The organism is Pseudomonas sp. RtIB026 (genome assembly GCF_016861355.2).
GTDB lineage: Bacteria > Pseudomonadota > Gammaproteobacteria > Pseudomonadales > Pseudomonadaceae > Aquipseudomonas > Aquipseudomonas peradeniyensis.
This window is the reverse complement of the sequence record NZ_AP023348.2, coordinates 3,224,936-3,339,137: the sequence shown is the minus strand read 5'-3', so window position 1 is coordinate 3,339,137 and position 114,202 is coordinate 3,224,936. Positions and strand designations below refer to the sequence as shown.

Genomic DNA, 114,202 nt, shown 5'->3' with positions numbered 1-114,202 from the left:
TGCAGCCCTTTCGCGGCACAAGGCCGCTCCTACAGAGGACGCCTGATTACTGGGCGATGACCACGCGCCCCTTATCCCGCTCACTGATCACATACCGCCGAAACTGCGGATCAGCCTTGATCTGCGCGTCGGTAAACGGGATCGGCGCCAGTTGCTTGGCCGCGAAGGCCCGCGTCTGGTCGGCGGCATGCGCCGACGCCTTTTCGCTCGACAGCGAGAACGCCAGCAATCCCTGGGCCTTTGGCCCCTGCTCGGTGAAGCTGACCACCTGCAGATAGCTCGAACCACTGACCACCAGGCGCTTGCCCGGCCCCACCGGCACACTGACCATCGCGTTGTAGACCCCCAGGGCCTGCGGACCACCGGGCACCGGCGTGCCATCGGCAGCCTGCTGGATTTCCCCCCAACGCTGATCGGCGGCGATGCCCGCCTTGCCCACCTGCTCCAGCGACGCCAGCGCCGCCTCGCGCAGCAGCTTGCCTACCGCGCCCTGCTCCACCGCCAGGCCACGCGGCGTGTGCTGCGGGTCGGCCGGATCGAACGGCACGCGCCAGCTTTGCGGGTGCTCGGCCAACGCACCAGCGATATTCATGAAATGGACCAGGCCGACGCCGCTGTCCAGGTCGGCCTTGCCATTCCAGGTCCGAAGGCTGACGCACACTGACTCAAGATCCGCCTCCACGCCCTTGCACCACTGCAGCAGGTCCGGCAGCAGCAGGCTGGCCTGGTACACCTCGTCGTCGAACACCATGCGCTGCAGCTCGGCGACACCCAGCTTGTCCCTGCCCTGCAGGCGCTGCAGGGCAAAACGGCTGCGCATGCCCAGGGGCTGGTCGGCACGGCTGACCAGCGGCGAGAAACCGGTCAGCGGCTGGGCCGGGTTGGCCATCCACGCCGAGTCGTTGGCGTGCTGCACATAGTCACGGCGCTCCAGGCTCGGCAGCAGGTTCGCCGGGAAGATCCCCGGCTGGGCCGCCTGCGCATCGACCTTCCACTGGCAGGCGCTGCGCGAGCCATCGAGCACCACCAGCGGGCCGGACGCCGCCGGATTGCTGCACTGCGCCAGCAGCGCCTGGTCGACATAGGGCACCACCGACTGGTTCAGGTACAGGGCCTGGCCGGCGGCATCCACCGCCAGGGTGTTGACCCAGGGGATACCCTGCAACTGCCCCACCGAGGCCTTGAGCGCCTCCAGGCTATCGGCGCGGTTGATCCGGTACCACTGCTGCAGCACCCGGGTATTGTCCAGGTTGGCGTCGCGCAGGCTGTAGGCCACCTGGTTGTCCCAGTCCAGCCGCCCTGGCCACTGCACCACCGGGCCGAACTTCGACAGGTGGATGGTGCGTTCCACCTCGCTCAGCGTGCCGTCCTCGCCCTTGACCGTGACCTTGAGCGGCTTGCGCTCGAGCGGCAGCGACTGGCCGTCATACAGGTAACGGGTCGCGTCCTTGGGATCCAGTTGCAGGCGGTAGAGGGTGAAATGCTTCGAGGTGTCGACGGTATGGGTCCAGGCCAGATGGCGGTTGAAACCGATATTGACCAACGGCAGGCCCGGCAGGGCCGCGCCCATCACATCCAGCTGCCCGGGGATGGTCAGCTGCATCTGGTAGAAGCGCATCCCGCCGATCCAGGGGAAATGCGGGTTGGCCAACAATAGCCCGCGACCATTGGCCGAACGCTCGCTGCCCACCGCCACGGCGTTGCTGCCACGCTCGGCGGCGAACTGCGCCTGGCGCGCGAGGGCCACACTGTAGTCAACCGCCGGGCGTTGCGCCGCCAGCTTCGGCGGGGTCGCGGCTACCACCGCTTCGACGAATTGACCGACACCGCCTTCGGCCAGCAGGCGCCGGGTCAGCTTGACCAGGTCGCGGCTGCTGATCGGCCGCACCCAGTCCCCTGCCCCGCACTCGGCCGGCAGGCCCTGGGCGCGCCGCTCGCCCAGGGCACGGTTATAGCCGCTGGCGTAGCCGTCGAGCAGGTCACGCACCGCCACCGGTTGCGCCTGCAGGAAGGCGTCCACTGCCGCCGATTCGTTCAGCCAGGTGAAGAACAGGTCGCTGGACAGGTTGTCGCGCTGCTCGACCGTCTTGGCGTCGCCACCGAAATAGCGCGAGCGCTCGCCATTGACCGTCAGCACCTCGTTGGCCAGCAGGCACAGGTTGTCCTGGGCGTAGGCATAGCCGATGCCGTAGCCCAGGCCGCGTTCGTCCTTGGCCAGGATATGCGGCACGCCAAAGCTGGTGCGGCGGATCTGCGCAGAGGCCTCGTCGGCGACCTCCCGTGCCTGGACGGCCAGGCTGGAGGCAACCAGGGCGGCGGCAAGGCCCAGGCGGAACAGGGGAAGAGGGATCACAGGCACTCCTCGTGCTATCGGGGTCATCCCGAACAGACGAATGGCCGGATGAAAATTTTACGTTCGACGTGAGGCTGCAACGTTCTCAACAGAACGTGTCAGATTTTTTTCACCGAGGGTTGCAGTTTTGTCGATCTCATACGTCTTTAGATGTGAGGCACCCATGATTTCGGGACAGTCCACGAAAAGGAGCATTCACATGTACAACCCGCAACAATCGCTATCGGCGCCGCCCGCCCCAGGCCAGGCCGCCGCCCCCCAGGAGGAACGCGTGGGCAACGAACAGATCCGCGAGCTGCTGCGCGCCTATGGCCTGCGCACCAGCCTGATCCGCCTGAAGGTCATCGACGCGCTGCACACCGCCGGGCGCAATGGCCGCAGCATTGGCGTGCGCGGCGTGCATGCACAACTCGAGCAACTGGATATTCCCTTGTCGTTCCTGAGTGTGCGCGAGGTGCTCAAACGCCTGTGCAGCGAAGGCGTGATCAGCCTGGGCAGCGACAAATGCTACAGCCTCAACCCCCAGGCCTGGGCCGTGCTCGAGCAACCCGTCTCGCGTTGAGCGCCTGGCCGGCAGGGATATGCCGGCCCGCCCGTCTCAGGGCTTGACCTTGCGCCGCAGGATCCCGTTGATCACCACCACGACCACCGCGATGGCGATGGCGATGTACTGGAACGTCTGCTCGCTGATAGTGCCCTGCTTCTGCAGGTAGCTTAGGCCGAGCATGATCCCCAGGACCACCAGGATGATCAGGATCGAGTATTTGAGGCGCTGCACGTGGGTCATCGGAAATTCCTTGCGACATCGGGGACATGAGGCTCCAGCGGAGCCGACGCCATGATACCTCGCCCGCTTTTCCCCCGCTGAAGTTCCTGCCCGCCCCCCTTCCCTGCACATACCTCCTCACCCCAGGACACCCGGGCGTGTCTGCGCGCGCACGCCTGGGTCACACACCCAAACCGCCATCATGGAACCCCTTCACTAGACGGTTTGGGGCCTGTAGCTAAAGGGTGAGGGCGTTTCCTACTTCGCGCTATCAGGTTACCCGCAAACAACAGGCAGTTGCGGCTACAAGCTCCGGTCCGCTTCGCGCCTAGCGACCCTTTCCACTGCTGTTCGAAAATCGGACCACGCCACTCGGACCGCCACCCGTGGCCGACCACGCCGCAGCCATTCGGGCCTCGGCGTCTGCCAAACCTACATGACGGAAGGAACCATTTCGTGGAAAAGCCAGACCTGAGCAGTATCGACATCACCCAACTGCCTCAATCGCTGCAGGCGCTGATCGAGTGCATCGGCCTGGACAGCGCCTATCGCCTGACCTGCGCTTTCGGCGGGCGCCCCAAGTACATTCCCAAGCACCGCGACCGCAGCAAGCTCGCCGATGTGCTGCCATCGGCGGCGCTCGACGCGCTGATCGAGCGCTATGCCGGCCTGGCCCTGGAAATTCCCAAGCCCGATCACTTCCAGCGCCAGCTGCGCAACCAGCAGATCCAGAAGGAAAGCGCCAGCGGGCTGTCGCGCAGCCTACTGGCCAACAAGTATGGTTTGAGCCTGCGGCAGATCGGCAATATTCGTCGCCAGGCATAATGTATAAACTTTTGCTACCTCGCTGAGATGGTCCGGAGCACGACATTAACGCTCTTCGCATTGACCTGTACGGAGGACAATAGTAGTCGGTGGCTGTTGAGATTGGTACGAGGACTCGTCTAGCGGTGATCAGGCAAGTAAAAAACAAGCGGAGAACAACCGAGGTACGCTCAACGCCATAAGTTTCAAATAAGCATGCTGATCGGGCTGGCGCGCCAGACTGCGCCCAACCCAGCACAGTCGTCGCACAAGCACTTCCGTACAAAGCCTTGTACTTCAGCGCTATGTTACTATCCGATCTACAGGCACAGACGCAATCCGCTCCATCTCGGCCAATAGAAACGAGTCCTTTGCTTGAAAGCCTGCGTGCGATGCATTCGTAAAAACTGCAACGATGGCTTTCCGGTCGACGTTAGATCGGTTTTCCTCACTACCGTGTACAAATAGCGGGTGCCATGCCAGAGCTTCCCCAGGCTCCATTTCATAGAGGGACGGTTTCTGCCCGACAAAATGAGCGTCAGGAATAGATGAATGCCACTCATAACCTTTCACAAACTGATGTTGGATAGGCACACCCAAATGAGACCCAACATACCCCATTAGACAGCCATTCAGTGAATGGCAAGGAGTAAGGGCAGTCCAGATCGTTAATGCATCTGGGTAGTTTGATTCCCAGAGCGCCTGATCTTGATGAAATGCGGTTCGACTACCTATTCGCCCTGGCTTCATGAAGGCGGCATGAAATATTAATGCAGCATGCGGCCCCACGACGTCTCGTACGATACGACCAATTTCAGAGTGCACAAGCACTTGCGACCAGAAGCCAGGGTCGCTCCAAAACAGCCGTCTTATTTTTCTCAGCCTTCGTTGCCCACAGGCTGACAGATCGAATTCAGGCTGCATGGATTGCAAGCATACCTCGTCTTCGAGATCCCTCGTTTCCAGCCAACGCAGAACGGTATCAACCTGAGAACGGGTCATGACCGGCCCCAGCCGAACCACACCATCTCTATCGAGCGCTTTTTTTACCTGCCCGTCGGAACGCATAATTGTGCCTCTAAATCGAGCGTCTGTTAAATTATTCCTTGCGTGGCAGGCGGGACGCCACCTCTGAGCACTCCCGATGCAGTGACCCCGTACAACGGTTGATAGCGCGATGGCAGTGCTCGTCCCAAAGGACTTGCAAGCCACAGCCGCAAGAGTAATCGATGCCGCTGACTCAACAGGTCGTCCAAGTACCGCGTCCTTGCATGCCACACCGTAAAGTTGTTCAACAGCTGCAGGTCACCCGGCTGAAGATCCATCTCATACGCCCTATTGTGTTCGGCCAGTATCTGATCAACTCTATTGAGGTCTGATACATTCTGCTCTGACAACTGACTTCCCCCGCCGAAGCGACCTGCACTTTCGTTAAAGCGCCGTATATATCGTGATACAAAGCGCCCTTCCACAAACGCAAAAATCTCAAGAGGGATCCAAGGTGCCTCGTGTGGATAGTGCTCACCTCTTCGGTCATGCGGCAGGGGCTGAAGCAACCGAATGGCGGTATCGGGGTAGCGATCAATCAGACAACGCAACACCGCAGGCGCACTGAGGATCTGAGATCGTCCCCCTGAGAAGGCATTATTGACGCATAACAATGCCACTATGTCGCAGCGATCACAATGAAACGGTAGGGCCGAACTTGTCTGATGGCCTCGCGACGTAGGATCTGCCGCGCTCTTCCCTAGATCCTCAACTTCGGCAACTGCATTCCTTGCATAGGTTTGCGAAACGGGCATTCCTAAACAACGGCCCAAAGCCGCATATGCACGCTTGATCGCAGCGAGGTTGTCTAAATCGAGCGGAAACCCACGCAACAGAAGCCAACCATGTCCATACTCAATCTCTTGCAGCCACGCCCTTAGCAACTTCTCAGAAAAGCTCGGCATCAACTCTAGAAGCCCCTGCCTGGTCAGATTCATCACCTGCTCGTTGGACAGCACAGTGGCAATCAAGCGCAAATCTGCACGCTGAGACTCAGTTAGTTCGACTACCTGCGCAGCAGCACCCCGCTTCAGGTCACCACCTAGCCACTCGACCTCTTTTGCCTGATCAAGCAGTTCTCTGACTTTATCGATATCTTCAATAAATACCGTTCTCACCCTTTAGTCTCCAACCACTCATAAAGCACAATACAAGAAAATGCCACTGATGCTGCGGCTTCATTTCCATCTATCGCCTGCGTAAACAACGCGCGCAACGGCTGAGACCTAAAGCCAAGGTCTGTAAAGCAGCGTTGTACTTTCGAAGCTTTATTAGAGATCCATACTCGAAGCGCTCCTGAGAACCAGGTCGTCAGCGACGCACGGAAGGGTGTTTTCACCAGCCCGTTGGTATACGGACTGAACGCACTACGAAGTGCATACTTAGTTACCTGCTCCTTGATGAGGTCTTGCTGATGAAGCTGGGCGGCATAGCTGGCCACGCTACCATGCAGAAACGGCATCCTGGCCTCTACTGACCGTGACATCATCATCACATCACTGCGAAGAAGGAGTGGCTCAAGGCTGAGTTCACGCTCGGCACTGCGCAAAGCATCGACAGACTGCTTGCCATCAAAGCGACTAGCCCACGACATAAATTGTTGCTCGATCTCTTGCCACGCCGACTCAGGCAAAAGCCCTCTGATCATCCGAGCATGCCGGGTGTCCATATAAAAACGTCTGAGTACTGCATTCGAGGATAAAGAGCGCGACCGGCCAAATAACTGCGCATAGCTATCGTAGCCCAGAAATAACTCATCAGCCCCCTCCCCCGTTAGTAATACACGACACTCCGCAGCACTTACAGCCGCACTCAGCGAATCGTACAACAACATACTGCTCATGCGAAAAGGCTGACCATAGCGACGTACAACCTCAGGGAGTTTGTCCCTAAGATCGTACGGCCCAAACTCAACCACCGTATGCCTCCAGGAGGGATGCACTGCAGCACCAAGCGCCAACTCACCAAGCGATCTTATTCCGTCCCTTGCCCCGCAAGTTATGACACTGAAGGTTTGAACATCCCTGATACCTTCATCGGCTACAATGTTAGCAATTATCGTCGAATCGATCCCACCACTGACTGCGATACCAATGGGATGATCGCTGATCAGACATTTAACAACGGCATCACGAATGCAGTCTGCCAGCCCCAACTGACTTGCAACATGGAAATCCAATTTATCTTCAGGAGATAACGCATTTAAACGGGATATCGTACTTCCCTGAACTTCAAGCTGATCACCAGGTCTTACCTCGTACACATCATTGTAAAGAGTTTGCCTATCAAGCATCCGACCAAAAAGAAGGTACTGTGCCAGTGACGTGATACTTGTATTGGCACGTGCGGATGTCTCAGCAACAAGCGCCGCCAGTTCAGATGCAAATGTGACCCCATTGGACTGCACATGATAGAAGAGTGGTTTGATTCCATAGCCATCCCTGCACAGGGTAATCTTCGGACTCCCCCGCGTTGCGAATGCAGCCGCAAACATACCGTCCACACCACCGGACGACCAGACTTTCAATGCCTGCGCTTCGGCAGGTCCGTTTACCGGAGGAGCGTCGTGAATACAACGGCTCCTGGCGGAATAAATTTCTCCATTGTACGCACAAAGCTCTTCCCCTCCTGAAAGCACAAAGGGGAGACTGTCCACAGCCCCCCCCCGAATTCGCAGGCGGCACATACCGATTGACCCAAATCTGCCGGAGAATAGCCCAACGCCATCGGGCCCCCGCGATTGCATCGCGTCCAGCAATCGTGTAACCCGCTCCTCACCCACAGACCCGGCGATTGAAGTGCCCGCTATTCCACACATCACAGACCTCAGCGCAGGATATACAGACGAGTCGAAGGGGCATCAGGCAGTTCAACCCATTCAATTAATCGCGAAGGAACGACTGCAGCTTCCGATATCCGAACTACATCATCAGCGCTGTAGCGCTTTTCTTTGCCACGCCCACGATACCACTGCAACAGACTGTCACGGGGAATATCACCATGAGCAACGATGCAACTTTCCAGCAGCTCCCCTGCCTTGGCATAATCAATAGTATTTGTAACCGAGTCGAAAAAATTTGATGCGATACCGGCGCGCCCTGCCATCACCAGCATCTTCTCATCCATTGGATACAAGCCGAGTTTAACAGAAGTTCTGATCTCCCCACCTGGCGCAAGTAATTCTGACATACCATGCAGAGCCAGAAGGCACTCATCTTCAGTAAGACGATTGATCAAGCGGTCCGACACAACCAGGTCAAATTGGCCTCTCTGCTCAGACGGAATCGACTTCGTGATATCAAGTCGAAAAACACTTACTGCGGACACGCCTTGCACTTCGAGTTCCGCCGCCAGATCAGAACACATACGCGAGGAGAAATCAAAGACAGAAACCTTACCTATTTTCGCCGCACCCAACACCAAATCTCTTGTGCTCGCGCCGATGACCGCAATACGTGCCTGGGGGCCAGCGGGCAATATCGGCGTCAAGAACATCTCAACTTCGCTTTGACTCGGCCTGGCAGACTTTCGACCAAGCTCCCAAAACATTGACCCTACTGCATCCCAAGCCCGAGCCTTGGCACTCCACTGTTGATCCTCCATCGCAACCCCTCCAACATAACTGGCCGTCAGCAACATTCAACATTAGCGTTAACAGCGACTAAGTGAATGCCCTAAAAGGCAGCGTCACTGCAGAATCAGCAACGCTGGATGGCACATCCGCTGTATAGAGCAAACTCGAATTGTAGTCCCCCGACAGCACATGGTTGATAAAAAAACCTGCCCCCCCAATGACGCGATAGCTGTGCATCACACCTGACGGGATAAAGACACTGGTCGGACTGTTGACTGTAAAAATTTCTTCCCCCAATGACACCTCGACTGAAAGGCCGCTGAGGTTTTCACCGCCCCCGATGAAAAGAAAAATGCTGTCAACACAATGGCGGTGTCGATCAACATGCCCAGGTCCATATTCCATCAGCTCCGGGATTTTCCGGACGATACAATATTGGCGCGCATCGCTAACGACACGCTCGTCGAGCAGAAGGTAACGCTCCCCCGGCCCATGTCGATGGTGTCTGAGTTCAGTTGACGAGACAACCTTCGGCGCGTTGAGTAGCTCATTCAGTGATACAGGAAGGATACTCGGCTCAATGGAGCTCTCACGCCCGAGCAACGCAGGGTTGATCCATGAATAGGCACGCTCATCGTGCTGGACAGCATCGCGGTGCAGCTTGGCAACATGCGTGAACGCATTACGACCAACAACGGGCCGCCATCTATCGACCATAAGACGCGAATGTGCCTGTACAAGCAGGCTCGTATGCTGCATTAGGGTGCCACTCGGCATTGCCCTCCACTCCAGCGCATGGAGGTTCGCCATCAGAGACAGGGTATCGGTGATGCCACAACGTTCTCCTATACCATTAATTGAACTTGATACCCAGCGAGCGCCCGCGCGAATGGCACTCAGCGCATTAGCGGTTGCCATACCACGATCATCGTGGAAGTGGACCTCTAATTCAGGGTAAGCCAATCGCCTGCACAGTTGGCCAACCACGTCCTCTACTTCCCACGGACAAAGCAGTCCCACAGTATCAGCAAAGCAAATCCGGTCAGCACCTGCCTCAAGTGCCAATTGGTATGCGTCGACCAGATCATCCACATTTGTTCGACTTGCATCCTCTACGGTGAAACGAACGCGCAAACCAAGCTGTTTAGCAAAGGCGATGCTCTCTTTGATCGTGCCAATCAAAGTATTAGTCGACTTGAATCGGCTAGCACGCGAAATTTCATTGATGCCAAAAAAAATTCCAACCCATTTCGCACCGGTCGCTTTAACGCACACGATGTCATCAAGCTTTGCTCGGGCGTGGGCAAGTACCGGCACGGTCCCACATGCTGCGACAACGGCGACGACTCTCCTTGCCTCCTCCTCGCCGACCCGTGGGTGTCCACACTCCACCATGTCCACCCCAAGTCTTACTAATGACCGGGCAATTTCTGCGCTTTCATCTGGACCGAAGCGAACTCCCGGCGCCTGCATACCTTCCCGCAATGTTGTATCAATGATGTGCGGGTAGCATTCCCTGCCATGCATTGTCATTGGCCTCAGTACGGTTTATGGCAAATTAACGTCCACACGCGGTGCAGCAGTTGCATAGGCTGCTCTGAAAAGCGCATTTTCAGCATCTTTGCGAGGGCATCGTCAAAGTCGCTTACCTCTTCGGCGGGCAGGCTCGCCGCAACGCCTGCACTCGCCCGAATTCGACCGCGCCATCGCTCGTGGGTGTATTCAACCTTGGTGTCAAAACTTTGGGTTCTAATTTCTTCAAAACCCGCCAAGGTAAGATCTTCACACCATTGAGGGTACATCCCTGTAGTCCCAGCCATCGCCCAACGCGGATTGTACTGGAGTATCAGTTTTTCGGTTTCCGCAACGACCGTATTCTTGATCGGAAGCCAGTCAAAGTGGGAGATGACAAGCATGCCGCCCTCGTGTAAAACGCGAAATGCCTCAGCTGCAGCACGCGCACGATCAAACCAGTGCCAGCACTGGCCTGCGGTGACGACATCAAACGACCCCGATTCATAAGGCAGTTGCTCGGCCGGCACTTGCATGTAATCAATGAACACTCCATTTTCGCGGTCAATATGCTTGGCTTGTTCTATCAATGGTAATGCGATGTCTATCGCGCAGACACTCGCACCTTGCAGAGCAAATCCTCGAGCCAGTGTGCCAGTACCTGTACCAAGGTCGAGAATCCTTTGCCCCCTGAGCCCTACGCCGCAGCGATTTAAACTCCAGAAAAACTCTGAAGGAAAACCTGAGCGGTGCTTGCGGTAGTCAAAGGCCGTCTTGCCAAAATCCACTGACATAAGGTCACTCCACTCATCACAAGAACTCAACAAAAACCACTTGTCAGATGGCGCATGCTCAGCCCCCTCGACAACAAATTCAAAGGCTGCCCATCATCAATATAGACTACACATCCACAGCCGTACCCGGCCTGTGCCAGGCTGCTTAAACTGATACGCTACTGAGTCACAAGACACTGATAGCGTTGAAATTTACCTTTTTTGGTATCGACGATGCAAAATCTGACCAAAATATTAAGAGGTGTTCCAACGCGCTGCTCTACCCACAACCGCATAGCCTGCGCATCAATTACTGCCCCGTCCGCCACTTCAACATCCAACTGCCAGCAGTCAATGCTTTTCTGGGTCAATTGAAATTCAAGAATAGGAAATGCCGTAAACAGCGCATGAAATCTTGCTGCAGAAATTGGCCTACCCTCTACACTACGAAAAGGCCTTAATTCACGACCTGCCAGCTCCAGGATATGAACAGCATCACCTGAATCGCACTGCGCATTATTGAGCCCAAGGCGCGCCAAATCACCCGTAGCATAACGAATCAGTGGTAGCGCCCTATTCCGCAACGACGTGATAACAAGTTGGCCAATCTCACCAGGCGCCACCGGAACACCGTCGGAATCAAGAACCTCAACTAGTACATCTTGATCCACCTTCAAACCGCACCCACAACTGCAACTAACCGCCATGAGCCCGACCTCTGTCAAACCATAGGCTTCAACGATAGGAACGCCAAGCAGAGCTCGGTAGTGCAGTCTCTGTGCAGACGTAAAATTTGCCCCACTCACCAAGACTGCCGCGCCAGGGAGACCACTGAAACCGAAACCGTCCAAAGCTGCCAAAGCACTTAACAGGCTTGGCTTAGTCGTTATAAGCTTTGGTCGAACTATGTCGATGATTCCCCACAATTTTTCAATATCGGCTTGAACAAGCTCATTTATGCAAATCTGGATAACAGCGCCTCCCCAGGGATTCGGCCACATTACGTCTTCGCAGTCTGGATTATCGGTCAGCGCTAATATCACGCACTCTGGCTCTGCACTCAAACCTATAGCCTCAAGTGCACGCAGCGGCCTTAAAAACAAATTATCAAACTGAAAATCAGCCGTCTGCACGACAGATGTGGGAGGCCCCGTTGTCCCAGAGGTCATCTTAACCCAAAGTGGCTCAGATATAACCGCTCTATTAATCCATTGTTCAAGACGCAGTCTTAGGTCGTCCTTGGTGGTAACCGGAGCCGTCTCAGCCCCATGCGGTGGCATGTTGTTAAAAAAAAATGCGTTGCGATCGGCTAGTAATTCGTCAATATAGCGCCATGACCAACACCTTTTACTCCGGTGCAGCTGCGCATAATGATGCTCTAGTAAACCTACAGCAAACAGCCAGGACTCAATCGCAACATCAACCTTAACCCTCGGAAACAATCTAAGGCACTGCTGTAATAACTGACCTGTACTCACAGCGCCCCCATTAGTTCTCAGCGTAAACAGAAAACACGCTCACCACTAAAAGTCACACTGACACTGAAGACCTACCGAGCCGCACCCCTAGCTTTAGATCCCCGGCGCTCAGCGCTCCAATTTTCTCAACGCCTGCAGCGTCTTCGACGTTGCTTAACACTGCCTCCAAGCCAAGCGCTTTAAATACTTTAGCGACATCCGCTTCACTGACGCCCGCCTTCTGAGAGAATTCACTTACCAGCTTATTGCTAATTTTATCGTTCATCTCACTCTCCTATAACAAAACATTTTAGTTGACGCCTAGACCTCCAAGGCGCCCCTATCGGTTTAGCTGTGCAGCTTTACCCTGTCAAGCAAAACTCACCAATCATTAAGAGCAACACCCAAAGATATAATCAACAAGAAGACACACAGCCTTTACAGCCGCAAACACATCCCTCTCTTTTTCTACACCGCACCCGGTAAACTTCTAGCTCGCCCCACCAACACAATAAAATATATATAAGCCTCACAGGCTCCATCTATTCAGGAACGCTCCGAACATGTCACTCAGCGCTCTGCAATAAATGGTGTCTTGACTCACCGGGGTCAGCGCCTCAGGTTCCAATGAAAGTCGAGAGAAGAACTCAACTCCGTCGCTCTCTCGCTGCGCGCCCCCTGCGCAGCTGTGTCCGAGTATGGTCGGCACCGCTTCTACAGATTCGACGGCGCGAACAGCATGGTCAGCTGCGCCGCGCTCCTGGCCAAGCCTTGGCCGTACTGGCGCTTGCACTCCCGCTCGGAAAAGCTCATCTGACTCATGGCCAAGGTTTGTTGGGGGGGGTAAACGTAGGGCCATTTCAGCACAGATCAGATGGCCTTTGCTGAAATGGCCGGCGGCACGCAGGAGGCGCCAGACTCAGAAATCGCGCTTGTAGAAGATATCCAGCGAGCTGGCCAGGCCGCTGGCGGCCTCGAGGTAGACTTTCTTACTGAGCTTGTAGCGCAAGGCGATGGTGTTGGCCGGCTCGAACACACCGACGCCATAGCGCAGGCTAAGCCGCTCGGTGAGATTGCCGCTGGCCACCACGCTGGTCTTGTTGCCCGTGCCCTGGGTGTCGAGCTGGAAGTCGTCGATGCCCAGGTTCGAGGCCAGGCCGCCGGTCAGGCCGGCGCTGCCCATCAGGCCCAGGCCCAGCGCCGCCTCGGCAAGCATGTTGTTGTCCTCGCCGGAGCTGTTCAGCGGCCGGCCCAGCACCAGGTAGGACAATGCCTGCTCCTGGCTCATCGCCGGCTCCGAGAACACCTTGGTGGTCGGCTGTTCGGCGCTGCCGCTCAGGCGGATGCCGGCAATCACGTCATCGACCTTGCGGATGGCCTCGATATCCAGGTACGGCTGGTCGATGGGCCCGGCGAACAACAGGCGCGCGCGGCGGATGGTCAGGTTCTGCCCATACTGCCGATAGCGCCCGTCGGCCAGGCTCAGTTCGCCGCGGGTATCGAGGTTGTCGCCGATATGCACATGCCCCAGCAGGTTGGCGGTAAGGCCGAAGCCCTTGAACGACAGTTTCTCGCTGCCGACCTCGACATCGATGTCCATGGCCACCGCCATCGGCGGCTTGCCCTGCTCGGTCTGGTGGCCGACGATCACCGTGTCGTCGGAGACCTTGACCGTCGACGGCGGCAACTCGCGCACGGTGATCTTGCCCTTGGGCACCAGCACCTTGCCGGTCACCGCCAGGCGGTCGTCCAGCAGGCGGATGGTCAGGTCGGGCGCCACTTCCAGCGCCGCGTACGGTTCGATGCTGACCGGCAGTTGCTGGCCCTGCAGGCGCAGGTCCATGCCCAGCGCCTGCCCCCAGGTCAGGTGACCGGCCAGTTGCCCACGGCCGGCGGCGCCGCTGCGCCAGTTGCCGTTCAACTGCACCTGCTCGCCGGCGATCAGTGCCTGCAGCGACAGGTCCTCGAGGCTGACCGGCAGTTCCGCGCCGCTGACTTCGCCGCCGCTCAAGGCCAGGTTGCCATTGACCTGGGGCGCCAGCAGGCTGCCCGACAGGCGCCCGCTGCCATTGAGCTGGCCGGCCAGGCGCTCGACCATCGGCAGGAACGGGCGGATGACCGACAGATCGAGCCCGGCCAGGCGGAAGTCGCCGGAAAGCGGCTTGTTGCGGCCCAGCGGGTCGATGCGGGCATTCAGGTTCAGCTCGCCCAGGCGCTCGCCACGGAAATCCACGCGGGTGTCGACCCGGCGTGGCGCCAGGGTGCTGTCCAGGCGCAACACCTGGTAGGGGAAGTCGATCCAGCGGTCCTTGTCGCGCACCCGCAGGGTACCGCCGCCGGCATCGATGCGAATGCTGCCCTTGGGGCCACTGGACGGGATGTCGAGGTTGATGTCGGCGTTGAGCAGGCCGTGCCAGGCGAAGTCCTTGGGCAGCCACTGCGCCAGGCTGTCCAGCGGGAACTGCTTGAGGTGGTAGCGCAGGCGCGGCTCCGGCGCCAGGCGCTGGTCCTCGCCGCACAGGCTGGCCTGGCCGGAGCGCCAGCAGTGGGCACCGAAGTCGAGCTGGCCGCTGGCCAGGCGTTGCAGGCGCGCCGGTGCCTGCAACTGCCAATCCTGGCCGCCGGCCTGGATGCGCCCGTTGGCCAGGCGGCCACGCCAGTCGCCCTTGCTCAAGGCGCCATCCAGCGCCAGGTCGAGCTTGAGTTGCGGGCCGTCGAGGGCCAGCGTCGCGGCCTGCTGGCGGATATCGCCCTTGCCTTGCACATCGAGGCTGCCCAGGGCGGTGTCCCCCAGGCGGATCCCGCCGGCCTTGAGCGTCAGCTGGCCGCGCTGGGCGCTGTCCAGTCGCGCGTCGAGGTCCAGGCGCTGCACGCGGTTGTCGGCCTGGCCCAGTTGCTGGCCCTGCAGGGCCAGGGTGCCCTGGGGCGCGGCCAGGGTACCGGCCAGGTCCAGGCGGCCCTTGGCCTGCCCTTGCAGTTGCGGCCAGAGCTGGCCCAGGCGCGGCAGGTCGAGGTCGATACGCCCGGCCAGGCGCTGCTGCAGGCTGGCGCTGCCGCTGATGCGGTTGTCACCCAGTTGCACCGCCAGGCTGCCCAGGGTCCAGCGCTCGCCAGCGCCCTCGGCGTCGACCTTGACCAGCGCCGACTGGCCGCGCAGGCGACCCTTGAGGTCCAGCTGCGCCTTGAGCGCCAACTGCTCGTGCTTGAGCTCGCCCTGGCTGCGCAGCGGCCCGGCCAGGGTGCCCGGCAGCTCCGCCAGCCAATAGGCCGGGTCCAGCGCCGACAATTGCAGGTCGACATCCCAGGCCAGGGTGTCGGCAAAACGCAAGGCGACACTGCCCGCGGCCTTGCCCTGCCCCGCGCTGAGCAGCAGCTGTGGCAGGCGTACCTGGCCCAGGTCGCCCTCGAACGGGCTGGCCAGGCTGAAAGCGCCCGCCGGGCCGTCCAGGTCGCCGTTGAACGCGCCCTTGTAGTTGCCGTCGCGGTACTGCACCTGGGCGTTGAAGCGCTTGAGGGTGACCTGGGGCGCCTGCTCCAGCGGATACAGGCGCAACCAGGGGAAGTCCAGCCAGTCGAGGCTGGCGTCGGCGCTCAGGCCCTGCTGCCAGTCGGCGCTGGCCTGCAGCTTGAGCCGCTGCGTGTCGCTGGCGTTGAGGTCCAGCGCATCGACCCGGGCGCCCTTGGCGTCCACCTTGCCGGCCAGCACCAGGCCCACCGGCCCTTGCTCGGCGGGCAAGGTGGCCGAACCTGAGAGTTGGTAACCGTTGAGCAGGTCGCCCTGGGCATCGAGCTTGAGCTGGTTCAACTGCAGGGTGTCGGGCAACTCGCCGGCGGGCTTGAAGGCCTCCGAGCGGATGCTCAGGCGGGCCGGCAGGTGCTCGGCCAGGGCCTGCAATTCACCGTTCAACCGGGCATCCAGGTAACCGCTGCTGGTGGCCTCGATGACGAGGGTCTGCTGCAGCTCGCCCTTGGCGTTCAATGCCAACTGCCACGGCTTGCCATCCACTGTCGGCAGTTGCAGCGTGCCCTGCAGCTGCAGCGGCCAGTCACCCTGGGGCGTCAGGTCGCCTTGGACATCCAGGTGCAGATCGTCTCGGCGCAGTCGCAGGCTGTCCACCCGCAGCCCGCTGGCGGTCCAGTGCGCGGCCAGGCTCAGGTCGCCCAGCAGTTCGCTGCCATCCAGGCGCAACTGGCCCACCTTGACCTCGCCCAGTTCGATGGCCAGCGGCAGGTTCAGTGCCGGCAATTGCAGCGGGCCGCTGTTGGGGTTGTCCTCTCCCGGCGCGAAGGCCATGTCGATGCGCTCGGCCTGCAGGCGCTCGACGCACAGGGTGGCACGCAGCAGACAGGCCGGCGACCAGGCCAATTGTGGCGTCAGCAGCTCGACCCGATCGTCGCCGGCGGACCAGCGCAGCAGGCTGGCCTGCCAGCTGCCGCCAAGGCGCCCGGTAAAATCGCTGACCTCGAGCCCCGGCACCCGCGCCAGCGCCCAGCGGCTGCCCGCCTGGGTGCCGAGCACCAGCCCCAGCGCCAGGACGATCAGCACCAGCAGGCCCGCCAGCACCAGCAGGATCGGTTTGAACACACGCATCACAGCTCGGGCCCCATGGAGAAGTGCAAGCGAAAACCACCGTCATCATCCAGCGCGCGGGCCAGGTCAAGGCGCAGCGGCCCGACCGGCGACACCCAGCGCACACCGATGCCGACACCGGTCTTGAGGCTGGGGAGCTCCAGCGAATTGAACGAGTTGCCCTGGTCGACGAAGGTCGCCAGGCGCCATTTTTCCGCGATCGAGTACTGGTACTCGGCGCTGCCGGCCACCAGGTAGCGGCCGCCGATGCGGTCGCCCTGGTTGTTCTTTGGCGACAGCGACTGGTAGTCGTAGCCGCGCACGCTCTGGTCGCCACCGGCGAAGAAGCGCAGCGACGGCGGGATGTTCTGCTGGTAGCCGTTGGTGGCGCTGCCGCCGAACTGCACGCGACCGAGGAAGCGATGGTTCTGGCCCAGGGTGGTCAGGCCCTTGAGCAGCACGTTGCCGTGGATCAGGTTGGTGTCCGAGCCCAGGCCTTCCTTGGCCGCCTGCAGGTCGAACTGCAGGCGGTAGCCGTTATGCGGGTCGATGCGGTTGTCGCTGCGCAGGTACGAAAAGCTGACGCCCGGCATCAGCAGGTTGCTCAGCCCCGAGTCGTCACCCAGCCGATATTCCTCGCGCTGGTACTTGAGCGAGATCACCCGTTGCCAGCCGCTGGGCAGCTTGCTGTGCCACTCGGGGCCAACGGTGAGCAGCTTGCTCAGGGTGTCGGTGCCGGAGATCTCCTCGTTCTGGTAGCCGCCAGCGAAGCGCAGCTTGTCGGTGAGCGGCGGGTCCAGCGGGATGTCGTACCACAGCCCGACGTTCTGCCGGGGCGCCGACAGCTCGGTTTCCCAACCATAGCTGTGCCCTTGCGGGTTGACCCAGTGGCGGGTCCAGTTGGCCTTGCCGCGCGGCCCGACGTCGGTGGAAAAGCCCAGGCCCAGGCCCAGGGTGCGCGGCTTGCGGGTATCGAGGCGCACATCCACCGGGATGTCCTCGCCCACCGCGGCGGTGGGTGCGGCGTCCACCCGCACGCTGTCGAAGTAGCCGCTCGATTGCAGGTCGTTGTTGAGTTCGGCGATCAGTTCAGAGTCGTAGGGGGTGCCGGGCTTGAACGACACCATGCGCTGCAGCAGGTCGTTGTCCAGCGGCGCGTCGCCGCCGAAGGTCACCGCGCCCAGGCGGTAGCGTGGTCCGCTCTGGTAGACCAGCTCGATGTCGGCCACGCCGGCCTGCGGGTCCACCGCCAGGCGCTGGCGCTCGAAACGGCCGGCGAAGAAGCCGTAGCGCGACGCCTGGTTCTGGATCAGCCGCTTGGCATCCTCGTAGGTGCCGTGGTTGAGTTGCTCGCCCGGGCGCAGCGCCTTGCTGTCGGGGATGCGGAAGGCCTTGAGCTCGCTGGCCGGCCCATCGATGCGCACGGTCACGTTGCGCAGGCGCACCGGCTCGCCGGGCTCGACCCGGATGATCAGCTGCGCGGGTTTGTCGTTGTCCCCCGGTGCCTTGACCTCGGTCTCGACCCGCGCCTGGTAGTAGCCCAGGGCCTGGGCCGCCTTGCGCGTCTGCTCCTCAGCGCCCCGGCTGAAGCGCAGCAGGGCTTCTTCGTCGCGATCGCCCAGGCTGCCGATATACCCTTCGATATTGGACTTGAGCGCCTTGTTGGCGGGTTTGACCCGCACCAGCAATTCGCTCTGCGCCCATGCCATGGAGCTGGCGGCCAGCAACAGCAGGCCCCAGCCAAGTCTTCCTGAATACGTCATGCGCGGCATGCTACCAGAGCAAAGGGGTCAAGAGGGCTGTCGGCAAACGCCTGTCACAGGTTCGCCACCCTGGATGAACGGGGATTGGGGTGGAAGAACACCCGCTCCCTGATCGGTCCCACCGCGATCTCGCCGATTTCTTCATAACCCTGGCGTTGGTAGAACGCCAGGTAGTGCGCATTGCCGGTATCCAGCACCACGCCCTCGGTGTTGGCGTCCTCCGCGCACCAGTCGTGCACGGCCTGCAGCAGTTGCTCCCCATAGTGCTGGCCCTGGAACTGCGGGTGCACGCCCAGCAGCGGCAGGACGTGGACATTGTCGCCCGGCAGGCAGCCGGCCAGCGCGGCCTGGTAGTCCAGGTAGCGCCGGGTACAGCGCAGGCCGGTGCCGAGGATCATGCGCAGGCGCCAGGCCCAGCTGTCGGCCACGCCCAGGCGCCGCTGCGGCGGCACGATCAGCGCCAGGCCGACCAGGCGGTCCTCCAGCAGCAGGCCGATCGCCGGCAACTGCAGATAGAAGTGCTGGCGCACCCATTCGCGCACCATCACCCGCAGGCGACGCTCGTAGCCGGGGCGCTGGCCCTCGAACAGCCAGGCGAAGGTCGGCTCGTGGCGATAGGCATGGTAAAGCAGCGAACGCGCCTCACGGGCGTAGCCGGCGTCGAGCAGACAGGTGCGGGCCGGGGCGGCGATGACGTCGGGCATTGCGGGCAGTCCTCCTGGAATGGGCTTACAGTGCCTTGGAGCCAGATTCCGGCGCTGGGTTCACCTCCTCCAGCACGTTAGCAGTGCCCGCCGCGCGGCGCCATGCTGGCCGTGGCCGGCGATGTCGGCTAGCATCCGTGGCTTTTACCAGGATCATCTTTCCATGAAGATCGTCTCGTTCAACATCAATGGCCTGCGCGCCCGTCCGCACCAGCTGGCGGCGCTGATCGACAAACACCAGCCGGACGTGATCGGCCTGCAGGAAACCAAGGTCAGCGACGATCAGTTCCCGTTGGCCGACGTCGAGGCGCTCGGCTACCACGTGCACTACCACGGCCAGAAGGGCCACTACGGGGTCGCCCTGCTCTCGCGCCAGGCGCCGCTGTCGTTGTTCAAAGGCTTTGCCAGCGATGAAGAGGACGCCCAGCGTCGTTTCATCTGGGGCACCTTCGCAGATGCCGACGGCACGCCGATCACCGTGATGAACGGTTACTTCCCCCAGGGGGAGAGCCGCGACCACCCCACCAAGTTCCCGGCCAAGCAGCGCTTCTACAGCGACCTGCAGGCCCTGCTCGAAGGGCAGTTCAAGAATGACCAGCCCGTCGTGGTGATGGGTGACCTGAACATCTCGCCCCAGGACTGCGACATCGGCATCGGCGCGGACAACGCCAAGCGCTGGCTGAAGACCGGCAAGTGCAGCTTCCTGCCCGAGGAGCGCGAGTGGATGGAGCGGCTCAAGGGCTGGGGCCTGGTCGACAGCTTCCGTCACCTGCACCCGGAGGTGGCCGACCGCTTCAGCTGGTTCGACTACCGCAGCCGCGGCTTCGAGGACGAGCCCAAGCGCGGCCTGCGCATCGACCTGATCATGGCCTCCCAGGGCTTGCTGCCACGGGTCAAGGCCGCCGGGGTCGACTATGAGCTGCGGGGGATGGAGAAGCCTTCGGACCATGCGCCGATCTGGCTTGAGTTGGGTTGAGTTGAGGCGCTAGCGCTTGACTGTAGCCTTGCAGCGCTCTCGAGATCGAGCGCCGCCCGCGCGGCGCATCGCGGCGCAAGGCCGCTCCTACATCTGTTTCGGGCCAGTCAATCCTGTGCCATTACCTGGTCCGCCTTGTTGGTCCGACGCGGTTCCAGCGTGGGCACCGCTGCCGCTTCACCTGCCTCAAGGCATGCACCAAGGCGGGCGCCGCCTCACTCTCAGGCATAACTGGCCCGAAACAGATGTAGGAGCGGCCTTGCGCCGCGATGCGCCGCGCGGGCGGCGCTCGATCTGATAGGCGCCACACCTCTCCCGCCAAACACTTGTTACAACCCACCCTTAAACATCGCCTCGTTCATTTCGTTCATCAGCACGAACTCCCGCTGTCTGCCCAGCAACCCTGAACAAGGCTTCCCCATGACCGCACCCCTGAACCGCCTCACCCTGGCCGCCCTGCTGGTCGCCTGCAGCCTGCCGGCCCTGGCCGCGGCGCCCGCGCACAAACCCGGCACGGTGTTCCGCGACTGCGCCAAGACCTGCCCGGAAATGGTGGTGCTGCCCGCTGGCAGCTTCATGATGGGTACCCCGAATGACGAGAAAGGCCGCCAGGACGACGAAGGCCCGCTGCACCAGGTGACCTTCAAGAAGGCCTTTGCCGTCAGCCAATACCAGATCACCAACGGCGAATGGAAAGCCTACCTCAAGGCCAGCGGTTACAAGGTCCCCAACGGCGACACCCGCCCGGGCCGCGAATGCATCGCGGGCGTGCCGCGCTACCAGCAGGGTGACCGCCAACCCGCCGTGTGCCTGAACTTCCACGAGGCCGAGGCCTACGCCTCGTGGCTGTCGAAGAAGACCGGCAAGGTCTACAAGGTGCTCAGCGAATCCCAGCGCGAATACGCCGTGCGCGGCGGCAGCACCGGGCCGTTCCCCTTCCCGCTCGATGACAACGACGAGCAGAAGTACCAGATCTCCAAGCACGCCAACACCTACGGCCCCACGGACGGCTTCTCCTTCACCTCGCCCGTCGGCAGCTTCCCGCCCAACGCCTTCGGTGTCTACGACGGCCACGGCAATGTCTACGAGTGGACCCGCGACTGCTACGTCGACAGCTACGCCACCGCCCCCACCGATGGCAGCCCGCAGACCAACAGCAGCGAATGCGAGGACCGCCGGGTGATCCGCGGCAACGACTACACCGAGGCGCCGATCTTCTCCCGCTCGGGCAATCGCAACGAACGCAGCTCCACCCTGCGCGGCGACTGGATCGGCTTCCGCGTCGCCCGCGAACTCTAAGCCCTCCCCACTTCCGGCGCCCCTGGCGCCGGATCCGCCTCGCCACTAAATCCGCGCAAAACCCTCTCGTCTACCAAGATCAGGGCCTGGTCCGCCGCCCTGCGCCAACGAATACTCACGAGATGACTCCATGACGTCCAAGACCCCCAGCCTCGCCCAGGAAACCCTGCGGATACTCAAGCCGTTCTGGATGCTGGTCGCGCTTTCGGCGGCCCTCGGCGTGGTCAGCGGCCTGAGCGTCACCGCCCTGCTGGCCACCATCAACAGCGCGATGAACGCCGTGGGCGGGCCGGACACCCGCACCGCCCTGCTGTTCGGTGGCCTGTGCCTGCTGACCCTGGCCTGCTCCACCGGCTCGAACCTGCTGACCAACTACGTCGGGCAGAAGGTGGTGGCGCGCCTGCGCCGCGAACTGGCCGCCAAGGTGCTGGTGGCGCCGATCGCACAACTGGAGCGCTACCGCGCCCACCGCCTGATCCCGGTGCTGCTCAATGACGTCAGCACCATCAGCGCCTTCGCCCTGTCAGTGGCGCCGATGGTCATCGCCTTCACCGTCACCCTCGGCTGCCTGTCCTACCTGGCGCTGCTGTCCTGGCAGATCCTGCTGGTCACCGTGCTGACCGTGGTGGTCGGCACCGGCGCGCAGTTCCTCGCCCATCGCCACGGCATGAAGAACATCCTTACCGCGCGCAACAACGAGGACGAGCTGCAGAAGCACTACCAGGCCCTTTCCGGCGGCGCCAAGGAGCTGCGCATCCAGCGCCAGCGCCGCCAGCATATGCACGACCAGTTGATCCACGGCGCCACCGAACGCATCTGCAAGGCCAACATCCGCGCGGCGAACATCTTCGTCAGCGCCGAGACCTTCGGCTCGATGCTGTTCTTCGCGGTGATCGGCATCGCCATCGCCTTCCAGGCCCTGTGGCCGAGCACCGACAAGACCGTGCTGGGTGGTTTCGTGCTGGTGATGCTGTACATGAAGGGGCCGCTGGAACAGCTGATCACCAACCTGCCGAGCATCAGCCGGGCACAGATCGCCCTGCGCCGGATCGCCGAACTGTCCCAGCGTTTCTCCTCGCCCGAACCGCACCTGCTGGTCAGCGACCGCGCGCCACAGGTGACAGAGGTCGCCTCCATCGAACTGCGCCAGCTGCGCTATGACTACCCTCAGGTCGAAGGCAGCCAGCCGTTCCACCTGGGCCCGGTGGACCTGACCATCCGCCAGGGCGACATCGTCTTCATCGTCGGCGAGAACGGCTGCGGCAAGACCACCCTGATCAAGCTGCTGCTGGGCCTGTACACCCCGCAACAGGGCGAGGTCCGCCTCAACGGCGAGACAGTTACCCCGCAGCGCCTGGACGACTACCGCCAGCTGTTCACCACCATCTTCGCCGACTATTACCTGTTCGACGAACCGCTGCCGGGCCTCGCCGAGCTGCCGCCGGAGGCCGCCAAGTACCTCGAACGCCTGGACATCGCCCACAAGGTCGGGATCCGCGACGGCAGCTTCACCACCACCGACCTGTCCACCGGCCAGCGCAAGCGCCTGGCGCTGATCAACGCCTGGCTCGACCAGCGTCCGGTGCTGGTGTTCGACGAGTGGGCCGCCGACCAGGACCCGGCCTTCCGCCGGGTGTTCTACACCGAGCTGCTGCCGGAGCTGAAGCAGCAGGGCAAGACCATCATCGTCATCTCCCACGACGACCGCTACTTCCCGGTGGCCGACCAGCTGGTGCGCATGCACAGCGGCAAGATCCTGGTCGAACGCAACCAGGAACCGGCCCTGCCCGCCTGACCCCTCCCCCACGGGCGGTGGCCCTGTCACCGCCCGCGCCGCTTAAATTCCCCGCCGCACCGCTCGTTCCCCTATTGCCGCACGCTGAATCAACCCTGCCTACAGGGAAGTCGCAGGTCACGCCTCTACCAACCGCAATAATTATTTTTCCGGTTTTGGCATTCGCATGCGTCCTACTCGCAACGGAATAATTTTCATTTACTTTGCGTACCTTGAGCCAGAGCATAAAAATGCCAATACCAGCCAACACCCTGACCCCTTTGAGCAAAGCGCTGATGCTGCGCCGGATGCTGCGCTCCTCGCCGGCCATGGCAACCCTCGGCCTCGCCCTGTCCCTGCCGCTGGCCGCCCAGGTGCAGGCCCAGGAGCAGGACTTCGACATCCCGGCCCAGTCGCTGGCCAGCGCCCTGCAAGAGCTGGGTCGCCAGGGCAACCTGCAGGTGCTGTTCAGCCCGGAAACCGTCCAGGGCCTGCGCAGCAGCCCGGTCAAGGGCCGCTTCTCGCCAACCCAGGCAGCTGGGGAGCTGCTCAGGAACAGCGGGATTCGCTACAGCGTGCAGGACAACACCCTGATCATCAGCGGTGCGGCAGAGTCCGGTTCGGCCATGACCCTGGACGCCACCACCATCAACGGCCAGGTGCTCGGCGCCACCACCGAGGGCAGCAACTCCTACACCACCGGTGCGGTGACCATCGGCAAGACCGCGCAATCGCTGCGTGAAACCCCGCAGTCGGTGACCGTGGTCACCCGCAAGCTGATGGACGACAAGAACCTGGTCTCGCTGGACCAGGTGATGGCCCAGACCACCGGTATCACCCGCGCCAACCGCGGCTACGGCAACCACCACTTCAGCTCCCGTGGCTTCGACCTCACCGACGAAAGCTACATGGTCGACGGCGTGCCCGGGCAGGCCTACGCCTACACCGGCTGGATGACCCCGGACATGGCGATCTTCGACCGCGTCGAAGTGCTGCGCGGTGCTTCCGGCCTGCTGGTCGGCGCCGGTAACCCGGGCGGCGCGGTGAACCTGGTGCGCAAGCGCCCGACCGCCGACCCGCGCTTCACCGTGATCACCCGCGCCGGTTCCTGGGACAACTATCGCCTGGACCTGGATGCCAGTGGCCGCCTCAACCCCCAGGGCACCCTGCGCGGGCGCATGGTCGCCTCCTATGAGGACCGCGGCTACTTCACCGACGTCACCAAGTCCAAGCGGCCACTGCTGTACGGGATCGTCGAGGCCGACCTGAACGACGCCACCACCGTCGCCCTGGGCCTGCGCCGCCAGACCTCGCGCATCGACGGCTACAGCGTGCTGGGCATCCCCAACAACCCCGATGGCAGCAACCCGCACCTGAAGCGCTCGACCTACCTGGGCCAGGACTGGACCAAGCTGCAGACCGACATGGACGAGGTGTTTGCCGACCTCACCCACCGTTTCAACGACAACTGGACCGCCAAGCTGGCGCTGTCCCATTCCGAGGGTGGCTACAACCGCAGCGCCATCGAGTGGGGCGCGCGGGAAACCCTGGAGTACAACGCTCCCGGCGGTCCGACGGTCAACACCGTCAGCTATCACAAGTTCGATGTGACCTCCAATGCCGTCGACGGCCACCTGGACGGCACCTTCGAGGCCTTCGGCCTGACCCACCAGTTGACCCTCGGCGCCAACTGGTCCAAGCGCAAGATGAACGACAAGGACAACACCATCGCGCTACCGAGCCCTATCCCGCTCAATGTGTTTGATCCCGACCACAGCAATATCCCCGAGCTGCAGCGTAACGGCTGGAAGTCCATGGACGACACCATCGACACCCGCTACGGCACTTACCTGAGCGCCCGCCTGCACGCGACCGAAGACCTGAGTTTCGTCCTCGGTGGCCGCCTGAGCTGGTACAAGAACGAAGCCTGGAACGGCCCAAAGGTAACTACCAGTCGCCAGGATGAAGAGTTCACGCCCTTCGTCGGTGCGATCTACGACCTGAACGACCAGTGGTCGTGGTACGCCAGCTACGCCGACATCTTCCTGCCGCAGTCCAACTACCGCACCGTCAGCGGCAGCGTGCTGGATCCATCCGTCGGCTCGAACTACGAGACCGGTATCAAGGGTGAGCTGTTCGACAAACGCCTGAACGTGTCCTTCGCCGTGTTCTACATCGAGCAGGAAGACGTAGCCCTGCAGGATACGGCCAACCGCGGCAAGTGCCCAACCGACCCGGCCGGCCGCTGCTGGACCAACGGCGATGGCATCAACCGCAGCAAGGGCTTCGAAGCCGAGGCCACCGGCGAACTGCTGCCGGGCCTGCAGGTCGCGGCCGGCTATACCTACAACACCACCAGTTCGTCCGAGGGCGGCCCGATCTCGGCACAGACCCCGAAACACATGGTGCGCGTGAACACCAACTACACCTTCCCGGGTGAATGGAACCGCCTGAGCGTCGGCGGTGGCGTCTCGGCGCAGAACTCCTACGTCGATGCCTACAACGAGGCGTACAACAGCGGCCGTGCGATCTTCGACGCCCGCGCCGCCTACAAGCTCGACGAGCACTGGACCGTCGGCGTCGACGTCGAGAACCTGTTCGACCGCAAGTACTTCGACTCCATGGGCTACTGGACCCGCGGCACCACCTACGGCACCCCGCGCAGCTACATGTTCACCCTGCGCGGCGACTTCTAAGCCCAGTTGCATGACCGGCGCCCCCTCTCGAGGGGGCGCTGTGCTTTCAGCGCCAGCGAGCGCCGCTGTTGTCTTTCCCCGCGTCCCGCCGCACACTCGTGCGCGCCAGCCAGGAAGCGGAGTCCGCAGTGCCCACGCCACGCCAGTTCAGCAAGAAGACCAGCACCAGCAACATGCTGCGACTCAAGTCCGGCGATGCCGGCAACCAGCGCCCCTACCGCGTCGACTTCGTCCTGCTCGAGCATTTCTCCATGGCCAGTTTCACCGTGGCGATGGACGTGCTGGTCACCGCCAACCTGCTGCGCACCGACAGCTTCACCTCCACCCCGCTGTCCCTGGCGGGCGATCGCGTGCTCAGCGACCTGGGCCTGGAACTGGTGGCCAGTCCGCTGGCGCCGCGCAGCCTGCAGGACCTCGACCTGCTGGTGATCTGCGGCGGCCTGCGCACACCCTTGAAATACCCCGACCTCGACCGCCTGCTGGGCGATTGCGCCAGCCACGGCATGACCCTCGGCGGGCTGTGGAACGGCGCCTGGTTCCTCGGCCGCGCCGGGGTGCTCGACGACTATGGTTGCAGCGTGCACCCCGAGCAGCGCGCCAGCCTGGCCGAGATCAGCCCGCAGACACGCATCACCCCGGCCAGCTTCACCCTCGACCGCGACCGCCTGAGCGCCGCCAGCCCCAACGGCGCCATGGAGCTGATGCTCGGGCTGGTGCGGCGGCTGTACGGCGATGCCCTGGCCGAAGGCGTCGAGGAGATCCTGTCGTTCTCGGGGGCGCGGTATCGCCAGGTCGGACCGGGGGCGAAGAAGTCCATGAGCCTGCACCTGCGCACCATCGTCGAGCTGATGGAGAACAACCTCGAGGAGACCCTGAGCCTCGACCAGCTGGCCACCTACTCCGGGCGTTCCCGGCGGCAGATCGACCGCCTGTTCCAGGCCCAGCTGGGCACCTCGCCCCGGCGCTACTACATGGAACTGCGCATCACCAAGAGCCGGCGCCTGCTGCAGTATTCGGATCTGTCGGTGATGGAGGTGGCGGTGGCCTGCGGGTTCGTCTCGGTCTCGCACTTCAGCAAGTGCTATGCGGCGTATTTCGGCTATCCGCCGTCACGCGAGCAGCGGCTAGGGGAATGACCCTGCTGCGCCCTATCGCAACTGTAGGAGCGGCCTTGCGCCGCGAAAGGGTCGCAACGCGACCCCGGCGACTCACCCGCAATCACAGATCCTGGAGCTGCTGCGTAACCCTTTAACAACACAAGGTCGCTCTACCCCCGCTCATTCAGCAATTCGCGAATCACCCGCTCCTGCCCCGCATAATCCCCCTCGCCAAAGTGCACATGGCGCACCTGCCCCTTGCGATCGACAAAGTAATGCGCCGGCCAGAACTGGTTGCCCCAGGCGTTCCAGATCCGGTAGCCATTGTCCACCGCCACCGGGTAGGCGATGCCCAGTTGCTGCACATGGGCCCGGACATTGTCCAGGTCGTGCTCGTAGTCGTACTCCGGCGTATGCACCCCGACCACCACCAGCCCCTGCTCGCCGTAGCGCCGCGCCCAATCATTGACATGGGGCAGGCTGCGCCGACAGTTGATGCAGTCGTAGGTCCAGAAGTCCACCAGCACCACCTTGCCCTTGAGCGCGGTGCCATCCAGCGGCGGCGAGTTGAGCCACTGCTCGGCCCCCGCCAGCGACGGCATGGGGCCGTAGCTGTCCCTGGCCAGCAGGTGGCCGGCCAGGCCCAGCCCGAGCAGGGCCAGGGCCACGCCGCCGGCCTTGAGCAGGCAGCGCTTGCCGCGCGCCTCAGTTGTCATGGCAGCCACTGGTGGCGTATGAGCGGTACTCGACACTCTGCGGCTTGCCCTGGGAGTCGAGGTAGTCCATGCGAGTCTTCACCGGCCCGCAGGTGGTGCCTGGCTCATCCTTCACCGACAGCACTTTCTTCACATCCAGCCGGTCGCCGTAGCGGTATTGCATCACGCTGGCGTCGTTCAGCGAGCTGCTGCTGGCCTGGGCCGTCAGGGCGCCGAGGCCGAGGACGGCAAACAGGGCGGCGCTGGCGAGGGTCTTGAGGTTCATGGCGTGTCTCCTTATGCGGATTCTGGTTTGGGAAGGCTTTACTCCCCGGTCGAGAGCCATTTCACGCCTGCCAGGTATCGCGCATGTGTCCGGCCAGGGGCCGCCGTGCTTCTTCCTGTATCTGTGTCGCCAGCAGATACACTGCAATACAAACCCGGGCAGGCAAGCCCGGATCCACTCGGTACACTGCGCCCATTCCCCACGTACAAGGACACCCCGATGGAACACGCCGATCACATCCTGATCGTCGACGACGACCGCGAGATCCGCGAACTGGTCGGCAACTACCTGAAGAAGAACGGCCTGCGCACCAGCATCGTCGCCGATGGCCGGCAGATGCGCGCCTTCCTGGAAAACAACGCCGTCGACCTGATCGTCCTCGACATCATGATGCCCGGCGACGACGGTCTGCTGCTGTGCCGCGAACTGCGCGCCGGCAAGCACCGCAACACGCCGGTGCTGATGCTCACCGCGCGCAACGACGAGACCGACCGCATCATCGGCCTGGAGATGGGCGCCGACGACTACCTGACCAAGCCGTTCTCCGCCCGCGAGCTGCTGGCGCGGATCAACGCCGTGCTGCGCCGCACGCGCATGCTGCCGCCGAACCTGACCATCAGCGAGAGCAGCCGGCTGATCGCCTTCGGCCCATGGCGGCTGGACACCACCGCCCGCCACCTGCTCGACAACGAAGGTACCCTGGTGGCGCTGTCGGGGGCCGAGTACCGCCTGCTGCGGGTGTTCCTCGACCATCCGCAGCGGGTGCTCAGCCGCGAGCAACTGCTTAACCTCACCCAGGGCCGCGAGGCGGACATCTTCGACCGCTCCATCGACCTGCTGGTCAGCCGCCTGCGCCAGCGCCTGGGCGACGACGCCCGCGAGCCGACCTGCATCAAGACCGTGCGCAGCGAAGGCTACGTGTTCTCGCTACCGGTGCAGTTGCTGGAGTCGCCGGCATGAAATGGCCGCGCACCCTGGCCTCGCGCCTGGCCCTGATCTTCTTCACCGGGCTGGTGCTGGCCTATGGCCTGTCGTTCAGCCTGCAGGCCTACGAACGGTACGTCAGCAGCCGCTCGATGATGCTCAGCAACCTGGAGCTGGATGTCTCGACCTCGGTGGCCATCCTCGACCGCCTGCCCGCCGCCGAGCGCCCGGCCTGGCTGTCGCGCCTGGAACGGCGCACCTACCGCTACCGGCTGGACGGCGGCCTGCCCGGCGAGGCCATGCCCAGCGCCGACCCGCCCATGGCCGCCGAGTCCATCGTCAAGGCCATCGGTGACCGCTACGCCCTGACCTTCCGGGAAATTCCCGGCCCCAACGCGCACTTCCAGGCTCACCTGCGCCTGGCCGACGGCGCGCCGCTGACCATCGACGTCACCCCTGCCCCGGTGCCGGTGGCCACCTGGCTGCCGGTGGTGCTGCTGATCCAGCTGGCGGTGCTGCTGGCCTGCACCTGGCTGGCCGTGCGCCTGGCCATCGGCCCGCTGACCCGCCTGGTCCAGGCGGTGGACAACCTCGACCCGAACAGCCCTGGCCCGCAGCTCGACGAGAGCGGCCCGCGCGAGGTGCGCTACGCCGCCGTGGCCTTCAATGCGCTGCAGGCGCGCATCGGCGCCTACCTCAAGGAGCGCATGCAGCTGCTGGCCGCCATCTCCCACGACCTGCAGACGCCGATCACGCGCATGAAGCTGCGGGTCGAGCAGATGGACGACGGCCAGGAGAAGGACAAGCTGGCGCACGACCTGGACGCCATGGAGCACCTGGTGCGCGAAGGCGTGGCCTATGCCCGCAGCATGGACAGCGGCACCGAGGCGCCATGCCGGGTCAACCTCGACGCCTTCCTCGACTCCCTGGTATTCGACTACCAGGACAGCGGCGCCCGGGTGGACCGCCACGGCAGCGCCCAGGCGACCCTGCAAACCCGTCCCCATGCCTTGCGCCGGGTGCTGGTGAACCTGGTGGACAATGCCCTCAAGTTCTCCGGCGCCGCGCAGCTGGAGGTGGGCTGCGAGAACGGCGTGACCCTGATCCGCGTGCTCGACGATGGCCCGGGCATCCCCGAGGCGGAACTCGACGACGTGCTCAAGCCGTTCTACCGGGTCGAGGGTTCGCGCAACCGCAGCACCGGCGGTACCGGGCTGGGGCTGGCGATCGCCCAGCAACTGACCCAGGCCATGGGCGGCAGCCTGACCCTGCGCAACCGTGCCGAAGGGGGACTGTGCGCGCAGGTCGAGCTACGCTGAGGTCCAGCATTACCTGTTAGTGAAAATCTCGACTGCGTACATCCAGCCCCTGCAACAAGGGGCTGATGTCCTCCAGTCGTCGGGCGATCAGGTGGCGCACCCCGCTCTCCTGCTCCAGGCGCCCGCTCACCTTGAGCAATTTCGAGCCCACCAGCGCCCGCCGCTGGCGCTCGGCCAGGTCGCGCCAGACCACCACGTTGACCATGCCGTGCTCATCCTCGAGAGTGACGAAGGTCACGCCACTGGCGGTCTGCGGACGCTGCCGGCCGACCACGATGCCGGCCACGGCAATCGTGTCGCCATGCTCGACCCCCGCCAGTTCCGTCGAGCTGCGACAACCCAGCGCCCGCAAGCGAGAACGCAGCAGGGTCAACGGATGCGGACCGAGGGTGGTGCCCAGGCTGTCGTAGTCGGCGGCCAGGTCCTCGGCGACACTCGGCAGCGGCAACGACACCGCCTGCTCGAACACAGGTTCGACCTCGGCAAACAGCGGCAACTGCGCCTGCACCGCCGCCACCTGCCAGCGCGCCTGGTGGCGGTCACCGGCCAGCCCGCGCAACGCTCCGGCATCCGCCAGGCGCGCACGGGCCCGAGCATCGAGCCCGGCGCGCAGGCACAGGTCCTCGACATCGCGCCACGGACGCTGTGCCCGCGCCTGCGCCAGGCGACGGGCATCGTCTTCGCAAAAGCCACGAATCTGGCGCAGCCCCAGGCGGATGGCCAGCGCGCCCTCGCCCACGGCTTCCAGGGTGCAGTCCCAGTCGCTATGGAACACATCCACCGGGCGTACTTCGATCCCTTGGCGACGGGCCTCCTGCAGCAGCTGGTCGGGGCTGTAGAAGCCCATCGGCCAACTGTTGACCAGCGCGCAGGTGAAGATCGCCGGCTCATGGCACTTGAGCCAGCTGCTGGCGTAGCACAACAGGGCGAAACTGGCGGCGTGGGACTCGGGGAAACCGTAGCTGCCGAAGCCCTTGATCTGCTCGAAGATGCGCTCGGCGAAGGCCAGGTCGTAGCCATTGCGCAGCATGCCCGCGACCAACCGCTCGCGGTGCGGCTCCAGCCCGCCATGGCGCTTCCAGGCGGCCATGCTGCGGCGCAGCTGGTCGGCCTCGCCCGGGCTGTAGTCGGCGGCGACCATGGCCAGCTCCATTACCTGCTCCTGGAACAGCGGCACGCCGAGGGTGCGCTCGAAGACGGCCTTGAGCTTTTCCGATGGATAGGTGACCGGCTCCTGCTCGAGCCTGCGGCGCAGGTACGGGTGGACCATGTCGCCCTGGATCGGCCCGGGACGGACGATGGCCACCTCGATCACCAGGTCGTAGAACTTCACCGGCTTGAGCCGGGGCAGCATGGCCATCTGTGCCCGCGACTCGATCTGGAACACGCCCATGGTCTCGGCGCGGCCAATCATGGCGTAGGTGGCCGGGTCCTCCTTGGGCAGGGTCGCCAGCGTGTACTCGCGCCCCCGGTGCCGAGCGATCAGGTCGAAGCAGCGGCGCAGCGCGCTGAGCATGCCCAGCGCCAGCACATCGACCTTGAGCAGGCCGACCATGTCCAGGTCGTCCTTGTCCCACTGGATCACCGTGCGTTCGGCCATCGCCGCGTTCTCCACCGGCACCAGTCGGTCCAGCGGCTGCTCGCAGATGACGAAGCCACCGGGATGCTGCGACAGGTGCCGGGGAAAGCCGATCAGTTCCCCCGCCAGCACCAGAATGCGCCGCAGCGAGGGGCTGTGGGCGTCGAAACCGGCCTCGGCCAGGCGCCCGGCATCGGGGATGCGATCATTCCAGCGCCCGCAGCACTTGGCCAGGGCGTCCACCTGGTCGGTCGGCAGGCCGAGCACCCGGGCCACGTCGCGTACCGCGCCGGCGGCGTGGTAGCTGCTGACCACGGCGGTGAGTGCCGCGCGGTGCCGGCCATAGCGGCGGAACACGTACTGGATCACTTCTTCACGGCGGTCATGCTCGAAGTCCACGTCGATGTCCGGCGGCTCGTTGCGCTCGCGGGAAAGGAAGCGTTCGAACAGCAGGCGATGTTCCATGGGGTCGAGCTCGGTGATGCCGAGGACGAAACACACCACCGAGTTGGCCGCCGAACCGCGCCCCTGGCAGAGGATGCGCTGGCGGCGGGCGAAGGCGACGATGTCGTGGACGGTCAGGAAGTAGCTCTCGTAGCCCAGCTCCTCGATCAACGCCAGCTCCCGCTCCAGCACCGTGCGCACCTTGTCGCTCGGGCCCTGGGGCCAGCGCTCGGGCAGGCCGCGCCGGCACAGTTCACGCAACCAGCTGGCCGGGGTATGCCCCTCGGGCACCAGCTCCCGCGGGTACTGGTACTTCAACTGCGACAGCTCGAAAGTGCAGCGCCCGGCAACCCGGGTGGTCTGCGCGAGCAGATCGGCGGGGTACAGCTCGCGCAGCTGGTCGAGCGAGCGCAGGTGGCGCTCGCCGTTGGCGAACAGGAAGCGCCCCGCCTCGGCGACCGCGCAATGTTCGCGGATGGCGGTCATGCAGTCCTGCAAAGCCCGCCGCCCGCGCACATGCATGTGCACATCACCGCAGGCCACCAGCGGGATATCCAGCCGCGCCCCAAGGGCGCGCAGCTGCGCCAGGCGCTGGCAGTCATCGGCCCCGCGATGCAGGTGCACCGCCAGCCACAGGCGCTCGCCGAACAGCTGCCGCAACCAGGCCCCGGCGCCATCGTCGGGCTCGGCCACCCACAGCGCCAGCAGGCCCTGGTGATGGGCCTCGAGGTCCTCGGCGAGCAACTGGTAGCGGCCCTTCTGCGAACGCCGCCGGGCGCGGGTGATCAGCGCGCAGAGGTTCTGGTAGCCGGCAAGGTCCTCCACCAGCAGGACCAGCTTCGGCCCCTGGTGCACCCGCACCTCGCTGCCGACGATCAGCTTCAGCTGATGCTGCTTCGCTGCCTGCCAGGCCCGGACAATCCCCGCCAGCGTGCATTCGTCGGTGATCGCCAGGGCCTGGTAGCCCTGCTCGCGGGCGCGGCGGAACAGTTCGTCGGCACTGGAGGCGCCGCGCTGGAAACTGAAGTTCGACAGGCAGTGCAGCTCTGCATACTCCGGGCTGTTCATGCGAACCAGCCCTGCAACCACAGCGGCCCGGGGCTCGCCAGGTCACGGAAGGCCCAACCGCGCAGGCCGTCACGGGTCTCGATGCGGTAGTAGTCACGACGCACGTCGCCGCCGTCCCACCAGCCGGACTCGATGCGCTCGGCCTGCCCCAGCAGTTGCAGGCCGGTCTCGCTCAAGAGCTGGGGTGTGGGCAGCAGCCAACCGGGACGACGACCAGGGGCCATCACCCGTTGGCCCTGGGCGCCCTGCTCCACGCCTTGCCAGGCATACTCGGGGCGATGGTCGGCTTCGGCGCGCAGGCCCCTGACCGCCTCGTCACCGAGCCGTGCCCGCAGCCGTTCACGCAGCTGCTCCCAGGGCTGGGCCTGCTGTGCACGCGGGTCGAACAGCGCCTGGCGTTGGGGCACGAATGGCGGCAGGTCGGCGGCCAACAGGCGCAGGTTGCGTACCGGCGCCGGGATACGCAGCGGCTCCAGGCGACCACGGGCCAGCTCGAACAGCAGCGAGGCGTCACGCTCGGCGGCCAGCAGGCCGACCTTGAGCACGGTGTCCGCGCCTTCGGCGTGCTCCAGGTGCAGCTCGAAACGCTGCACGCCGCAGTCGCGCCCGGCGAGGAAGGCCGCCAGGTCGCCGATGAGGCGGCGCAAGGGGAACAGCAGCGCCTGGTGCGACTCGACATCGAAATTCAGCTCCAGCCGCGCCTCGAAACGATCGGGCGGCTGGTAGAAGTCCAGCCCCAGGTTGCGCAGGCCGAGCAGCTGGTCCAGGTGCAACTGCACCTGGACACTGAAACGCCTGGCCAAGGCATCGCGCGGCAATGCCAGCACCTGCCCGAGCCGCTGCAGGCCCATGCGGGCGAAGGCCTCGGCCGCTTCGGCGGGCAGGCCGACACGCTCGACGGGCATCTCGAGCAAGGCGGCGCGAGTGGCCTGCGGGCAGGTCAGCGCCAGGCCGTCATGGCCATTGGCGAGCATCCTCGCCGCCACCGGATTGCTGGCCACGACAATGCGCTGGCGCAGCCCCAATGCCGCCAGTTCCTCGCGCAGGCGGGCCTCGAACAGCGGCCAGGGACCGAACAGCTGCAGGCTGGAGCCCACCTCCAGCAGCAACGCACGGGGATAGTGAAGACTGACCTGGGCGCTGAAGCGGTAGGCCCAGGCTGCCAGCAACTGCTGCAACTGCTCGATGCGCGCCGGCTCGACCTCGACGCAGGTGAAACCGTCGGCCAGGGCACGAGCGGCGGTCAGCGTCTGCCCGGCACGCAGGCCCAGCTCAGCGGCCGCCGGGTTGACCGCCCGCAGCACGCGGCGCTGGAGCGGCCCGCCGAGCAGCACCAGCGGCGCCTCGGGGTCGTCGCGTTCGCGCAGGACGGTGTCCAGCGCCAGCTGTGGCAACAAAATGCAGGCCCAGAGCATGGCGCATCACTCCCGTCCCGGGCAGGCGATGGGCGTGGCCGGCGCCAGGCCGCCCCGGCACTTGAGCACGCGCCACTGCGCCGGACGCAGGTCGAGGGCGATGCGCAGGGCGGCGGGTGATGGGTTCAGCGCGGCCTGGTGCGGGCGACAGGCAAACGCCAGCGCGTCGCCGGTCTCCGCGGCCACCTGCAGACGCCGCAGGGCACGGTCGTCGGCGTACCCTGGCCAGCACAGCACGGCGGCGCAACTGCCCGAGCGCAGGCACTGCTCGGCCGCCCACAAGGCATCGGCCGCCTCGGCGTCAACCTGCACCAGCCAGCGCAGGTCAACGCCAGCGGCCTGCCAGGCCGGCGCGTAGGGAATGAACGGCGGCGCCACCAGCACCACCCGCTGCCCCTCCCCGGTCAACCGGGCGAGTGTCGGCCAGAGCAGTTGCAGCTCACCGCAGCCGGGGCTGGCCAGCAGCAGCTCGCTCAGTGCCGCCGCCGGCCAGCCACCTTCCGGCAGACGATGGTCGAGGCTGGCATGCCCGGTGGGTTGCAGGCCCTGCGCACGCGCCTGGGCCTGCCGTCCACGCCATACCTGGCGCTGGTCGAGCAGTCGGTCGAGTTCGACCACGGCGCCCATCAGTCACGCCTCAGCAGGCCGCAGAACACGCCTTCGATGAAGAACTCGCGCCCGGGGCTCACGTCGATGGGGGCATAGGCCGGGTTGCGCGGCAGCAGGCGATAGCCGTCGCGGGTGCGCTGCAGGCGCTTGATGGTCACCTCGCCGTCGAGCCGGGCGACCACGATCTGCCCGTCACGGGCCTCGCCCTGCTGGCGGATGCCGACCAGGTCGCCGTCGAAGATGCCGTCATCGATCATCGAATCGCCGCGCACCTTGAGCAAATAGTCGGGGGTGCGCCGGAACAGGCTGGGGTCGAGCAGCAACTGCTCGTGGATATCGAGGTCGGGGCCGATCGGCGCACCGGCGGCGACCTGGCCAAGTACCGGGATCTCGAGGATCTCGGGCCGGCGCAGGGGCTCGGCCAGGCGGATGCCACGCGCCTGGTTGGGCGTGACGTCGATGAACCCGGCCTGGCTCAGGGCGGTGATGTGCTTGCGCGCCACGCTGCGCGAGGCGAAACCGAAGCGCTCGGCGATGTCGGCCAGCGACGGTGGCTGGCCTTGATCGGTGATGCGCTCGCGGATGAACCCGAGGATGGCGCGGCGTTTGGGGGATAAAGTGTCCATGGAGCACATTTGTACTCTTTTTTCAAAACACTGAACAGTCCCCTTCGTCGCCGGCCCTCCCCGCCCTGCCTCAGTAGCGAATGGACAAGGCGATCGCCTCGTTCGGGGTCTGGTGTTTGTCCAGCAGGCCCAGCACCTCTTTCTTCAACTGCTCCTGCCGGTCGATCAGCGCCAGGTCGCGGAACTTGTAGTCCAGGTCGGCATAGCTTTCCGACACGCCGGCATTGAGGTGGTTCTTGCCGAAGGTGTGCACGATGTGCTTGGACTTCCAGATGTCGTACTGGCTGAACACCTGGTCCTGCGGCAGGTGCCTGGCGACCGAGAACGGCACCCGGGTCAGCAGGCAGTAGTTCATCTTGTACTTGTGGAACTGGTAGTGCTCCAGGGAGTGGACGAACGACACGTACCAGATATAGGTGGCGATCACCTCGATGTTGAAGGCCTTGTCGCCGGGCTGGCACGGCAGGTTGACGTAGCGGCACAGCTCGGCGACCCAGTTGTTGATGTAAGGCTCGGAGCCGTCGCGCAGCAGGTCGTCGTAGCTGGCCGAGACGAACTTCAGCACCGCCGCGTAGTAGTCGCGGTACTGGGCGTTGAGCGCGTGCTGGCCATTGAGGTACTGGTCGAACGGGATGGCGAACTTGATCTCGAACTTCTGGGTCAGCGCCTGGTCCTCGGTCTCGCGCTTGTTGTACATGTTCAGGGCGTTTTCATAACCGACCTTGTAGAAGGTCTGTGCCGAGTAGTAGCCGATGCAGCTGTAGAGGAACTTGTCGGCGATGCCGGTGGTTTCGCGCAGCGACAGCGGCGACTCCTTGAACTGGTGGTTGAGCATCAGGATGTAGGCGGTATGCGGGTCCATCAGCTTGTGGAAGTTCGACTCCCTGGGCACCAGGTTGAACAGGAACGCCGCGCCCATTTCGGCGAAGAACAGGTGGTGGTGCAGGTGCGCGCCGAGGATGAAGAACACCATGGTGTTGGACATGAAGTACACCTTGGCCAGGTCCCAGTGCGGCTCGCCCGGGCCGACACTGAAGCCGTCGCGCAGAGTGATGCGCATGCTGTCGGCGGCAAAATCCTCGGCAATGGCGATGCTGGCCACGTCGAACACCGAGCTGGACAGGCGGATCTCGCGGGTGAAGTCACGCATGTCGAAGGTCGACACGCCATCGACCGTCTGCAGGTAGTGGGTGATCTGCGACGACATCAGGAACACCCGCAGGTCCTCGTCCGAGATGGCCGTCGGTTGCGGGAACTGGCCCAGCGGCACCTTGTAGTAGTCGCGGTTGGCCTTGATGATCGACTGGATGTAGTTGTGGTAGACCTTGTCCTTTCTCCAGCGGTAGACCAGCTCGGCGGGCAGCTTTTTCGGGATGTAGCCCATGTGGTAGTCGGTGCCCGGGATCGGCGTGCTTTCCATCGAGATGGAATCGCGGTTGTAGTGGCGGTAGCCGAAGTAGCGAGGCAGCAGCCATTTCAACTGGACCCACTTCCAGGCCAGGAAGCTGGTGCCGAGATTGACCGCATACAGCGCCAGCAGCAGCGGCACGAATTTCACGTAGTAAAGGCCCACGTACACATGCTTCAACGGCTCGGCGCGGGTCTTGCTCATCAGGATGATCACGGGGCTGACGGTGATGAAAAACGCCAGCAGGATGACTTCCAACATGCTTCAAACTCCTTGTTCGATCGCTTTGTTCTTGTTGCGGCTTGCGCCGTAGCTGTACAGGCAGGCGCCTGTGAAAATCACGTTGGCCACGCTCCAGGCGAGGGCCGCGTCGGGGCTGTACCAGTTCGTCAGGTCGAAGGCCGGCAGGTTCATCAACGGTGTGTCGCCGGCGAGCGTGCGCACGAACAGGTAAAAACCAAAGGTGTAGGCACGGGCCTGGAAGTACAGATCCGAGCGGCGCAGGAGCAAGGCGTAGGCCACCGGTGCCAGCAACAGCGGCAGGGCGTAGCCGAAGGTGGTGATCCGTGCCGAGTACAGGAAGCACAGGTTCCAGGTGGTGTAGAGGTAGGGCCAGTAGGCCGGGACATGCACCACGAAATCACTGTGACGGCCAGAGATCTCCCAATGCTTGCGCGAGTACGGCAGGCAGACGATCAGGCCCACGGCGGCGACGATGTTGAGGATGTTTCCGGTCTGCCAGTCGATCACCGAGGCTTCGATGATGTTCAGCACGATCACCACGTAGATGAGCTTGTAGATGAAGCCTTCGATCCTTGGCTTGTAGCGGGCATAGGCCAGGAAGCACATGGGCAGCAACACACTGATGGTCTTGATGCGCATGAACAGGTTGGCGTTGGGCACCAGCAGCGCCGGCAGCGACAGGACAAAGAAGGTCAGGCCCACCAGGCGGTAGCGCCTGAACAGCTCGGCGACCAGCAGGAAGGCGGCGAAAAAGGCCAGCATCAACAGCAAGGTGTTCGACATGAGGTGTTTCCCTACTCATTCATGGATCGACGTGCGGCGCGAACGCCGGGCACGGCAAAACCTGCCGCGCACGTCCGGGCCAGAGGCCGGGGACGGTGGAGCAATGGACAGGCGTTGCAGGTATCAGGTGGCTGGCTAGAGGGCCGCGGCGCGGCCTGGCTCAGGCCTTGCCGAGGACGTGCGCTTCAGCCTCCAGCCACTTCTTCACGGCTTCGGGCATCGGCGCGGTGGTGGGCTGGACCTTGAGCTTCTCGGCGATCACCGCATTGGCGACCAGGCCCTTGCGACCGACCCAGGCGCCTTTGGAGTAGCCGGTCACGACCACTTCGCCAGCCATGTTCAAGAAGCTGTACTGGAAGTAGGTCCAGTTTTCGTCGAGGCAGCAGATGCTGAATTCGGCGGTATACTTCTCGAACATAGAAAGTTGCTTCTTGTAGACAACCAAGTTGCCACCGAGCATCGGCTTCCAGCCCAACTTGAAGGCCGGAATGAGGATTTTCGCGCGCAGGCAAAGTTCCAGCATGAACAAGTCGGCGATGGTCATGTAACGACCATTGTTCATGTGTTTGTTGATGTCGATATCGTTCGGCCAGACCCGCAGCGTGCGGTGCAGCGTGTCGGTCAGGGCCATGGGCGGCTTGAAGAAACCGCGCAGGACAGCCAGCAACAGGCGGATGTACAGATTCATCCGGTTATCCCTCCCTAGGATTTTTATTATCGTTCCCTGTCAAGCCAGCCGTTGATGCGTCGGCTGGCGGCAAGCGGCGCATTGCAGGCCTGCTTGTTTGCTTCGTAGCGGTGGCGAAACTAACAGCTTTCCCCAAGAGCAACCAGTGGCCAACACCTTAATTGGTCGAAAAACGCCAACTGAATAACCGGTCACGTTCGGACTTTATATCCGGTTGATGCTGAAACGTTTGTTCTTTTATTGGAAAACTATTCGTCGCGGTGTCCCGCTAGTCCATGTGCTCGCACAACGCCTGGCGCAATGCCTCGGGCACTGCAACCGGCTGCATGCTCTCGGGGCAGACGCACACCTGGGTCATGCTGGCGCGAAAGCAAACCTGGCCGTCGGCGCCGCGCGCCTCCACGGCGAAGCTGAATGATGTGGTACCAGGCTCACCACTGCTGACCTGCACGCTGATCAGGTCGCCCCAGGTCATGGGCGCCAGGAATTCGATGGACAGGGCCCGCGCCGGCGGCATCACGCCCATGGCGAACAAGGTGCGCAGACCTTCGCCGCCAAGGCGGTGGGAGAGAAACTCATGAATCGCCTCGATGACGAAATAGGAGATGCGCGGCGTATAGACGATCCCCGCGGGATCGCAGTCGCCAAACAGAACTTTCCTGGTAGTGACAAAAGGCATGGCGTTATGTGCTCCGTGCTGGGAATGCCTGGCCGCTCATACTAACGTACAAACGGCTGGCATCTTTGCTGCCCACCACTCCCAAGCCATGCACCAAGGCAGGCAACAAAAACCTGACAGGTTCGGCACGTTGCAACAAATAATGAAATGGCTACCCCCGCCCCACCCTGTGTCAGCCCTCTAAGCTTTCACAGGGTGCCTATCGGAGTGCAACGCCATGAACACTGTCGCCATCATCGCCATCGACCTGGGAAAGTTGAGCTTCCATGTACACGCTCAGGATGATCGGGGTCATGAGCTCTATCACCGCAGGTTCAACCGTGAGTCACTCATCCGCCACCTTGCCAATCTTGCGCCCTGTACGGTGGCGATGGAGGCCTGTGGTGGCTCTCATTTCATGGCGCGAGAGGTGACGAGACAGGGTCATACGCCCAAACTTATTCCCGCACAGTTCGTTCGCCCCTACGTGAAAAGCAACAAGAATGACTTTGCCGATGCTGCCGCTATCGGTGAGGCGGCAACCCGCGATCAGATGCGCTTCGTGCCTCCCAAAACCGAGGCCCAGCAGGCGCTGGCGATGCTCAATTCACTGCGCGACAGCTTCATCAGAGACCGTACTGCCACCATGAACCGCATCCACGCTTATTTGCTCGAGGTGGGGGTCAGTTTGGCACCCACCTTCAAGGCGGTCCGGGAGCTCCCCATTCTGCTGGACGACAGTACCTTCTCACCGTTGATCAAGAAGCTGTTGCTGGACCTACATGCCCACTTCCGCTATCTCGATGATCGGATCAAGGCTCTAGACAAGGAAGTGCATAGCCAGGCCGTTAGCGATGATCTTGCTTCCCGTTTGATGTCGATACCTTGTATTGGCCCGATCACCGCTACCGCCCTGGCTGCGGAATTGGGTGATGGTAAGCAGTTCCGCTGTGGGCGAAATTATTCAGCCTCCATAGGCCTGGTTCCCAGGCAGCACACGACAGGCGGCAAACCTTGCCTGGGGCGAATCAGCAAGCGGGGCGACGGCAATCAGCGACGACTGCTGATCCAGTGCGCGAGGGTCTATCTGATTGGGCTGGAGCGCAAAACCGGCAAGCTGGCGGACTGGGTACGTGGCTTGCTACGTGTTCACCACCCCAACCTGGTGGTGTGCGCTATCGCCAACAAACTGGCCCGAATCGCCTGGGCCATCACGGCACACCACAGCGAATTTGATGCAGGGTCAAGCGCCATGAACGCTTGACCCTGCAGACACACGAGTAACAACCCACCTGGTTTTGCGATGCTGCACACAGATGACGTGAACGGTATACCGGCCTGGCGATCAACCTGAGCTCCTACTCGGCTTCAGAAGCCGAACAAATATCTAGGCTCGTCGGGCGCGATTTTCATCGAGGCGCGGGACCAACCTCCCACACGACGCCGTATAGATTGACGCAAACCAAACTCACGCACATCTCAGTACAGTATTGCAGAAATGGGGGTAACCATAGATGTAGGAGCGGATTCATCCGCGATGCGCCGCGCGGGCGGCGCTCGATCCGACAGGCGCTACAACTCTCCCGCCGAACACCTCGAACACCTCGACCGCCCCCAGCCAAGTGCATTTCCCACCCCTGATCCCTTATGATGCTGAATGGTTTCTCCACCCTCAGGATGCCCGATGCTGACCGCCCTGCTGTTCGACCTCGATGGGACCCTCACCGACACCGACACCTTGCACCTGCAAGCCTTTCGCCAGCTGCTGTTCGACCATGACGGCCGCGAGCTGACCCAGGAGCAGTTCAACACTCAGGTCAGCGGTCGCTCCAACGGCCTGCTGTTCGCCGAACTGTTCCCCCAGGCCGACGCCGCCAGCCGCCAGGCCCTGGCCGAACGCAAGGAAGCGCTGTTCCGCGAACTGTCACCGACCCTGGCGCCGATGCCCGGCCTGTTGCGCCTGCTGGATCACGCCACGCGGCATGGCATCGGCATGTGCGTGGTGACCAACGCGCCCCGCCTGAACGCCGAGCACATGCTCGGCGCCATGGACCTGGCCACGCGTTTCGAGCATGTGCTGGTAGCAGACGAGCTGGCGCGCCCCAAACCCGACCCCCTGCCCTACCTCACCGGCCTGCAGCGCCTGGACGCCAAGGCCGGACAGGCACTGGCATTCGAGGACTCGCTGCCAGGCGTCAAGGCCGCCGTCGATGCCGGCATCTTCACCGTCGGGCTGGCGACCACACAGCCCGCCGAGCGGTTGCTGGAAGCCGGGGCAAGGCTGGTGGTCGACGACTATGACGACCCGCGGTTGTGGGACCTGGTCGAGCGAATGCAGTCGGCTGGCTGATTGTCCGGGGAGCACAACGTGCACCTTGCCCGTGTGCTCGGAACAGTCGCCGCCACGGCTTGCGTCGATCCATGCGTCAGAACCGCTCCGCCACCATCTTGAACGGATACGGCTGCGCCTTGTGCTTGCCGATCCTGCCTCGCTTGGGCAGCGACACCTTGTGCGCGTGGCTGAGGTCCTTGTAGGGGATCTGTTGCAATAGGTGGCTGATGATGTTCAGCCGCGCCTTGCGCTTGTCCTCCGAGCGCGCCATGTACCAGGGTGCCCAGGAAGAATCGGAGGCGGCGAACATGTCGTCGCGGGCGCGGGTGTAGTCGTCCCAGCGGTTGTAGGACTTGACGTCCATCGGCGACAGCTTCCACAGCTTGCGCCCATCGCTGATACGGTCCTGCAGGCGGCGGGTCTGCTCCTCGGCGCTGACCTCGAGCCAGTACTTGATGAGGATGATCCCCGACTCGACCATAATGCGCTCGAACATCGGCACCACGGTGAGGAACTTGTGGGCCTGCTCGTCAGTGCAGAAGCCCATCACCCGCTCGACGCCGGCGCGGTTGTACCAACTGCGATCGAAGATCACCACCTCGCCCGCCGCCGGCAGGTGGACCAGGTAGCGCTGGGCATACATCTGGGTCTTCTCGCGCTCGGTGGGAGCCGGCAGCGCCACCACGCGAAACACCCGCGGGCTCACCCGCTCGGTGATGGCCTTGATGGTGCCGCCCTTGCCGGCGCCGTCGCGGCCCTCGAAGACGATGCACACCTTCAGGCCCTTCTCCACCACCCACTGCTGCAGCTTGACCAGCTCGACGTGCAACCGCCGCAGTTCTGCCTCGTAGCTCTTGCGCCCGAGTTTGTCCGTGGCATCGCCCTTGCGTTTCTTGCCCTCGCCCTTGGCCATCGGTGGCTCCTCTGTGTTCGTTGCAGGTCTGTCCGTTGCCGGTTGCCCCGACGGCGCCAGGGCGGATCAGAGGAGTATGGATGAGCAGCGGCATTTTGCCGGACATGGCGCTGCGCGGGTGCTGCGAAACAGCGCACAGCTTGGAGGATATGTCGTCTTGCCACGATTGCGGGGGCTCTGGCCCGCGGGTTCTAATCCCGCACCAGCCGGCCCGGCCGGCGCGCATCCCTGCAATTGGCAACTCAAGGAAGCCCTACGATGGACAGGAAGATCATACCGCTGGCCCTGCTGGCGACCCTGGTCGGCTGCTCGGACGGCCAACAGCCCCGCGAAGCCGACCTGCGCCAGGCTGCCCAGGCCTACCTCGACACCCAGTACCCGCACTGTTTCGTGATCAGCGCTTTCCCCACGCGCACCCGTGACTTCGATGTGGAAGGCACCAACAAGGCCCTGCACGCCCTGGCCCGGGTCGGCGTGGTCAGCGAACGGGAAGTCGCCCGCACCGAGGTGCCGGAGCGCCTGTGGCAGCCGGCGCGGACCGATATCTACTACGCCTACGACCTCACCGACGAGGGCCGGCGCCACTACAAGGCCGATGCCCGGCGCGAGGCGAACGGCGCCAGTACCGGCGGCCTGTGCTTCGGCAAGGCACAGGTCACCACCATCAAGGGCTTCAGCCCCCCTGTCGAACACGATGGCCGCCAGCAGTCCCGGGTGACCTACAGCTACCAGATCACCGAACTGCCGGGGTGGGCCGACGACGCGGCGGTCCAGGCCGATATCGCCGGGCTTGGCCAGGCGGTCGCCAGCGCCGCCAAGCCGCTGGAGGAAACCCGATCCATGGTCCTTACGGCCCAGGGCTGGGTGCACGAGCAACTGCTGGCCAACTGAACGGCTTGTTAATCCTGGGAAAATCCGCGCACGCCATCCTTGCCTCAACCCGGCCGCCAGGCGGCCGACCTTCAGGTCAATCGATGGAGACTCCAGTGATGAAATCCGTAGCGTGCGCACTCGCCCTGCTGGCAACGATCTCGGCCACCTCGGCCTTTGCCGAAGGCGGCGCCGACCGCCTCAGGGAACGCAGCGACCAACTTGCGCTGCAACGCCAGCAGGCGGCCGAGCAGGTTGCCAAGGGTGACGCCCCGTCACCCGCCCGGCAGCATCTCGGCCAGCAAGGACAGGACGCTAGCGACAAGCCCTCCAGCTGATGCCCCCTGAACAGCGTCTTTCAGCGCAGACGCCTTGCGCGTGGATGGCTTGGCCCCTACCTGACAACACCGCGCAAAAAACTCAGGCCCGCCGGGCAACGCCCGGACAGGCCTGAGGAAGGGAAAACGGTCGAATGCTACGCGCTACAGACTCTCGTCGAGGAACTTCACCACCGTGCCCATGCACGCCACCCGCTCCTCGACATGGGGCATATGGCTGGAGTTCTCGAACAGCGCCCAGCGGATCCCGGGGATCAGGTCCAGGTACGGCTTGACCACCAGCGGCGTGGCCTCGTCATAACGCCCGGAAATCAGCAGGCTCGGCACATTGATCTGCGGCAGGCGGTCGACGATGGTCCAGTCCTTGGTGCTGCCGATGATATGGAACTCGTTCGGCCCGGTCATGGCGTGGTACACGGTCGGGTCGGCATCCACCTGGGCGAAGGTGCGCGCCACTTCTTCCGGCCAGGGCTTGAGCCGGCACACGTGGCGGTCGTAGAACACCCGGGTGGCGGCGATATAGTCGGCTGCGGTGTAGTCGCCCACGGCCTCGTGGCGCAGCAGGGTGTCCTGGACCTCCTTGGGCAGCTCTTCACGCAGGCGGTTGGCCTCGCGTACCCAGGTGCGCATGTCGGCCGGCGAGTTGGCGATTACCAGGCAGCGCAGGCCCCGTGGCTGGCGCACCGCGTGCTCGCTGGCGAGCATGCCGCCCCAGGATTGGCCCAGCAGCGCGTAGCGCTCGCTGATGCCCAGGTGTTCCAGCAGGTTGTCGAGCTCCTCGAGGAACAGCTTGACCGTCCAGAACGATGCCGGCATCTGCGGCAGGTGGGTCGAGCGGCCGTTGCCCAGCTGGTCGTAGTGGATGACCGGGTAGCCACCGGCGGCGACATCCTTGTAGGCGTCGACATAATCGTAGGTGCAACCCGGGCCGCCATGCAGGATGACCAGTGGGGTGCGGCCACAGTCCAGGTCACCGGTAACGCGGTACCAGGTCTTGTAGTTGCCGAAGGGGGCAAAACCTTCACGCGATTGGGTGAGTTCCATGTCATCCGGCTCCGTGCGAATCATGGAGCACACAATAACCTCACGCGCGGCGCGGCATAACTAGAGAGTTCTCTAGGTTTTCGACCTTTTTTGTTGCTTCATTGGTCCAGCAGGCGGTAGTGCACCGCCCGGGCGACCGCCTGGACGCGGTTTTTCGCCCCCAGTTTGTGCATGGCCGAGGTCAGGTGCAGGGAAATCGTCGCCAGCGAGCGGTTGAGCTTCTCGGCAATCTCCCCTGCCGTCAGGCCTTCGGCGGCCCAGCGCAGGCATTCGACCTCGCGGCGGGTCAGGCGGATGACGCGGGTGGCGGAGGCCTTGGCCAGCAAGGGATAGGCCGCCTCCTGCAAGGCATGGGCGATCAGGCTGAAATCGCCCAGGTGCTCCCGGGCGTCGTCCAGGTCGCGTTGGCTGGCCTGGGGGCGCAGGCCGGTCAGGGTCGCCAGCCCGCCCCGTGGCAGGTGGATGGGCACGGTCACGCCGCAGGTCAGCTGCGCGTCGTGCAGGTAACCGACCACCGGGGCGTGGCGCTGGTCGATGTGGCGCTGCAGGACGGTCTCGCCCTTGGGCAGGTACGACCAGACGAAGGGCGCGATGGAGGACACCGCCACCTGCTGCACCGGGTCGATCTGGTAGAAGCCCTCGGAGCACCACAGGTCCTGCCAGTCCTTCGGGGTCTGGCGCAGCCGGACCACACTCGGGGTGATCAGCTCGCCGACATGATCCAGCGGCACCGGGCTGTAGTCGTACACCAGGGCATCGAAGCCCAGTTCCGCCGCCAGTTCGGCGACGCTGTCCATCTGCTCGTCGAGGCTATCGTCCGACGCCAGACGCGCATTGAGTTCAGCCATCTTGGCCTGCATACCTGACACTCCCTGTGATTCCTTTTGGATTTCCATCTCGAAGTCCGGCACGTAGAATGCCACGGCTTGGCGCGGGACTGCCATACGAAACCTATAGGAAACACTAGCTTGTAGGCGACGAAAACTCCTGCGCTAGTTATAGCTGCAAGCCATGGCCAACAGGAGAGTAGCGATGTGGCGTGAGATGCAACCTGACCAGCAGTTCAACGTATCGGTCGATGGCCACAATCTCGTGGTGTACAGCTTTGGTGAAGGGGACGAGGTGCTGCTGTGCCTCAATGGCGGGCCGGGGCTGCCCTGCGACTACCTGCGCGACGCCCATGCCTGGCTCAAGGACAAGGGTATCCGCGTGGTCGCCTTCGACCAGCTGGGCACCGGCGCCTCCGACCGCCCGGATGACGACAGCCTGTGGAACATCACCCGCTACGTGGCCGAGGTCGAGCAGGTGCGCCAGGCCCTGGACCTGGGCCGTGTGCACATGCTCGGGCACTCCTGGGGCGGCTGGCTGGCGATCGAGTACGCCATTCATCACCCGCAGTCGCTGAAAAGTCTGATTCTCGAGAACACCGTCGGCGACATTCCGCACCTGATCACCGAGCTGGAGCGCCTGCGCGGCGCCCTGGGCAGCGAAACAGTGGCGATGATGCAGCGCCACGAGGCCATGGGCACCCTCGACCACCCGCAGTACCAGGCCGCCATCACCCTGCTCAACTACCGCCATGTCTGCCGGCTCGATGAATGGCCGGCGCCGATCCAGCGCTCGCTGGGCGACTGGAACATGGGCCCCTACGCCACCATGCAGGGCCCCAACGAGTTCCTTTATATCGGCAACCTCAAGGACTGGAACCGCCTCGAGCAAATGGGCTCGTTCCGCATGCCGGTGCTGATCACCACCGGCCAGCACGACGAACTGACCCCGGCCTGCGCCATGCGCATGAAGCTGGCGCTGCATGAGCGCGCCGAGCTGCACGTGTTCCCCAACAGCAGCCATATGCCGTTCTACGAAGAGCCCCAGGCCTATTTCCCGGTGTTGCTGGATTTCCTGCAACGTAACCGGGGCTGATCGATGAGCCTGGCCCGCTACCGGTTCGTCCTCATCCGTCCGTTGCAACTGCTGCCGGTGCTGCTGGGCATCAGCATCATCACCTTCGTGCTGGTGCGCTCGATCCCGGGCGATCCGGCGCGGGTACTGCTGGGCGCGCGCAGCACACCGGACGCGATCCAGAAAATCCGCGCCCAGTTCGGCCTCGACGAGCCGATCTGGGTGCAATACCTGTACTTCCTGAAGAACCTGCTCAATGGTGACCTGGGCAAGTCGCTGCTGTACAAGGTCGACGCCCTGCCGCTGATCGCCAGCCGCATCGAGCCGACCCTGATGCTGGTGTTGGGCAGCGTCGCCCTGGCGCTGCTGATCGCCGTGCCGCTGGCCATCCTCGCCGCCCGCCACAAGGGCGGCTGGGCCGACAACCTGATCCGCCTGTTCACCACCGCCGGCCTCGGCTTGCCGGCCTTCTGGCTGGGGCTGATGCTGATCCTGCTGTTCAGCGTGCACTGGGGGCTGTTCCCGGTGTCCGGCTATGGCCGTACCTGGACCGACAAGCTGCACCACCTGGTGCTGCCCTGCCTGACCATCGCCCTGGCGCTGTCGGCGGTGCTGGTGCGCAACCTGCGCGCCAGCATCCTGCTGGAGATGCAGGCCGACCATGTCACCGCCGCCCGTGCCCGGGGCCTGGGCGAAGGGGCGATCCTGCGCCGGCATGTCCTGCCCAACTCCATGGTGCCGACCATCAACCTGCTGGCGGTCAACATCGGCTGGCTGATCAGCGGCACGGTGGTGATCGAGAGCCTGTTCTCCCTGCCGGGCGTCGGCCAATTGCTGGTGCGCGGCATCTTCACCCGTGACTACATGGTGGTCCAGGGCGTTGCCATGGTGCTGGCCTGCGCCACGGTGGCGGTGAACTTCCTCGCCGACGTGGCGACCACCGTCCTCGATCCGCGGGTGAAGATCCAATGAGCGCCACCCTCGCCCTGCGCGCACGCCTGGCCTGGAACCTCGGCGATGGTCGCCTGACCCTGTACTGCGGCCTGGCCATCGTCCTCGGCTGGTGCCTGCTGGCGCTGTGCGCGCCGTGGGTTGCGCCATTCGACCCGCTGCTGCAGAACGGCGACCTGCGCCTGGCCGCGCCGAGCCTGGCGCATCCCTTCGGCACCGACAACTTCGGCCGCGACGTGCTCTCGCGGGTGATCTGGGGCGCCCGCGTCGACCTGCAGATGGCCTTGATCGGGGTGATCTTCCCGTTCCTGCTCGGCACCTGCATCGGCGCGGTATCCGGCTACGTCGGCGGCTGGCTGGACAACGCCTGCATGCGCCTGATCGACATTGTCCTGGCCTTTCCGTTCCTGGTGCTGATGCTGGCGATCATGGCCATTCTCGGCCCGGGCCTGGGCAGCTTCTACATCGCCATGGCGCTGGTTGGCTGGGTGTCCTATGCGCGGCTGATCCGCTCGCAGATCCTCGTGCTCAAGCAGAGCGACTTCGCCCTGGCCGCCAGGAGCCTGGGCTTCAGCCACCGACGCACGCTGTTCGGCCACCTGCTGCCCAACGCGCTGTTCGGCTCGGTGGTGTTCTGCATGTCGGACGCCGTGCTGGTGCTGCTCAACGGCGCCGCCGTCAGCTACCTGGGCCTCGGTGTGCAACCGCCGACCCCGGAATGGGGCACCATGGTCGCCGAGGGGCAGAGCTTCATCACCAGCGCCTGGTGGATCTGCACCTTCCCGGGCCTGGCGGTGGTGACCCTGGCCATGGGCTTCAGCCTGCTGGCCGACGGCGTCGCCGAACGCCTGGGAGACCGCTCATGACCACGCCCCTGCTCCAGGTCCGCGGACTGAGCGTCATCGCCCGTGCCGGCCAACGGGATATCACCCTGGTCGACCGGCTGTCCTTCGACCTTGGCGAAGGCGAGATCCTCGGCCTGGTGGGCGAAAGCGGCTCGGGCAAGACCCTGGCCTGCCGGGGCCTGATGCGCCTGCTGCCGGCGCCGAACCTGCGGGTCGAGGGCCAGGCCGTGCGCCTGGCGGGCCACGACCTGCTGCAGCTGGACGAAGCCGGCATGCGCCGCCTGCGTGGGCGCGAGCTGGGGATGATCTTCCAGAACCCCAGCAGCCACCTGGACCCGCTGATGCGCATCGGCGAGCAGATCGCCGAGGGCATCCGCCTGCACCAGGGCGTTTCGCGTCGGGAGGCCCGGGCCGAAGCCATCGAGGTGCTGCGCCAGGTCGGTATCCCCGACCCGAAGTCCCGGGTCGACAACTATCCCCATGAGTTTTCCGGCGGCATGCGCCAACGGGCGATGATCGCCGTGGCCCTGGGCTGCAACCCCAAGGTGCTGATCGCCGACGAGCCGACCACGGCCCTGGATGTCACCGTGCAGGCGCAGATCCTGCGCCTGCTGCTGGAGCTGCGCGACCGCCGCGGGCTGTCGATGATCCTGATCAGCCACGACCTGGGCGTGGTGGCGCAGACCTGCGACAGCATCGCCGTGATGTACGCCGGGCGCCTCTGCGAACACGGCGCCAAGCACGAAATGCTGGCCCGGCCTCGACATCCGTACAGCGCCGGGCTGCTGGCCTGCCATCCGGCGGCGCAACCCGAGGCACGGCGCATGACCACCATCGCCGGGCAGCCACCGCTGCTCGATGACCTGCCGGCGGGCTGCCGCTTCGAATCACGTTGCCCCCAGGCCATGCCGCTCTGCCGGCAACAATTGCCCGAACTGCTGGAGGCAAGCCCCGGCCACCGCCTGGCCTGCCATGTCCCGCTGCTGGCCGGAGGCCTGTCATGACCAGTTTGTTGCAGGTCAAGGACCTGCAGGTTCAATTTCCCGCCGCCGGCAGCGGCCTGTTCAACCTGCGTCCGCGCAAGGTCAGCGCGGTCAACGGCGCCTCGCTGAATCTCGCCGCCGGCGAAACCCTCGGCCTGGTGGGCGAATCGGGCTGCGGCAAGAGCACCCTGGCCCGGGCCATCCTCCAGCTCACCCCGAGCTGCGGCGGCCAGGTGCTGTTCGACGGCACCGACATGAACCAGGGCAGCCCGGCGGATATCGCCCGCCTGCGCCGCGAGACCGCGATGATCTTCCAGGACCCGTACAGCGCGCTCAACCCGCGCCAGCGCATCGGCCAGATCCTCGCCGAAGTGCTGCAAGTGCAGCGCAAGGTGCCCGCCACGCAGATTCCGGCCCGGGTCGGTGAACTGCTCGAGCTGGTCGGCCTGCGCGCCGAGCTGGCCGAGCGCAGGCCCGGTTCGCTGAGCGGTGGCCAGTGCCAGCGGGTCGGCATCGCCCGGGCCCTGGCCGTCGAGCCCAGGCTGATCGTCGCCGATGAATGTGTCGCCGCGCTGGACGTGTCGATCCAGGGGCAGATCATCAACCTGCTGCTGGAGCTGCGCGAGCGCATGGGCCTGGCGCTGCTGTTCATCACCCATGACCTGGGCGTGGTGCGCCGCCTGTGCGACCGGGTGGCGGTGATGTACCTGGGGCAGATCGTCGAGGAAGGCCCGGTGCATGAGGTCTTTACCGCCCCGCGCCACCCCTACACCGCCGCGCTGATCCAGTCCATCGCCGACATCGACCCGGCCCGACGCCTGCCCCAGGACCCGCTGGCCGGCGAGCCGCCGAGCCCACTGAACCTGCCATCCGGCTGCGCCTTCCATCCGCGCTGCCGGCATGCGCTGCCCGGCTGCGGCGAAACCGCGCCACCCGAGCATATCCAGGGCGCCCGGCGCCACGCCTGCGTTCACTCGCAACTGCCCTGCTGACATCACCACCATGACCATCAAACGGAGCTTGAGCATGAAACCCGCCGCATTGAAACTTCTCACCGCCGCCATACTGGCTGCCAGCACCCTGGCCAGCGGCATGGCCCAGGCCGCCGGCGTGCTGACCATCGGCTGCCGTGAGGAAAGCACCACCTTCGACCCGATCAAGAGCGCGCAGAACCGCGACAGCTGGGTGTTCGCCAACGTCTATGACGTGCTGATCCGCGTCGACAACAGCGGCACCCGGCTGGTGCCGGGCCTGGCCGAAAGCTGGAAGGTTTCCGACGACGGCCTGACCTACACCTTCAAGATGCGCGAGGCCAAGTTCTCCGACGGCTCGCCGATCACCGCCGAGGACGCCGCCTTCTCCCTGCTGCGCATCCGCGACAACCCGGGTTCGCTCTGGGCCGACTCGTACAAGATCATCGACACCGCCAAGGCCGCCGACCCGCATACCCTGGTGGTGACCCTGCACAGCAAGTCGGTGCCGTTCCTGGCCCAGCTCGCCACCGCCAACATCTCGATCCTGTCGAAAAAGGCCATGGACAAGCTCGGCGAGGAGGAATACGCACAGAACCCGGTGGTGTCCGGGGCCTTCAAACTCAAGGAATGGCTACGGGGCGACCGGGTGATCCTGGAGAAGAACCCGGAGTTCTGGCAGGCCGACAAGGTCAGCCTGGATGGCGTGGAGTGGATCTCCATCCCGGATGACCGCACGCGCATGATGAAGGTCCAGGCCGGCGAACTGGACTCGGCGATCTTTGTGCCGTTCACCCAGGTGGACGAGTTGCAGAAGGACAAGAAGATCACCATCCATATCGACCCCTCGACCCGTGAAGACCACCTGCTGATCAACCACTCCAAGGGCCTGCTGGGCAAACAGGAAGTGCGCGAGGCCATCGACCTGGCGATCGACAAGAAGGCGCTGGTGGACACGGTGACCTTCGGTCACGGCGAAATGGCCTACTCGTACATTCCCAAGGGTGCGCTCTACCACAACGCCGACAACCCGCAGCGCCCGTTCGACCCGGCCAAGGCCCGCGAGCTGCTGAAAAAAGCCGGTGCCGAGGGGCTGAAGGTCAACTACGTGGTCAACGCCGGCAACGAGGCCGACGAGCAGATCGCCGTGCTGGTGCAAAAGCAGCTGGCCGATGTCGGCATCACCGCCAACCTGCAGAAGGTCGACCCGACCCAGAGCTGGCAGATGCTGGTCGACGGTGACTATGACCTGTCGGTGATGTACTGGACCAATGACGTGCTCGACCCGGACCAGAAGACCACCTTCGTGCTGGGCCACGACACCAACATGAACTACATGACCCGCTACCACAACGACAAGGTCAAGGACCTGGTGGCCGCGGCCCGGGTGGAAACCGACCCGGTCAAGCGCAAGCAGATGTACCAGGACCTGCAGAAGCTGGCCAAGCAGGACGTGCACTGGATCGACCTGTACTACAGCCCGTACATCAACATCTCGCGCAGCAATATCCAGAACTTCCTGCAGAACCCGCTGGGGCGTTTCACCCTGGAGGAGACGGTGAAGCTGGAGGCCGGTCAGAAGACCGCGCAGAACTGAAACCCGTGGGGCGGCTCATGGCTGCCTTTTGACCGCGTTGTGGCGGACAGGTGCCTGGCGGTAGTCTTGTCGCGCCCTTGAGACCGAGCGCCGCGCGGGCGGCGCTCGATCTGATAGGCGCTGCAACTCTCTCGTCCTACACCTCGAGAATCCAGCGCCGCCCCCTCATATCAACCCCTAGCCTTGCGCCGCCGCATCCACGCCCAGGCAACCCCCGCCAGCACCACCAACCCCACCGGCAGCACCTGCGCCTTGTACGGCCGCAACGCCGTGCGCACGCTATCGAGCTTCTCGGTCAGGAAGCGCTTGTTGGCCTGGTCGAACCGGGGCTCCTCGCACTGCTTACCGAAATCTTCCGCCCACTGCACGAACGGACCCTGCTGGACATAGCGTCTGTACAACGTGCTTTCCTGTTCGCTGCCGGGCACCCATCCGGCCGCCGTGCACAGCACCGCGGCAAAGGCCTGGCTGCTGCGTGGCAGCTGGTCAGCGGCCTGGTTGGCCAGGTCGGCGGCGACATAGCGGTAGTGGTAGCGCTGATCGGGCTTGGCCTCGGTCGCCAGTTGGCGCTGCACTTCGCCCGCGGCCAGGAACGGCCCTGGCTGCACTTCGGCGCTGCCCAGGCTGTAGCTGCCGCCCAGCCAGGCGTAGTCGGGCGCCATTTCATAACCGAGGATCTCCATGCCCGCGCTGCGCGCCAAAGTCGCTGCGGCGTACAGTGCTTCAGCGCGGCCGGTAGGCGTCCAGCGCGAGATGGCGTCCTGGCGGTGCTGGCCGTAGGCCTTGGCGTCGGCCTGCAACTGCGGCGTGGCGAAGTAGCCGGGTGCTTCGTCGTAGCGTCCTTCGCGCAGCAAGCGTCGCCCCAGCAGCTCGCGCAGTTGCGTCGCCACTGGTCGCGGCACGTAACCGCCCTCCTCTGCCTTGGGCGCTGGCGGCGCCGGCACATGGGCATCGACGTAGCCTTTGAGCTCATCCAGGGTCAGCACGCGGTCGGCCACGCTGGCCGTGTCCTGCCAGTAGATCTCCTGGCTGCGGTACAGCAGGTCGAAGGCCTGCAGGTAGTCGCCGCGCTCCAACGCCAGGATCGCGCCTTCGCCTTCGACGCGGCAGCCGGGCTTCACGCTTTCGTAGTCCCAATCGGGTGTCTGTCGCGAACCCCATGACTCTTCGCGGGGGAACGCGGCGGCGGCCTTGGCATAGGCCGCCGCTGCCTGTTTTTTGTCGCCGTCGCGCAAGGCCAGCTTGGCGCGCAGCCACCAGGCAAGGCCCGTGTCGCCTGCCTGCTGCAGATAGCTTCTGGTCGCGGCATAGTTGCCTTGCTGGTAGGTCAACGCAGCCAGGCGGTCGGCGTCTTCCAGCTTGTCGCCGACACTGGCCTGCAGCAATGCGGGCAGGCGCCGGGCCTGGGTCGGCGGCTGGCCGTCGTAATCCCAGCCGACATGGCTGAGCAGGTAGGCGGTGAGCAGTTTGCGTGGCATCGGTTGTGCCAGCAGTGTCTTCAGCTGTTCATCCGGCAGGTTCACCAGTTCGTCGGCAAGCTGCCTGAGCGAGCTGTAGCCGCTGCCCGAGCCCAGCCGGCTCTGGCTGGCATACAACTGGATGGCGCTGTTCCAGTCGCCAGCGAGCTTGGCCAGGCGGGCCTCTTCGCCAAGGCTGGCCACCCCCAGCTCCAACGGATCGCTGAAACCTTCGGCGCTGAGTGTGCGGGCCTGGTGGAAGGCCTCGCGTGCCTGGGTTTGCAGGGCCTGCGGCGTCTGTTGCGGATCATCGCTGGCCTCGAAGCTGCGGGCCATCAGCGCCCGCCCCAGCGAGTAGGCCGCCCAGGTGCTGCGCAACTTGCGTTGATCGGCCGGCAGGGCCAGCACCTTGGCGAAATAGTCCGCCGCCAGGGCGTGGTCGTCGGTGTCGAAGGCCACTGCGCCGGCAATGTACAGGCGCAGTTCATCCGGCAGTTCGGCGCCCTGCTCCAGCACCTGTTGCGGATCCTGCAGGGCACGCAGTTGCGCGACCTTTTCGCGCAGCGATTCCGGCAACTCGCTGGCTTCGATCCGGCGGCGCTGCTCACGGTAAGACCGGTCGTTGTCGTCACCGTCCCAGTAAGGGGTCAGGGTCATCTCGGTGGTGGGCTTGAGGCCTGCCAACTGCTCGCCGAGGCGATTCACCTCGAAGCCGAAATTGCCTTCCGGCAGCTCGGCCAGGGTCTGTGCCCGGTCATCCAGCAGGCGCATCGGGAAGTCCGGGCCACAGGCCAGCGCCGTGCCGACCGGCACGCTCAGGGACAGGCACAGCAAGCGTCGGGTCCAGTCAGGGGTAGACATTCCATGCTCCTTGATCGATTCCATGGCAGCGCGCCCAACCGAGGACGCGCCGGCCGCCAGCGGCCACACGCACGCTGGACTGGCGGTTGAAGACGAGGTGTTGGGGGGATTGCTGCAGGCGGTAGCCGTTGAGCCCATCCGCGGCGTCGCAGGATTCGACGTTCAGTTCCACGCGCGCGGGCACCGCCAAGTCGAGATTGCCGACATTGACCAGGCTGATGTCGAAGAGCCCGCCTTGCCCGGACAGTTCGACCCGCCACTGACTGGCGAGCGTGTCGCCGCGCGCCACCGCCTTCAGGGTAGCCAGGCTCCAGGCCCGGCGGTCGCCGGGCAACGGCAGGCGGAACCAGATCAGCCCGGCCAGGTGCGCGGGCGGCTTGTCCCGCAGTTGCCTGCCCAGGTCCGCCAGTTGCTGCGGATCGGCCAGCAGCTCGCGGCGCTCGCCGGGCCGGTTCAATGGGGTTTCACTTTCCACCACCGGCGCACCGCCGGTATCCGGCAGCAGCGCGACGCCATAGGCGGGCAAGGCCAGGTAGAACGGCCTGTCACCGACACGACTCCAGCGTTCGGCCCAGGTCTTCGCCTGGAGCGGATCGAACAGGCCTCGACGGGGATCGCTCACCGCGTGTACCTGCAACACGCTGCTGTCCACCGCCTGCAACAGCGCCGGCAGGTGCGGGCTGTCGAGCCAGGCGGGCAGCGCGGTGATGCTCAGTTTCAGGCCCGGCGGCAGTTGCTCGCGCAGTTTCAGGAGAAATTCGGTATAGCCCGGCAGGCGGGCGCTGCCGCTGTCATGGTCGATCTCGAGCCCGCTTGGGGCCAAGCCGGCGGCCTGCCAGTCGGCCAGCAATTGGGCGATCTGGGTGCCGGCCAGCTGCAGGTCGAGCGCGGGCAACTGACCGTCCAGCCGCACCACGGCGATCACTGGGCGGCCATCGGCCTTGAGCTGAGGCAGGTTGACCAGCGCCCTGCTCCAGCCTGCCTTGGGCTGGGCTTGCAAGGCCAGCACACGCAGGGTCGAGAAGTCGGCGCGGCTATCGGCCAGGGCCTGTTCGTGGGCCGGCCGCCACTGGCGTTGCCAGATGTAGAGTTGCTGGTCGAGGGGCGGTGCAGGGGCGGGCTGGCAGCCGGCGAGCACTGCGAGGACGAAACCTGCGAAAAGACGACGCAGTAGCGGGATGGCGGGCATACAGTCCTTTGTCTGACGGGTGTTGGCGCCGGGGTGAAGTGCAGATTTTACCCCAGCGCACCAAAGGATGGACACGGAGCTGATCGTTTAATCACGGAGTCCGGTCAGGTGCCTGACGGCCTAGCTGGCGGGTCGGCTGAGCAATAGATAGATGACATTCCGGTAGGGATCGAAGTACAGGCAGGTGTGCGTTGACGCGCCTTGGGGTATGAACCCTCTCATCTGCTCGCGTGATCGAAGCACCAGGTTCCAGTCCATGAACGCTTCCATGTAGCCCCGCCCCCAGTTGTCCGCAGTGAAGTTCGCAATCAGCATTCGCCCCCCCGGATTGAGTCTGGCCATCAGCCAGGTGGTGAGCTTCGCTGCCTGGGCGTGGCTGAGATAGTCGTAGATACCAATGCTGTAGATGAAGTCGAAGCCGTTGTGCTCACCGTTTTCAGGCAAGCTCTTGACATTGCACTGCCAAGTCGTGATCTCGGGAGAGACTTGCCTAGCCTGAGCCAGCGTCTCGGCATCATTGTCAAAGGCAACGAAACGGGTGATGCGCGCGCGGGTCGATGGCGTAAGCAGCTCCAGCTCCCGGCAATGTCCGCAAGCCACACTCATCAGCGCCAACGTTTCCCGTTGGCCTGCCATTTGCTCGATCAACCAGGCGATATGCTCGCGCCGCCAACGCACACTGAGCGCATTCGGGCTAGAGGTCACGACGTTGAAGATCCGCTTGCCCAGCTCGCTGGCATCCGATGGCGGCTGTTGGTAGTAGGCGTAGTCCAGCATCACCGCATCCCCCGGATAACCTCTGGGTTTGTCGAAGGCGCGTGATGTATAGGGATCTTGCTTGAGCAACTGGAATATCGGGTGCTGACGACACTGATCGACCACACTTTCCCGCCAGAGCGTGTCGGACAGCCCCTGGCGGTACTCGGTCAGCAGTTCGTTCATGCAGTTGATGGCGTGCAGGTAATCGCCACCGACGATGTCATTCTGAAAATCATCCAGTGCGCGGCTCAAGCCTCTCATGGTCAACCTCCGGTGGGACGCAAGGTTATTTGAATAGCCCTTTGAGATTAGTAGAGCCGCAAGCCCGTGGCGCATCGGACCGTGACGCTTGTTCAGCACATCGCGCAAACAGCGGACAAAGGCTTGAACCTCAAGGCAACCCGGCGTACAAATCCTCCAGCCCTCCCAATCCCGCAAGGAGCACCGGATGCTGGAGCTGCACACCGATCGGTTGTACCTGCGCCCCCTGGCCGAAGCCGACTGGCCGCTGTTCCTCAGGCTCCACCGCGAGCCCGAGACCATGCGCCATGTGTTCGACGAGCTGCCGGAAAGCGAAGTGCGCCGGGGGTTCGAGCATCGCCTGCCGGACTGGTCACCCGGCGCCGAACACTGGCTGTGCCTGGTGATGACCGACAAGGCCAGCGGCCGGGACGTCGGAGTCACCGGCCTGCGCGTGCTGCGCCCAGGGCATGCCGAATGCGGCTATCTGCTGCTGCCCGAGTGGCACGGCCAGGGCCTGGGCAGTGAATCGCTGCGGGTGATCGTGGATTTCGCCAGCGCCACCGGTCTCACCTCGCTGGAGGCCACCGTCACCGACGGCAACACGGCCTCCTGCCGGGTCCTGGAGAAGTGCGGCTTCACCCTCGCCCGCCGTGTGCCCGAGGCCTACCGGCTCGGTGGCCGCTGGCACGACGAACTCATCTACAGCCTCGAGCTGCACGGATAACCCATGACCCCCTACCAATGAGTGCCGCCCCGCGCCTTCTGGCGCACGGCGATGACCGGGCAGGCGCGCAAGGCGCAACAGTACGGCGTGTTTTCGTTCCGCGCCGGCAACCTCTATCCGACGATGCTGCGCCAGTGGCTGGTTTGGGCACTGGGGTGTTCGCCGAGAGAAATTCAGCGCCTATGATATCGAGCGCGACGCAAGGCCCACACAGGGATCGCGCCAGATTCTAAAAATTGAGCAAGACAGTTGCTCCCACAGGCGTGGCGCGTGGCTTGAGGGCTGCGCGGTCGCTGTGGGAGCGGCTTCAGCCGCGAACACCGGCATAGCCGGTGCCAGGTACCGCGTCGCCTGCTTCGCGGGTAAACCCGCTCCCACATGGATCGCGCCAGATTCTAAAAATTGAGCAAGACAGTTGCTCCCACAGGCGTAGCGCGTGGCTTGAGGGCCGCGCGGTCGCTGTGGGAGCGGCTTCAGCCGCGAACACCGGCATAGCCGGTGCCAGGTACCGCGTCGCCTGCTTCGCGGGTAAACCCGCTCCCACAGGGATCGCGCCAGATTCTAAAAATTGAGCAAGACAGTTGCTCCCACATCTGTTTCGGGCCAGTCAATCCTGTGCCATTACCTGGTCCGCCTTGTGGGTCCGACGCGGTCTCAGCGTGGACAGCGCTGTCGCCCCACCTGTCTCAAGACATGCACCAAGGCGGGCAACCATAGCCTGACAGGTTCGGCACGTTGCAACAAATGTGGGAGCAACTGTCTTGTGCTGTCTGCGCTCGATCTGATGGGCGCTGCAAGTTTATCGCCCGACACCTGCCCCGAATATTACGTACTACGTAGTACACCACGAATCATGTTTCCCCTTGGCCCGGTAACTGCCCGGACTCTGCCCGGTCCATTTCTTGAACGCTCGGTGAAACGCGCTGGGCTCCTGGAACCCGGTGTGCTCGGCAATCTCGGCAATGCTCAGGTGCCCTTCGCGCAGCAACTCGAAAGCCATTGCTCGGCGCACCTCATCCTTGATCTGCTGGTACGAGCGCCCTTCCCGCTCCAGCCGGCGGCGGAAGCTGCTGGCGCTAAGCCCCTGCCGCTCGGCCATGGCGTTGAGGGTCGGCCACTGCCCGTAGTGGCGGGCACGCAGGTGGCGGTAGACCTCGGCCACCAGGCCGTTCTGGTTGCGAAAGCGAATCACCAGCCCCTGCGGCGCACTGCGCAGGAAGCCCTTCAGCGCCGCCAGGTCCTGCACCACCGGCAGGCGCAGCCAGGCGCTGTCGAACTCCACCTCGGTACGCCCGCTGCCCAGGCGCAGGTCCGGCCCCCACAGCAACGCATCATCCTCCTGCGTCGGCCGCGCCAGGGCCAGCTCGGTGCGGTCGATGGCGATGCGCCTTCCCGCCAGCCAGCACAACAAGCCGATCACCAGCACCAGGTAGGTTTCCTCGGCATAGACCCGGGTCAGCGGATCGGTGATGTTCGACTGCACACTGATCACCGCGCGCGCGCCGCGCACCGTGACACTGCCGTTCAGGTCGCGCAGGAACAGGGCGAAACTGCCCAGGCACTGGCGCAACGCCTTGCCCAGGGTGGGTTCCTGGATCAGCCCGCGGCAGATCAGGGCGAAGCTGCCCAGGGGCATGCCATGGCTGTCAAGGTGGAAGAACTCGTCGTGCAGCTCGTCGATCAGCGCCAACCACAGTTGGGCGAAAGCCTTTGCCGGCACCCGCGCCAGAGGCTCGGCCAGCACCTGCGGATCAATGCCCACCGCCCGCAGATGGGCGTCGCGTGCCTGTGGCCGCTCACGCAGGGCGTGGAGCATGGCATTGAGGAAATACACCGCGACCGTATCGCTATCGCGCATGGCAGAAGTCCGCTGTCTATGCTGAGTGGCAAAAAATGCCAGGTTGATTGAACAGATCCGGCATAGGCCACCTGAAGACCTTTGCCTAGACTCGATCCACCCCGGGAGGGTGCGGCCGCCATTCTCGCAGAGCCACCTCCACCCCGCCACGCCTTCGCAAACGGAGCCCCCATGAGCAGCACAGAAATCTTTGTCGTCAGCGCGGTACGTTCAGCCATCGGCAGCTTCGGCGGTTCGCTCAAGGACCTGCCGCTGGCCGACCTCGCCACCCAGGTGACCCGCGCCGCCATCGAGCGTTCGGGCATCGCCGCCGAGCAGATCGGCCATGTGGTGATGGGCAACGTGATCCCCACCGAGCCACGCGACGCCTATCTGGGGCGGGTCGCGGCCATGAACGCAGGCATCCCCAAGGAAACCCCGGCCTTCAGCGTCAACCGCCTGTGCGGCTCGGGTCTGCAGGCCATCGTTTCAGCCACCCAGGGCCTGCTGCTGGGCGACAGCGACATCGCCCTGGCCGCCGGCGCCGAATCCATGAGCCGCGGCCCCTACCTGCTGCCACAGGCCCGCTGGGGCGCGCGCATGGGCGACCTGCAGGGCATCGACTACATGGTCGGCATCCTTCAGGACCCGTTCGAGCACTTCCACATGGGCATCACCGCCGAGAACGTCGCGGCGGCCCACGGCATCAGCCGCGAGATGCAGGACGAGGTCGCCCTGACCAGCCAGCGCCGTGCCGCCCGCGCCATTGCCGAGGGCCGCTTCGACGGCCAGATCGTGCCGATCGAGATCAAGACCCGCAAAGGCCCCGTGCAATTCGCCGTGGACGAGAACGTGCGCGGCGACGCCAGCGCCGAACAGCTGGCGGCCATGAAGGCGGTATTCAAGAAGGACGGCACCGTCACCGCCGGCAACGCCAGCAGCATCAACGACGGCGCCGCCGGCCTGGTCCTGGCCACCGGTGACGCCGTGCGCCGCCAGGGCCTCAAGCCACTGGCGCGGATCGTCGCCTACGCCCACGCCGGCGTGGAGCCGGCACTGATGGGCCTGGGCCCGATCCCGGCCACGCAGAAGGTGCTGGAGAAGGCCGGCCTGAAGGTCGCCGACCTGGACGTGATCGAATCCAACGAAGCCTTCGCCTCCCAGGCCTGCGCCGTTGCCCGCGCCCTGGGCTTCGACCCGGAGAAGGTCAACCCCAACGGTTCGGGCATTTCCCTCGGCCACCCGGTCGGCGCCACCGGCGCGATCATCGCCACCAAGGCCATCCATGAACTGCACCGCGTCCAGGGCCGCTACGCCCTGGCCACCATGTGCATCGGCGGCGGCCAAGGCATCGCCGTCGTCTTCGAACGCGTCTGAAAGGAGTCAGCAACATGAACATCGAACGCATCGCCGTGATCGGCGCCGGCACCATGGGCAACGGCATCGCCCAGGTGTGCGCACTGGCCGGCTACCAGGTCCTGCTGGTGGACGTCTCCGACGCCGCGCTGGAGCGCGGCGTGGCGACCCTGGGCAAGAACCTGGAGCGCCAGGTCGGCAAGGGCACCATCGACGCCGACAAGGCCAGCGCAGCCAAGGCGCGCATCCGCACCAGCACCGACTACGCCCAGTTGGCGGACGCGCAGCTGGTGATCGAGGCGGCCACCGAGAACCTCGCCCTCAAGCAGCGCATCCTGCAGCAGGTGGCCGCCAATGTCGGTGCCGAGTGCCTGATCGCCACCAACACCTCGTCGCTGTCGGTCACCCAACTGGCGGCCAGCATCGAGCAGCCGCAGCGTTTCATCGGCGTGCACTTCTTCAACCCGGTGCCGATGATGGCGCTGGTCGAGATCATCCGGGGCCTGCAGACCAGCGATGCGACCTACGCCCAGGCGCTGCTGGTCACCGAGAAGCTCGGCAAGACCCCGATCACTGCCGGCAACCGCCCGGGCTTCGTGGTCAACCGGATCCTGGTGCCGATGATCAACGAGGCGATCTTCGTGTTCCAGGAAGGCCTGGCCAGCGCCGAGGACATCGACACCGGCATGCGCCTGGGCTGCAACCAGCCGATCGGCCCGCTGGCCCTGGCCGACCTGGTGGGCCTGGACACCTTGCTGGCGATCATGGAGGCCTTCCACGAAGGCTTCAACGACAGCAAGTACCGCCCCGCCCCACTGCTCAAGGAGATGGTTGCCGCCGGTTACCTCGGGCGCAAGAGCGGCCGCGGCTTCTTCACCTACTAGAGGAGCCGCGTGATGCCCCCGGTCAACGCGGCGCTGCGCTGCGCCAACTTCGAGGAGCGGCGTGACCGGGCCATGGCCCTGTTCGCCGAAAAAGGCTTCGGCCAGGTCAGCATGCGTGAGCTGGCGGCGCACGTGGGCTTGACCGCGGGCTCGCTGTACCACCATTTCCCCAGCAAGCAGGACCTGTTGTATGACTTGATCGAGGAGTTGTACGAGGAGTTGCAGGCCACCCTGGACCTGGGCCGTCGGGCGCGGGCCCAGGGCCGGCCAGTGCTGGCTTGCCTGATTGCCGCGCACTGGCAGTTGCATGCGGAGCGGCCTTTGCAGTTTCGTCTGGCCGAGCGGGATGTCTGCTGCCTGACCGGGGAGCAGCAGGCGCGGCTGGCGGGCTTGCGGGAGCGCTATGAAACCGGGCTTTTGCGGTTGATTGCGCCGCAGGCGCGGCTGGGGGCCGAGGTCCTCGCGGCTACCGGGCATGTGCTGGCGACGCTGTTGAACCAGTTGCCTGGGATGTTGCGGGGGAAGGGGCTGGGTGAGGCGGAGGGGGTTGGGTTGATGGAGCGTTTGGTGGGGGGGGCTGTGGAGAGGGCTTTGGGGTAGGGTTCTGGTTCTCTGGTTCTCTGGTTCTCTGGTTCTCTGGTGATTGTTTTGGTTTTTTTATACGCATTCGTAGGTGATGTCGACATTTAGTCACCTTTTCGCCTTTACGGCGACCTACTTTTCTCTAGGGAAAAGTAGGCAAAACCGTTCCGCTCCGTTCATCCGGCCCCTGCGCTTCGCTCCGGGGTCCCCTCGCTCCGTTCTTGCTCCCGGGAGGACCGCGCTGAACGCCCCATCCTGGGGCGCAGCGCTTGACGGCCATCCATGGCCGTCACCTCCCTCCGCAAGAACTCCGCTCGGCCTCCTGAAGTCGCAATTGGTGTTGCCTGAACTATCGCGCGCTTAGAAGCAAGAGCAAGAGTAAGAAATGCGAAGTTAGTTGTTTTACAGTTAGTTATGTATTGGCTGTTCCGGCCCTTTCGCGGGGCAAGCCCGCTCCTACAGGGATTTATATAACGGCGACTATCGTGTAGGAGCGGGCTTGCCCCGCGATGTGATCGAGAGATTAATTAGGCTCCCACTAGCGACAGCTGCGCCAGTCCAGGCGCCGCCCGTAACTTCGCGACTTCAGGAGGCCGAACGCAGGACTTGCGGAGGGAGGTGACGGGCATGGATGCCCGTCAAGCGCTGGGGCCCAGGATGGGCCCTGCAGCGCGGTCCTCCCGGGAGCAAGGCCGGAGTGAGGGAACCCGGAGCGAAGCGTAGGGCCGGATGAATGGAGCGAGGATTTTTTGGTGACTTTTTGATCCCTCAAAAAGTTACCCGCCGTAAGGGCGGAAAGGTGAATAAGCGTCGACATCGCAAATGAATGCGCATACAACTTACAAAACAACCAAAAAACCAAAAACCCAACTCTACTCCACTACCAAATCCCGCCCAACATCCCACCCTCCCCCAAGCGCCGCAATCAACTGCACACTCGCCACCAACCGCCCCTGCAACAACGTCAACACACTCCGCTCGTTGCTGAGCGCCGTCGTCTGCACATTGACCACATCCAGATACCCGATCAACCCCGCCTTGTACTGGTTCTCGGTCAACCGCAACGACTCCCGCGCCGCGTCCAGCGCCTCCTGCCGCACCACCGCCTCGTCCCCGTACACCTTGAGCTGCACCAGATAGTTCTCGACCTCCTTGAACCCGTCGAGCACCGTCTGCCGATACTGCGCCACGGTCTGGTCGTACACCGCCACCGTCCGGTCGACCTCGGCACTGCGCTTGCCGGCGTCAAACAGCGTCAGCGCCAGTTGCGGCCCGACCGACCAGTAACGGTTGGGCAACTCGATCCAGTTGTTGAAGCTGCTGCTGGAGTACCCCCCGTTCATGCTCAGCGACAGATCCGGGAAATACGCCGCCCGCGACACGCCGATGTTCGAGTTGGCCGCCATCACCTTGCGCTCGGCCGAGGCAATGTCGGGACGCCGCTCGAGCAGCTGCGACGGCAGCGACAGCGGCACCTGCGGCAACGCCGGAATATCGTTGCTCGCCGCCAGGGCAAAATCAGCCGGCGCCTTGCCCATCAACACGGCGATGGCGTTCTCGTACTGCGCCCGCTGCCAGGCCAGGTCGATCAGGTCGGCCTGGGTGCTCTTGAGCTGGGTACGCGCCTGGGCCACGGCATCCGGCCCGGCAACCCCGGCGCGGTACTGGTTCTCGTTCATCTTCAACGACCGCTCATAAGTTGCGACCGTGGCTTCAAGCAGGCGCTTCTGCGCGTCGATCACCCGCAATTGCAGGTAGTTCTGCACCAGTTCCGATTGCTGGCTCAGGCGAATGGCCGCCATGTCGGCCAGGCTGGCCTCGGCGCTGGATTCGTTGGCGTTCATGGTTTCACGCAACTTGCCCCACAGGTCGATCTCCCAGCTCACCCCGAGCTGCGCGTTGTAGGTGTCGCGGATGCCACTGCTGTTGTTCGACAGGCTGGAGCTGGAACTGCCGGTGCCCTGGGCTGAACGGTTCTTGCTGGTGGTCAGGTTCAGCGAAGGGAACAGCGAGGCACGGCTGCTGCGCACCAGCGCCTGGGCCTGGCGGTACTGCGCCTCGTACTGCGCCACCGTCTGGTTGCTGCGGTTGAGCTCCTCCACCAGGGCGTCAAGCTGCTTGTCGCCATAGATCTCCCACCACGCCCCGCGGGCGATGGCGTCGGACGGGTTGGCCTGGGTCCAGCCTTCGGCCTGCTTGAACTGCGCCGGGGTGCTGATTTCCGGGCGCTGGTAGTCCGGGCTCAGGGTACAGGCGCTGAGCATGGCCACGCACAACCCGGCGCTGACCAGGCGCGAACCGCGCCCGTGGGTCAGCCGCTTGAGGGCACGATGGATTCGGGTGTGGGCAAAGTTCATAGCGGGGTATCCAGGGCAGCGTCGGTGCGCACGCCGCGCCAGCGGTTGAACCGGTGGCGCAGGCGATCGAGGTACAGGTAGACCACGGGCGTGGTGTAGAGGGTGAGGATCTGGCTGAACACCAGGCCGCCGATGATGGTCAGGCCCAGCGGCTGGCGCATCTCGGCGCCCTCGGCGCGGCTGAGCAGCAACGGCAGCGCGCCGAGGATCGCCGCCAGGGTGGTCATCAGGATCGGCCGCAGGCGCAGCAGGCAGGCGCGGCGGATCGACTCCTCCGGCGACAGGCCGTCGTGGCGCTCCAACTGCAGCGCCAGGTCGATCATCAAGATGGCGTTCTTCTTCACCACGCCGATCAGCAGGAACAGCCCGAGCAACGAGATCAGGCTGAACTCGCCACCGGTCAGGTACAGCGCCAGCAAGGCGCCGACACCGGCCGAGGGCAGCGTGGAGAGGATCGTCAGCGGGTGGATGTAGCTCTCGTAGAGGATGCCCAGCACCAGGTACACCAGCACCAGGGCGCCGAGGATCATCAGCGGCTGGCCTTCGGTGGTCTTGGTGAAGGCGTCGGCGTCGCCGCCGAGCTTGGCGATCACCGACTCGGGCAGGCCGAGCTTGGCCACCGCGCGTTCCAGCGCGGCCATGGCCTGGTCGGGGCTGTAGCCTTCGGCGACGTCGAACGAGATGTCCTCGGAGGCGAACTGCCCTTCGTGGCTGACGCGGTCGTTGGCCAGGCTGTTCTCGTAGCGGGCGAAGGTGGACAGCGGCACCCGGGCGCCGTCGGCAGTGATCACCTGCACCTGCTCCAGGGTGCTCGGGTCCCAGGCGTATTTCGGGTTGATCTCCAGCACCACCTGGTACTGGTTGAGGCTGTCGTAGATGGTCGAGATCTGCCGCTGGCTGTAGGCGTTGTTCAGCACCGCGGTGACCATGTCCATGTCGATGCCCAGGCGCTTGGCCTGGTCACGGTCGACCACCAGGGTCACCTGCTGGGTGCCGGCGCCGTCGCGGGCGTCGATGGCGGTCAGCTCGGGCAGCTTGCGCAGCTCGGCGGCCACCTTCGGGAACCACTCGCGCAGGGCTGCCAGGTCGCCGCTCTGCAGGGTGTAAAGGTACTGTGAGGTGCTCTGGTCGCGACCGCCACCGCCCAGTTGCAGGTCCTGGTCGGCCATCAGGTACAGACGCCCGCCGGGGATCTTCGGCAGGTCCTTGCGCAGGCGGTCGATCACCTTCTGCGCGTTCTCCTTGCGCTCGGCGATCGGTTTGAGGCGCACCAGCACGAAGGCGTTGTTGGTGCCGCTGTTGCCGCCGATGAAACCAGCGACGCTTTCCACCGCCGGGTCCTTGAGCAGGGCGCGGCGGTAGATTTCCATCTTCGGCTGCATCACGGTGAACGACAGGCCGTCGTCGCCACGGATGAAACCTTGCAGCTGGCCGGTGTCCTGCTGCGGCATCAGGGTCTTGGGCACCACCACGTACAGGGCGATGTTCAGCCCGATGGTGGCCAGCAGGCTGAACAGGGTCAGGCGCTTGTGGCGCAGCGCCCAGCCCAGGCTCTTGTCGTAGCCGGCGACCATGCGCTGGTGGATGCGGTCGCTCCAGCGTTGCAGGCGGGTCTGCTGCTGCGGGCCGTGGACCTTGAGCCAGCGCGAGCAGAGCATCGGCGTCAGCGTCAGCGACACCACCAGCGAGACGATGATCGCCGCGGCCAGGGTGATCGAGAACTCCTTGAACAGCCCGCGCACGATACCGCCCATGAACAGGATCGAGACGAACACCGCCACCAGCGAGACGTTCATCGACAGCAGGGTGAAGCCCACCTCCTGCGCGCCCTTGTAGGCGGCGCGCATGGGGTTTTCGCCGTTCTCGATATGCCGCGAGATGTTCTCCAGCACCACGATGGCGTCGTCCACCACCAGGCCGGTGGCGAGAATCAGCGCCATCAGCGACAGGTTGTTCAGCGAGAACCCGCACAGGTACATGACCGCGAAGGTGCCCACCAGCGACACCGGCACCGCCAGGCTCGGGATCAGCGAGGCGCGCAGGTTGCCGAGAAACAGATAGACCACCAGGATCACCAGCACCACGGCGATCAGCAGGGTGTGCTCGGCCTCCTTCAAGGTGGCCTTGATCACCGGCGAGCGGTCCATGGCCACGTTGAGCTTGACGCTGGCCGGCAGCAGCGACTGCAAGGCCGGCAGCTCGGCCTTGATCTGCTCGACGGTCTGGATGATGTTGGCGTTGGTCTGGCGGTTGACCACCAGCAGCACCGCGCTCTCGTCGTTGAAGAAACCGCTGTTGTAGCGGTTCTCCACGCCATCGCTGACCTTGGCCACGTCGGACAGGCGCAGGATCGCGCCGTTCTGCTGGCGGATCACCAGCGGCTTGTAGTCCTCGGCGGTCTCCAACTGGTCGTTGGCGCGCACCTGCCAGTTGCGCTCATGGTCTTCGACGAAGCCCATGGGCCGGCGCTGGTTGGCGTTGGCCACCGCATTGCGCACGTCGTCCAGGGACAGGCCGTACTGGTTGAGCAACTGCGGTTCCAGCTCGATGCGCACCGCCGGCAGCGAGCTGCCGCCGATCTGCACCTCCCCTACCCCGCTGACCTGCGCCAGGCTCTGGGACAGGATGGTGTCGGCCAGGTCGTAGAGCTTGCCCTTGGACAGCACGTCCGAGGTCAGCGACAGCACCATGATCGGCGCCTGGGACGGGTTGATCTTCTTGTAGGTGGGCATGCTGCGCATGCCGCTGGGCAGCAGGTTGCGGGTGGCGTTGATCGCCGCCTGCACCTCGCGCGCCGCGCCGTCGATATCGCGGCCCAGCTCGAAGCCGATGATCACCCGGGTCGAGCCCTGGTTGGAACTGCTGGTCAGGGTGGTGACGCCGGCGATGGCACCGAGCTTGCGCTCCAGCGGCGTGGCCACGGTGGAGGCCATGACCTCCGGGCTTGCGCCGGGCAGGCTGGCCTGCACCACGATCACCGGGAAGTCCATCTGCGGCAGCGGCGACACCGGCAGCAGGCCGAAGCTCACCCCGCCCAGCAGCATGATCGCCAGGCTCAGCAGCATGGTGGCTACCGGCCGGCGGATAAAGGGTCCGGACAGGTTCATGCTTCGGCCTGCCGCGCATCGTCAGCCGGGCGCCAGCGGCGCGCCAGGCGGTCGAAGTACAGGTAGATGACCGGCGTGGTGAACAGCGTCAGCACCTGGCTGACCAACAAGCCGCCGACCATCACCAGGCCCAGCGGCTGGCGCAGCTCGGCGCCGGAGCCGGTGGCGAGCATCAGCGGCATGGCGCCGAACAGCGCGGCCAGGGTGGTCATCAGGATCGGCCGGAAGCGCAGCAGCGCCGCCTGGTAGATCGCGTCACGTGGGCTCATGCCCTGATGGCGCTCGGCCTCCAGGGCGAAGTCGATCATCATGATCGCGTTCTTCTTGACGATGCCGATCAGCAGGATGATGCCGATGATGGCAATCATGCCCAGGTCGTTGCCGCTCAGCAGCAACGCCAGCAAGGCCCCCACCGCCGCAGACGGCAATGTGGAGAGGATGGTCACCGGGTGGATGTAGCTCTCGTAGAGCACGCCCAGCACGATGTACATGGTCACCACCGCGGCCAGGATCAGCAGCAAGGTGCTCGACAGCGAGGCCTGGAACGCCTCGGCGGCGCCCTGGAAGCGGGTCTGTACACCGATCGGCATGCCGATGTCCTGCTGCACCTGCTCGATCACCTTGACCGCCTCGCCCAGGGACGCGCCATGAGCCAGGTTGAACGACATCATCACCGCCGGGAACTGGCCGATGTGCGAGATCGCCAGCTGGGCCTGGCGTTGCTCGATGCGCGCCAGGGCCGACAGGCGCACCTGACCGCCGTCGGTGGCCTTGACGTGGATCGATTCCAGGGCCTGCGGGCCGAGGCTGGCCGCGGTCTGCGACTGCAGCACCACGCGGTACTGGCTGGCCTGGGTGTAGATGGTCGAGATCTGCCGCTGGCCGAAGGCGTCATACAGCGCGTTGGTGATCTGCGCCACGGTAATCCCCAGGCGACTGGCCATATCGCGGTCGATCACCAGGAATACCTGCAGGCCCTGATCCTGCAGGTCGCTGGCCACGTCCTGCAGTTCGGGACGGTCCTTGAGCGCCTGCACCAGCTTGCCGCTCCATTCGGCGAGCATGTCGGCATCCGGCGAGCTCAGGCTGAACTGGTACTGGGTGCGGCTGACCCGGTCCTCGATGCTCAGGTCCTGCACCGGCTGCATGAACAGGCGGATGCCGACCAGCCTGTCGAGCTGCGGCTGCAGGCGGTTGATCACCTCGGCGGCGGTGACGTCGCGCTCGCCGTGAGGCTTGAGGTTGATCAGCAGGCGGCCGCTGTTGAGGGTGGCGTTATCGCCGTCCACGCCTATATACGAGGACAGGCTCTGTACCGCCGGGTCCTGCAGGATCACCTTGGCCAGGGATTGCTGGCGCTCGCTCATGGCGGCGAACGAGGTCGATTGCGGCGCCTCGGAGATGCCCTGGATGACCCCGGTATCCTGGGCCGGGAAGAAGCCCTTGGGCACCATCAGGTACAGCACCACGGTCAATGCCAGGGTGGCCACGGCCACCAGCAGGGTCAGCGGCTGGCGCTCGAGCACCCAGGTCAGGGTGGTGCCGTAGTGCTTGATCAGCCAGTCGATCCAGGCACCGCTGGCGCGGTAGAAGCGGCCTTGTTCCTCTTCCTTGGGTTCGCGCTTGAGCAGGCGCGCGCACATCATCGGCGTCAAGGTCAGCGACACCACCAGGGAAATCAGGATGGCCACCGCCAGGGTGATGGCGAACTCGCGGAACAGCCGCCCGACCACATCGGCCATGAACAGCAGCGGAATCAGCACGGCGATCAGCGAGAAAGTCAGCGAGATCAAGGTGAAACCAATCTGCTTGGCGCCCTTGAGCGCGGCCTGCATGGGTGTTTCGCCCTCCTCGATGTGCCGGGAGATGTTCTCCAGCATGACGATGGCATCGTCCACCACGAAACCGGTGGCGATGGTCAGGGCCATCAAGGTGAGGTTGTTGACCGAAAAACCCGCCAGGTACATCACCCCGAAGGTGCCGATCAGTGACAGCGGCACGGCGATGGAGGGGATGATGGTGGCGCTGAAGCGGCGCAGGAAGACGAAGGTGACCATCACCACCAGGGCGATGGCGAACAGCAACTCGTGCTGCACATCGCGCACGGCGGCGCGGATGGTCTGGGTGCGGTCGGTAAGCACGCTGACATCCAGGCCCGCCGGCAGGTTGTCGGTGATCGACGGCAGCAGTTCCTTGATCCGGTCGACCACCTCGATGACGTTGGCGCCGGGCTGGCGCTGGATGTTCAGCAGCACCGCCTCGTTCTGGTTGGCCCAGGCGGCCAGCCGTTCGTTCTCGGCGCCGTCGACGATCTCGGCGACGTCCTTCAGGCGCAGCGGCGCGCCATTGCTGTACTTGAGGATGAGGTTGGCGTATTCCTCGGGCGAGCGCAGCTGGTCGTTGGCGTCGAGCATCGACACCCGGGTCGGGCCGTCGAAGTTGCCCTTGGGCTGGTTGACGTTGGAGGCGCCGATCAAGGTACGCACGTCGTCCAGGTTCAGGCCGTTGGCGGCCAGGGCGTCGACGTTGACCTTGATCCGCACGGCCTGGCGCTGGCCGCCGGCGATGCTGACCATGCCGACGCCGCTGATCTGGGCGATCTTCTGCGCCACGCGGGTGTCGACCAGGTCGTTGAGCTTGGGCAGCGGCATGGTCTTCGAGGAAATGGCCAGGGTCAGCACCGGGGTGTCGGCCGGGTTGACCTTGTTGTACACCGGCGGCGCCGGCAGGTCGCTGGGCAGCAGGTTGCTGGCGGCGTTGATCGCGGCCTGCACCTGCTGCTCGGCGACATCCATGTTCATGTCGAGGTTGAAGCGCAGGGTCAGTACCGAGGCGCCGCCGGAGCTGGTCGAGGCCATCTGCTCCAGGCCCGGCATCTGCCCGAACTGGCGTTCCAGCGGCGCGGTGACGGCACTGGTCATCACCTGCGGGCTGGCGCCGGGGTACAGGGTCATGACGCGGATGGTCGGGTAGTCGACCTGGGGCAAGGCCGCCACCGGCAGCAGCCTGTAGGCGATCAGGCCGGCCAGGACGATGGCCAGCATGCTCAGCGTGGTGGCGACCGGCCGCAGGATGAACAGGCGCGAAAGGTTCATGCGCCCGCCTTGGTGCCTGGTTCAGCGGCCTGGGCCGAGCCCTTGGCGCCCTGCCCCTGCAGGTGCTGGCCAGGGGTGGTCGGCACTTGCGAGCTATCCTCGACCACATCGACCTTGGTGCCTTCGCGCAGGCGGTCGGTGCCTTCCAGCACCAGGCGCTCGCCAGCGGCCAGGCCCTCGACGATCACCGTGTTCTCGCCATCGCTGGCGCCGACCTTGAGCTTGCGCACGTTGATGGTGTTCTCGGCGTTGACCACATAGGCGAAGGTGCCGTCGTTGCCGAACTGGATCGCCGCGGCCGGAGCCAGCACCACCTGTTTGAAAGTATCGGCCAGCAGGCGCACATTGACGAACTGGTTGGGGAACAGCGCGTGGTCGGTGTTCTGGAAGGTGCCCTTGAACTTCAGGGTGCCGGTGGCGACGTCGATCTGGTTATCGAGGCTGCCCAGCACGCCGGTGGACTGCAGCTTCTGATCGCCCCGGTCCCAGGCCTCGACCGGTAGGCTGGCACCGCTGCGGTAGCGGGCCAGGACGGTGTCGAGCTGGGTTTCCGGCAGGGTGAAGGCAACACTGATCGGCTGGGTCTGGGTGATGACCACCAGCGCCGTGGTGTCGTTGGCCGCCACCAGGTTGCCCAGGTCCAGCTGGCGCAGGCCCACGCGGCCGTTGATCGGTGCGCGGATCTGGGTGAATTCGAGGTTAAGGCGAGCGTCGTTGACCTGGGCCTGGTTGGTCTTGACCAGTCCCTGGAACTGACCGACCTGGGCTTCGGCGGTGTCGAGGGTCTGCTTGGCGATGCTGTCCTCGGCGTACAGGCCTTTATAGCGAGCCAGGTCGACCTGGGCGTTCTTCAGCTGCGCCTGGTTCTGCGCCAGGGTGCCTTCGGCCTGCTGCAGGGCGATGCGATAGGAACGTGGGTCGATCTCGGCGAGCAGGTCGCCTGCCTTGACCTGCTGACCTTCCTTGAAGTGGACCTTGACCAGCTCGCCGGCGACCCGGCTGCGCACGTTGACCGTGTTGGTGGCGGTGACGGTGCCGAGGGCCTTGTAGTACAGCGGGAAGTCCCCGACACGCACGGGTTCGACCCGTACCGGCACCGCCTCGGTGGAGGCACCGAAGCCCGGTCGCCCGCCCTTGCCCGGTCGGTGCCCGGCGTCCTCCTTGTGGACGGTCGCCGCGGGCCACAGCCACCAGGCCAGCAGGGCCACCAGCAGCAGGATCAGCAGGCCGAACAGCCAGCGACGAGGGGAACGGGAATTGGAGGCTTGCATGGGTCGAACGAACCTTGTTCAGAGAAAGACGGCGTGGAGAGCGTGAACGATAAGCACTGGCATCGCTTTAGCAAAGGGGCTTTACCAGTGCTTTACCTTCGGCTGACGTTGGCAAAGGGGTGAACTTTAAATGAAAACGGCCTGGAACAGGGTCCAGGCCGTTACAGGGTGTAACCCCTGGGGGTGCTTCGCCCCTTTCGCGGCACAAGGCCGCTCCTACAGGATTCAGCGTTTTCTGTAGGAGCGGCCTTGTGCCGCGAAAGGGCCGCAAGGCGGCCCCAGCGTCACTTACTTCAGGACAGCCAGCGCCGCCTCGTAGTTCGGCTCGTCGGCGATTTCGCCCACCAGCTCGCTGTGCAGCACCTTGTCGTTTTCGTCCAGCACCACCACGGCGCGGGCGGCCAGCCCGGCCAGCGGGCCGTCGGCAATGGCCACACCGTAGTTTTCCAGGAACTCGCGGCCACGCAGGGTCGACAGGTTCTTCACGTTCTCCAGGCCTTCGGCGCCGCAGAAGCGCGCCTGGGCGAACGGCAGGTCGGCGGAGATGCACAGCACCACGGTGTTGGCCAGATCACCTGCCTTCTTGTTGAAGGTACGCACCGAGGTAGCGCAGGTCGGGGTGTCGACGCTCGGGAAGATGTTCAGCACCTTGCGCTTGCCGGCGAAGTCGGCCAGCGACTTGTTCGACAGGTCGCCAGCGACCAGGGAGAAGGCAGGTGCCGCGGCGCCTTGCTTCGGCAGTTCACCGCTGACCTGAACCGGGTTGCCTTTGAGAGTCACTTGAGCCATGGCGGAAATCCTTATGCGGGGTTGGAAAAGGACTCAGAGTTAACCATGAAGGAACGCAAGTGCCTATGGGCAAAGATGAAATTGTCCTACGTTCGGGCAATTCCTGTAGACAAACGCCCGGGTGACTGGCGTCGACCCGGGCGCTTTTCCTACGTGACGGGACTCAGGCCAGCAGGCCGTACACCACCGAGGTCAGGGCCACCAGGCCGACGACCACCACGAACAGGTTGGACAGCGCGCCGCTGTACTTGCGCATCGATGGCACGCGACGGATGGCGTACATCGGCATCAGGAACAGCAGCACGGCGATGATCGGGCCGCCGAGGGATTCAATCATGCCGAGGATGCTCGGGTTGAGGGTGGCGACGATCCAGCACACCACCAGCATCAGCGCGGCGACGATGCGGTCCAGGGCCTTGGCGCCCGGGCGCATGCCGGACTTGACGATCATGCCCTTGAGGCCCTCGCTGGCACCGATGTAGTGGCCCAGGAACGACTTGGCAATGGCGATGAAGGCGATCAGGGGCGCTGCGAAGGCGATGGCCGGCTGCTCGAAGTGGTTGGCCAGGTACGACAGGATCGACAGGTTCTGCGCCTTGGCCTCGGCCAGCTGGGCGCTGCTCAGGGTCAGCACGCAGCTGAACACGAAGAACAGCACCATCAGCACCATCAGCAGGTGCGCACGACGCAGGATCTGGCCGCTGCGCTCATCGGCGTGCTCGCCGTAGCGGCGTTTCTGGTCGACGGCGAAGGCCGAGATGATCGGCGAATGGTTGAACGAGAACACCATCACCGGAATCGCCAGCCACACGGTGTGCAGGAAGGCCGAGCCCGACGGCACCTGGGTGGCGGTGTCGAGGATGCCGCCGGTCCAGTGCGGCACCAGGTACAGGGCCAGCAGCGCCAGGGCGACGATGAACGGGTAGACCAGCAGGCTCATGACCTTGACCGTGGCCTGCTCGCCGCAACGGACGATGGCCAGCAAGCCGAGAATCAGCACGAACGACAGGATCGCCCGCGGTGGCGGCGCGATGTGCAGCTGGTGCTCCATGAAGCTGCTGACGGTGTTGGTCAGCGCCACGCTGTAGATCAGCAGGATCGGGAAGATGGCGAAGAAGTACAGGACGGTGATCAGCGCGCCGGCGGTGATGCCGAAATGCTCCTCGACCACCTCGGTGATGTCGCCGCCCTTGCTGCCGGAGAGCACGAAGCGGGTCAGCCCGCGGTGGGCGAAGTAGGTCATGGGGAAGGCCAGCAAGGCCAGGACCAGCAGCGGCCAGAAACCGCCAAGGCCGGCGTTGATGGGCAGGAACAGGGTTCCGGCGCCGATGGCCGTGCCGAACAGGCCCAGCATCCAGGTGGTGTCTTGACGCGACCAGCTGCCGAGGGTGGCGGGGGTCGATTCTACAAAGCGTTGTTCAACGCTTGGGGCCTGCTCATTCATTCCGGGTGACGCTCCACTCGCAAGACTGCAACAGGCTGAGAATGGCGAAATAGACGATTCGCCCAACTCAACCGGGGAAGAGGGGCGCGATTGTGCATGCAAAGGTTGCACTTGGGGAAGCCCCGCCCGAGGGACGGTTGCACTTGTCTTTACAAGCGGGTTGTGCTGGAGGGGCCGCTCTGCGGCCCCAGGCCGGTTACCGCTGAACGGCGGCAAACGCCTCGGCCACCTGGCGCAGGTTGGCCGGACGCAGCCCGGACATGCACACCCGGCCACTGTCGATCAGGTACACGCCGAACTCGTCACGCAGGCGACGCACCTGCTCCACGCTGAAACCGGTGTAGCTGAACATGCCGCGCTGGCGCAGGAAGAACTGGAAGTCCTGGCCCGGCAGCAGCTCGCCGAGCAGGTCGACCAGGCCCTGGCGCATATCGAGGATACGCTTGCGCATCACCTCCACTTCCGCCGCCCACTGGGCATTGAGCGCAGCGTCGCCGAGCACGCCGGCCACCAGCTGGGCGCCGAACGCGGGCGGGCTGGAGTAGTTGCGGCGCACGGTGGCCTTGAGCTGGCCGAGCACGCTGGAGGCGGTGGCGGCATCGTCGCAGACCACCGACAGGCCCCCTACCCGCTCGCCGTACAGCGAGAAGATCTTCGAGAACGAGTTGCTGACCAGGCACGGCACGCCGGCACGGGCCATCTCGCGGATGGCGTAGGCGTCTTCCACCAGGCCTTCACCGAAGCCCTGGTAGGCGATGTCGAGGAACGGAATCAGCTGGCGCGCCTTGACCACCTCGACCACCTGCTGCCACTGCTGCTGGTTCAGGTCGACGCCGGTGGGGTTGTGGCAGCACGGGTGCAGCAGGACGATGCTGTTGGCCGGCAGGGTCTGCAGGGTCGCCAGCATGCCGGCGAAATCGACGCCACGGCTGGCGGTGTCGAAGTACGGGTAGCTGTGCACCTTGAAGCCCGCGCCTTCGAAGATCGCCCGGTGGTTGTCCCAGGTCGGGTTGCTCACCCATACCTCGGAGCCCGGGAAGTAGCGCTTGAGGAAGTCGGCGCCGACTTTCAGCGCGCCGGAACCGCCGACGGTCTGCACGGTGGCCACGCGGCCATCGGCCACAGCCGGGTGATCTGCGCCGAACAGCAGCGCCTGGATCGCCTGGCGGTAGGCGGCCAGGCCTTCCATCGGCAGGTACAGCGAGGCTTCGTGGGGCTGGCCGGCCAGGCGCTTCTCCACCTCGCCCACCGCCGCCAGCTGCGGCACCACGCCGGCTTCGTCGTAGTACAGGCCGATACTCAGGTTGACCTTGTCGGCGCGCGGGTCGGCCTTGAAGGTTTCCATCAACGAGAGGATAGGGTCGCCGGCATAGGCATCGACATGTTTGAACACAGCGTGCAGCTCCTTGGAAATCAGGACAGTTCAGGGATGGCTCCAGCGAGGATACCCGCAGTGGGGCGTGAGGAACATCACCGATGTGCAAGGAGTCGATGCAGGGGTGCAAGGCCGGGGGTGGGCTTCAAGATACTCGACGAAGAATATGTAGCGCCTGTGAGATCGAGCGCCGCCCGCGCGGCGCATCGCGACGCAAGGCCGCTCCTACATCTATGGTTACCCCCATTTCTGCAATACTGTACTGAGATGTGCGTGAGTTTGGTTTGCGTCAATCTATACGGCGTCGTGTGGGAGGTTGGTCCCGCGCCTCGATGAAAATCGCGCCCGACGAGCCTAGATATTTGTTCGGCTTCTGAAGCCGAGTAGGAGCTCAGGTTGATCGCCAGGCCGGTATACCGTTCACGTCATCTGTGTGCAGCATCGCAAAACCAGGTGGGTTGTTACTCGTGTGTCTGCAGGGTCAAGCGTTCATGGCGCTTGACCCTGCATCAAATTCGCTGTGGTGTACCGTGATGGCCCAGGCGATTCGGGCCAGTTTGTTGGCGATAGCGCACACCACCAGGTTGGGGTGGTGAACACGTAGCAAGCCACGTACCCAGTCCGCCAGCTTGCCGGTTTTGCGCTCCAGCCCAATCAGATAGACCCTCGCGCACTGGATCAGCAGTCGTCGCTGATTGCCGTCGCCCCGCTTGCTGATTCGCCCCAGGCAAGGTTTGCCGCCTGTCGTGTGCTGCCTGGGAACCAGGCCTATGGAGGCTGAATAATTTCGCCCACAGCGGAACTGCTTACCATCACCCAATTCCGCAGCCAGGGCGGTAGCGGTGATCGGGCCAATACAAGGTATCGACATCAAACGGGAAGCAAGATCATCGCTAACGGCCTGGCTATGCACTTCCTTGTCCAGAGCCTTGATCCGATCATCGAGATAGCGGAAGTGGGCATGTAGGTCCAGCAACAGCTTCTTGATCAACGGTGAGAAGGTACTGTCGTCCAGCAGAATGGGGAGCTCCCGGACCGCCTTGAAGGTGGGTGCCAAACTGACCCCCACCTCGAGCAAATAAGCGTGGATGCGGTTCATGGTGGCAGTACGGTCTCTGATGAAGCTGTCGCGCAGTGAATTGAGCATCGCCAGCGCCTGCTGGGCCTCGGTTTTGGGAGGCACGAAGCGCATCTGATCGCGGGTTGCCGCCTCACCGATAGCGGCAGCATCGGCAAAGTCATTCTTGTTGCTTTTCACGTAGGGGCGAACGAACTGTGCGGGAATAAGTTTGGGCGTATGACCCTGTCTCGTCACCTCTCGCGCCATGAAATGAGAGCCACCACAGGCCTCCATCGCCACCGTGCAGGGCGCAAGATTGGCAAGGTGGCGGATGAGTGACTCACGGTTGAACCTGCGGTGATAGAGCTCATGACCCCGATCATCCTGAGCGTGTACATGGAAGCTCAACTTTCCCAGGTCGATGGCGATGATGGCGACAGTGTTCATGGCGTTGCACTCCGATAGGCACCCTGTGAAAGCTTAGAGGGCTGACACAGGGTGGGGCGGGGGTAGCCATTTCATTATTTGTTGCAACGTGCCGAACCTGTCAGGCCATGGTTGCCCGCCTTGGTGCATGCCTTGAGACAGGTGAGGCGCCAGTGGTGCCCACCCCGAAACCGCGTCATACCAACAAGGCGGACTCGGTAATGGCACAGGATTGACTGGTCCGAAACAGATGTAGGAGCGGCCTTGCGTCGCGCGGGCGGCGCTCGATCTCACAGGCGCTGGATCTTTCCTGTCGAACACTTGGCGCCTCCCCCTTAGCCAGCAAAGGGCCAGTTCACCCCGCCAACCCCTGCAACTCCCCCCACTCCCGCTCACTCAACGCCACCCCTTCCCGCCCGGCCACTTCACGCTCGCGATAACGCCGCTCGCCCGGCATCCGCGTCAACCCGGCTGCCTGCATCTGCTCCACCAGTTCGCGGCTGCGCAGCGCGAAGCGCTCGCCCTCGGCCTTGCTCGGGTCGATCACGATGATCAACTGCCCGGTCCAGGGGGTCTTGGCTCCTGGGTGGCCCGACCAGTCGAACTCCCAGGAGAAATTGCCTCCCGTCAGCGCCGCCGCCAGCAGCTCGACCATCATCGACAGCGCCGAGCCCTTGTGCCCGCCGAACGGCAGCAAGGCGCCGCCCTCGAGAATCGCCTTGGGGTCGCTGGTCGGCTGGCCATCGGCATCCACGCCCATGCCCGGCGGCAACTGCTCGCCCGCCCGCGCGGCGATCTGCACATCGCCATGGGCCATGGCGCTGGTGGCCATGTCGAAGACGATCGGATCATGCCCGGCGCAAGGCGCGGCAAAAGCAATGGGGTTGGTGCCGAACAGCGGCTTGCGTGCACCGTGTGGCACCACGCAGGTCATGCTGTTGACCACGCTCAAGGCCACCAGGCCTTCGTCGGCGAACGGCTCGACATCCGGCCACAGCGCGGCGAAATGGTGCGAGTTGTGGATCGCCAGCACCGCGATGCCGGCCGCCCGGGCCTTCTCCACCAGCAGCGGCCGGGCCGCCGCCAGCGCCGGCTGGGCGAAACCACCCTTGGCATCGACCCGTACATAGCCGGATGCCAGGTCGGTCACCAACGGCTCGGCGCGGCCATCAACCCAGCCGCTGGCCAGGGTCGAGACATAACCGGGAATACGGAACACCCCATGGCTGTGGGCACCGTCGCGCTGGGCACTGGCGCAATTGTGGGCGAGCACGGCGGCCACCGCCGCGCTGCAGCCATGACGCTCGAAAATCGACTGCAGCAACGCCTGCAGCTCGGTAAAAGGCACGCGCACGACAGGGCCGGTGGAAGGTGAAGACATCTGGAGCTCCTTTCTTGGAATTGGATTCGCTACAGCGCAACTGCACAGACTTTCCCGCCAATGACAGCTATCTGTCAAATATTGACTTGATGACAGAAAACAGCCATTTTGGCCTCCACGCCAGAAATCAACCGGAACCGACCATGAGCCAATCGATCAAGCAACGCCTGGAAAGCAGCCTGCACACCGCTGCCGCCTCGGGCCGCCAGATCGCCAGCTACATGCTCGCCAACCTCCACGAACTGCCGTTCCAGACCTCGGCCAGCATCGCCACCAAGCTGGGTGTGAGCGAGTCGAGCGTCGGCCGCTTCTGCCGCTCGCTGGGCTACGCGCACCTCAAGGCGCTCAAGCAGGACCTGCAGAACGACCTCGGCGACGGCCCCTGGCTGGTGGGCGACCGCCTGCAGGAGTTCCGCCAGCAACCCGAGGACGACCAGCGCTCGGGCAGCCTGGAGCTGGAAATGGCCGCGCTGGTGCGCGTGCACGAATACAGCCGCGGCGAAGCCTGGCAGCAGGTCGCCCGGCGCCTGGCGGAAAAACCGCGGGTGTTCGTCGCAGGCTTTCAGACCGAACGCGGCGTGGCCATGTGCATGAGCCACCTGCTGCAATACCTGCGCGACGGCGTGCAACTGGTCGACGGCAGCGCCGGACATTTCGCCGAGGTGCTGCTGGGGCGCCCGCAGGACTGTGCACTGGTGGTATTCGAGGCGCGCCGCTATTCCCGCCACGCCCTGCAGCTGTGCCACAAGGCCCGCGAGCTGGGCATCCCGGTGACCCTGGTCACCGACACCTTCTGTGACTGGGCCGATGCCAACGCCGACGAGGTGTTCCGCATCCCCACCGAATTCAACCTGTTCTGGGAATCCACCGCGACCATGCTGTCGTGGGTGCACCTGATGGTCAACGAGGTCTGCAAGAAGCTCGGACCGGATGTTGAAAGACGCTTGGAAGCAACTGCCGCTCTACATAACGAGTTCGTCGGCTACACCTCGTGGCCGGCGGGCAAACAACAATAGCAAGAGTGCAACTACCGAGGTGCGAGATGAAAGGAACCATGGCTGTGGTGGGTGCGTGCGCCCTGCTGCTGGCGGCCGGCGCCAGTGCCGAGACCCTGCGTTTTGCCACTGAAGGCGCTTACCCGCCGTTCAACTACGTCGATGCCGACAACAAATTGCACGGCTTCGACATCGACATCACCCATGCCCTGTGCGAGCAGATGAAAGTCGAGTGCACCCTGGTGGCCCAGGACTGGGAAGGCATCATCCCCGCGCTGATGGCGCGCAAGTACGACGCCGTGGTGGCCTCGATGATCGACACCGAGGAGCGCCGCCGCAAGATCGCCTTCACCGACCGTTACTACCGCACCCCGCTGACCGTGGCGGTCGCCAAGGACAGCAAGATCAGCGACGCGCAGACCGACTTCAAGGGCTATACGGTTGGTGCCCAGTCCGCCTCGACCCAGGCGATCTACGCCGAGGACGTGTACGGCAAGGCCGGCGCGGACGTGAAGCTGTACCCGACCCTGGACGAGGCCAATGCCGACCTCGCCGCCGGGCGCCTGGACGGGGTGATCGCCGACAAGTTCCCGCTGCACGAATGGCTGAACAAGAATGGCAAGGACTGCTGCAAGATCCTCGGCGACGTCGACGGCACCAAGGCCGACGCGGCGATTGCCGTGCGCAAGGATGACCAGGCCCTGCGCGTGCGGCTGAACGAGGCCCTGGCGGCGATCGTGGCCAATGGCACGTACCAGAAGATCGCGAGCAAGTATTTCGCCTTCGATATCTACCAGTAATCTCGTGGGAGCGGGCTTGCCCCGCGATGGCGTCCTGCGTCAACCAGGTGCTATCGCGGGGCAAGCCCGCTCCCACGGGGTCGCCTGTATCCCGGGGGTTACCTATGCTCGATCAACTCTCCCTGCTCTCTTTCGCCAGCGGCGGCTGGGGCCAGGCGCTCTTGGCCGGCGCGCTGGTGACCGTATCGCTGGCCCTGGCCTGCCTGCCCATCGGCCTGCCGCTGGGCCTGCTGGTGGCGCTGGCCGCGCGCTCGCGCAAACGCCTGCCGCGGGCCTGGGCCACCACGTTCTCCACGGTGTTCCGCGGCCTGCCCGAACTGCTCACCCTGCTGATCATCTACTACGGCTGCCAGATCGCCGCGCAGAAGATCCTCGCCGCGATGGGCTACCAGGGCGAAGTGCTGATCAACACCTTCCTCGCCGCGATGGCCGCCTTCAGCCTGGTGTTCGCCGCGTTCTCCAGCGAGATCTGGCTGATGGCCTTCAAGACCCTGCCCAAGGGCCAGCTGGAAGCCTGCGCGGCCCTGGGCCTTAGCAAGCGCACCGGATTCTTCAAGGTGGTGTTGCCGCAACTGACGCGCATCGCCCTGCCGGGCCTGTCGAACAACTGGCTGAGCCTGCTCAAGGACACCTCGCTGGTCTCGACCATCTCGCTGATCGACCTGATGCGCCAGACCAACCTGGCGGTCAGCGTGACCAAGGAGCCGATGCTGTTCTACGGCGTCGCCTGCCTGGTCTACCTGCTGTTCTCGGCGCTGTCGGGCAGGGTCTTCACCCTGCTGGAGCGGCGCAGCAACCGCCATTTGCAAGGAGCCCGCCCATGAGCCCGGAGCAACTGCTGGCCTACGTGCTCGATCCCGACCTGCTGGAGCGCTACGGCGCGCGCTTCGTCGATGGCCTGCTGGTCACCGCCAAGCTGGTGGCGATCTCCTTCACCCTCGGCGCGCTGCTGGGCATGCTCCTGGCCCTGGCGCGGATGTCGCAGCACCTCGTTCTGCGACGCCTGGCTGCGGGCTACGTGTATTTCTTTCGCGGCTCGCCGCTGCTGGCCCAGCTGTTTTTGCTGTACTACGGGCTCGGTTCGCTCAAGGGCTTCTGGCAGGACCTGGGGCTGTGGTGGTTCTTCCGCGAGGCCTGGTACTGCGCCCTGCTCGCCTTCACCCTCAACACCGCCGCGTACCAGGCCGAGATCTTCCGCGCCAGCCTGATGGCCGTCGCGCCGGGCCAGTACGAGGCGGCCAAGGCCCTCAACCTCAAGCGCTCGACCACCTTCTTCAAGGTGGTGCTGCCGCAGTCGCTGCTGGTGGCCATCGGCCCGTTGGGCAACGAGCTGATCATGATGATCAAGGCCAGCGCCATCGCCTCGCTGGTGACCATCTACGACCTGATGGGGGTGACCAAGCTGGCCTTCTCGCGCAGCTTCGACTTCCAGATCTACCTGTGGGCGGCGGTGCTCTACCTGCTGATCGTCGAGGTGGTCCGGCGCACCCTGAAACACCTGGAGGCCCGCCTGGGCCGCCACCTGAACTGATTGAAGGAACCTTTTCATGCATTGCCAGACCATCGTCCTGGGCGCCGGCATCGTCGGCGTCAGCACCGCTCTGCACCTGCAGGCCCGCGGACGCCAGGTGATCCTCGTCGACCGCGACGAACCGGGCAGCGGCACCAGCCATGGCAACGCCGGGCTGATCGAGCGCTCCAGCGTGATCCCCTACGCCTTCCCGCGCCAGTGGAGCGCCTTGCTGCGCTACGGCCTGAACCGCCAGCCCGACGTGCGCTACAGCCTGACCCACCTGCCCAAGGTCGCGCCCTGGCTGCTCAGCTACTGGCGCCAGTCCGCCCCCGGCCGCCTGGCCAAGGCTGCCGCCGACATGCTGCCGCTGGTGCAGCGCAGCGTCGAGGAACACGATGCGCTGATCGAGGCCGCCGGCCTGCAAGGGCTGGTGCAGGCCAAGGGCTGGATCGAGGTGTACCGTGATGCCGCGCTGTTCGAACAGGCCAAGCGCGACCTGAAGGGGCTGGCCCGCTACGGCCTGCAATACGAGATCCTCGAACGCGAACAACTGCAGGCCCGCGAACAGCAACTGGACGGTGGCGTGATCGGCGGCATCCACTGGCTCGACCCGAAGACGGTGAGCAACCCCGGCGGCCTGACCCGTGGCTATGCGGCGCTGTTCGTCCAGCGCGGCGGGCAGTTCCTCCACGGCGATGCCCGCAGCCTGCGGCAGGTCGAGGACGGCTGGCAGCTGGACACACGTCGCGGCAGCGTGACCGCCGACGAAGTGGTGGCCTGCCTCGGTCCGCAGTCGGCCGACCTCTACGAGCGGCTGGGCTACCGCTTTCCGCTGGGCATCAAACGCGGCTACCACATGCACTACGCCACCCGCGATGGCGCCGAGCTGGGTCATTCGATCTGCGACACCCAGGGCGGTTACGTCCTGGCGCCGATGGCCCGTGGCGTGCGCCTGACCACCGGCATCGAGTTCGCGGCGAGCGACGACGCCGCCAACGAGATCCAGCTGCGCCGCTGCGAAACCCTGGCGCGCCGGCTGTTCCCGGCCCTGGGCGAGCGCCTGGACGACAAGCCGTGGCTGGGCCGCCGCCCCTGCCTGCCGGACATGCGCCCGGTGATCGGCCCGGCGCCCCTGCACAAGCACCTGTGGTTCAACTTCGGCCATGCCCACCACGGCCTGACCCTGGGCCCGGTCAGCGGCCGCCTGCTGGCCGAATTGATGACCGGCGAGCACCCCTTCACCGACCCTGCGCCCTACAGCGCCGCACGTTTCGACTGAACCTTGAGCGGGAGAACAACAAGATGACCGCCCCCCTGAGCCTTGCCAGCCTGCACCCTGCCCCCGATCCGCGCCCGGAGCTGATCCGCATCGAGGGCCTGAACAAGCACTACGGCGCCTTCCATGTGCTGCACGATATCGACCTGTCGGTGCGCGAGGGCGAGCGCATCGTGCTCTGCGGCCCGTCGGGTTCGGGCAAGTCGACGCTGATCCGCTGCATCAACCGCCTGGAAATCGCCCAGCAGGGCAGCATCCGCGTGGCCGGCACCGACCTCGCCAGCAAAGGCCGCCAGGCCGACCAGGTGCGCAGCGAGATCGGCATGGTGTTCCAGCACTTCAACCTGTTCCCGCACATGAGCGTGCTCGACAACTGCCTGCTGGCGCCGATGAGCGTGCGCGGCCTGTCGCGCCGGGAGGCCGAGGAACGGGCGCGCTTCTACTTGAGCAAGGTCGGCATCGAGAGCCAGGCGCACAAGTACCCCAGCCAGCTGTCCGGTGGCCAGCAGCAGCGGGTGGCGATCGCCCGGGCGCTATGCATGAAACCGAGGATCATGCTGTTCGACGAGCCGACCTCGGCGCTCGACCCGGAGATGGTGGCCGAGGTGCTGGATGTGCTGGTGCAGTTGGCCGGCACCGGCATGACCATGCTGTGCGTCACCCACGAGATGGGCTTCGCCCGGCAGGTGGCCGAGCGGGTGCTTTTCCTCGAGGGCGGGAAGATTATCGAGGACAGCCCACCCGAGGTGTTCTTCGGCCAGCCGCGCACGGCGCGGGCACAGGCGTTTCTCAAGCAGATCCTGCACTAGCATTCTCCAGTGAATGGCAAGTGACAGCCTGTACTGCCATTTTTCATTGACGCAGCCGCCCCAACGCCTCCAGTACATGTTCCGTCGCCCGCTCCACCTGCCCCTCGCGACAGGCGATCCCCAGTTGGCGCCACATCCCCGGTCGCAACGGCCGCCGGGCGATGCGCGGCGGCGACTGCTGCACCTCCCCTTCCTGCGGCAGCAAGGTGGCGCCGTAGCCCGCCGCCACCAGGCTCTTGATCGCATCGTTGTAGTTCAGCTCGATCCGCGGCTCGGGGTACAGCCCCGCCGCGGCAAACCACTCCGAGGTCACCCGCGACAACTGCGTGGAGCTGTCGTTGAGGATCAGCGCCCGGGCCGCGAGCCAGGCCGGCGTGACCCGGGCAGGCGGCTGCCAGTCGGCGGGAACATAGGCCATGATCGGGTCACGCCGCCACGGTGTGATCCTCACCCCTTTGCCCGCCACCTGCGGCAGCGCCACCAGGCCGATGTCCAGGGTGCCCTCGCGCAGTCGCGCCAGGGAGGCCTGTGAAGTGAGCACCTGAACCTGCACGTCGACTCCCGGATGGTCCACCCGCAGTGTTTCCAGGGCCTGGGGCAACAGGTGGGCGATGGCGCCAGTCGAAGCGCCCAGGCGCACCCGCCCGGTCAGGCCCTGCACCTGGCGGCGCACTTCGTCCAGGGCCTGGTCGGCGTCGGCCAGCAGGCGCCGGGCGCGGGTCAGCAAGGTCTCGCCAATGGCCGTGGGGCGCACCTGGCCGCGGGTGCGGGTGAGCAAGGGCGCACCAATGCGTGCCTCCAGCTCGGCCACGTGCAGGCTGATGGTCGGAGGCGCCAGGTTGAGCTGACGGGCGGCGTCGGCAAAGGAGGCACGGTCGGCAATCACCACCAGGGTGCGCAGGCGGTCGAGGCTGATTTCTCGCATGGGGTCTCGGCACGGATGAAGTAATAGCGGCTGGCACATCTCAGGTAGGAGCGGCCTTGTGCCGCGAAAGGGCTGCACAGCAGCCCCGGCACTTTCGCGCCAAACGGGCAACCCTGGGGCTGCTTCGCAGCCCTTTCGCGGCACGAGGCCGCTCCTACAGTGGCATGCGATTTAGATTCAGGATTACTGAACATGGCAATCATGATATTCAAATTTTCTTTCGTCCAGCGAACGACGAGGATAACGCCATTCCTTCTCTTCACTGGAACACCGACATGCACCAGCCCCTCGTCTTCATCGACGGCGACCAAGGCACCACCGGCCTGCAGATCCATGCCCGCCTGCACGGCCGCCAGGACCTGCGCCTGCTCACCCTGCCCGAAGCCGAGCGCAAGGACCCGGCGCGGCGCAGCGAGGCGATCAACAGCGCCGATATCGCCGTGCTCTGCCTGCCCGACGACGCCGCCCGCGAGGCCGTGGCCACCCTGCACAACCCGGCGGTGCGGGTGATCGACGCAAGCTCCGCGCACCGCACCACGCCCGGCTGGATCTATGGCCTGCCGGAACTGAACGAACAACAGGCCGAACGCATTGCCCGGGCCACCCGGGTAAGCAACCCCGGCTGCTACCCCACCGGCGCGATCGCCCTGCTGCATCCGCTGGTCAAGGCAGGCTTGCTGCCGGCGGACTATCCGCTGAGCATCCATGCCATCTCAGGCTACTCCGGTGGCGGCCGGGCCGCCGTCGAGCGGCATGAGCAGCGCAGCGACGCCTACCTGCCGACACTCCAGCTATACGGCCTGGAGCTCGCCCACAAGCATGTGCCAGAGATCCAGCAGCATGCGGGGCTGAGCGCGCGGCCGGTGTTCGTGCCGGGTTACGGCGACTACCGCCAGGGCATCGTGCTGAGCATCCCGCTGCAACTGCGCCTGCTGCCCGGGGTCAGCGCCGAGCAGCTGCAAGCCTGCCTGGAGCGGCATTACCAGGGTGCCCGCCATGTACAGGTGATGCCTCTGCACCAGCACGGCCCAGCTCAGGCGCTGGACCCGCAGGCGCTGAACGACAGCAACGACTTGCGCCTGGCCGTGTATGCCAACCCCGAGCATGGCCAGGTATTGCTGACTGCGGTGTTCGACAACCTGGGCAAGGGCGCCTCGGGCGCCGCGGTGCAGAACCTCGACCTCATGCTGGCCGGGCTGCGCTAGAATGATCACCCGCCTCGTTCCGGGGCGGGTGTTTCAATCCTGCCGGAGCCCGACCCGCGATGTTCATCCTCCGCCGCCTTGATGGCGTGCCGCCCGAATCCTTCCAGAACCAGATCCGCCAGCTGGTGATCGACCATGTCGGCCAGCTCAGCAGCGTCGCCATCAGCCCGGACAACCCACTCTACCCGCTGTACCAGTACGGTGTCGGCCTGGAGGTGCACCAGTACCTGATGGCACTGGACGGCACCCGCGGCCTGGCCGTCGAGCTGACCCTGGCCCTGGATGCCGAGGCACCGGACCAGTTGCTCGGCTTCGCCCTGGTACTGCCGGCCCAGGACAACCCGCAGGCCTGCGCCCTGGCCTACCTCGCCGTCGCCCCCAGCCACCGCCGCCAGGGCATCGCCCGTGGCCTGCTGCACGCAGTGCGTGAACGCTATGCCTGCGTCGAGATGAGCACTTTCGCCCAGCAGGTGCCATGGTTCGAGAACATGGGCCTGCAGGTGGTCGCCTGTACCGGCCCACAGGTGTTGATGAGCAGTACCGGGCAGGCCAGCGGCGCGCTGATCGGGCGGCTGGACATCGCGCCGATCTACCAGACCGTCGAAGTCCGGCAGATCCACGCCTACCTGCTCAAGCAACAGGGTGAGGCGGCGATGATAGATGCCGAGCGCCTGCGCGACGAGCGGCTGGACGTCCTGACGGAACAGGCACGGGCGTGCGTCAGGGAACGCAAGACCGTGCATTGAGGCGCCTCGCCTTCAGCCCTTGATGGCCTTCTCGATCGTGGCAATGTCGATCTTGCCCATCTGCAGCATCGCCTCGAACGCCCGCTTCGCCAGGGCGCGATCGGGGCTGGCCACCGCCTGGGTCAATACCCGCGGACTGATCTGCCAGGACAGCCCCCACCTGTCCTTGCACCAGCCGCACACGCTCTCGCTGCCACCGTTGCCGACGATGGCGTCCCAGTAGCGATCCGTTTCCTCCTGGCTATCGGTCGCCACCTGGAACGAAAAGGCCTCGCTGTGGCTGAACGCCTGGCCGCCATTGAGACCGATGCACGGGATGCCCATCACGGTGAACTCCACCGTGATCACATCGCCCGCCTTGCCCGAGGGGTAGTCGGCGGGCGCCTTGTGCACGGCGGTCACCCGGCTGTCGGGGAAGGTGCTGGCGTAGAAGTTCGCCGCCACCTCGGCGTCGCTGTCGTACCACAGGCAAATGCTGTTCTTGGCGGTCATGATCGGACTCCTGGCGGGACTCGTTGCCCACGAGTCTAGCCGCCTGTCCTGGCATGCCAGGGCGGACCGATCAGCGGCTCAAGCCATCAGCCCTGGCAGGCGAACGCCTGGGCCAGCTCACGATCGCTCAGCGCGCTCACCGGATGCAGCTGGCGGTACTCGTCCAAGGCCTGCTCCAGCCGTGCGCCGCGCAGGCGCCCGTCGCTGGCGATGAACAGCAACGCATCGTCGCGGGCGGCCTGGTAGGTACGCGTCGGATGGCTGGTGGAGCCGCTTACCGCTGCGGTGGCGAGGCTCGAGCCGACGGTGAAGTGGTCGCTCGAGTTGCCCTTGCCGTCCATGGCCAAGGCCGGGCCGGCAAGCAGCAACATCGCCAGCAATGCTCGGCCGCGCAGGATCACGAGGCAACCCGTGCGGCTTGCGCGACGTCGGCGTGCCGCTGGCTGAAGGCCAGGTAATAGCCATTGCAATCACGCACGCCGAACTCCCGCGAACCATACTCCGTGTCGTGCAACGGCCAGGCGATATCCGCCAGCTCGCGAACTTGTGCGTAATAGCCGTCGACATCCTCGACCACCAGATAGAAGGTCCCGGCACACCCCGGCGGCAGCCGCCACAGGTCGTCCTCGGTGAACAGCAGGCGGCAGTCGTGCAACTGGACGGTAAGGGTCGATTGCGCGGTGTCGGCGACGGTAAATTGCAGCACATCGCGGTAATGACGGCGGGTGGCGTCAAGGTCGGTGCAGCGCAAAAGCGGGGCAACAGGCATGCGGAACCTCCTCGTCGGTAAACGGTTTGCGGCGGATCATCGCCGCAAACCCGGGGAGCGGCAAGGGGCTGTATGCCGCGTTTGCCGGCCATCTGTATCTAACCGCTGGCGCCGTACACGCCTAGGATCGAGGTCTTCGACCCAAGGTAACTGCCATGAACGACCTGCCGCCCGCCATCGACTTTCCCGGCCTGACCCTGCGCCGTCTGTTGCCGGGCGACCATGCCATGGTCTGCGCCCATCGCGAGGCCATGTTTCTGGAAGCCGGTGGCGACCCGCATCGCCTGAAGACCATGACCGAGCACTTTGGGCCCTGGCTATGGACGCGCCTGGCGGACGGTCGCTATTACGGTTTCGTACTGTTGGGCGACATGCAACCAGTGGCCGCGATCGGCCTGATGACGATCGAGTGGCCGCCGCATCCGGCCCACCCCGATCAGGAACAGCGCGGCTACGTGCTGAATGTCTATGTCGAGCCATCCCATCGGCATCAGGGCCTGGCCTCGAAACTGATGCGCCTCGCCGAATCGGAGTTCGCCGAGCGCGGCCTGGACTTCGCCGTGCTTCATGCCACCGACGTGGGCAGGCCGGTTTACGCCGGGTTGGGTTGGGCGGCAACCACGGAAATGGCCAAGGCCCTCGGCTGAACGCTCAAGTCGGCCAGGCAAGAGCCGATACCCCTCGTGCATCCGATCGGATGCACGATTGTGCAGTTACTCAAGGAAGATTCATGTTGCGCCACAACCTGCCAGCCCTGCTGGCTCTGTCGCTGTTGCTGTCACTCACCGGCTGCAACGGCCTGCCAAGCTCGAACGCCACCGACTCAGCGCCGCTCGGTCCGATTCAACCGGATAGCGAAGCCCGCACGGCCTGGATCACACAGATCCTGGCCCAGGACCCACTGGCCAGCCAGGACCGACAGCCACCACCGCGCCAGAGCAACGCGCAGATCGTCGACGCATTGCGCCAGAAACGCGACCTGAAGTTGCCGGATGCCTACTGGGCGCAATGGCAACGCAATCTCGATACTTTCGATGCCGAAGCCTCCCGTCACAAGGAAGCACAGCGCGCCCGTTACATCGCCACCTTCAGCGACCAGCTCAAGCGCGTCGACGACACCACCCTGCAACGCCTGGCCATTGCGCCCGACACCCTGGACGCGGCTACCCGCGATGCCTGGAAGCAACGCCTGATCGAGCGCTACAGCCGCTATATCATCGACAGCGAAGTAGGCCGCGACATCCTCGACGCCCACCTGCGACGCATGGCGCTGATGGACCGGCAATTCGGCATCTGCGACCTGGACAGTCATTGCTGGGACCGCACGCCCAGACCGTGAAATTTGACTCGCGACGGCGCAGGGCTCAAGGTCGGTGATCCCACCGACCTGGAGCCCGACATGCATTTCGACCTGATCCAGAGCTTGTGCCTGGCTGGCAAGCCCGATGTGCCCAATGACGACCGTATCGGCAACGCCGACTGCCACGCCTGGGTCATAGACGGCGCCACCGACCTCGGCGCCCCCGGCCTGCTCGGCGAGCGCGGCGGCGCGGCGTGGCTCTCGGCCACGGCCCAGCGCGCCTTCGCCACGGCCTCGGGGCCACTGCGACAGGTCTGCGAGACAGTTTTCGATACTATTGCCCAGGCCTACCGGCAGGATCGCCGGCGCGAGCCCCTGGCCACCTGGGAACTGCCGCGCGCCGCCTTTGCCGCAGTGGCCATCGAGGGTGGAGAACTGGTCTGCGCGCACCTGGCCGACTGCGTGGTGCTGCATCGCAGCGCGCAAGGCATCCGCTTCCTCACCCCCGAGCCCGATCGCGAGGCCGAGCAAGCCGAAGCCGCCGCACTCGGCCCCGGCACCGGCGCCCACGGCGTGCGCACCCCAGCGGTGCTGGCCGACCGCCGTAGCGCTCGCGAGCGGCCCCGGGCCGTGCTCGGCGTCGATGCCGAGCTGTCCCGTGAGGGCACCTTCTACAACCGAGCGCCAGTCGCCGTGGGTGACGATGTGCTGCTGATGAGCGATGGCTTCGCGGCGCTGTTCGATACCTACCGGGCCTATGACCCGGCTGGTTTCATCGAGCGCCTGCAAAGCCACGGCCTGGATGACCTGGCACGGACACTACGCGGCATCGAGCACGACGATGCCGCATGCCTGCGCTACCCGCGGTTCAAGATGAGCGACGACGCCTCGGCGATCTGGTTGCGGGTGGGTTGACCCTTGTAGGAGCGGCCTTGTGCCGCGAAAGGGCTGCAAAGCAGCCCCGGCTGTGAGGAGCGAGATGCTACGCCAACCGTTTATGCAGGAAATAGCGGGTATGCCCAGGCGGAAAGTCGGCAAGCTCGCCGAACACCTCGAACCCCAGCTTGCGGTAGAAGTCCGGCGCCTGGAAGCTGAAGGTATCCAGCCAGATTCCGCAACACCCCTTCTCCCTCGCCAGCGCCTCGGCCTGGGCCATCAGCTCGCGTCCGCTGCCCTGCCCGCGCATGCGCTCGGGCACCACCAGCAGCTCGACGAACAACCAACCCCCTCCGAGCCTGGCGTAGAGCCCGCCAACGACCTCATCATCGTCTGGATCGCGCAGCGTCCAGGCGACGGTGGCCGCGCCGGGCGAACCGATCACGCTGTCGTTGAAGGCGCGCAGGGGTTTGAGAATCGCATCGTGATGCAGGCCGGTGGCCTGGTCGGTGAAATCGATCGTGAGCGTCATGGCAGGTCGTCCGGTTGACCACGTAGGAAGGCGGCGTAAAGCGCGCCGGATTAAATTTACTTCACGTTGCGCCCTTTAGATATAAGGCATTCGACAGCGGTTCGACCATACTCCAAAATGCAACGGTTTTTTGGGGGAAACCCTTGCACAGCCAACGACATACCAACATTTAGTGAGCCTCAACGTGAAAACTTCCCTGTCCATCCTCAGCCTGCTGCTGTTGCTCACAGGTACCGCGACCCTACCGTCGACCGCTGCTGCACAACCCCCGGCCCAGGTCCAGCGTGACCCAAGCAAGCTGCACCTGGCCTCTGGCAGCGCCCTGTTGATCGACCTCAACACCAACAAGGAGCTGTATGCCAGCCACGCCGATCGCGTGCGCCCCATCGCCTCGGTCACCAAGCTGATGACCGCGATGGTCGTGCTCGACGCCAAGCTGCCCATGGACGAAATGCTCGGCATGACCATCGCCAACAACCCGGAGATGAAGGGCGTGTACTCGCGGGTACGCCTGGGCAGTGAGCTGAACCGACGCGAGACGTTGCTGATCACCCTGATGTCGTCGGAAAACCGCGCGGCCAACACCCTGGCCAACCACTACCCCGGTGGCTATGGCGCCTTCATCAAGGCGATGAACGCCAAGGCCCGCAGCCTTGGCATGAGCCGCACCCGCTACGTCGAGCCGACCGGCCTGTCGACCCTGAACGTGTCCACCGCCCACGACCTCGCCAAGTTGTTGATGGCCTCGCGCAAGTATCCGCTGCTCAGCGAGCTGTCGACCACCCGCGAGAAGACCGTGGCGTTCCGCAAGCCCAACTACACCCTGGGCTTTCGCAACACCGACCACCTGGTGAACAAGAGCAACTGGGACATCGCCCTGACCAAGACCGGCTTCACCAACGAAGCGGGGCATTGCCTGGTGCTGCTGACGAAGATGGACAACCGTCCGGTGGCCATGGTGATTCTCGACGCCTACGGCAAGTACACCCACTTCGCCGATGCCAGCCGCATGCGCCAGTGGCTGGAGACCGGCAGCGCCAAGCCGGCGCCGGCGGTGGCCATGCAGTACAAGAGCGAGCGCCAGAGCCGCGCGCGCCTGGCGCAGGACTGACACACCGCTGAAACGACGACGCCCCGCATGATGCGGGGCGTCTTGCTTTACCGGTATGGGTCTCAGGCCTGGGTGGCGATCATGCCACCGGCGCTGCTGCCGCCAGTCTTGGTCAACGCTTCGAGCAACTGTTGCGTGGCGGCCAGGATCTGCCCGCTCAGGGTGGCGATGCTCGCCTGTTTGGCGGTGATCATGGCCAGCTTGGAGGTTTCGTCCATCTCTTGCTCGGCAATCATCGCCAGTTGCTTCTGCTCTTCGGCAAGCTGCTTCTGCAATTGCTTGATCATGTCGCGCAGCTGGGTAATGTGCCCCGGCTCGCCGCTGCCCTCACCGCCCTCGGCCTGCTTGGCCTCCTCGGCCTTGCCCGGGGTGGTTTCACCCGACAGGTCCACCGCGACGCTCGTCAACGGCTTTTCTTTCTTTTCTGCGGGCTGGGCGTTGGCCACACTGGTGATCACGCCCATCGTCGCACTGTTGATACCTACCATTCCCTAATCCTCCGTGGTGGGTCCTTTCAATACCAGCGCTATCGGCCGCGCCACGGCAGACTTGATGGCTTTACGCCGATAAATTTACCCCCTCGTCATTCGTCCACCACATACCCGAGCCATGCCCTGGCGCCCCTGGCGACCCGACAGGCCGACCCGATCAGCCCCGCAACGAGATGGCAATGACCAAGACCCGTTCCCGCAAAGCCTTGTACATCGGCCTGCCCCTGGCCCTGGTGGCCGCCCTGGGTGGCGCCGCCGGCTATTACTTCTGGAAGCAGGACAGCGGCTATCCCCGCGCCATCGTGCAGCAGGCCAATGAACTGCACGAACACATGCTCTCCTTCGACAGCCATGTCACCGTGCCGCTGGGCTACGGCAGCGACGGCTACGAGGCTGACAAGGACGGCCGTGGTCAGTTCGACCTGGCCAAGGCGGCCAAGGGCCGGTTGTCGGGCGCGGCGCTGACCGTCTTCGGCTGGCCCGAGCTGTGGAACGGCCCGAACGCACCGCACCGTCCGACCCCGGGCTTCGTCGACGAGGCCCGCAACCAGCAGGAAGTGCGCTACAAGATCATCAGCGGGATCGTGCGCGACTTCCCCAACCAGGTCGGCATCGCCTATACCCCCGAGGACTTCCGCCGCCTGAACGGCGAAGGCAAGTTCGCCATCTTCATCAGCATGCTCAACGCCTACCCGCTGGGCAACGACCTGTCGCAGCTCGACCTGTGGAGCAAGCGCGGCATGCGCATGTTCGGCTTCAGCTACACCGGCAACAACGCCTGGGCCGACTCCTCGCGCCCGCTGCCGTTCTTCAACGACACCCCCGACGCCTTCGGCGGCCTGTCGCCACTGGGCGAGCAGGCGGTCAAGCGGCTCAACGACCTGGGCGTAATCATCGACGTCTCACAGATGTCCACCCTGGCCCTGGAAGACGTGGCCCGCCTGAGCCGCGCCCCGTTCGTCGCCTCGCACTCGGCGCCGCGGGCGCTGGTGGACATCCCGCGCAACCTCTCCGACAAGGAGATGCAGTTGATCAAGGACAGCGGCGGCGTGCTCCAGGTCGTGGCCTTCACCACCTACCTCAAGCCGCTGAGCAAGCCGACCCTGGAAAAACTCGAGGCCCTGCGCGCGCGCTTCGACCTGCAACCGCTGCAAGGCCTGACCAACGCGCTGATGCCAGGCGACCCGATCATCGCCATCTGGCCCGAGGCGCGCTTCGGCGAATACGCCAGCAGCCTTTACGCCATCGTCGACGAAGAGCCCCGTGCCGGCCTCAAGGAATACGTCGATGCCATCGACTACGCCGTGAAGAAGATGGGTATCGACCATGTCGGCATCAGCTCCGACTTCAACGATGGCGGCGGCGTCACCGGCTTCATGAACGTCGGCGAGATCCGTAACGTCACCGCCGAGCTGCTGACCCGCGGCTATTCCGAAACCGATATCGCCAAACTCTGGGCGGGCAACTTCCTGCGTGTGTGGGGGCAAGTGCAGAAAGCCGCCAACCCGGTGGCCCTGCTCGACAACAACCGGGAAGCTCGCCATGACTGACCGGCGCGCCTTCCTCAAGCAGGCCGCCGCCCTGGCCGCCAGCCTGCCCTTGCTGCCCGGTGCCCTGGCCGCCGAACCGGCAGCCCCGACACTGCAAGGCCCGGATAAATGGCGCCAACTGCGCCAACTGTTCCCCCTGGCCCCCGATGTCGCGCACTTCGCCAATTTCCTGATTACCGCCCACCCGCGCCCGGTGCAGGAAGCGATCGACCGCCACCGCGCCACCCTCGACCGCAACCCGGCCCTGTGCATGGACTGGGAAAGCCAGTACGAATGGCAACGCGAGGACGAGGTTCGCGAATGGGCGGGCCGCTACCTGGATGTGCGTCCGCGCCAGGTTGCCCTGACCGGCAGCACCACCGAGGGCCTCGGCATGATCTACGGCGGCCTGCATGTGGCGCCGCACCAGGAAATCCTCACCACCGAGCACGAGCACTACTCGACCCACAATTGCCTGGCGTTCCGCCAGCGCCAGCACGGCACCCAGGTGCGCAAGCTGCGCCTGTTCGACAAACCCGGCGAGGTCTCCACTGATCGGGTCCTGAGCCTGATCGACCGCAGCATCCGCCCCGAGACCCGGGTGCTGGGCATGACCTGGGTGCACTCGGGCAGCGGCGTCAAGCTGCCGGTGGGCGCCATCGGCGAACTGGTGCGCCAGCACAATCGCAACCGCGACGAGGCTGATCGTATCCTCTACGTGGTCGATGGCGTGCATGGTTTCGGCGTGGAAAACGTGCGCTTCGCCGACTTCAACTGCGACTGGTTCATCGCCGGCACCCACAAATGGATGTTCGGCCCCCGGGGCACGGGGATCATCTGTGCGGCGTCGGAGCAGATGCAGCACCTGACGCCGACCTTCGCCACCTTCTCGCGCAACGAGGACTTCGGCACCATCATGACCCCGGGCGGTTACCACGCCTTCGAGCACCGCTGGGCGCTGGGCGAGGCCTTCAAGCTGCACCTTGCCCTGGGCAAGGCCGACGTCCAGGCGCGTATCCATCAGCTCAACGACTACCTCAAGGCACGCCTGGCCGAGCACCGCGCCATCGAGCTGGTGACCCCGGTCAGCCGTGAGTTCTCCGCCGGCTTCACCTTCCTGCGCATCAAGGACCGCGATCCCGATGCCGTGGCGGCCTACCTGAACGCCAACAAGGTCATGGTCGATGCCGTGGACCGCGACGTCGGGCCGGTGATCCGCTTTGCGCCCAGCCTGCTCAACGACGAGCAACAGATCGATCGGGCCATGGCGCTACTGCGCAAGCAGATCGGTTGAAACGCCTCCTGCTGTAATGGGGCCGCTCTGCGGCCCTTTCGCCGACAAGTCCAACTTCCCTTGCAGGCATGCCTGCAGACAGACACGGCCCGGACTGTGCCGTACGCCTGCTTGTCGGCGAAAAACCAACGTGCACGAGCGATCATTGCACCGGCGCAATGAGCCAACTGCATCGTTAAATATTATTGACCTAAACCCCCGCCAAACCCTTGCCAGCCAAGGCCTTGAACATCTCAATCCCCCGGAAACCGGCGCCTGGGCGCCCCGCCACTCGTTTGACATATCGAACGGCTCTGGCAAGCTAGGAGTCAGGCCCCGACCGACATCGCCTGCAAGGCGAGCCGGCAGTGCTCGGGGCTCCAGGCAGCACTGAAGGCCCCGGCCGTGCGCCTGCACAACAACGACAGGCATGACCTGTCTCAAGGTGACATATGTCCAACAGCAACATTGGCAACAAGCAACCCTCCCTGCGCAAACCCGTCGTCCTGATGACCATGGGCAGCCAAGAGCGCAAAGGCCATGACTATCAGGTCATGACCCACAAATACATCACCCCGCTGGTCGATTTCGCCGGTTGCGTCCCGGTCCTGGTGCCCACCTGCTGTGGCGTCGAAGACCTCGAGACCTACCTGGACATGGCCGACGGCGTCTACCTGACCGGTGCCGGCAGCAACATCGACCCGAGCCTCTACGGCCAGGAAAACCAGACCCCCGGCAAGGGCCAGGACAAAGACCGCGACCTGTTCGACATGCCGCTGGTCAAGGCCGCGATCAAGCGCGGCCTGCCGATCTTCGGCATCTGCCGCGGCATGCAGGAAATCAACGTGGCCCTGGGCGGTGACATCTACCAGAAGGTCTACGCCGAGCCCGGCTTCAACGACCACCGGGAAAACCCGGAAGATCCGGTCGAAGTCCAGTACGCCGCGGTGCACAGCGTGAAGATCAAGCCAGGCAGCTGGCTGCGCGATACCCTGGGCACCGACGAGATCCGCGTCAATTCGCTGCACGGCCAGGGCCTGCGCAACCTGGGTGCCGGCATCGAGCCGATCGCCCATGCCGAAGACGGCCTGGTCGAGGCGATCCACGCCCCGAGCCTGTCGCCCTTCCTGTTCGCGGTGCAGTGGCACCCGGAGTGGCAGGCGGCGAAGAACCCCGACTCGATCAAGATGTTCCAGGCCTTCGGCGACGCCTGCCGCGCCCAGGTCCGCAAGTCCCAGGTCAAGCACCACCAGGCTGCCTGATCCACTGAAGCTTCGTTAGCTTTGATCGCGGGGCGGTGCAATACCGCCCCCGTTTCCCCGGTCACCCTCTGCTGGTCCCAGAACACTTCCCGTGGAAGCGGGCGGCGGGCTTGTGCCTGTCTCCGCGATCTTTTTTTCTCCTCCTCCACAAGTCATACGACAACACTCCTCTGCCAAATTCTCGGGTTTACGCGTTCCCCTGTAGGAGCGGCCTTATGCCGCGAAAGGGTCGCAACGCGGCCCCGGCGATCGTGGCTCAACGCCGAAATTCCGGGGCCGCTGTGCGGCCCTTTCGCGGCACAAGGCCGCTCCTACAGGGGTTGGCGCTGTCATGGCGGGATGGATTCAAAATTTCTACCGCGAGGGACTAGTCATGATTGTAGTTGTACGATAACTTACCTCTCGCCTTGGTTCCCCCTCCTCCAAGCGCCACAGGATGCCTACAACAATGACCCCACAAGAACTGCAATCCATCCTCTCCCACGGCCTGCTGTCGTTCCCCGTCACCGACTTCGACGCCCACGGCGACTTCAACCCGGCCGGCTACGTAAAGCGCCTGGAATGGCTCGCCCCCTACGGCGCCAGCGCGCTGTTCGCCGCCGGCGGCACCGGCGAGTTCTTCTCCCTGGCCGCCAGCGAGTACAGCCAGGTGATCAAGACCGCCGTCGACACCTGCGCCACGTCGGTGCCGATCCTCGCCGGCGTCGGCGGCTCGACCCGCCAGGCCATCGAATACGCCAAAGAGGCCGAGCGCCTCGGCGCCAAAGGCCTGCTGCTGCTGCCCCACTACCTCACCGAAGCCAGCCAGGACGGCGTCGCCGCCCATGTCGAGGCGGTGTGCAAGGCGGTGAATATCGGCGTGGTGGTATACAACCGCAACGTCTGCCGGCTGAACGCCGACCTGCTGGAACGCCTGGCCGAGCGCTGCCCGAACCTGATCGGCTACAAGGACGGCCTGGGCGACATCGAGCTGATGGTGTCGATTCGTCGCCGCCTGGGTGATCGCTTCAGCTACCTGGGTGGTCTGCCCACCGCCGAGGTGTATGCTGCGGCGTACAAGGCCCTGGGCGTGCCGGTGTACTCCTCGGCGGTGTTCAACTTCGTGCCGAAGACGGCGATGGACTTCTACCACGCCATCGCCCGCGACGATCACGCCACTGTGGCCAGGCTGATCGACGACTTCTTCCTGCCGTACCTGGACATCCGCAACCGCAAGGCCGGTTACGCCGTGAGCATCGTCAAGGCCGGGGCGAAGATCGCCGGCTACGACGCCGGGCCCGTGCGCACGCCGCTGACCGACCTGACCGCGCAGGAGTACGAGATGCTCGCCGCGCTGATGGACAAGATGGGCCCGCAATAAGCGAACGCCCTGCGGCCTGCCGATGCCGCCGCCGGAGCAGGGCCACCCTGCTCCGGCCCACAACCGATCCCCGTATAAAAATAACGAGTGGGAGTAACCAGCATGCAAGCGACGAAAAAGACGCATGTGCGCTACCTGATCCTGTTGATGCTGTTCCTGGTGACCACCATCAACTACGCCGACCGCGCCACCATCGCCATCGCCGGCTCCAGCCTGCAGAAGGACCTGGGCATCGACGCGGTCACCCTCGGCTACATCTTCTCCGCCTTCGGCTGGGCCTACGTGGCCGGGCAGATCCCCGGCGGCTGGCTGCTTGACCGCTTCGGCTCGAAGAACGTCTACGCCTTCAGCATCTTCACCTGGTCGCTGTTCACCCTGCTGCAGGGCTTTGTCGGCGGCCTGCCGGTGGCCTGGGCGGTGGTCACGCTGTTCACCCTGCGCTTTCTGGTCGGCTTCGCCGAAGCGCCGTCGTTCCCCGGCAATGCCCGGATCGTCGCGGCCTGGTTCCCGACGCAAGAGCGCGGCACCGCCTCGGCGATCTTCAACTCGGCGCAGTACTTCGCCACCGCGCTGTTCGCGCCGATCATGGGCTGGATCGTCTTCACCTTCGGCTGGGAACATGTGTTCGTGGTGATGGGCGCGCTGGGCATCGTGTTCTCGGCGGTGTGGCTCAAGACCATCTACAACCCGCGCCAGCATCCGCGCATCGGTGCCGCCGAGCTCGAGCACATCGAACAGAACGGCGGCCTGGTGGACATGGACCAGAAACGCGGCAACGACGGCCCGAAATGGGGCTATATCAAGCAACTGCTGACCAGCCGCATGCTGCTGGGCGTCTACCTGGGCCAGTACTGCATCAACGCCATCACCTACTTCTTCCTCACCTGGTTCCCGGTGTACCTGGTGCAGGAACGCGGCATGACCATCCTCAAGGCCGGCTTCATCGCCTCGTTGCCGGCAGTGTGCGGCTTCATCGGCGGCGTGCTTGGCGGCGTGCTGTCGGACTGGTTGCTGCGCCGCGGCAACTCGCTGACCTTCTCGCGCAAGCTGCCGATCGTCTGCGGCCTGCTGCTGTCGACCACCATGGTCTTCTGCAACTACGTCGAGGCCGAATGGATGGTGGTCGGTTTCATGACCCTGGCGTTCTTCGGCAAGGGCATCGGCGCGCTGGGCTGGGCGGTGGTCGCCGACACCTCGCCCAAGCAGATCGCCGGGCTGTCGGGCGGGCTGTTCAACACCTTCGGCAACATCGCCTCGATCACCACGCCGATCGTCATCGGCTACATCATCAGCGCCACCGGCTCGTTCAAGTGGGCCCTGGTGTACGTGGGCGCCAACGCCCTGGTGGCAGTGTTCAGCTACCTGGTGATCGTCGGTCCGATCAAGCGCATCGAGCTCAAGGACAACCCGAAGCAGGAAGCAGCACCCACCACTGAACTCGCCACTTCGCGCCATTGAGTGAAACACGCCTGCGCCCTGCCCGGGCGCAGGCTGGCGTACAAGAAGCCTGAAAGAAACGACAAGAAGGGCCTGACCATGCAGTTGATCGAACATTCCGAGTCGCCCCGCTACGTGCGCCTGCATCCTGACGACAATGTCGTGGTGGTGGTCAACGACGGCGGCCTGGGTGAAGGCGCGCGCTTCGCCGACGGCCTGACCCTGGTCGAGGGCGTTCCGCAGAGCCACAAGGTCGCCACCGCGGATATCCGCCGGGGCGAGGCGGTGCGCCGCTACGGCCAGGTCATCGGCCATGCCCTGGAAGACCTGCGCCAGGGCAGTTGGGTCAAGGAAGATCAACTGGCGATGCCGGCCGCCCCCGAGCTCGACAGCCTGCCGCGCTGCGACGCCGTGCCCGCCGCCCAGGCGCCCCTCGAAGGCTTCACCTTCGAGGGCTATCGCAATGCCGACGGCACCGTCGGCACCCGCAACATCCTCGGCATCACCACCACCGTGCAGTGCGTGACCGGCGTGCTCGACCACGCGGTCAAGCGTATCCGCGACGAACTGCTGCCCAAATACCCCAACGTGGATGATGTGGTCGCCCTCACCCACAGCTACGGCTGCGGCGTGGCGATCAACGCCCGCGATGCCTACATCCCGATTCGCACCGTGCGCAACCTGGCGCGCAACCCCAACCTGGGCGGCGAGGCGCTGGTCATCAGCCTGGGCTGCGAAAAACTCCAGGCCGGCCAGGTGATGCACGAGGACGACCCGTCCGTGGACCTCAGCGAACCCTGGCTATACCGCCTGCAGGACGCCTCGCTGGGCTTCGTCGAGATGATCGAGCAGATCATGGCCCTGGCCGAAACCCGCCTGCGCAAGCTTGACCAGCGCCGCCGCGAAACCGTGCCGGCCAGCGAGCTGATCCTGGGCATGCAATGCGGCGGCAGCGACGCCTTTTCCGGCATCACCGCCAACCCCGCCCTGGGCCATGCCGCCGACCTGCTGGTGCGCGCCGGCGCCACCGTGCTGTTCTCGGAAGTCACCGAGGTGCGCGACGCCATCTACATGCTCACCTCCCGCGCCGAAACGCCGGAAGTCGCCGAGGCGCTGGTGCGCGAGATGGACTGGTACGACCGCTACCTGCAACAGGGCGCGGCGGATCGCAGCGCCAACACCACGCCAGGCAACAAGAAAGGTGGCTTGTCCAACATCGTCGAGAAATCCCTGGGCTCGATCGTCAAGTCCGGCAGCGGCGCCATCCAGGGCGTGCTCGGCCCGGGCGAACGGGTCACGCACAAGGGCCTGATCTTCTGCGCCACCCCGGCCAGCGACTTCGTCTGCGGCACCCTGCAGCTGGCCGCCGGGATGAACCTGCATGTGTTCACCACCGGTCGCGGCACGCCTTACGGCCTGGCCATGGCACCGGTGGTCAAGGTGTGCACCCGCAGCGAACTGGCCCAGCGCTGGCCGGACCTGATCGACATCGACGCCGGGCGCATCGCCAGTGGCCGGGCGAGCATCGAGGAGCTTGGTTGGGAGCTGTTCCACTACTACCTCGACGTGGCCAGCGGTCGCAAGCGCACCTGGGCCGAGCAGCATGGCTTGCACAACGACATCACCCTGTTCAATCCGGCACCTATTACCTGATGAATATTGGGGCTGCTGCGCAGCCCTTTCGCGGCACAAGGCCGCTCCTACAGTAGATCGCATCCCCCTTGTAGGAGCGGCCTTGTGCCGCGAAAGGGGCGCAAAGCGCCCCCCAACTTCCCCCGACAGGAGCACCCCATGCCCAATATCCTCGGCCACAACTTCATCGCCGGCCAACGCAGTGCCGTCGGCCCGCAACGCCTGCAAAGCCTGGACGCCACCACCGGCGAGGCACTGCCCTACAGCTTTGCCCAGGCCACCGAGGGCGAAGTCGACCGCGCCGCCCAAGCCGCCGCCGTCGCCTTCGGCGAATTCCGCCAGCTCCCCCCGGCACGCCGCGCCGAATTCCTCGACGCCATCGCCGCCGAACTGGACGAACTCGATGACAGCTTCGTGGCCATCGTCTGCCGTGAAACAGCCCTGCCCGCCGCGCGTATCCAGGGCGAACGCGGCCGCACCAGCGGGCAGATGCGCCTGTTCGCCCAGGTACTGCGCCGTGGCGACTTCCTCGGTGCGCGCATCGACCTGGCGCTGCCCGAGCGCCAGCCGCTGCCACGGGTGGACATCCGCCAGATGCGTATCGGCGTCGGCCCGGTAGCGGTATTTGGCGCCAGCAATTTCCCGCTGGCCTTCTCCACCGCCGGCGGCGACACCGCCGCAGCCCTGGCCGCCGGTTGCCCGGTGGTGTTCAAGGCTCACAGTGGCCACATGGCCACCGCCGACCTGGTGGCCTGCGCCATCCTGCGCGCCGCCGAACGCACCGGCATGCCCAAGGGCGTGTTCAACATGGTGTTCGGTGGCGGTGTCGGTGAGTGGCTGGTCAAGCACCCGGCCATCCAGGCGGTCGGCTTCACCGGCTCGCTCAAGGGCGGCGACGCTTTGTGCCGCATGGCTGCCGAGCGGGCGCAACCGATCCCGGTGTTCGCCGAGATGTCCAGCATCAACCCGGTGATCATCCTGCCGGGCGCGCTAGCCAAGCGCGGCGAAGCCATCGCCCGTGAGCTGGCCGGCTCCGTGTGCCTGGGCGCCGGGCAGTTCTGCACCAACCCGGGGATGCTGATCGGCCTGCAGTCGCCTGGCTTCAGCCAGTTGCTCAATGACCTGGGCCGGCATCTGGAGCAACAGGCTGGCCAGACCCTGCTCAACGCCGGCGGCCTGCGCAGCTATGTCGCCGGCCTGGAACACTTGCACGCCCATGCCGGCATCCAGCACCTGGCCGGTCAGGCGCAACAGGGCGACCAGGCCCGTGCCCAGCTGTTCAAGGCCGACGCCCGTCTGCTGCTGGAGTCCGACCCGCTGCTGCAGGAAGAAGTGTTCGGCCCGGCCACGGTGGCCGTCGAAGTCAGCGACCGCGAGCAACTGCGCGCCGCCCTGCTCGGTCTGCGCGGCCAGCTGACCGCCACGCTGATCGGCGAGCCGGAAGACTTCGAGGCGTTTGCCTGGCTGGTGCCGCTGCTGGAGGAGAAGGTCGGGCGGATCCTGGTCAATGGCTACCCGACCGGGGTCGAGGTGTGCGACGCCATGGTCCATGGCGGACCTTACCCGGCGACCTCGGATGCCCGCGGCACTTCGGTCGGCACCCTGGCCATCGATCGGTTCCTGCGCCCGGTGTGCTACCAGAACTACCCGCAGGCGTTGCTGCCGGAGGCATTGCGCGATGGTAACCCGCTGGGGCTGCGGCGATTGGTGAATGGGCAGTGGAGTGACGGGGCGGTCTGAGAGCCCTGGGCTCTTTTAGGGTGCCTGCGTCGGCCTCTTCGCGGGTAAACCCGCTCCCACAGGGATCAGCGTTTGCCAGCGCGCTGTGAAGAACCTGTGGGAGCGGGTTTACCCGCGAAGGGACCAGTACAGATCAAATGCCTTGCGCCTCGGCCTCTTCATGGGCCTGGCGCAGGCGCTCGCGGCTGTTGCTCAGGTGCATGCGCATGGCCATCTTCGCGCCTTCGCTGTCGCGTCGGGCGATGGCCTCGTAGATCGCCTCGTGCTCATGCATCAGCCGGCTCATGTAGTGCGCCTGGTCGTCATGGGCCAGGCGCGCCGAATTGAGCCGGGTGCGCGGGATGATGCTGGTACCCAGGTGGTTGATGATGTCGGCGAAATAGTGATTGCCGCTGGCCTGGGCAATGCGCAGGTGGAACTGGAAATCCGCCGACACCGCATCCGAGGCATGGGCCGCGCCCTCGTTGAGCTCGTCCAGCGCCGCGCGCATGCCGGCCAGCTCATCGTCGCCGCGACGCTGGGCGGCAAGGCCCGCGGCTTCGATCTCCAGGGCGATGCGCAACTCCAGCACCGCCAGCACTTCGCGCAAGGTGACGATGGTCGCCGGGTCGATCCGAAAGCCGCCGGTGCTCGGCGCGTCCAGCACGAAGGTGCCGATGCCATGACGGGTCTCGACCTGGCCGGCGGCCTGCAGCCGCGAGATGGCCTCGCGCACCACGGTGCGGCTGACCCCCTCCTCGACCATGATCTGCGACTCGGTGGGCAGCTTGTCGCCGCGCTTGAGCTGGCCGCTGCGGATGCGTTCGGTCAGCACCGTGACCAGTTCCTGGGCCAGACTGCGCGGCTTGCGCCGGGTCCGTGCCTGTACCTGCTGCTCTGTCATGCCCTGTATGTCTGGTTGTGAAAGACAGGCGTGATGATAGCGCAAGCAGTTGTACGATCACATACATCCAGCGGGGTTTTCATCTGCCCTGGCGTGCCGCCGACGGCGGCTGGCCCATGACTCGCCGGTACAGGCTGGAAAACGCGCTGGGGCTTTCATAGCCCAGGTCCAGGGCGATGGTGGTCACCGCCTCGCCGGTCGCCAGCCGTGTCACCGCGGCCATCAGGCATGCCTGCTGGCGCCACTGGCCGAACGACAGCCCGGTCTGCTCGCGAAAGCGCCGGCTGAAGGTACGCGGGCTCCAGTTGAGCTGCCCTGCCCAGGTGTCGCCACGGGTGTGGACCGACGGCTGCGCCAGGAACGCCTGGCACAGGGCCGCCAGACGCGGCTCGGCCGGCAGCGGCGCGAACAGCGGCAGACGCTCGGCCTGGCCCAGCTCATGCAGCACGAGCCGCAGCAGCAGGCCATCGCGCCCCGCCTCGTCATGCAGGGCCGGCACCTCGGCGCTGGCCAGCAACAGCTGGTGCAGCAGCGGCCCGACCCGCAGTGCCTCGCACACGCCACCCGGCCTGGGCAGCGCGGTCGGTTCGATGTACAGGCTGCGGGTACTCACGCCACGCATGCGCACCTGGTGCGGCTTGCCGGGCGGAATCCATACCCCACTGCCGGGCGGGATGACCCAGGCGCCGTCATCGGTCAGCACCTCCATCAGCCCGCTCATGCCATACAGGAACTGCGCCCGGCGATGGACATGCCTGGGCAGCAGGGTACCGGGCGGATAGTCGGTGGCGATGGCCAGCACCGCACGGGGGCTGGCATCGACCTCGGACAGGGGAACATTGCGCATGAAAGGAGGCTCTGGCCGAAACACGACGATTATTGGCCAGGTTGCGCAAGCCAGCCAAGAGGCATACCCCTACCCTGACCGCCTCAACCCTGGCCCGAGGCCCACACCATGCTCTATCCCCTGCTTGGCCTGTTCGGCCTGTGCGCCGGCGTCACCACCTTGCTGTTTGGCTTCGGCGGCGGGTTCTTCGCCGTGCCGCTGTTCTATGCCCTGCTGCTGGCCAGCCATGGCGCGGGGACGGCCGTGGCCCAGCACGCCATGCAGATCGCCGTGGCCACCTCGGCCACGGTGATGATCTTCAGCAGCGCCCTGGCCACCTGGCGCCATCACCGCGCGGGCAGCCTGCGCTGGGACCTGGTGCGACCACTGGCGCCGGCCATCGCCCTCGGCGCGCTGCTCGGGGCCTGGGCGGTGCTGTACCTGGCCAGCGCCTGGCTGCGCTGGCTGTTCATCGCCTACCTGGCGCTGAGCCTGCTGGACGCCTGGCTGCGCCCGGGCTTCGTCCGCGCTGGCGAACATCGCCTGGCGCCCCTGGGCAGTACCGGCGCCAGCCTGGTCGGCGTGCCCATCGGCGCCCTGGCAGCGTTGCTCGGGGTGGGCGGCAGCGTGATGACCGTGCCACTGATGCGCCGCCGCGGCGCCAGCATGCGAACCGCCACGGCCATGGCCAACCCGCTGTCGCTGCCCATGGCCCTGGCGGCCACGCTGGTCTATGCGCTGCTGCCGGCTGGCCAGCTCGACCTTGGCCCGGGCCTGCTGGGCTTCATCGACCTGCGCGCGGCCCTGGTGATGACCGTCGGCGCCTGGCTCGGCATGCACCTGGCCGCGCCACTGCTCGGGCGCATCCCCGACAGCGTGCATGCCCGGGCCTACCTGGCGCTGCTGGCCTGCGTGCTGCTGGTGATGCTGGTCAACGGCCGCTAAGGCTGGCGAATGGCCACGGCGACGCGGTAGGCTGCGTCCTGCACTCACCAAGGAAGGCACTGCATGAAGACGTTCGATCGCCTGCTGCTCGCCAGCGGCCTGCTCATCCCCCTCTGGCTGCTGCTGGGCGTCACCCTGACGGCGCTGGCCTACCCCGGCTACGACCACCTGCAACAAGCCATGAGCCAGCTCGGCGCGGTCGGCGCCCCCACCCACGGGCTGTCGCCCTGGGCCAACAATTTCCCGCTGGCCCTGTTGTTCGCACTGTTCGCCTGGGGCCTGGCGCGGCGCTGGCGGCGCTCGAAGCTGGCACGGCTGAGCGCCCTGCTGGTGCTGTTGCATGGCCTGGGCAGCCTGGTGACCGGCGGGTTTGCCTGTGACCAGGGCTGCGCGCCGCTGGAGCCATCGTTCTCGCAACAGATGCACAACCTAGGCGGCCTGCTGATGTTCCTTTCGCTGACGCTCGCCAGCGTGTTGTGGATCGGCCTGGGCATGCGCCTTGCCCGATCCCCGGGGCTGGCCTGGGGGTCGCTGCTGAGCGCTGTACTGGCGGTGGTTACCGTAGTGTTGATGACCCAGGCCGTGCACAGCGGTGAACTGTTCGGTCTCTACCAGCGCCTGAACTACGGCGTCGGCGTGCTGTGGATCGCGGCGCTGGCCCTGCAGTCGCTGCGCAGGCGCCAGCACGGTGGCCTGCAAATGGCCATCGCCTGACGGCAAACTGCTGGCCCCCAGGCGTCGGAAGCAAAGGCAAACTTTGTTTTCCTTCAGATGCTTAGGACAGCAACATGCGAGTGATTCTAGCAACCGTGGCCGGCTGCCTGCTGGCCACCGCCGCCTTCGGCGCCCAGGCCCGGGCACTGAGCCAGAACGATCGCCAGGTGTGCGGCTGGGGCGCGCAGATCGCCGCCGAGGCGCAGCAGGCCAAGCTTTCCGGCGTCACCCTGTACGCCACGCGCAAGAAGCTGCAGGCGCGCAAGTTCGCCAAGCCGTGGATGCGCATGACGGCCTTCGGCATCACCGAGCAGACCTACAACAGCCGGTCTCGGCTGAAGCCGACGGCGATCAAGCAGACGTATTACGAGCAGTGCGTACAACACGCGATAGCGAAAAGATAAATTCTTTATATTCAATAGCTTATTAACTATATGTAATGTCATGCATCACTATGAGTTGTCATGATTTTCACCCCTCTCAGGCTGCACGGCAGCTTTGTCGCCGGGGGCAAATGACTCGGTAATCGGATAGCAGGGTCTACGCTGAAGGGTTCACGACAACGAGATCCCTGCCCATGCCCTTGCGATTCTGTTCATTGGCCCTTGCCCTGGCCTGTGCCACCGCCCAGGCCGCCGACCCGACGCCCCAGGAACTGTTCAGCCAGGCCCAGGCCGAACAGCCTCATTACCTGGAGACCCTCAAGACCCTGGTGGCAGTGGACACCGGCACCGGCACCGAACCCGGCCTGAAACAGGTCGGCAGCGAACTGGTGAAACGCCTCGAGGCCCTCGGTGCCAAGGTCAGCACCCAGCCGGCCACGCCCTCGGTGGGCGACAATATCGTCGGCACCCTCAAGGGCAGCGGCGACAAGGACTTCCTGCTGATGGTCCACTACGACACGGTGTTCGGCCCCGGCACCGTGGCCAAGCGCCCGTTCCGGATCGATGGGGAACGCGCCTACGGCCCCGGCGTGGCCGACGCCAAGGGCGGCGTGGCGATGATCCTGCATGCGCTGAAACTGCTACAGGACCAGCAGTACAAGGGCTACCGCACCCTCACCGTGCTGTTCAACCCGGACGAGGAGATGGGCTCGGCCGGCTCGCGGCAACTGATCGCCGAGCTGGCACGCAAGCACGATTTCGTCTTCTCCTACGAGCCGCCGGACAAGGACGCGGTCACCGTCGCCACCAACGGCATCAACCGCCTCAAGCTCGAGGTCAAGGGCCGCGCCTCCCACGCCGGCTCCGCCCCGGAAGCCGGGCGCAACGCGCTGGTGGAGCTGGCGCACCAGTTGCTGCAGTTGAACGACCTCGGCGACAAGGGCAAGGGCACCACCGTCAACTGGACCCTGGCCAAGGCCGGGGAAAAGGCCAATATCATTCCCGCCCAGGCCAGCGCCGAGGCCGACATGCGCTACTCCGACCTGAGCGAGACCGAGCGGGTGCAGGAAGACGCCCTGCGGATCATCAAGAAACAGCTTGTAGCCGATACCCAGGTCGAGCTGGTCGTGGAAAAAGGCCGCCCGCCGCTGGCCAGGAACGACGCCTCCACGGAGCTTGCGCAAACGGCGCGGCAGCTCTACAGCAAGATCGACCGGCAGTTGCAGCCGATCGCCATGCGCTTCGGCACCGACGCCGGCTACGCCTACGTGCCCGACAGCGACAAGCCGGCGGTGCTGGAAACGCTGGGTGTGGTCGGCGCCGGCCTGCATGGCGACGACGAGTACATGGAGATCGCCAGCGTGGCGCCACGCTTGTACCTGACGGTGGCGATGATCCGGCACCTGGCGCAGTAAGCCTGCATGAACATCCTTTACGACGAACGTGTCGATGGACCGTTACCGGCCGTGGACAAGCCGGCACTGCTGGCCGCCCTGCGCGAGGCCCTCCCCGATCTGCAGATCCTGCACCGCAGCGAAGACCTCAAGCCCTACGAGTGCGACGGCCTCTCGGCCTACCGTTCGTTGCCGCTGCTGGTGGCGCTGCCCGAGCGCCTGGAGCAGGTGCAGGCGTTAATGCGGCTCTGCCACCAGCGCGGCGTGCCGGTGGTGGCGCGCGGCGCCGGCACCGGCCTGTCCGGCGGCGCCCTGCCGTTGAGCCAGGGCATCCTGCTGGTGATGGCGCGCTTCAACCGCATCCTCGAAGTCAACCCGCAGGGCCGCTTCGCCCGGGTCCAGCCTGGCGTGCGCAACCTGGCGATCTCCCAGGCGGCGGCGCCCCATGGGCTGTACTACGCGCCCGATCCTTCCTCGCAGATCGCCTGCTCGATCGGCGGCAATGTCGCCGAAAATGCCGGTGGCGTGCATTGCCTGAAATACGGCCTGACCGTGCACAACCTGCTCAAGGTGGAGATCCTCACCGTCGAAGGCGAACGCCTGGTACTGGGCAGCGACGCCCTGGACAGCCCCGGTTTCGACCTGCTGGCGTTGTTTACCGGCTCCGAGGGCATGCTCGGCATCGTCACCGAAGTCACCGTCAAGCTGCTGCCCAGGCCGCAGGTGGCGCGGGTACTGCTGGCCAGCTTCGACAGCGTCGAGGATGCCGGGGGCGCGGTGGCCGAGATCATCGGCGCCGGGATCATCCCGGCTGGGCTCGAGATGATGGACAACCTGGCGATTCGCGCCGCCGAGGACTTCATCCATGCCGGCTACCCGCTGGACGCGGCGGCGATCCTGCTGTGCGAGCTCGACGGCGTCGAGGCCGACGTGCAGGACGACTGCGCCCGGGTCGATGCCGTGCTGCGCAAGGCCGGCGCCCGCGAGGTGCGCCTGGCCTGCGACGAAGCCGAGCGCGTGCGCTTCTGGGCCGGGCGCAAGAATGCCTTCCCGGCGGTGGGGCGCATTTCCCCGGACTACTACTGCATGGATGGCACCATCCCGCGCCGCGAGCTGCCGCGGGTGCTCAAGGGCATCAGCGCGCTTTCCCGGCAGTACGGCCTGCGGGTGGCCAATGTGTTCCATGCCGGCGACGGCAACCTGCACCCGCTGATCCTGTTCGATGCCAACCTGCCCGGTGAACTGGAGCGCGCCGAGGCCATCGGCGGGCAGATCCTCGAACTGTGCGTGGCCGTCGGCGGCAGCATCACTGGCGAACACGGCGTAGGACGGGAGAAGATCAACCAGATGTGCGCGCAGTTCAACAGCGACGAGATCACCCTGTTCCACGCGGTCAAGGCCGCCTTCGACCCACGGGGCCTGCTCAACCCGGGCAAGAACATCCCCACCCTGCAGCGCTGCGCCGAGTTCGGCGCGCTGCATGTACACCACGGGCAACTGCCCTTCCCCGACCTGGAGCGTTTCTGATGGACAGGGACCTCGGCCAGGACCTGCTGGAGCAGGTCAACCAGGCGCTGAACCGGCGCACCCCGCTGCGCATCCAGGGCGGCAACAGCAAGGCCATGCTCGGTCGCCCGGTGACCGGGCAGGTCATCGACACCCGTGGCCACCGCGGCATCGTCGGCTACGACCCCACCGAGCTGGTGCTCACCGCCCGCGCCGGCACGCCCCTGCGGGAGGTCGAGGCGACGCTGCACGAGGCCGGGCAGATGCTGGCCTGCGAGCCACCGCACCTGGGCCCCGAGGCGACGCTGGGCGGCATGGTCGCGGCCGGGCTGTCGGGGCCACGCCGGCCCTGGGCCGGGTCGGTGCGTGACTATGTCCTCGGCACCCGGCTGATCACCGGCCACGGCAAGCTCCTGCGCTTTGGTGGTGAGGTGATGAAGAATGTCGCCGGCTACGACGTGGCGCGGCTGATGGCGGGCAGCTTCGGCTGCCTGGGGCTGCTCACCGAAGTGTCACTCAAGGTGCTGCCGCAACCGCGCCAATGCCTGGGCCTGCGCCTGGAGATGAGCACGCAGCAGGCACTCGCCGCACTCGCCGAATGGGGCCGACAAGCGCTGCCAGTCAGCGCCGCCTGCCATGACGGCGAGGCGCTGCATCTGCGCCTGGAGGGCGGCGAAGGTTCGGTGCGCTCGGCCCGTGAGCGCCTGGGTGGTGAAGCGTTCGACACAGGCTTCTGGCAAGACCTGCGCGAGCAGCGCCTGGCGTTCTTCACCGCACCCGCAACGCTGTGGCGGCTGTCCCTGCCCATTGCCTGCGGTGCACTCGAACTGCCGGGACAGCAGTTGATCGACTGGGGTGGCGCCCAGCGCTGGCTCAAGTCCGACGCCCCGGCGTCCGTCATCCGGGCATTGGCGGCCGAGGCCGGCGGTCATGCCACCGCCTACGCGCCCGGCGACGACAGCAGTGCCCCACTCGATCCGCTGACGCTGCGCTATCACCAGGCGCTGAAACGCCAACTCGATCCCCAGGGTGTGTTCAACCCTGGCCGCCTGTACGCCCATCTGTGAGGCCATGGCATGCAAACCCACCTGAGCGAATCCGCCCGCCAGCTGCCCCGCGCCGACGAGGCCGAACGCATCCTGCGTTCCTGCGTGCATTGCGGGTTCTGCACCGCCACCTGCCCCACCTACCAGTTGCTCGGCGATGAGCTGGACGGGCCTCGCGGGCGCATCTACCTGATCAAGCAGGTGCTCGAAGGCGAACCGGCGGGCACCAGCACCCAGGCGCACCTGGACCGCTGCCTGAGCTGTCGCAACTGTGAGACCACCTGCCCGTCGGGGGTGGAATACCACAACCTGCTCGACATCGGCCGCGCCGTGGTCGAACGGCAGGTCCCCCGGCCGCCGGGGCAACGCCTGCTGCGCGCGGGCCTGCGCGCCGTGGTGCCGAGGCCGGGCGCATTCAAGGCGCTTGTGCGCGCCGGGCAGGCCCTGTATCCCCTGCTCCCGGCCAGCCTCAAGGACAAGCTGCCGGCGCAGGTCGTCACCCCGGGCCAACGTCCGATGCCGCGCCACACCCGTCGCGTGCTGCTGCTCGAAGGCTGCGTGCAGCAGGCCCTTTCACCCAACACCAATGCCGCCGCCACTCGCCTGCTCGACCGGCTAGGCATCAGCGTCGAACCGATCCACCAGGCCGGTTGCTGCGGCGCCGTGGACTATCACCTGGATGCCCAGGCACGAGGCCTCGACCGCGCCCGACGCAACATCGACGCCTGGTGGCCGGCCATCGAGGCCGGCGCCGAGGCCATCGTGCAAACCGCCAGCGGCTGCGGCGCCTTTGTCCGCGACTATGGCCACCTGCTTCAACAAGACCCACGCTACGCCGCCAAGGCCGCTCGGGTCAGCGCCCTGTCTCGTGACCTGGTACAGGTGCTGCAGGCCGAGCCACTGGAGCATCTGGGTCTATGCGCCGAGCAGCGCCTGGCATTCCACTGCCCCTGCACCCTGCAGCACGCCCTCAAGCTTGGCGGCGCGGTGGAAGGTCTGCTGGCCCGGCTGGGCTTTCATCTCACCCAGGTGCCGGATAGCCACTTGTGCTGCGGCTCGGCCGGCACCTATTCACTGACCCAGCCGGCGCTGGCGCGCCAGCTGCGCGACAACCGCCTCAATGCCCTGGAAAGCGACAACCCATTGGTCATCGCCACTGCCAACATCGGCTGCCAGCTGCACCTCGGCGGCGCCGGTCGCACGCCGGTGCGGCACTGGATCGAAATCGTCGAGGCGGCACTTGAGCCCGGCGCTGTCGAGGCCGCGGAAATTGTGCCCCGCACCTGACGCGGATCAAGGCGATGTTCAACCTGGTGCCTGTAATTTCGGAACCCTCCTACCGAAAGTACGGAAGCTTCTAGATTGTTGCCCCACCCTCGGCAAAACATCATCAGGACTGGAGACGTGACCGCCGCCCCGGCGCGGCCAACCCCATCCAGACGAGGCCATGCCATGCCCACAAATGCTCATCGCCCTACCCGCGAACTGCGCCACACCCTGCGTCAACTGTTGGCCCACGAGGTCAGCAACCCCGACGACAACCCGCACCTGTCCGGGGTGCGGTTCTTCTGCGCCACCGATGAACACACCCGCCAGCTGATCGAGCGTGTCGAGCTGCTCGCCAGCGAAGCCTTCTTCGATGCCAAGGGCCGCGCCATCCCCGCGCGCATGCGCGAAGCGGCGGTGGATGGCGTATGCATCCAACAGAAACGCAAGGCCTGCGAGGACGAGACGGTGATTCGCATCGCATTGCCGGAAAAAGGCTACATCACCATCAGTACCGCTCGCCTGTGAACACGCCGCCCTGCAGGAAATTAATTGCCCAGACCTTTCGGTCTGCGTGGGAGCAGGCTGGTGATGCTGATCCCTGTTCGACAGCGCAGCCACCTACAGGGCCCCTTGCAGCTTTGTCGATAAACCCCGAAGCTTTTACACCCCCTGCGCTTCGGACACCCTCCCCCCGATGGAACTGCACATCCGCCTCGAAGGCCGCAAAGGCCTGACCGACCAGCTCTACCAGCAGCTGCGCGCCGGCATCGACAGCGGCCACCTGGCCGCCGGCACCCAACTGCCACCCACACGCCTGTTGGCCGAGCAGTTGGGCGTTTCGCGCAAGACCGTGGCCGAAGCCTATTCGCGCCTGACCTACGACAACCTGCTCAGCGGCGTGGTCGGCCGCGGTACCTTCATCACCCCGCGCCACACGCCGCGCCAGGGCGACAGCGACAACATCCCTCTGGCCGCCGCCGACACCCTCGAACGCTGGCGCCAGCGCGCCACGGTGCTGGGTCGGCGGGCGCTGGACGCGCCGTCGCGCTACGACTTCATCGGCGGCGCCTCGAGCAAGGCGCAGTTCCCCTACGACCACTGGCGCAGCTGCATGAACTACGCCCTGCGCCGCAGCCAGCGCCACCCCGACCGACAGTTTTCCGCCCAGGGCCTGCCCGAGCTGCGCGAGGCCATCGCCCACCAGATCGCCTTCACCCGCGGCATCCAGTGCACTGCAAGTGACGTGCTGGTATGCAACGGTGCCCAGCAGGCCCTCGACCTGATCGCCCGGGTGCTGGTCGAGCCCGGCTGCAAGGTAGCCATGGAAGACCCGGGCTACCCACCGGCGCGCCAGCTGTTCCTGGCCCTGGGCGCGCGCCTGCAGTCGGTGCCGGTGGACGACCAGGGGCTGTGCGTCGAGCAGATCGAGGACGGCACCCGGCTGATCTACGTGACACCCTCGCACCAGTTTCCGCTCGGCATGCCCATGGCCGAGCCGCGGCGCCAGGCGCTGCTGGCCCGGGCTGCCGAGCTCGGCGCGCTGATCATCGAGGACGACTACGACTGCGAGTTCCGCTACCAGGGGCCGGCCGCCGAAGCCCTGCTGCGCCTGGACCGACATGGCCTGGTGGCCTACGTCGGGACCTTCTCCAAGACCCTGCTGCCGGAGCTGCGCCTGGGCTATGCGGTGCTGCCGCCGGCCGTGCTGCAGGCCGCCTGCGTGGCCAAGCACCTGAGCGACTGGCACAGCCCGAGCCTGCAGCAATGGGCCCTGGCGCGGTTCATCAGCGAAGGTCACCTGAACAAGCACATTCGCCGTTGCCACGAGGTGTACAGCGCCCGCCGCGAGCGGATCCTGGCACGCCTGGGCGGCGACCTGGCGCCGTGGTTCGACGCGGTGCCGGCCAGCGCCGGCTTTCACCTGAGCGCGCTGGCCAAGCCGGGGGTGGATATCGAGCTGTTGATCAACCTGGCGCGCAAGGTAGAAGTCGGCCTCTACTCCCTGGCCCCGTTCTTCAGCGAAGCGCCGGTCAGGCCGGGGCTGCTGTTCGGCTTCGGTGCCATCGAGCTGCTGGACATCGACCCGGCGCTGGACCGGGTCGGCGACACCCTGCAGCGCCTCAGTTGAGCGCCGCCACAGTCGCTTGCCCCTCACGGGCGATGGCCCGGGCATAGCCCTTCGGGGCAAAGCACACGGTCACCAGCAGCATCGCCAGCACGGTGCAGGTGAGCAGGGTCCAGGAGGCCTGGAAGTCGCCGCTGGCATCACGCAACCAGCCGGTGATGTACGGCACGATACCGGTGACGATA

At 65.0% G+C, this 114,202-nt stretch carries 99 protein-coding genes (1 of these 99 only partly in view); 51 read left to right on the top strand and 48 right to left on the bottom strand.

Annotated features, from left to right (window positions below; genetic code table 11):
* Window positions 1-46: 46 nt before the first annotated feature.
* Complete coding sequence (locus PRtIB026_RS14810; protein ID WP_420713579.1) at window positions 47-2,353, bottom strand: acylase; 2,307 nt, start codon at window positions 2,351-2,353, stop codon at window positions 47-49.
* A gap of 199 nt (window positions 2,354-2,552) precedes the next feature.
* On the opposite strand from PRtIB026_RS14810, the gene PRtIB026_RS14805 reads away from it, so the two are divergent.
* Entirely contained in the window at window positions 2,553-2,915 is a 363-nt protein-coding gene (locus PRtIB026_RS14805; protein WP_267812329.1) for a fe2+ zn2+ uptake regulation protein, read from the top strand.
* Between the two features lie 36 nt (window positions 2,916-2,951).
* On the opposite strand, the gene PRtIB026_RS14800 is transcribed toward PRtIB026_RS14805, so the two are convergent.
* Window positions 2,952-3,140: a hypothetical protein gene (locus PRtIB026_RS14800; protein ID WP_011533313.1), complete on the bottom strand. Its 189-nt coding sequence runs from the start codon at window positions 3,138-3,140 to the stop codon at window positions 2,952-2,954.
* A gap of 435 nt (window positions 3,141-3,575) precedes the next feature.
* Between PRtIB026_RS14800 and PRtIB026_RS14795 the strand changes: the two genes are divergently transcribed.
* Window positions 3,576-3,944: a Mor transcription activator family protein gene (locus tag PRtIB026_RS14795; protein ID WP_203646852.1), complete on the top strand. Its 369-nt coding sequence runs from the start codon at window positions 3,576-3,578 to the stop codon at window positions 3,942-3,944.
* 282 nt (window positions 3,945-4,226) lie between these two features.
* On the opposite strand, the gene PRtIB026_RS14790 is transcribed toward PRtIB026_RS14795, so the two are convergent.
* From PRtIB026_RS14790 to PRtIB026_RS14740, 11 genes are all read right to left on the bottom strand, one after another.
* A complete protein-coding gene (locus PRtIB026_RS14790) occupies window positions 4,227-4,925 on the bottom strand; it encodes a phytanoyl-CoA dioxygenase family protein (protein WP_203646854.1) in 699 nt (232 codons plus the stop codon).
* 92 nt (window positions 4,926-5,017) lie between these two features.
* Window positions 5,018-6,088, bottom strand: a complete 1,071-nt coding sequence (locus PRtIB026_RS14785) for a TauD/TfdA family dioxygenase (RefSeq protein ID WP_203646857.1) — start codon at window positions 6,086-6,088, stop codon at window positions 5,018-5,020.
* On the bottom strand, window positions 6,085-7,626 hold the full coding sequence (locus tag PRtIB026_RS14780) for an asparagine synthetase B family protein (protein WP_203646858.1): 1,542 nt from the start codon (window positions 7,624-7,626) through the stop codon (window positions 6,085-6,087). The genes PRtIB026_RS14785 and PRtIB026_RS14780 overlap by 4 nt, the downstream gene beginning before the upstream one ends.
* A gap of 170 nt (window positions 7,627-7,796) precedes the next feature.
* Window positions 7,797-8,573, bottom strand: a complete 777-nt coding sequence (locus tag PRtIB026_RS14775) for a class I SAM-dependent methyltransferase (protein WP_203646859.1) — start codon at window positions 8,571-8,573, stop codon at window positions 7,797-7,799.
* Between the two features lie 58 nt (window positions 8,574-8,631).
* Window positions 8,632-10,071 carry a LeuA family protein gene (locus PRtIB026_RS14770; protein WP_203646860.1) on the bottom strand — a complete coding sequence of 480 codons (1,440 nt, stop codon included), beginning with the start codon at window positions 10,069-10,071 and terminating at the stop codon, window positions 8,632-8,634.
* Between the two features lie 11 nt (window positions 10,072-10,082).
* Entirely contained in the window at window positions 10,083-10,850 is a 768-nt protein-coding gene (locus tag PRtIB026_RS14765) for a class I SAM-dependent methyltransferase (protein WP_267812321.1), read from the bottom strand.
* Window positions 10,851-11,008: 158 nt separating this feature from the next.
* A complete protein-coding gene (locus tag PRtIB026_RS14760; RefSeq protein ID WP_203646861.1) occupies window positions 11,009-12,307 on the bottom strand; it encodes a phenylacetate--CoA ligase family protein in 1,299 nt (432 codons plus the stop codon).
* 52 nt (window positions 12,308-12,359) lie between these two features.
* On the bottom strand, window positions 12,360-12,572 hold the full coding sequence (locus tag PRtIB026_RS14755) for a hypothetical protein (protein WP_203646863.1): 213 nt from the start codon (window positions 12,570-12,572) through the stop codon (window positions 12,360-12,362).
* Window positions 12,573-13,205: 633 nt separating this feature from the next.
* Window positions 13,206-16,880 (bottom strand): translocation/assembly module TamB domain-containing protein, encoded by a 3,675-nt coding sequence (locus PRtIB026_RS14750; protein ID WP_420713578.1) that lies wholly within the window; start codon window positions 16,878-16,880, stop codon window positions 13,206-13,208.
* Window positions 16,877-18,619 carry an autotransporter assembly complex protein TamA gene (locus PRtIB026_RS14745; RefSeq protein WP_267812314.1) on the bottom strand — a complete coding sequence of 581 codons (1,743 nt, stop codon included), beginning with the start codon at window positions 18,617-18,619 and terminating at the stop codon, window positions 16,877-16,879. The genes PRtIB026_RS14750 and PRtIB026_RS14745 overlap by 4 nt, the downstream gene beginning before the upstream one ends.
* A 53-nt stretch (window positions 18,620-18,672) precedes the next feature.
* Window positions 18,673-19,323, bottom strand: a complete 651-nt coding sequence (locus PRtIB026_RS14740) for a GNAT family N-acetyltransferase (protein WP_203646864.1) — start codon at window positions 19,321-19,323, stop codon at window positions 18,673-18,675.
* 163 nt (window positions 19,324-19,486) lie between these two features.
* On the opposite strand from PRtIB026_RS14740, the gene xthA reads away from it, so the two are divergent.
* The 5 genes from xthA (at window position 19,487) to PRtIB026_RS14715 (ending at window position 27,204) form a co-directional block, all read left to right on the top strand.
* On the top strand, window positions 19,487-20,299 hold the full coding sequence (gene xthA / locus PRtIB026_RS14735) for an exodeoxyribonuclease III (protein ID WP_232855224.1): 813 nt from the start codon (window positions 19,487-19,489) through the stop codon (window positions 20,297-20,299).
* 420 nt (window positions 20,300-20,719) lie between these two features.
* Window positions 20,720-21,598, top strand: coding sequence for a formylglycine-generating enzyme family protein (locus PRtIB026_RS14730; RefSeq protein WP_203646865.1), 879 nt, complete (start codon window positions 20,720-20,722; stop codon window positions 21,596-21,598).
* Between the two features lie 130 nt (window positions 21,599-21,728).
* The gene (locus PRtIB026_RS14725) at window positions 21,729-23,393 is read left to right on the top strand and encodes a cyclic peptide export ABC transporter (RefSeq protein WP_203646866.1); all 1,665 of its coding nucleotides are present in this window, start codon (window positions 21,729-21,731) and stop codon (window positions 23,391-23,393) included.
* Window positions 23,394-23,623: 230 nt separating this feature from the next.
* Window positions 23,624-26,068 carry a TonB-dependent siderophore receptor gene (locus PRtIB026_RS14720; RefSeq protein ID WP_050705626.1) on the top strand — a complete coding sequence of 815 codons (2,445 nt, stop codon included), beginning with the start codon at window positions 23,624-23,626 and terminating at the stop codon, window positions 26,066-26,068.
* Between the two features lie 128 nt (window positions 26,069-26,196).
* Window positions 26,197-27,204: a GlxA family transcriptional regulator gene (locus tag PRtIB026_RS14715; protein ID WP_203646867.1), complete on the top strand. Its 1,008-nt coding sequence runs from the start codon at window positions 26,197-26,199 to the stop codon at window positions 27,202-27,204.
* Window positions 27,205-27,335: 131 nt separating this feature from the next.
* On the opposite strand, the gene PRtIB026_RS14710 is transcribed toward PRtIB026_RS14715, so the two are convergent.
* Window positions 27,336-27,851 (bottom strand): thioredoxin family protein, encoded by a 516-nt coding sequence (locus tag PRtIB026_RS14710; protein WP_420713665.1) that lies wholly within the window; start codon window positions 27,849-27,851, stop codon window positions 27,336-27,338.
* Between the two features lie 19 nt (window positions 27,852-27,870).
* Complete coding sequence (locus PRtIB026_RS14705) at window positions 27,871-28,146, bottom strand: DUF2790 domain-containing protein (protein ID WP_203646871.1); 276 nt, start codon at window positions 28,144-28,146, stop codon at window positions 27,871-27,873.
* A 219-nt stretch (window positions 28,147-28,365) separates the two neighbouring features.
* On the opposite strand from PRtIB026_RS14705, the gene PRtIB026_RS14700 reads away from it, so the two are divergent.
* Both PRtIB026_RS14700 and PRtIB026_RS14695 read left to right on the top strand, forming a co-directional pair.
* Window positions 28,366-29,106, top strand: a complete 741-nt coding sequence (locus PRtIB026_RS14700; RefSeq protein WP_050705623.1) for a response regulator — start codon at window positions 28,366-28,368, stop codon at window positions 29,104-29,106.
* A complete protein-coding gene (locus PRtIB026_RS14695; protein WP_203646873.1) occupies window positions 29,103-30,389 on the top strand; it encodes a sensor histidine kinase in 1,287 nt (428 codons plus the stop codon). The genes PRtIB026_RS14700 and PRtIB026_RS14695 overlap by 4 nt, the downstream gene beginning before the upstream one ends.
* Window positions 30,390-30,405: 16 nt before the next feature.
* On the opposite strand, the gene PRtIB026_RS14690 is transcribed toward PRtIB026_RS14695, so the two are convergent.
* From PRtIB026_RS14690 to PRtIB026_RS14655, 8 genes are all read right to left on the bottom strand, one after another.
* Window positions 30,406-33,480 carry an error-prone DNA polymerase gene (locus PRtIB026_RS14690; RefSeq protein WP_203646874.1) on the bottom strand — a complete coding sequence of 1,025 codons (3,075 nt, stop codon included), beginning with the start codon at window positions 33,478-33,480 and terminating at the stop codon, window positions 30,406-30,408.
* Entirely contained in the window at window positions 33,477-34,895 is a 1,419-nt protein-coding gene (locus PRtIB026_RS14685) for a Y-family DNA polymerase (protein WP_203646875.1), read from the bottom strand. Before PRtIB026_RS14685 ends, PRtIB026_RS14690 begins: the two co-directional genes overlap by 4 nt.
* Before the next feature lie 6 nt (window positions 34,896-34,901).
* Window positions 34,902-35,522: a translesion DNA synthesis-associated protein ImuA gene (gene imuA, locus PRtIB026_RS14680; protein WP_203646876.1), complete on the bottom strand. Its 621-nt coding sequence runs from the start codon at window positions 35,520-35,522 to the stop codon at window positions 34,902-34,904.
* Entirely contained in the window at window positions 35,522-36,139 is a 618-nt protein-coding gene (lexA, locus tag PRtIB026_RS14675) for a transcriptional repressor LexA (RefSeq protein ID WP_267812290.1), read from the bottom strand. Before lexA ends, imuA begins: the two co-directional genes overlap by 1 nt.
* Window positions 36,140-36,200: 61 nt before the next feature.
* Window positions 36,201-37,799, bottom strand: coding sequence for a hypothetical protein (locus PRtIB026_RS14670; protein WP_203646877.1), 1,599 nt, complete (start codon window positions 37,797-37,799; stop codon window positions 36,201-36,203).
* Window positions 37,800-37,802: 3 nt separating this feature from the next.
* Entirely contained in the window at window positions 37,803-38,564 is a 762-nt protein-coding gene (locus tag PRtIB026_RS14665) for a hypothetical protein (RefSeq protein ID WP_203646878.1), read from the bottom strand.
* Window positions 38,565-38,724: 160 nt separating this feature from the next.
* Window positions 38,725-39,252, bottom strand: a complete 528-nt coding sequence (locus PRtIB026_RS14660) for a thioesterase family protein (RefSeq protein WP_198743174.1) — start codon at window positions 39,250-39,252, stop codon at window positions 38,725-38,727.
* 268 nt (window positions 39,253-39,520) lie between these two features.
* Entirely contained in the window at window positions 39,521-39,931 is a 411-nt protein-coding gene (locus PRtIB026_RS14655; protein WP_203646880.1) for an acyl-CoA thioesterase, read from the bottom strand.
* Between the two features lie 217 nt (window positions 39,932-40,148).
* Here PRtIB026_RS14655 and PRtIB026_RS14650 point away from each other — a divergent pair, with 217 nt between their 5' ends.
* On the top strand, window positions 40,149-41,174 hold the full coding sequence (locus PRtIB026_RS14650; protein WP_203646634.1) for an IS110 family transposase: 1,026 nt from the start codon (window positions 40,149-40,151) through the stop codon (window positions 41,172-41,174).
* A 420-nt stretch (window positions 41,175-41,594) separates the two neighbouring features.
* Entirely contained in the window at window positions 41,595-42,260 is a 666-nt protein-coding gene (locus tag PRtIB026_RS14645) for an HAD family hydrolase (protein ID WP_203646883.1), read from the top strand.
* 76 nt (window positions 42,261-42,336) lie between these two features.
* Here PRtIB026_RS14645 and ppk2 read toward each other — a convergent pair whose 3' ends face one another.
* Window positions 42,337-43,155, bottom strand: a complete 819-nt coding sequence (gene ppk2 / locus PRtIB026_RS14640; protein ID WP_203646886.1) for a polyphosphate kinase 2 — start codon at window positions 43,153-43,155, stop codon at window positions 42,337-42,339.
* A gap of 258 nt (window positions 43,156-43,413) precedes the next feature.
* Between ppk2 and PRtIB026_RS14635 the strand changes: the two genes are divergently transcribed.
* Window positions 43,414-44,046, top strand: coding sequence for a hypothetical protein (locus PRtIB026_RS14635; RefSeq protein ID WP_203646888.1), 633 nt, complete (start codon window positions 43,414-43,416; stop codon window positions 44,044-44,046).
* A gap of 98 nt (window positions 44,047-44,144) precedes the next feature.
* Entirely contained in the window at window positions 44,145-44,363 is a 219-nt protein-coding gene (locus PRtIB026_RS14630) for a hypothetical protein (protein WP_203646890.1), read from the top strand.
* A 144-nt stretch (window positions 44,364-44,507) separates the two neighbouring features.
* On the opposite strand, the gene PRtIB026_RS14625 is transcribed toward PRtIB026_RS14630, so the two are convergent.
* Window positions 44,508-45,407, bottom strand: coding sequence for a proline iminopeptidase-family hydrolase (locus PRtIB026_RS14625; protein WP_186733290.1), 900 nt, complete (start codon window positions 45,405-45,407; stop codon window positions 44,508-44,510).
* 98 nt (window positions 45,408-45,505) lie between these two features.
* A complete protein-coding gene (locus PRtIB026_RS14620; protein WP_203646892.1) occupies window positions 45,506-46,267 on the bottom strand; it encodes a LuxR family transcriptional regulator in 762 nt (253 codons plus the stop codon).
* Between the two features lie 172 nt (window positions 46,268-46,439).
* On the opposite strand from PRtIB026_RS14620, the gene PRtIB026_RS14615 reads away from it, so the two are divergent.
* From PRtIB026_RS14615 to PRtIB026_RS14590, 6 genes are read left to right on the top strand one after another with little or no spacing between them, the layout of a single operon-like run.
* Window positions 46,440-47,330 carry a proline iminopeptidase-family hydrolase gene (locus PRtIB026_RS14615; protein WP_203646895.1) on the top strand — a complete coding sequence of 297 codons (891 nt, stop codon included), beginning with the start codon at window positions 46,440-46,442 and terminating at the stop codon, window positions 47,328-47,330.
* Between the two features lie 3 nt (window positions 47,331-47,333).
* Window positions 47,334-48,281, top strand: coding sequence for an ABC transporter permease (locus tag PRtIB026_RS14610; RefSeq protein ID WP_203646897.1), 948 nt, complete (start codon window positions 47,334-47,336; stop codon window positions 48,279-48,281).
* Entirely contained in the window at window positions 48,278-49,126 is an 849-nt protein-coding gene (locus PRtIB026_RS14605) for an ABC transporter permease (RefSeq protein ID WP_203646899.1), read from the top strand. The genes PRtIB026_RS14610 and PRtIB026_RS14605 overlap by 4 nt, the downstream gene beginning before the upstream one ends.
* Window positions 49,123-50,109 carry an ABC transporter ATP-binding protein gene (locus tag PRtIB026_RS14600; RefSeq protein ID WP_232855272.1) on the top strand — a complete coding sequence of 329 codons (987 nt, stop codon included), beginning with the start codon at window positions 49,123-49,125 and terminating at the stop codon, window positions 50,107-50,109. The genes PRtIB026_RS14605 and PRtIB026_RS14600 overlap by 4 nt, the downstream gene beginning before the upstream one ends.
* Window positions 50,106-51,080, top strand: coding sequence for an ABC transporter ATP-binding protein (locus tag PRtIB026_RS14595; RefSeq protein WP_203646901.1), 975 nt, complete (start codon window positions 50,106-50,108; stop codon window positions 51,078-51,080). Before PRtIB026_RS14600 ends, PRtIB026_RS14595 begins: the two co-directional genes overlap by 4 nt.
* A 34-nt stretch (window positions 51,081-51,114) precedes the next feature.
* Entirely contained in the window at window positions 51,115-52,656 is a 1,542-nt protein-coding gene (locus PRtIB026_RS14590; RefSeq protein WP_203646902.1) for an ABC transporter substrate-binding protein, read from the top strand.
* A gap of 170 nt (window positions 52,657-52,826) precedes the next feature.
* Here the strand turns inward: PRtIB026_RS14590 and PRtIB026_RS14585 are convergent, their stop codons facing one another.
* The 3 genes from PRtIB026_RS14585 to PRtIB026_RS14575 form a co-directional block, all read right to left on the bottom strand.
* Complete coding sequence (locus PRtIB026_RS14585) at window positions 52,827-54,974, bottom strand: hypothetical protein (RefSeq protein ID WP_203646903.1); 2,148 nt, start codon at window positions 54,972-54,974, stop codon at window positions 52,827-52,829.
* On the bottom strand, window positions 54,961-56,163 hold the full coding sequence (locus PRtIB026_RS14580; protein WP_203646904.1) for a DUF3142 domain-containing protein: 1,203 nt from the start codon (window positions 56,161-56,163) through the stop codon (window positions 54,961-54,963). Before PRtIB026_RS14580 ends, PRtIB026_RS14585 begins: the two co-directional genes overlap by 14 nt.
* Window positions 56,164-56,283: 120 nt before the next feature.
* Entirely contained in the window at window positions 56,284-57,183 is a 900-nt protein-coding gene (locus PRtIB026_RS14575) for a class I SAM-dependent methyltransferase (protein WP_254464058.1), read from the bottom strand.
* 187 nt (window positions 57,184-57,370) lie between these two features.
* Here PRtIB026_RS14575 and PRtIB026_RS14570 point away from each other — a divergent pair, with 187 nt between their 5' ends.
* Window positions 57,371-57,889: a GNAT family N-acetyltransferase gene (locus PRtIB026_RS14570; RefSeq protein ID WP_203646906.1), complete on the top strand. Its 519-nt coding sequence runs from the start codon at window positions 57,371-57,373 to the stop codon at window positions 57,887-57,889.
* Between the two features lie 832 nt (window positions 57,890-58,721).
* Here PRtIB026_RS14570 and PRtIB026_RS14565 read toward each other — a convergent pair.
* A complete protein-coding gene (locus tag PRtIB026_RS14565; protein WP_203646908.1) occupies window positions 58,722-59,747 on the bottom strand; it encodes an AraC family transcriptional regulator in 1,026 nt (341 codons plus the stop codon).
* A gap of 171 nt (window positions 59,748-59,918) precedes the next feature.
* Here PRtIB026_RS14565 and PRtIB026_RS14560 point away from each other — a divergent pair, with 171 nt between their 5' ends.
* The 3 genes from PRtIB026_RS14560 to PRtIB026_RS14550 are packed head-to-tail and all read left to right on the top strand — an operon-like array spanning window position 59,919 to window position 62,566.
* Window positions 59,919-61,103 (top strand): acetyl-CoA C-acyltransferase family protein, encoded by a 1,185-nt coding sequence (locus PRtIB026_RS14560; RefSeq protein WP_203646910.1) that lies wholly within the window; start codon window positions 59,919-59,921, stop codon window positions 61,101-61,103.
* Between the two features lie 14 nt (window positions 61,104-61,117).
* Window positions 61,118-61,966, top strand: a complete 849-nt coding sequence (locus tag PRtIB026_RS14555; protein ID WP_186715304.1) for a 3-hydroxybutyryl-CoA dehydrogenase — start codon at window positions 61,118-61,120, stop codon at window positions 61,964-61,966.
* A 12-nt stretch (window positions 61,967-61,978) separates the two neighbouring features.
* Window positions 61,979-62,566, top strand: coding sequence for a TetR/AcrR family transcriptional regulator (locus PRtIB026_RS14550; RefSeq protein WP_234560376.1), 588 nt, complete (start codon window positions 61,979-61,981; stop codon window positions 62,564-62,566).
* A gap of 854 nt (window positions 62,567-63,420) precedes the next feature.
* Here the strand turns inward: PRtIB026_RS14550 and PRtIB026_RS14545 are convergent.
* The 9 genes from PRtIB026_RS14545 to PRtIB026_RS14505 all read right to left on the bottom strand — a co-directional run bounded on the left by PRtIB026_RS14545 (window position 63,421) and on the right by PRtIB026_RS14505 (window position 78,853).
* Entirely contained in the window at window positions 63,421-64,905 is a 1,485-nt protein-coding gene (locus tag PRtIB026_RS14545) for an efflux transporter outer membrane subunit (RefSeq protein WP_203646913.1), read from the bottom strand.
* Complete coding sequence (locus PRtIB026_RS14540; protein ID WP_186714632.1) at window positions 64,902-68,012, bottom strand: multidrug efflux RND transporter permease subunit; 3,111 nt, start codon at window positions 68,010-68,012, stop codon at window positions 64,902-64,904. Before PRtIB026_RS14540 ends, PRtIB026_RS14545 begins: the two co-directional genes overlap by 4 nt.
* Window positions 68,009-71,107, bottom strand: a complete 3,099-nt coding sequence (locus tag PRtIB026_RS14535; RefSeq protein ID WP_203646914.1) for an MdtB/MuxB family multidrug efflux RND transporter permease subunit — start codon at window positions 71,105-71,107, stop codon at window positions 68,009-68,011. The genes PRtIB026_RS14540 and PRtIB026_RS14535 overlap by 4 nt, the downstream gene beginning before the upstream one ends.
* Window positions 71,104-72,378 (bottom strand): MdtA/MuxA family multidrug efflux RND transporter periplasmic adaptor subunit, encoded by a 1,275-nt coding sequence (locus PRtIB026_RS14530; protein ID WP_203646915.1) that lies wholly within the window; start codon window positions 72,376-72,378, stop codon window positions 71,104-71,106. The genes PRtIB026_RS14535 and PRtIB026_RS14530 overlap by 4 nt, the downstream gene beginning before the upstream one ends.
* Before the next feature lie 288 nt (window positions 72,379-72,666).
* The gene (gene tpx, locus PRtIB026_RS14525) at window positions 72,667-73,167 is read right to left on the bottom strand and encodes a thiol peroxidase (protein ID WP_203646916.1); all 501 of its coding nucleotides are present in this window, start codon (window positions 73,165-73,167) and stop codon (window positions 72,667-72,669) included.
* 163 nt (window positions 73,168-73,330) lie between these two features.
* Window positions 73,331-74,611, bottom strand: a complete 1,281-nt coding sequence (locus PRtIB026_RS14520; protein WP_050705937.1) for a serine/threonine transporter — start codon at window positions 74,609-74,611, stop codon at window positions 73,331-73,333.
* 196 nt (window positions 74,612-74,807) lie between these two features.
* Window positions 74,808-76,004 carry an aromatic amino acid transaminase gene (locus tag PRtIB026_RS14515; RefSeq protein ID WP_203646918.1) on the bottom strand — a complete coding sequence of 399 codons (1,197 nt, stop codon included), beginning with the start codon at window positions 76,002-76,004 and terminating at the stop codon, window positions 74,808-74,810.
* A gap of 463 nt (window positions 76,005-76,467) precedes the next feature.
* Window positions 76,468-77,493 carry an IS110 family transposase gene (locus PRtIB026_RS14510; protein ID WP_203646920.1) on the bottom strand — a complete coding sequence of 342 codons (1,026 nt, stop codon included), beginning with the start codon at window positions 77,491-77,493 and terminating at the stop codon, window positions 76,468-76,470.
* A gap of 334 nt (window positions 77,494-77,827) precedes the next feature.
* Window positions 77,828-78,853, bottom strand: coding sequence for an Ldh family oxidoreductase (locus PRtIB026_RS14505; RefSeq protein ID WP_267812273.1), 1,026 nt, complete (start codon window positions 78,851-78,853; stop codon window positions 77,828-77,830).
* Between the two features lie 143 nt (window positions 78,854-78,996).
* Between PRtIB026_RS14505 and PRtIB026_RS14500 the strand changes: the two genes are divergently transcribed.
* The 6 genes from PRtIB026_RS14500 to PRtIB026_RS14475 all read left to right on the top strand — a co-directional run bounded on the left by PRtIB026_RS14500 (window position 78,997) and on the right by PRtIB026_RS14475 (window position 84,246).
* Entirely contained in the window at window positions 78,997-79,869 is an 873-nt protein-coding gene (locus PRtIB026_RS14500; protein ID WP_203646922.1) for a MurR/RpiR family transcriptional regulator, read from the top strand.
* A 26-nt stretch (window positions 79,870-79,895) separates the two neighbouring features.
* A complete protein-coding gene (locus PRtIB026_RS14495) occupies window positions 79,896-80,648 on the top strand; it encodes a transporter substrate-binding domain-containing protein (protein ID WP_203646923.1) in 753 nt (250 codons plus the stop codon).
* A 104-nt stretch (window positions 80,649-80,752) separates the two neighbouring features.
* Window positions 80,753-81,472, top strand: a complete 720-nt coding sequence (locus PRtIB026_RS14490) for an ABC transporter permease (RefSeq protein ID WP_203646924.1) — start codon at window positions 80,753-80,755, stop codon at window positions 81,470-81,472.
* Window positions 81,469-82,179, top strand: a complete 711-nt coding sequence (locus tag PRtIB026_RS14485; RefSeq protein WP_203646925.1) for an ABC transporter permease — start codon at window positions 81,469-81,471, stop codon at window positions 82,177-82,179. Before PRtIB026_RS14490 ends, PRtIB026_RS14485 begins: the two co-directional genes overlap by 4 nt.
* Before the next feature lie 16 nt (window positions 82,180-82,195).
* Window positions 82,196-83,440: an NAD(P)/FAD-dependent oxidoreductase gene (locus PRtIB026_RS14480; protein ID WP_234561128.1), complete on the top strand. Its 1,245-nt coding sequence runs from the start codon at window positions 82,196-82,198 to the stop codon at window positions 83,438-83,440.
* Between the two features lie 23 nt (window positions 83,441-83,463).
* The gene (locus tag PRtIB026_RS14475; RefSeq protein WP_096047910.1) at window positions 83,464-84,246 is read left to right on the top strand and encodes an amino acid ABC transporter ATP-binding protein; all 783 of its coding nucleotides are present in this window, start codon (window positions 83,464-83,466) and stop codon (window positions 84,244-84,246) included.
* Between the two features lie 43 nt (window positions 84,247-84,289).
* On the opposite strand, the gene PRtIB026_RS14470 is transcribed toward PRtIB026_RS14475, so the two are convergent.
* Window positions 84,290-85,171: a LysR family transcriptional regulator gene (locus PRtIB026_RS14470; RefSeq protein WP_203646926.1), complete on the bottom strand. Its 882-nt coding sequence runs from the start codon at window positions 85,169-85,171 to the stop codon at window positions 84,290-84,292.
* Window positions 85,172-85,446: 275 nt separating this feature from the next.
* Here PRtIB026_RS14470 and argC point away from each other — a divergent pair, with 275 nt between their 5' ends.
* Together argC and PRtIB026_RS14460 are read left to right on the top strand one after the other, a co-directional pair.
* Window positions 85,447-86,376, top strand: coding sequence for an N-acetyl-gamma-glutamyl-phosphate reductase (argC, locus tag PRtIB026_RS14465; protein ID WP_203646928.1), 930 nt, complete (start codon window positions 85,447-85,449; stop codon window positions 86,374-86,376).
* A 59-nt stretch (window positions 86,377-86,435) separates the two neighbouring features.
* Window positions 86,436-87,122 carry a GNAT family N-acetyltransferase gene (locus tag PRtIB026_RS14460; protein ID WP_267812267.1) on the top strand — a complete coding sequence of 229 codons (687 nt, stop codon included), beginning with the start codon at window positions 86,436-86,438 and terminating at the stop codon, window positions 87,120-87,122.
* 12 nt (window positions 87,123-87,134) lie between these two features.
* On the opposite strand, the gene PRtIB026_RS14455 is transcribed toward PRtIB026_RS14460, so the two are convergent.
* The 3 genes from PRtIB026_RS14455 to PRtIB026_RS14445 all read right to left on the bottom strand — a co-directional run bounded on the left by PRtIB026_RS14455 (window position 87,135) and on the right by PRtIB026_RS14445 (window position 88,383).
* On the bottom strand, window positions 87,135-87,614 hold the full coding sequence (locus PRtIB026_RS14455) for a VOC family protein (protein WP_232855334.1): 480 nt from the start codon (window positions 87,612-87,614) through the stop codon (window positions 87,135-87,137).
* An 86-nt stretch (window positions 87,615-87,700) separates the two neighbouring features.
* Window positions 87,701-88,015, bottom strand: a complete 315-nt coding sequence (locus PRtIB026_RS14450; protein ID WP_274235421.1) for a DUF2388 domain-containing protein — start codon at window positions 88,013-88,015, stop codon at window positions 87,701-87,703.
* Complete coding sequence (locus PRtIB026_RS14445) at window positions 88,012-88,383, bottom strand: VOC family protein (protein WP_203646931.1); 372 nt, start codon at window positions 88,381-88,383, stop codon at window positions 88,012-88,014. The genes PRtIB026_RS14450 and PRtIB026_RS14445 overlap by 4 nt, the downstream gene beginning before the upstream one ends.
* Before the next feature lie 155 nt (window positions 88,384-88,538).
* Here PRtIB026_RS14445 and PRtIB026_RS14440 point away from each other — a divergent pair, with 155 nt between their 5' ends.
* The 3 genes from PRtIB026_RS14440 (at window position 88,539) to PRtIB026_RS14430 (ending at window position 90,598) form a co-directional block, all read left to right on the top strand.
* Complete coding sequence (locus PRtIB026_RS14440; protein WP_203646933.1) at window positions 88,539-89,030, top strand: GNAT family N-acetyltransferase; 492 nt, start codon at window positions 88,539-88,541, stop codon at window positions 89,028-89,030.
* An 83-nt stretch (window positions 89,031-89,113) separates the two neighbouring features.
* On the top strand, window positions 89,114-89,722 hold the full coding sequence (locus PRtIB026_RS14435) for a hypothetical protein (protein ID WP_203646935.1): 609 nt from the start codon (window positions 89,114-89,116) through the stop codon (window positions 89,720-89,722).
* A 60-nt stretch (window positions 89,723-89,782) separates the two neighbouring features.
* Entirely contained in the window at window positions 89,783-90,598 is an 816-nt protein-coding gene (locus PRtIB026_RS14430; protein WP_203646938.1) for a protein phosphatase 2C domain-containing protein, read from the top strand.
* Window positions 90,599-90,665: 67 nt separating this feature from the next.
* On the opposite strand, the gene PRtIB026_RS14425 is transcribed toward PRtIB026_RS14430, so the two are convergent.
* Window positions 90,666-91,091 (bottom strand): GNAT family N-acetyltransferase, encoded by a 426-nt coding sequence (locus PRtIB026_RS14425; RefSeq protein WP_203646940.1) that lies wholly within the window; start codon window positions 91,089-91,091, stop codon window positions 90,666-90,668.
* A 184-nt stretch (window positions 91,092-91,275) separates the two neighbouring features.
* On the opposite strand from PRtIB026_RS14425, the gene pbpG reads away from it, so the two are divergent.
* On the top strand, window positions 91,276-92,202 hold the full coding sequence (gene pbpG / locus PRtIB026_RS14420) for a D-alanyl-D-alanine endopeptidase (protein ID WP_203646942.1): 927 nt from the start codon (window positions 91,276-91,278) through the stop codon (window positions 92,200-92,202).
* Between the two features lie 62 nt (window positions 92,203-92,264).
* On the opposite strand, the gene PRtIB026_RS14415 is transcribed toward pbpG, so the two are convergent.
* On the bottom strand, window positions 92,265-92,690 hold the full coding sequence (locus PRtIB026_RS14415) for a hypothetical protein (protein WP_232855340.1): 426 nt from the start codon (window positions 92,688-92,690) through the stop codon (window positions 92,265-92,267).
* A gap of 182 nt (window positions 92,691-92,872) precedes the next feature.
* Here PRtIB026_RS14415 and pvdM point away from each other — a divergent pair, with 182 nt between their 5' ends.
* From pvdM to PRtIB026_RS14380, 7 genes are all read left to right on the top strand, one after another.
* Window positions 92,873-94,243 carry a dipeptidase gene (gene pvdM / locus PRtIB026_RS14410; protein WP_203646944.1) on the top strand — a complete coding sequence of 457 codons (1,371 nt, stop codon included), beginning with the start codon at window positions 92,873-92,875 and terminating at the stop codon, window positions 94,241-94,243.
* Window positions 94,236-95,516, top strand: a complete 1,281-nt coding sequence (locus PRtIB026_RS14405; protein WP_203646945.1) for an aminotransferase class V-fold PLP-dependent enzyme — start codon at window positions 94,236-94,238, stop codon at window positions 95,514-95,516. Before pvdM ends, PRtIB026_RS14405 begins: the two co-directional genes overlap by 8 nt.
* Window positions 95,517-95,947: 431 nt before the next feature.
* Entirely contained in the window at window positions 95,948-96,757 is an 810-nt protein-coding gene (locus tag PRtIB026_RS14400; protein WP_203646946.1) for a gamma-glutamyl-gamma-aminobutyrate hydrolase family protein, read from the top strand.
* Window positions 96,758-97,205: 448 nt separating this feature from the next.
* Window positions 97,206-98,117, top strand: a complete 912-nt coding sequence (gene kdgD, locus PRtIB026_RS14395) for a 5-dehydro-4-deoxyglucarate dehydratase (RefSeq protein ID WP_203646947.1) — start codon at window positions 97,206-97,208, stop codon at window positions 98,115-98,117.
* 102 nt (window positions 98,118-98,219) lie between these two features.
* The gene (locus tag PRtIB026_RS14390; protein WP_267812261.1) at window positions 98,220-99,575 is read left to right on the top strand and encodes an MFS transporter; all 1,356 of its coding nucleotides are present in this window, start codon (window positions 98,220-98,222) and stop codon (window positions 99,573-99,575) included.
* A gap of 78 nt (window positions 99,576-99,653) precedes the next feature.
* Window positions 99,654-101,207: a galactarate dehydratase gene (gene garD, locus PRtIB026_RS14385; protein ID WP_203646948.1), complete on the top strand. Its 1,554-nt coding sequence runs from the start codon at window positions 99,654-99,656 to the stop codon at window positions 101,205-101,207.
* 138 nt (window positions 101,208-101,345) lie between these two features.
* Window positions 101,346-102,926, top strand: a complete 1,581-nt coding sequence (locus tag PRtIB026_RS14380; RefSeq protein ID WP_203646949.1) for an aldehyde dehydrogenase (NADP(+)) — start codon at window positions 101,346-101,348, stop codon at window positions 102,924-102,926.
* Window positions 102,927-103,059: 133 nt separating this feature from the next.
* On the opposite strand, the gene PRtIB026_RS14375 is transcribed toward PRtIB026_RS14380, so the two are convergent.
* Together PRtIB026_RS14375 and PRtIB026_RS14370 are read right to left on the bottom strand one after the other, a co-directional pair.
* Window positions 103,060-103,809 (bottom strand): FadR/GntR family transcriptional regulator, encoded by a 750-nt coding sequence (locus tag PRtIB026_RS14375; RefSeq protein ID WP_203646951.1) that lies wholly within the window; start codon window positions 103,807-103,809, stop codon window positions 103,060-103,062.
* 79 nt (window positions 103,810-103,888) lie between these two features.
* Entirely contained in the window at window positions 103,889-104,656 is a 768-nt protein-coding gene (locus PRtIB026_RS14370) for an AraC family transcriptional regulator (protein WP_203646953.1), read from the bottom strand.
* 108 nt (window positions 104,657-104,764) lie between these two features.
* Here PRtIB026_RS14370 and PRtIB026_RS14365 point away from each other — a divergent pair, with 108 nt between their 5' ends.
* The 9 genes from PRtIB026_RS14365 (at window position 104,765) to PRtIB026_RS14325 (ending at window position 114,020) form a co-directional block, all read left to right on the top strand.
* Window positions 104,765-105,580: a sulfite exporter TauE/SafE family protein gene (locus tag PRtIB026_RS14365; protein ID WP_203646955.1), complete on the top strand. Its 816-nt coding sequence runs from the start codon at window positions 104,765-104,767 to the stop codon at window positions 105,578-105,580.
* Between the two features lie 63 nt (window positions 105,581-105,643).
* Window positions 105,644-106,294 carry a DUF998 domain-containing protein gene (locus tag PRtIB026_RS14360; RefSeq protein WP_203646957.1) on the top strand — a complete coding sequence of 217 codons (651 nt, stop codon included), beginning with the start codon at window positions 105,644-105,646 and terminating at the stop codon, window positions 106,292-106,294.
* Window positions 106,295-106,368: 74 nt separating this feature from the next.
* Window positions 106,369-106,698: a hypothetical protein gene (locus tag PRtIB026_RS14355; RefSeq protein WP_203646959.1), complete on the top strand. Its 330-nt coding sequence runs from the start codon at window positions 106,369-106,371 to the stop codon at window positions 106,696-106,698.
* Window positions 106,699-106,871: 173 nt separating this feature from the next.
* Entirely contained in the window at window positions 106,872-108,092 is a 1,221-nt protein-coding gene (locus tag PRtIB026_RS14350; RefSeq protein ID WP_203646960.1) for a M20/M25/M40 family metallo-hydrolase, read from the top strand.
* A 6-nt stretch (window positions 108,093-108,098) separates the two neighbouring features.
* Window positions 108,099-109,598: a glycolate oxidase subunit GlcD gene (glcD, locus tag PRtIB026_RS14345; RefSeq protein WP_254465110.1), complete on the top strand. Its 1,500-nt coding sequence runs from the start codon at window positions 108,099-108,101 to the stop codon at window positions 109,596-109,598.
* Window positions 109,598-110,644: a glycolate oxidase subunit GlcE gene (gene glcE / locus PRtIB026_RS14340; protein ID WP_203646961.1), complete on the top strand. Its 1,047-nt coding sequence runs from the start codon at window positions 109,598-109,600 to the stop codon at window positions 110,642-110,644. The genes glcD and glcE overlap by 1 nt, the downstream gene beginning before the upstream one ends.
* Window positions 110,645-110,653: 9 nt before the next feature.
* A complete protein-coding gene (glcF, locus tag PRtIB026_RS14335) occupies window positions 110,654-111,910 on the top strand; it encodes a glycolate oxidase subunit GlcF (protein ID WP_203646962.1) in 1,257 nt (418 codons plus the stop codon).
* Between the two features lie 165 nt (window positions 111,911-112,075).
* A complete protein-coding gene (locus tag PRtIB026_RS14330; RefSeq protein ID WP_110738654.1) occupies window positions 112,076-112,417 on the top strand; it encodes a hypothetical protein in 342 nt (113 codons plus the stop codon).
* A 169-nt stretch (window positions 112,418-112,586) separates the two neighbouring features.
* Window positions 112,587-114,020, top strand: a complete 1,434-nt coding sequence (locus tag PRtIB026_RS14325; RefSeq protein ID WP_267812256.1) for a PLP-dependent aminotransferase family protein — start codon at window positions 112,587-112,589, stop codon at window positions 114,018-114,020.
* Here the strand turns inward: PRtIB026_RS14325 and PRtIB026_RS14320 are convergent.
* A protein-coding gene (locus PRtIB026_RS14320; protein ID WP_203646963.1) for a cyanate transporter crosses the window boundary here: on the bottom strand, window positions 114,013-114,202 show its 3' portion. It continues 1,004 nt past the right edge of the window; only the last 190 of its 1,194 coding nucleotides appear in the window; its start codon lies off the right edge, out of view; it ends in the stop codon at window positions 114,013-114,015. The genes PRtIB026_RS14325 and PRtIB026_RS14320 overlap by 8 nt on opposite strands.

Bases quoted from the DNA above. Each gene is read 5' to 3' on its own strand.
- PRtIB026_RS14805 (WP_267812329.1), top strand. From the start codon at position 2,553: ATGTACAACCCGCAACAATCGCTATCGGCGCCGCCCGCCCCAGGCCAG.
- PRtIB026_RS14800 (WP_011533313.1), bottom strand. From the start codon at position 3,140: ATGACCCACGTGCAGCGCCTCAAATACTCGATCCTGATCATCCTGGTG.
- PRtIB026_RS14790 (WP_203646854.1), bottom strand. From the start codon at position 4,925: ATGACCCGTTCTCAGGTTGATACCGTTCTGCGTTGGCTGGAAACGAGG.
- PRtIB026_RS14775 (WP_203646859.1), bottom strand. From the start codon at position 8,573: ATGGAGGATCAACAGTGGAGTGCCAAGGCTCGGGCTTGGGATGCAGTA.
- PRtIB026_RS14770 (WP_203646860.1), bottom strand. From the start codon at position 10,071: ATGCATGGCAGGGAATGCTACCCGCACATCATTGATACAACATTGCGG.
- PRtIB026_RS14765 (WP_267812321.1), bottom strand. From the start codon at position 10,850: ATGTCAGTGGATTTTGGCAAGACGGCCTTTGACTACCGCAAGCACCGC.
- PRtIB026_RS14755 (WP_203646863.1), bottom strand. From the start codon at position 12,572: ATGAACGATAAAATTAGCAATAAGCTGGTAAGTGAATTCTCTCAGAAG.
- PRtIB026_RS14745 (WP_267812314.1), bottom strand. From the start codon at position 18,619: ATGACGTATTCAGGAAGACTTGGCTGGGGCCTGCTGTTGCTGGCCGCC.
- PRtIB026_RS14740 (WP_203646864.1), bottom strand. From the start codon at position 19,323: ATGCCCGACGTCATCGCCGCCCCGGCCCGCACCTGTCTGCTCGACGCC.
- xthA (WP_232855224.1), top strand. From the start codon at position 19,487: ATGAAGATCGTCTCGTTCAACATCAATGGCCTGCGCGCCCGTCCGCAC.
- PRtIB026_RS14730 (WP_203646865.1), top strand. From the start codon at position 20,720: ATGACCGCACCCCTGAACCGCCTCACCCTGGCCGCCCTGCTGGTCGCC.
- PRtIB026_RS14725 (WP_203646866.1), top strand. From the start codon at position 21,729: ATGACGTCCAAGACCCCCAGCCTCGCCCAGGAAACCCTGCGGATACTC.
- PRtIB026_RS14720 (WP_050705626.1), top strand. From the start codon at position 23,624: ATGCCAATACCAGCCAACACCCTGACCCCTTTGAGCAAAGCGCTGATG.
- PRtIB026_RS14705 (WP_203646871.1), bottom strand. From the start codon at position 28,146: ATGAACCTCAAGACCCTCGCCAGCGCCGCCCTGTTTGCCGTCCTCGGC.
- PRtIB026_RS14700 (WP_050705623.1), top strand. From the start codon at position 28,366: ATGGAACACGCCGATCACATCCTGATCGTCGACGACGACCGCGAGATC.
- PRtIB026_RS14695 (WP_203646873.1), top strand. From the start codon at position 29,103: ATGAAATGGCCGCGCACCCTGGCCTCGCGCCTGGCCCTGATCTTCTTC.
- PRtIB026_RS14690 (WP_203646874.1), bottom strand. From the start codon at position 33,480: ATGAACAGCCCGGAGTATGCAGAGCTGCACTGCCTGTCGAACTTCAGT.
- PRtIB026_RS14685 (WP_203646875.1), bottom strand. From the start codon at position 34,895: ATGCTCTGGGCCTGCATTTTGTTGCCACAGCTGGCGCTGGACACCGTC.
- imuA (WP_203646876.1), bottom strand. From the start codon at position 35,522: ATGGGCGCCGTGGTCGAACTCGACCGACTGCTCGACCAGCGCCAGGTA.
- lexA (WP_267812290.1), bottom strand. From the start codon at position 36,139: ATGTGCTCCATGGACACTTTATCCCCCAAACGCCGCGCCATCCTCGGG.
- PRtIB026_RS14670 (WP_203646877.1), bottom strand. From the start codon at position 37,799: ATGTTGGAAGTCATCCTGCTGGCGTTTTTCATCACCGTCAGCCCCGTG.
- PRtIB026_RS14665 (WP_203646878.1), bottom strand. From the start codon at position 38,564: ATGTCGAACACCTTGCTGTTGATGCTGGCCTTTTTCGCCGCCTTCCTG.
- PRtIB026_RS14660 (WP_198743174.1), bottom strand. From the start codon at position 39,252: ATGAATCTGTACATCCGCCTGTTGCTGGCTGTCCTGCGCGGTTTCTTC.
- PRtIB026_RS14655 (WP_203646880.1), bottom strand. From the start codon at position 39,931: ATGCCTTTTGTCACTACCAGGAAAGTTCTGTTTGGCGACTGCGATCCC.
- PRtIB026_RS14650 (WP_203646634.1), top strand. From the start codon at position 40,149: ATGAACACTGTCGCCATCATCGCCATCGACCTGGGAAAGTTGAGCTTC.
- PRtIB026_RS14645 (WP_203646883.1), top strand. From the start codon at position 41,595: ATGCTGACCGCCCTGCTGTTCGACCTCGATGGGACCCTCACCGACACC.
- ppk2 (WP_203646886.1), bottom strand. From the start codon at position 43,155: ATGGCCAAGGGCGAGGGCAAGAAACGCAAGGGCGATGCCACGGACAAA.
- PRtIB026_RS14635 (WP_203646888.1), top strand. From the start codon at position 43,414: ATGGACAGGAAGATCATACCGCTGGCCCTGCTGGCGACCCTGGTCGGC.
- PRtIB026_RS14630 (WP_203646890.1), top strand. From the start codon at position 44,145: ATGAAATCCGTAGCGTGCGCACTCGCCCTGCTGGCAACGATCTCGGCC.
- PRtIB026_RS14625 (WP_186733290.1), bottom strand. From the start codon at position 45,407: ATGGAACTCACCCAATCGCGTGAAGGTTTTGCCCCCTTCGGCAACTAC.
- PRtIB026_RS14620 (WP_203646892.1), bottom strand. From the start codon at position 46,267: ATGCAGGCCAAGATGGCTGAACTCAATGCGCGTCTGGCGTCGGACGAT.
- PRtIB026_RS14615 (WP_203646895.1), top strand. From the start codon at position 46,440: ATGTGGCGTGAGATGCAACCTGACCAGCAGTTCAACGTATCGGTCGAT.
- PRtIB026_RS14610 (WP_203646897.1), top strand. From the start codon at position 47,334: ATGAGCCTGGCCCGCTACCGGTTCGTCCTCATCCGTCCGTTGCAACTG.
- PRtIB026_RS14605 (WP_203646899.1), top strand. From the start codon at position 48,278: ATGAGCGCCACCCTCGCCCTGCGCGCACGCCTGGCCTGGAACCTCGGC.
- PRtIB026_RS14600 (WP_232855272.1), top strand. From the start codon at position 49,123: ATGACCACGCCCCTGCTCCAGGTCCGCGGACTGAGCGTCATCGCCCGT.
- PRtIB026_RS14595 (WP_203646901.1), top strand. From the start codon at position 50,106: ATGACCAGTTTGTTGCAGGTCAAGGACCTGCAGGTTCAATTTCCCGCC.
- PRtIB026_RS14590 (WP_203646902.1), top strand. From the start codon at position 51,115: ATGAAACCCGCCGCATTGAAACTTCTCACCGCCGCCATACTGGCTGCC.
- PRtIB026_RS14585 (WP_203646903.1), bottom strand. From the start codon at position 54,974: ATGTCTACCCCTGACTGGACCCGACGCTTGCTGTGCCTGTCCCTGAGC.
- PRtIB026_RS14580 (WP_203646904.1), bottom strand. From the start codon at position 56,163: ATGCCCGCCATCCCGCTACTGCGTCGTCTTTTCGCAGGTTTCGTCCTC.
- PRtIB026_RS14575 (WP_254464058.1), bottom strand. From the start codon at position 57,183: ATGAGAGGCTTGAGCCGCGCACTGGATGATTTTCAGAATGACATCGTC.
- PRtIB026_RS14570 (WP_203646906.1), top strand. From the start codon at position 57,371: ATGCTGGAGCTGCACACCGATCGGTTGTACCTGCGCCCCCTGGCCGAA.
- PRtIB026_RS14565 (WP_203646908.1), bottom strand. From the start codon at position 59,747: ATGCGCGATAGCGATACGGTCGCGGTGTATTTCCTCAATGCCATGCTC.
- PRtIB026_RS14560 (WP_203646910.1), top strand. From the start codon at position 59,919: ATGAGCAGCACAGAAATCTTTGTCGTCAGCGCGGTACGTTCAGCCATC.
- PRtIB026_RS14555 (WP_186715304.1), top strand. From the start codon at position 61,118: ATGAACATCGAACGCATCGCCGTGATCGGCGCCGGCACCATGGGCAAC.
- PRtIB026_RS14550 (WP_234560376.1), top strand. From the start codon at position 61,979: ATGCCCCCGGTCAACGCGGCGCTGCGCTGCGCCAACTTCGAGGAGCGG.
- PRtIB026_RS14545 (WP_203646913.1), bottom strand. From the start codon at position 64,905: ATGAACTTTGCCCACACCCGAATCCATCGTGCCCTCAAGCGGCTGACC.
- PRtIB026_RS14540 (WP_186714632.1), bottom strand. From the start codon at position 68,012: ATGAACCTGTCCGGACCCTTTATCCGCCGGCCGGTAGCCACCATGCTG.
- PRtIB026_RS14535 (WP_203646914.1), bottom strand. From the start codon at position 71,107: ATGAACCTTTCGCGCCTGTTCATCCTGCGGCCGGTCGCCACCACGCTG.
- PRtIB026_RS14530 (WP_203646915.1), bottom strand. From the start codon at position 72,378: ATGCAAGCCTCCAATTCCCGTTCCCCTCGTCGCTGGCTGTTCGGCCTG.
- tpx (WP_203646916.1), bottom strand. From the start codon at position 73,167: ATGGCTCAAGTGACTCTCAAAGGCAACCCGGTTCAGGTCAGCGGTGAA.
- PRtIB026_RS14520 (WP_050705937.1), bottom strand. From the start codon at position 74,611: ATGAATGAGCAGGCCCCAAGCGTTGAACAACGCTTTGTAGAATCGACC.
- PRtIB026_RS14510 (WP_203646920.1), bottom strand. From the start codon at position 77,493: ATGAACACTGTCGCCATCATCGCCATCGACCTGGGAAAGTTGAGCTTC.
- PRtIB026_RS14505 (WP_267812273.1), bottom strand. From the start codon at position 78,853: ATGTCTTCACCTTCCACCGGCCCTGTCGTGCGCGTGCCTTTTACCGAG.
- PRtIB026_RS14500 (WP_203646922.1), top strand. From the start codon at position 78,997: ATGAGCCAATCGATCAAGCAACGCCTGGAAAGCAGCCTGCACACCGCT.
- PRtIB026_RS14495 (WP_203646923.1), top strand. From the start codon at position 79,896: ATGAAAGGAACCATGGCTGTGGTGGGTGCGTGCGCCCTGCTGCTGGCG.
- PRtIB026_RS14490 (WP_203646924.1), top strand. From the start codon at position 80,753: ATGCTCGATCAACTCTCCCTGCTCTCTTTCGCCAGCGGCGGCTGGGGC.
- PRtIB026_RS14485 (WP_203646925.1), top strand. From the start codon at position 81,469: ATGAGCCCGGAGCAACTGCTGGCCTACGTGCTCGATCCCGACCTGCTG.
- PRtIB026_RS14480 (WP_234561128.1), top strand. From the start codon at position 82,196: ATGCATTGCCAGACCATCGTCCTGGGCGCCGGCATCGTCGGCGTCAGC.
- PRtIB026_RS14475 (WP_096047910.1), top strand. From the start codon at position 83,464: ATGACCGCCCCCCTGAGCCTTGCCAGCCTGCACCCTGCCCCCGATCCG.
- PRtIB026_RS14470 (WP_203646926.1), bottom strand. From the start codon at position 85,171: ATGCGAGAAATCAGCCTCGACCGCCTGCGCACCCTGGTGGTGATTGCC.
- argC (WP_203646928.1), top strand. From the start codon at position 85,447: ATGCACCAGCCCCTCGTCTTCATCGACGGCGACCAAGGCACCACCGGC.
- PRtIB026_RS14460 (WP_267812267.1), top strand. From the start codon at position 86,436: ATGTTCATCCTCCGCCGCCTTGATGGCGTGCCGCCCGAATCCTTCCAG.
- PRtIB026_RS14455 (WP_232855334.1), bottom strand. From the start codon at position 87,614: ATGACCGCCAAGAACAGCATTTGCCTGTGGTACGACAGCGACGCCGAG.
- PRtIB026_RS14445 (WP_203646931.1), bottom strand. From the start codon at position 88,383: ATGCCTGTTGCCCCGCTTTTGCGCTGCACCGACCTTGACGCCACCCGC.
- PRtIB026_RS14440 (WP_203646933.1), top strand. From the start codon at position 88,539: ATGAACGACCTGCCGCCCGCCATCGACTTTCCCGGCCTGACCCTGCGC.
- PRtIB026_RS14435 (WP_203646935.1), top strand. From the start codon at position 89,114: ATGTTGCGCCACAACCTGCCAGCCCTGCTGGCTCTGTCGCTGTTGCTG.
- PRtIB026_RS14430 (WP_203646938.1), top strand. From the start codon at position 89,783: ATGCATTTCGACCTGATCCAGAGCTTGTGCCTGGCTGGCAAGCCCGAT.
- PRtIB026_RS14425 (WP_203646940.1), bottom strand. From the start codon at position 91,091: ATGACGCTCACGATCGATTTCACCGACCAGGCCACCGGCCTGCATCAC.
- PRtIB026_RS14415 (WP_232855340.1), bottom strand. From the start codon at position 92,690: ATGGTAGGTATCAACAGTGCGACGATGGGCGTGATCACCAGTGTGGCC.
- pvdM (WP_203646944.1), top strand. From the start codon at position 92,873: ATGACCAAGACCCGTTCCCGCAAAGCCTTGTACATCGGCCTGCCCCTG.
- PRtIB026_RS14405 (WP_203646945.1), top strand. From the start codon at position 94,236: ATGACTGACCGGCGCGCCTTCCTCAAGCAGGCCGCCGCCCTGGCCGCC.
- PRtIB026_RS14400 (WP_203646946.1), top strand. From the start codon at position 95,948: ATGTCCAACAGCAACATTGGCAACAAGCAACCCTCCCTGCGCAAACCC.
- kdgD (WP_203646947.1), top strand. From the start codon at position 97,206: ATGACCCCACAAGAACTGCAATCCATCCTCTCCCACGGCCTGCTGTCG.
- PRtIB026_RS14390 (WP_267812261.1), top strand. From the start codon at position 98,220: ATGCAAGCGACGAAAAAGACGCATGTGCGCTACCTGATCCTGTTGATG.
- garD (WP_203646948.1), top strand. From the start codon at position 99,654: ATGCAGTTGATCGAACATTCCGAGTCGCCCCGCTACGTGCGCCTGCAT.
- PRtIB026_RS14380 (WP_203646949.1), top strand. From the start codon at position 101,346: ATGCCCAATATCCTCGGCCACAACTTCATCGCCGGCCAACGCAGTGCC.
- PRtIB026_RS14375 (WP_203646951.1), bottom strand. From the start codon at position 103,809: ATGACAGAGCAGCAGGTACAGGCACGGACCCGGCGCAAGCCGCGCAGT.
- PRtIB026_RS14370 (WP_203646953.1), bottom strand. From the start codon at position 104,656: ATGCGCAATGTTCCCCTGTCCGAGGTCGATGCCAGCCCCCGTGCGGTG.
- PRtIB026_RS14365 (WP_203646955.1), top strand. From the start codon at position 104,765: ATGCTCTATCCCCTGCTTGGCCTGTTCGGCCTGTGCGCCGGCGTCACC.
- PRtIB026_RS14360 (WP_203646957.1), top strand. From the start codon at position 105,644: ATGAAGACGTTCGATCGCCTGCTGCTCGCCAGCGGCCTGCTCATCCCC.
- PRtIB026_RS14355 (WP_203646959.1), top strand. From the start codon at position 106,369: ATGCGAGTGATTCTAGCAACCGTGGCCGGCTGCCTGCTGGCCACCGCC.
- PRtIB026_RS14350 (WP_203646960.1), top strand. From the start codon at position 106,872: ATGCCCTTGCGATTCTGTTCATTGGCCCTTGCCCTGGCCTGTGCCACC.
- glcD (WP_254465110.1), top strand. From the start codon at position 108,099: ATGAACATCCTTTACGACGAACGTGTCGATGGACCGTTACCGGCCGTG.
- glcE (WP_203646961.1), top strand. From the start codon at position 109,598: ATGGACAGGGACCTCGGCCAGGACCTGCTGGAGCAGGTCAACCAGGCG.
- glcF (WP_203646962.1), top strand. From the start codon at position 110,654: ATGCAAACCCACCTGAGCGAATCCGCCCGCCAGCTGCCCCGCGCCGAC.
- PRtIB026_RS14330 (WP_110738654.1), top strand. From the start codon at position 112,076: ATGCCCACAAATGCTCATCGCCCTACCCGCGAACTGCGCCACACCCTG.
- PRtIB026_RS14325 (WP_267812256.1), top strand. From the start codon at position 112,587: ATGGAACTGCACATCCGCCTCGAAGGCCGCAAAGGCCTGACCGACCAG.